Genomic DNA, 111,436 nt, shown 5'->3' on the forward strand with positions numbered 1-111,436 from the left:
CCGATGTACGGGCTGGTCGAGCCTACGGTAGCGAGAAACGGCAGGCTCTGCTCGAGCTTTTCTTCTTCACGCGAGATGGCTACGCGCATGGCTCGGCCAACGCCTTCCATGACTGCATCCGGGTCTACGCCCTGCTGCTGACGCAGACGCGAGAATTCCTTGAAGCCGGCACGGAACACCTGCTCCACACCCGAATCCGGGTCCGGGTTGCTACCTGCCTGACGGTACAGCTTGGACAAATCAATGCCCGACCAGAAGCGCTCCTCGAAGGCATCCAGCGCACGACGACCGGCGCGCAGCATGCTGCTGCGCTGAAAGATCATGATCCATGAAGTGACCGAGGCGGCCACCAGAATCAGCATTACCAGCTGCACCACGATGCTGGCATTGCTGACCAGACTCCACATGGAGGTATGGTCGACGACGTTAGCTTCCACGCTTATTCTCCTGCATTCGATTGAGTACCCGGGCCGCCCGCCAGGAAGGCGTCGCGCAGCGCTGGGGGGATGGCTCGGGGTTTGAAAGTGTCGGCGCGCACAGCGGCCACCAGAAACTGCCCCTCACAGAGCAGTTTTGCATCTTGTTCTCGCCACACCTGCTGCACGAAGCGCAGGCTGGCGCGGTTCACCTCGACGACTTCTGCGGTTACCCGCAACTCATCATCCAGGCGCGCCGGCGCGTGGTAGCGCGCCTCGGTGGAGTGAACCACGAACAGCAGATTCTCCCCGGCCAGTTGATGCTGGGAGAAACCCAGGTGACGCAACCGCTCGGTGCGCGCACGCTCCATGAATTTCAGGTAGTTGACGTAATACACCACGCCGCCTGCGTCGGTATCTTCGTAATAGACGCGACAGCGGTGTGCGAACGATTCAAGCCCATTTTGCGCGCGCATACTCTAGTGCTTACTCCTCGGCTTGCCAATCCGCCCGGCAAGTGTTTTTGCATTCGGTAATGTCTTAGTGCCAGCGCGCCATGGGCATGCCAGCGGTAGGACCACGGAAACTGCCTTTTGATCTGTCATTCATCGACAACATCGGAAAAATCCGCCGGGTCGGCCAAACGCCCGGGCAGGTTCAAGCCAAAGTGCAGGTAGGCGTGCCGCGTCACCACGCGGCCACGCGGCGTACGCATGATGTAGCCCTGCTGGATCAGGTACGGCTCGAGCACGTCTTCGATGGTATGGCGCTCTTCGCTGATGGCAGCGGCAAGGTTGTCCACGCCGACCGGACCGCCATCGAACTTCTCGATCATGGTCAGCAGCAAACGCCGGTCGGAGTGATCGAAGCCGCGCTCGTCGACATCCAGCAGATTCAGCGCCAGGTCCGCCACCGCCTTGGTGATCTCGCCCTTGCCGCGTACCTGTGCGTAGTCGCGCACCCGGCGCAGCAGGCGGTTGGCAATCCGCGGCGTACCGCGTGCACGCCGGGCAATCTCGAAGGCGCCCAAATCATCGATGACCAGGCCAAGAATGCCCGCCGAACGGGTAACGATGGTGGCCAGGTCCTTGTCGCTGTAGAACTCCAGGCGCTGGACGATGCCGAAACGGTCGCGCAAGGGGTTGGTCAGCATGCCCGCTCGGGTGGTCGCGCCGACCAGGGTGAACGGCGGCAGATCGAGCTTGATCGAACGCGCGGCTGGCCCCTCACCGATCATGATGTCGAGCTGGAAGTCTTCCATTGCCGGGTACAGCACTTCTTCGACAATCGGCGAGAGCCGGTGAATTTCGTCGATGAACAGCACATCGTGCGGCTCGAGATTGGTCAGCATTGCCGCCAGATCACCGGGCCGCTCCAGAATTGGCCCTGACGTGCTCTTCACCGAAACGCCCATCTCATGGGCGATGATATTGGCCAGGGTGGTCTTGCCCAGGCCCGGCGGACCGAAGATCAGGGTGTGATCGAGCGACTCGTTGCGGCCACGGGCGGCCTGGATGAACAGGCCCATCTGGTCGCGCACCACCGGCTGGCCGATGTACTCATCAAGGCTCAGCGGGCGAATCGCGCGGTCCTGGACTTCTTCGCGGTCGCGTCCGGAAGCGGCAATCAGGCGGTCGGTTTCGATCACTTGCTAATCATCCCTTGCAGGCTGCGGCGGATCAGGTCTTCGCTGCTCAGGCCGGCCTTGTCCTTGATAAGCGAGATAGCCTTGCTGGCTTCCTGAGGCTTGTAGCCCAGCGACACCAGCGCACTGACCGCGTCGGCTTCGGCGGTGGACGCGCCACCGACCGGCGCCGGGCCGTCGGATACCAGGGTGAACATCGACGAGGACGTTTCCCAAGCTTTGAAGCGGTCCTTGAGCTCGACCAGCAGGCGCTCGGCAGTCTTCTTGCCAACCCCGGGTACGCGCACCAGCACCGAGGCATCCTGCGCCTGCACGCAGCGCACCAACTCGTCGATTTCAAGCCCGGACATCAGTGCCAGCGCCAGCTTGGGGCCGACGCCATTGAGACGGATCAGCTCACGGAACAGCTCGCGCTCGCGCTTCTCGCCAAAGCCGTAGAGCAGGTGGGCGTCTTCACGCACCACCAGGTGGGTATGCAGGGTAACCGGCTCGCCAACCTTGGGCAGGCGGTACAGGGTGGTCATCGGCACTTCGAGCTCATAGCCCAGGCCGTTGACGTCGATAATCAGGTGCGGCGGTTGTTTTTCCGCCAGGGTGCCGCGCAAACGTCCAATCACGTTTCGATCCTTCCTTTCGAGCGCCGGCCACAGACCGGTCAACCCTATCAGCAAATGCGTCGAGTGAACGTTTCACCCGGCCAAAATGTGTATCAGCGCATGAAGCGGTTACAGACGCAAGCGTCCGCCGCGCTTGCGCGCAGTGGTCAAGCCGTGGGGGATCAGGCTGGAGCGGGTATGCGCATGACAGAGGGCGATAGCCAAGGCGTCAGAGGCGTCGATCTGCGGCTTTTGCGTCAACTTGAGCAGGTGCATGACCATCAGCATCACCTGGTCTTTGTTGGCCGCACCGGTGCCAGCCACCGCCTGTTTGACCTGGGTGGCGCTATATTCGGCGATCTCCAGGCCAGCTTCGGCACCGGCCACGATGGCTGCACCACGGGCCTGGCCGAGCTTGAGCGCCGAATCCGGATTGCGCGCCATGAACACCCGTTCGATGCCCATGGTAACCGGGCCGTGCTGGCGAATGATCTCGCTGACGCCACGGAAAATGATCTGCAGGCGCTCGGACAACTCCCCGGCGCCCGTACGAATACACCCCGACGCCACATATTCGCAGCCCCGGGCGGTCTGGCGGACCACGCCAAAACCGGTGATGCGCGAACCGGGGTCGATACCAAGAATCAGAGTCATAGGGCCTGCAAGTTGAAAATGAAAACACGCTTGGAGCAGTCAGGCCCTGATGGCTTGAAGCGCTGGCATCAGCCTAGCTGCTCAAGGACCTCATCGGAGATCTGCGCATTGGAATAGACGTTTTGCACGTCGTCCAGGTCTTCGAGCATGTCGATCAGCTTGAGGACTTTTTCAGCGCCATCGCGATCAAGCTCGGCACTGGTGGTCGGCTGCATCACGATTTCGGCGTCGGCGGCCTTGAACCCAGCTTCTTCCAGCGCGTTGCGCACGGCATAAAAGCTGTTGAACGAAGTGAACACTTCGAACGAGCCGTCGTCATTGCTGACCACATCATCGGCGTCGGCCTCCATGGCCGCTTCCATCAAGGCGTCTTCGTCAACGCCAGGGGCAAAGCTGATCTGGCCCTTGCGCTCGAACAGATAAGCAACTGAACCGTCAGTGCCAAGGTTGCCGCCGCATTTGGTGAAGGCATGGCGCACAGCCGCTGCGGTACGGTTGCGGTTGTCGGTCATGGTTTCGACCATGATCGCCACGCCGCCGGGGCCGTAACCCTCATAGCTGAGCTCTTCGACGTTGTCGCTTTCGTTGGTGCCGGCGCCGCGGGCAACTGCCCGATCAATGATGTCGCGGCTCATGTTGGCACCAAGTGCCTTGTCCAGCGCCAGTCGCAAGCGCGGGTTCGACGCTGGATCGGCGCCGCCCTGCTTGGCCGCGACCGTCAGCTCGCGGATCCACTTGGTGAAGACCTTGCCTCTCTTGGCATCCTGGCGCTCTTTGCGGTGCTTGATGTTCGCCCACTTGGAATGACCAGCCATATCGACTCCGAATCCTTGATCCACAAACAGGTTCCGCCCCGAAGGGCGGAACGCGATAAATTCGAGGGCGCGACCTCACGGGCGCGCCCGGGTCGGTGTTACTCGACCTTGGTCTGCTCGCGCAGACGGATGTGCAGCTCACGCAGTGCCTTGGCATCGACCAGGCCCGGAGCCTGGGTCATGACGCAGGCAGCGCTCTGGGTTTTCGGGAAGGCGATCACTTCACGAATCGACTGGGCGCCGGTCATCAGCATTACCAGACGGTCCAGACCAAAGGCCAGGCCGCCGTGCGGCGGTGCACCGAACTTCAGCGCGTCGAGCAGGAAGCCAAACTTCTCTTCCTGTTCCGCCGCTTCGATACCAAGCAGGCGGAACACCGCCTGTTGCATCTCTTTGCGGTGAATACGGATCGAACCGCCACCCAGCTCGGTGCCGTTGAGCACCATGTCATAGGCACGCGACAGCGCGGTGGCCGGATTGGCCTCGAGCTCTTCCGGGGTGCACTTGGGTGCAGTGAACGGGTGGTGCAAGGCGCTGAAGCTGCCGTCTTCGTTCTCGTCGAACATCGGGAAGTCGACAACCCACATCGGTGCCCATTCGCAGGTCAGCAGATTGAAGTCGTTGCCGACCTTGATCCGCAGCGCACCCAGGGCTTCGCTGACCACTTTGAACTTGTCGGCACCGAAGAACACGATGTCGCCATCAACCGCACCGACGCGATCGAGGATCACGTTGAGGTTGGCCTCAGGGATGTTCTTGACGATCGGCGACTGCAGGCCTTCGACGCCCTTGGCGCGCTCGTTGACCTTGATGTAGGCCAGGCCCTTGGCACCATAGATGCCAACGAACTTGGTGTACTCGTCGATCTTGCTACGCGGCATGCTTGCGCCGCCCGGCAGGCGCAGGGCGGTGACGCGGCACTTCGGATCGTTGGCCGGGCCGGCGAAGACCTTGAAGTCGACATCTTTCAGCTGGTCGGCAACGTCAACCAGTTCCAGCGGGTTACGCAGGTCTGGCTTGTCGGAACCGTAGCGGCGCATGGCCTCTTCGAAGGTCATGTGCGGGAATTCACCGAACTCCAGGTCCAGCACTTCCTTGAACAGCTTGCGGATCATGCTCTCGGTGAGACCCATGATCTCGGACTCGTCGAGGAAGCTGGTCTCGATGTCGATCTGGGTGAATTCCGGCTGGCGGTCGGCACGCAGGTCTTCGTCGCGGAAGCACTTGGCGATCTGGTAGTAACGGTCGAAGCCGGCCACCATCAGCAACTGCTTGAACAGCTGCGGCGACTGCGGCAGGGCGAAGAAGCTGCCGGCGTGGGTACGGCTTGGCACCAGATAGTCACGTGCACCTTCTGGGGTGGCACGGGTCAGGATCGGTGTTTCGACGTCGAGGAAGCCGTTTTCGTCGAGGAAGCGGCGGATGCTGGTGGTGATGCGCGAACGCAGACGCAGCTTCTCGGCCATTTCCGGACGACGCAGGTCGATGAAGCGATAACGCAGGCGGGTTTCTTCGCCAACGTCGGAGTATTCGTTCAACGGGAACGGCGGGGTTTCGGCTTCGTTGAGTACGGTCAGCTCGTAACCCAGTACTTCGATGCCGCCCGACGCCATGTTGGCGTTGACTGCACCTTCGGGACGCTTGCGCACTTTACCGGTGATCTGCACGACGTATTCGCTGCGCACGCGGTCGGCGGCGGCGAAGGTTTCGGCGCGATCCGGGTCGAACACGACCTGGGCCATGCCTTCGCGGTCACGGATATCGAGGAAAATCACCCCGCCGTGGTCGCGGCGACGATGGACCCAGCCGCAAAGGGTGACTTCCTGGCCGTCCAGGCTCTCGTTCAGTTGGCCGCAATATTGGCTGCGCATCATGATGGTGGTTCGCTTCTCGTGATTCGTGTATTCGATGGAGGCCTTGGCCGCCCAGAGGGCTAATACTGCAAGACCCGGACGTTGCAATTCAACTCAGTCGGCCTTGTCGCCGCCTGCCAGATTCTTTTTTGCCCCGGTCTTGAAGTCGGTTTCGTACCAGCCAGTGCCACTGAGGCGAAAACCTGGAACGGACAATTGCTTCTTCAATTCCGGCGCCTGGCAGGCCGGACAATCAGTCAACGGCGCGGCGCTGATCTTCTGCAACGCCTCAAGCTGATGGTTGCAGGCTGCACATTGATAGTCGTAAAGGGGCACGGGGATCTCTCGCAAACCATAACGCTGGCTGCCGGGGCAGCAAAAACCGGCATTATATATGGTTAGAGAGGTCAGTGCAGCCCGCCCGGCACTCAACGCTCGCTTGGCGGATCGCGTAGCCAGGCAACGCAGATCACCCGGACCAGGCCGCTGAAGTTGCGCACCCCGCCGTGGCGCAGGTGAACTTCGCGGTCAATGTAGGACAACACCGCACTGACCGAGCACTGATTGGCCTCGGCAATATGCTGCAATATCTGCCAATACACATCCTCCAGACGCAGGCAGGTGGCAAATCCATTAAGCCTGACCGACCGCGACACTGGCTGCACCTGCAGCATGTCGAAGTCCGCTGCGAAGGGATCGACACAGGCCTTGCCTGGCCAATGTCCCTGACACACATTGCGTTTGCTGCTCTGCACCCTGATGTCCACTGCTGCCACTCCATCGCCAAGGGGATCCATTCATGTGCTGGAGACATGAACCATGGCGTGTAATGAAGCGCCGCGAGGCGGGGCATGAGCAGCGGCAAAATTTTCCGCCTGCGCGGGCAGTTCACCACCGCCCTGCGCTTCACGGCGCAGGGCGGCCTGGACAGTTTATTTACCTTCGAGCAACGAGCGCAGCATCCACGCGGTCTTCTCGTGAACCTGCATACGCTGGGTCAGCAGATCCGCCGTTGGCTCGTCACTGACCTTGTCGACCACCGGGAAAATACTGCGTGCGGTACGCGTGACCGCCTCCTGCCCCTCGACCAACTGGCGGATCATCTCATCAGCAGGCGGCACACCCTCCTCTTCCTTGATCGACGAGTGGCGGGCATAGAACGCGTAGGAACCAGGCGCCGGGAAGCCCAGCGCGCGGATCCGCTCGGCGATCGAGTCAACCGCCAGGGCCAGCTCGTTGTACTGCTCTTCGAACATCAGGTGCAGGGTACGGAACGCCGGACCAGTAACGTTCCAATGAAAGTTATGAGTTTTCAGATACAACACATAGGTATCCGACAACAAACGGGACAGCCCATCGACGATGGACTTGCGATCTTCTTCACTGATACCGATATCGATTGCCATGAAGCTCCCCTTTTTCATGTGGCTTGGGTAGTCAAGCGGATGAAGGGGCACTGTAACAAGACTTGCCTGCGCCTGCATGTGACCCAGGGCAATCGATCACACCCATCAGCCGCCCGGTTTGAGCTCACCGCGCCTTTGCTGTTAAATAGGCAGGGTGCCATCCGTGCGGATTGTTATTGCCGGATGCATAGGCAGGCCAGCTGCGTGACCGCGCTTTCTCTCTCATGCGCACCGTGCTGCCCGCTCTTCCTGTGATTGACCTTATAAACGTGAGCCAACCCAAATGTTCAAGATCGTCCATCTGGTGACGGGCGTAGCAGCCTTGCTGCTGTCGCTCATACCAAGCCTTCGCACCGAGGCAATTCCCTTCCTGCAGCAACCGGAGGCCGTGTACCTGGCCTTGCTCGGCCTGCTCAACCTCCTGCTGGCGCCGGTCGTGCCGCTTTATTACCGCGGTGCGCGCCTGCAACTGCAATACCTGGCCAGCGCTTTGCTGGTGCTGGCGGTTGTCCTGCAGACAGTAACCGTGCTGGTACGGCCTGAGCTGGGCAACCTGCCTGCACTGCTGTGCGCTGCTCTGGCAGTTCTGGCACACCTGGTTGCCGGCTTCAGCCGCAGCAGCGGCCGCTCGCGCAATACTGGCGGCGCTGCCCAGGAAAGCAGCAAGCGCGATACCGGCACCGTCAAGTGGTTCAACACCTCGAAAGGCTTCGGCTTTATCTCGCGCGACTCCGGCGACGATATCTTCGTACACTTTCGCGCCATCCGTGGCGACGGCCACCGCGTGCTGGTCGAAGGCCAACGCGTGGAGTTCTCGGTCATGCACCGCGACAAGGGCCTGCAGGCCGAAGACGTGATCGCGGTCTCGCGCCGCTGACAGCAAAGGCCTTGCGGGCGCTATGCACCCGCAAGGTACCCACCCTCAGTAATGAGGCGGCGGCGCTTCTTCACCTTCGCTGCCGTACTGCCCGACCATCTCCTCGTAACGCTTGATCAGCTCGGCCATCTGCAGTTGCAGACGATTGATCACCCGCCCCTGCTCGACCACCACATCATTGAGCTCCTGCAGCGCGTCATCCTGAAACGCCTGACGGGTTTCCAGGTCGATGATTTGCGATTCCAGAGACATCAGCTCACGCCTCCTTGAAGTCATTGTTGTTCAACGCCGAGCGCAGGCGCTGGCGAAGCTGTGCGAGTTGCTCCTCGCGGTACTCGGCAGCCGCCACCTTGCCCCACACTGGCGCTGGCCAGGCAGCATCGTTGCGGTGGCGCACGATCACGTGCATGTGCAGTTGGCTGACCACGTTGCCCAAGGTCGCCACGTTCATCTTGTCGGCAGCAAATTCCTGTTTGAGCGAATTGGCCAGGCAGGTGGTTTCTTGCCACAGCTGCTGCTGGTCGGCTGCCGTGAGGTCGAACAGCTCACTAACGTCGGCTTGCCGCGGCACCAGAATGAACCACGGATAATTGGCGTCTTTGCTCAACAGCAGCCGACACAGCGGGAAATCTCCCAACACCAGGCAATCCTGCTGCAAACGCGGATCCAGGACAAACACGGCAAAACTCCTTCAATCAGATCGCCTGCGCAACGCAGGCATGGTGCGCGGAGGATACCTTGCTTCGCCGCAACAGGCATGAAATCGGGCGCTGCAGCCGCGCTTTAGCTTGCTTGCGCAGCTGTCCTGCACCGCCGCGGTAACAGAGCGCTACTTTTCGCACCAAAATAGAGCCGTCCGTCACGGTGCTGACGGCGGTTCCCAGTAAAACTACTCAAGATGAACAATCGGCGGTAACACATTGGTTTAGTTAGCAACCTTACAGTTGCATCGACCGTTGAATTTTGGCACACCATCAGACAGACCGAACCCTTTATTTTCGGAGGTTTGCCAGCAAGCGATCAGGCAGATGTGAAAAATTCATCAACTCAATGTGAAAATGAGCACGCTTGTTGCATTGCCTCAACGCCAAGTCGGCACGACACCTGCAGTGAGCAGAAGCTGTCGACGGACCACAGCGCTGAGGCACTACCGAGGGGTACCGTCCCTGTGTTAACGGATGACGGAGCAAACGCTGGGATATATGCCCGCTGTTCGGCGCGTAATTTGCGACGTCGAATTAGTTATAAGCGACACGCTATAAAGTTTGTGAAAAGTTGCTTTATGCATATCGCCAAATAAAGAGTCAGCGTGATATACCTTCGCGCCGACACAACAAGAAAGAGCTGCCCCATATAATTAAAACCCCGGGCGCAGCGGTACTCTTCCTAAAAACCAAAGGAGCAAATCACGATGCGCGTGATGAAGTGGAGCATGATCGCCCTGGCCGTTGCGGCAGGCACCTCGCAAATGGCCATCGCCTCTTCGCAAGATGAGTCCAAGGGTTTCGTTGAAGACAGCCAACTCGGCGTCAAACTGCGTAACCTGTACTTCAGCCGTGACTTCCGTAACAACGAAGGCGGCCAGAGCCGTGCAGCCGAGTGGGGCCAAGGCTTCATCGGTACCTTCGAGTCGGGCTTCACCCAAGGCACTGTAGGCGTCGGTTTCGATGCCATCGGCCTGCTGGGCTTGAAACTGGACGGCGGTAAAGGCACTTCCGGTACCGGCCTGTTCCCAACCGGCTCCGACGGCGCCTCTCAGGACAGCTTCTCCGAGGGTCACGGTGCGGTCAAAGCGCGTATCTCCAACACTACACTCAAATACGGTGGCCAATTCACTTCGCTGCCAGTATTCGCTACCGACGACAGCCGTCTGCTGCCTGAGGTCGCCGAAGGCTTCATGCTGACCAGCAAGGAAATCAACGGCCTCGAGCTGAACGCCGGTCACTTCACCCGCCTCAACGCCCAGGCCCAGTCCTATAAGGACAGCATCGGCGGACGCAACAGTGACACTGGCCGCAAGAACCCAGGCCTGACCGAAGCCAACGTGTTTGGTGGTACTTACTCAATCACCGAAGGCCTCAGCACCAGCCTGTACTACTCGCGCGTCGAAGATCACTTCCGCAAGTTCTACGGCAACGTCAACTGGGCACTGCCGATCAGTGACAACCAAGGCCTGGTGTTCGACTTCAACATCTATGACACCAAGTCGATCGGTGAAAACCGCACTGGCGCCTACGTCACCAAAGCGGACGGCACCAGCAAACTGGACAACATCGCAGCCAGCCTGTCCGGTGCGTACAACATTGGCGCTCACACCTTCACCCTGGCCTACCAGAAAGTCACCGGCGACGGTGACTACGCTTACGGTATCGACGGCGGCGGCACCGTGTTCCTCGCCAACTCCATCGCCCGTTCCGACTTCAACGCCGAAGACGAGAAGTCCTGGCAGGCTCGCTACGACCTGAACTTCGCCGAATTCGGTATCCCCGGCCTGACCTTCATGACCCGTTATGCCCGCGGTACCGGCGCGACCACTCGCACCACCGACAACGGCAAGGAATGGGAACGCGACATCGACGTCAAATACGTCATGCAGGAAGGTCCGGCCAAAGACCTGAGCTTCCGCGTACGTCAAGCGACCTACCGCTCTTCGGATGGCGTGTACTACGGTTCGAGCTCGATCGACGAACTGCGTCTGATCGTCGAGTACCCGCTGAGCATCCTGTAAGCCTGGCTTGCAGTGCCCCGCACTTGAAAAGCCCGGCGACCACGCCGGGCTTTTTCTTGGCTGACAACTGGCCTGCGCTGCGGCATCCTGTACGCTTTCGTTTCGCCCCCGTAGAATGCGGGGTCATTTCAACGTCTTAGGCAATCGACACGGCCCCCCATGCGCACCAGTCAATATTTGCTCGCCACCCAAAAAGAAACCCCTGCCGATGCAGTGGTCATCAGCCATCAGCTCATGCTGCGCGCCGGCATGATCCGCAAGCTGGCCTCCGGCCTGTACACCTGGCTGCCGATGGGCCTGCGGGTAATGCGCAAGGTCGAAGCCGTGGTCCGCGAAGAAATGAACGCCGCCGGCGCGCTTGAAGTGCTGATGCCGAGCATCCAGCCAGCCGAGCTGTGGCAGGAATCTGGCCGCTGGGAACAGTACGGCCCAGAGCTGCTGCGCCTGAAAGACCGCCACAACCGCGACTTCTGTGTTGGCCCGACTCACGAAGAAGTGATCACCGACATGGTCCGCAACGAGCTGTCCAGCTATAAACAGCTGCCGCTCAATCTGTACCAGATCCAGACCAAATTCCGCGATGAGATCCGCCCACGCTTCGGTTTGATGCGCGGCCGCGAGTTCATCATGAAGGACGCCTACTCGTTCCATGCCGACCAGGCTTCCCTGCAGGAAACCTACGACCGCATGCATCAGGCGTACAGCAACATCTTTACCCGCCTGGGCTTGAACTTCCGCCCAGTGCAGGCTGATACCGGCTCGATCGGTGGCAACTACTCGCACGAATTCCACGTCCTGGCCGCTACAGGTGAAGACGACGTGATCTTCAGCGACAGCTCCGACTACGCCGCCAACATCGAAAAAGCCGAAGCCATCCCACGCGAAAGCGTGCGCCCGGCGCCAACCGAAGAGTTGCGCCTGGTCGATACTCCGCACGCCAAGACCATCGCCCAACTGGTCGAAAACCATGGCCTGCCAATCGAGAAGACGGTCAAGACCCTGATCGTGCGCGGCGCTGAAGAAGGCAAGCTGATTGCCCTGATCGTGCGCGGCGATCACGAACTCAACGAAATCAAGGCCGCCAAGCTTCCTCAGGTTGCCGAACCGCTGGTCATGGCCAGCGACGCCGAACTGCGTGACGCCATTGGCGCCGGCGCAGGCTCGCTGGGCCCGCTGAACCTGCCGCTGGAAATCATCATCGACCGCTCGGTGGCCCTGATGAGCGACTTCGGCATCGGCGCCAACATCGACGACAAGCACTACTTCGGCGTCAACTGGGAGCGTGACCTGCCAGTGCCTGAAGTAGCCGACCTGCGCAACGTGGTTGCCGGTGACCCAAGCCCAGATGGCCAGGGCACCCTGGTGATAAAGCGCGGCATCGAAGTCGGGCATATCTTCCAGCTCGGCACCAAGTACAGCGAGGCGCTCAAGTGCCAGGTACTCGGCGAGAACGGCAAGCCAGTAGTACTGTCGATGGGTTGCTACGGCATCGGCGTTTCGCGCGTGGTTGCTGCTGCCATCGAGCAGAGCTACGACGACAAAGGGATCATCTGGAATGATGCCCTGGCGCCGTTCCAGATCGCTCTGGTACCGCTGCGCTACGAAACCGAGGTGGTGCGTGAGGCGACCGACAAGCTGTACGCCGAACTGACCGCTGCAGGCTTCGAAGTGCTGCTCGATGACCGTGACAAGAAGACCAGCCCAGGCAACAAGTTTGCCGATATGGAACTGATCGGCATCCCGCACCGGATCGTGGTCAGTGACCGCGGCCTGGCCGATGGCAATCTGGAATACAAGCACCGCACCGAGCAGGACGCCCAGGCGCTGCCGGTCAATGAAGTGCTGAGCTTCCTGCAAGCCCGCATCCGTCGCTGATAGCTCAATGCGCGAGTGAACATGTACAAGCGAAGTACCCTTACCCTGGGGGGCGCCGCACTCTGCGGCGCCCTGTTCGTCAGCGGCTGCGCCAATCAGATGTCCCAGCGCAGCGAGCATGAAGAACGCGTCGAGCGCAAGTTGCTCGAGCACAGTCTGCAGATCGACGTTGGCGAGCCCAAGGTAATGGAGCTTCCGCAACGGCGCGTGCGCGTCCACGAGCAGCAGCGCTTCGAAGTCACCGAGTTCGAAGTGACCCGCCGCTACGACCGCTACACCCCTTACCAGCCCTGGCGGGAGATCTACGAGATCCCGCTGGGCGCGGTCGCGGTGGTGGCTGGAGTCGGTGCCAATGTGGTCAATGTGTTCGCCTTGGGCAACCTGCCGCAGAGCATCACTCATGACTGGCTGAGCTATGGCGTTGCCGGGCTCAATCCATTCATGAACGTGCAATCCAACGGCCGTGCCCAGCAGAACCTGGCGGGCATCAGCGAGGTGGAGAAAGCTAAGCGCGAAGAATCCACCAACCTGCCCTGGAGCGAGCGCCTGGTCGAGGTCAAGGCTGGCAAGCTCAACCATGAGCTGACCACCGACCGTAATGGCGTACTGCGGCTGAACCTGCTGGATGCGCCGTTTTCCGAGCAGAATCTCGGCCGCGTAGGCACCCTGCACCTGCAGGTGGTCGACGAGGACAACGGCATTCGCGGCGACGCCAGCCTGCTGGTCAGCGGCACGCTGCGCAACAAACTGGTCGAAGCACGGCACCTGATCTTCGATGACCTTGAAGACGACGATGTCAGCCAGTGGGTTCACCGGGTCAAGCGGCTGTCCGAGCTGGGGCTGGAAGAAGAAGCCAGTGAGCTTGAGCAGAGCCTGATTGAACTGACCCGCAATGATCCTGAATTGCAGCAGGAATTCTTGCAGGCACTGACCAAGCAGACCGGGCGACTGGTAGCAGATCCAGGCGGACAATAACCGCCTTCGTCACAGGGCCGCCTGGCGGCCTTGCTGACGCACCGTCACGTTGGCGCAAACAACTCCAGCTGCTCATGCGCCCCGCGCAGATCGCGCAAGCGCACCCCCACCCCAAGCAAGCGCACCGGCTTGCCGCCACGGGCAAACGCCTGACTCAGCAACTGTCGGTAACTCTCCAGATCGCGCCCGGCACCCGCCTGCTCCATGGTCGTCTGGCTAAAGTCATGGAACTTGACCTTGACGAATGGCTTGTCGGCTTTATAGCTGCTGTCCATCCGCGCGACCCGCTCATTAAGGCTATCAAGCAACTCAGGCAATTTGGCCAGGCAACTGTTCAGGTCAGGCAGATCGGTATCGTAGGTGTTTTCGACACTGACTGACTGACGCCGGCTGTCATTCTGTACAGCCCGCTCATCCACGCCACGAGCCAGCCCCCACAAACGCTCGCCAAAACTGCCAAACTCGCGCACCAGCGCCAGCTTTGACCATTCGCGCATGTCCATGCAGGTCTCGATACCCAGCCGGGTCAGCTTGTCGGCTGTGACCTTGCCCACGCCATGCAGGCGAGCCACCGGCAGCGCGGCAACAAACGCCTCCACCTCGCCCGGGGTTATCACAAACAATCCATTGGGTTTGCGCCAGTCGCTGGCGATCTTGGCCAGGAACTTGTTTGGCGCAACCCCTGCTGAAACCGTGATGTGCAAGGACTTGGCGACGCGCTGGCGGATATCCTCAGCAATCCGCGTGGCGCTACCGCCGTACCAGGAGCTGTCGCTGACATCCAGATAGGCTTCATCCAGTGACAGCGGCTCGATCAGCTCGGTGTAGTCGCGAAAGATCGCCTGGATCTCGCGCGAGGCTTCGCGGTAGGCCTCGAAACGCGGCTTGACGATCAACAGGTCAGGGCAGAGTTTAAGCGCGTGGCGCGAGGACATTGCCGAGCGTACCCCATAGGCGCGCGCTTCATAGTTGCAGGTGGCAATCACCCCGCGCCGCTCCGCCGAGCCACCCACCGCCATCGGCCGGCCAGCCAGGCTCGGGTCGTCACGCATTTCGATCGCAGCGTAGAAGCAGTCGCAGTCGACATGGATGATCTTGCGCAAGGACATGGATGACCGTCAGTACTGTAAATTCATACAGATATTACCGTAACCGCCACGCGCTGACACCGTGCACACCGCGCTATTCGATAATTGGCCTGGAATGCCCGCCGTTGCTGAGCCCGGCACTTAATTGACACGCTAACAGATTGAACAGAAAAGGATTTCCCTGAGAAATAGCTTGACTGCGCAGCGCCAGGGAGTAGAATCCACCCCACAGACGCGGGATGGAGCAGTCTGGTAGCTCGTCGGGCTCATAACCCGAAGGTCGTCGGTTCAAATCCGGCTCCCGCAACCAAATATAGAAAAGGCCACTGTGCAAACAGTGGCCTTTTTCTTTGCTTCAAATAAAGCTGTCCTGAAATAATTTGTTCTAAATCAAAGGGTAAGCTTGACATCAGCGCGAATCAGGGTATAGTCCACCCCACAGACGCGGGATGGAGCAGTCTGGTAGCTCGTCGGGCTCATAACCCGAAGGTCGTCGGTTCAAATCCGGCTCCCGCAACCAAACAGAAAAAATGGCCACTGTGAAAACAGCGGCCATTTTTTTCGTCTGCGCATTGTGCTTTTTAAGTTATTTACGCTGCATCAGCGTTGAAGACTTGACCTCGTGCCAGTAATGCGTAGAATGCGCCCCACTGACGCGGGATGGAGCAGTCTGGTAGCTCGTCGGGCTCATAACCCGAAGGTCGTCGGTTCAAATCCGGCTCCCGCAACCAAATCGTCAGAACAAACCCCGCACTGTTTTAAACAGTGCGGGGTTTGTTGTTTCTGGGGTTCTGAAAATCCCCGATCAGCCTGCCCTCGCCTTTTGCCACACCCTCGCCAGCCCTAATGGATGAACTATCTTTAACCCCGTCGGACCGCTGCAAGCGCCTCCGGCAGGAGTAATATCCGGATACGTTTTCCTAAGGGACTTCCACTTGGCCGCACCTTTCTCCCACCTCGCGCTGTTGGCCCGAGGCAACTCATGACCGCCCATACCCCTGATCCCCAGACGCCACTCACCGCGGCGCTGCCGGTGGCTGCCCAACGCCTGCCCTGGCTCGAGCGGCTGAGCCGGTATCGGCAACCGATCGTTCTGGTACTGACCCTGCTGTTGTTCGGCATGGCCTTGATTGCGTGTCGTCACCTGCTCAGTGAGCTGGATATCTATGCGCTGCACGACGCCATTCTCAGCGTGCCTAAGCAGGCCATGCTCGCTGCATTGCTAGCGACCGTGGCCGGCTTCGTGATCCTGCTTGGTTATGAATGGTCTGCCAGCCGCTACGCCGCCGTTAAGCTGCCAGCCGCAACCCTGGTGCTGGGCGGTTTCAGTGCGTTCGCCATTGGTAATGCCATTGGCCTGTCGATACTGTCGGGTGGCTCGGTGCGTTATCGGCTGTATGCCCGCCATGGTCTGGGTGCCGGTGAAGTGGCACGGATGACGGTATTCGCCAGCCTGTCGCTGGGCTGCGCCCTGCCCCCTTTGGCAGCATTGGCAACGCTGAGCAACTTGCCTGCGGCAGCAACCGCCTTGCGCATGCCGGCCGGCGTATTGGCGGTTATCGCCATTGCGGTACTGATGCTGAGTGCACTGCTGGTCGCCGGCCTCTATCGGCGCCGGTTGGCCGAGCAGCCGCTGGCTGACAGCCTGCTGGTCAAGCTCGGTCGGCGCACGCTGCGCCTGCCCGGCGCGCGCCTGACCGGCCTGCAACTGCTGATCACCGCACTTGATGTTGCGGCTGCCGCCACTGTTTTGTATCTGCTGCTGCCTGAGGCGCCGCCGTTTGGTGCGTTTGTGCTGGTGTACCTGCTGGCACTGGCAGCGGGCGTGCTCAGCCATGTGCCGGGTGGCGTTGGTGTGTTTGAAGCGATCCTGCTGGCCGCTTTTGCCGACCAGCTTGGCGCGGCCCCACTGGCCGCAGCCTTATTGTTATACCGCTTGATCTATGTGGTGTTGCCGCTGCTGCTGGCCTGCGTTCTGCTGCTGGCCAACGAAGCCCGCCGCTTGCTGTTCGCCCAGCAGGCACTGAAGGCCGCTTCCGGGCTGGCTGCACCAGTGCTGGCGATTCTGGTGTTTCTGTCCGGCGTGGTGCTGCTGTTTTCCGGCGCCACACCGGAGATCGACACGCGCCTGGAGCACATGGGCTTTCTGGTACCGCACCGACTGATCGACGCCTCGCACTTCGGTGCCAGCCTGATCGGCGTGCTTTGCCTGCTGCTGGCCCAGGGCCTGCGCCGACGTCTGTCCGCTGCCTGGTTGCTGACCACGGTTTTGCTCTTGGTGGGCGCGCTGCTGTCGCTGCTGAAAGGCTTCGACTGGGAAGAAGCCTGCGTGCTGACGTTCACCGCAGTCCTGCTGGCGGTGTTCCGACGCTCGTTCTACCGGCCGAGCCGCCTGCTCGAGCTGCCGTTTTCGCCGGTGTATCTGGTCGCCAGTGCCTGCGTTATCGGCGCCTCGATCTGGCTGCTGCTGTTCGCTTATCAGGACGTGCCCTATAGCCATCAGCTGTGGTGGCAGTTCACTCTCGATGCCGACGCCCCACGCGGCCTGCGCGCCGCCATGGGCAGCGCGGTGCTGTTGGTGTTCGTCGCCCTGACCTGGTTGCTGCGCACGGCGCGGCCGGTGATCCATCTGCCGACCGCCGATGAGCTGGAGCGGGCCCGGCAGATCCTCCTGGCATCCGATCAACCAGACGGCGGCCTGGCCCTGACCGGCGACAAGGCGCTGCTGTTCCACCCCAACGACAACGCTTTCATCATGTATGCCCGCCGTGGCCGTAGCCTGGTCGCGCTGTACGACCCGATCGGCCCGGCTCAGGAGCGCGCCGAGATGATCTGGCAGTTCCGTGACCTGTGCGACGTGCACCACGCCCGCCCGGTGTTCTACCAGGTGCGCGCCGAGAACCTGCCCTTCTATATGGACATCGGCCTGACCGCGCTCAAGCTTGGCGAAGAAGCGCGGGTCGATCTGCGCCGCTTCGATCTGGAAGCCAAAGGCAAGGAGATGAAAGACCTGCGCTACACCTGGAACCGCGGTGGCCGCGATGGCTTGAGCCTGGAAGTACACGAACCTGGCCAAGCACCACTGGACGAGCTCAAGGAAATCTCGGACGCCTGGCTCAGCGGCAAGAACGTGCGCGAGAAAGGCTTTTCGCTGGGCCGGTTCAGCCCGGACTATCTGCAGCACTTCCGCATCGCCCTGATCCGCTTCCAGGGTCGCCCGGTGGCGTTCGCCAACCTGCTCGAGACACTCAGCCTGGAGCTGGCCAGCCTCGACTTGATGCGCGCGCACCCTGAAGCGCCGAAGCTGACCATGGAGTTCATGATGATCGGCTTGATCCTGCACTACAAAAACCATGGCTACGGGCGTTTCAGCCTGGGCATGGTCCCGCTCTCCGGCCTGCAGCCGCGACGTGGCGCACCGCTGACCCAGCGCCTGGGTTCGCTGGTGTTCCAGCGCGGCGAGCAGCTGTACAACTTCCAGGGGCTGCGCCGTTTCAAGGACAAGTTCCAGCCAGACTGGGAACCTCGTTACATGGCCGTGCCAGCCGGGCTGGACCCGCTGGTGGCATTGGCTGACACTGCCGCCCTGATCGCTGGCGGCCTGACTGGATTGGTGAAACGCTGATGATTCGACGCTATTGGCACTACCTGTTGATCGCTTTGTTGCTTGCCCTGGCGGGCGCCGCCGTGTGGTTCTGGTTGTGGACCCGGCCGACGCCGGAGGCTCAGGTCGAGCACCTGACCCTGACCGATGGCAGCAGCCTGGTTCTAGCCACACCTGCAGTCACCGTCAAAACCCGCGTAGCGATTGGCGTGCCTGAAGATCAGGCGCTCAGCGACAAGCAACTGCTCGACCTGAGCCAGGCCGGCGAAGCGCAACTGGTACAGGTGATCTTACCACCCGCCGATTGCGCCAAGCAGCAACAGGCGCTGGATCAGGCCATCAGCCATCTGGGCGGCGCACCGACCGTGGTTGCCGGCATCGGCCCTGGCGCAGCGCAAGCCTGGCGCTGGCTGTCCAGCCAGACCGATGACAAGGCCCGCGCCATCTCGGTCGACTTCAAGCTTGAGCAACCCGGCTGCCCGGCACTACCAAAAAGCGCTGCCCATGGCCACTGGAATGTCGCCTGGAACGACAACCCGGATGACGCCAGTGCCGCCTTCGTCCGTGATCAAAGCAACGCCGAAACCAGCATCAGCGACTACGACATCCATCTGCCGCAGGTGCTCAAGGGTCAGCTGACCCAGGTTCTGGTCGGCCACGACGGCAACGCGCTGAGCATCCCGGTGGTGGAAGTGCCTGCCGGGCAAACCACTGATACCGTAACCCTGTTCCTTTCTGGTGACGGGGGCTGGCGCGACCTTGACCGCGATGTAGCAGGCGAAATGGCCAAACTCGGCTATCCGGTGGTCGGCATCGACACGCTGCGCTATTACTGGCAGCACAAGACCCCGGAACAAAGCGCCATCGACTTGTCCGAACTGATGCAGCACTACCGGCAAAAGTGGGGCACCAAGCGCTTTGTCCTGACCGGCTATTCGTTCGGCGCCGACGTACTGCCGGCGATCTACAACCGCCTGCCAGCAGAAGATCAGCAGCGCGTGGATGCGGTGATCCTGCTGGCGTTTGCCCGCAGCGGCAGTTTCGAGATCGAAGTCGAAGGCTGGCTGGGCAAAGAAGGTCAGGAAGCACCGACGGGCCCGGAAATGGCCCGTATGCCTGCGGCCAAGGTCGTGTGCATCTATGGCGTCGAAGAAGCCGACGAGAGCGGCTGCACCGAGCACACGGCCGTTGGCGAGCGCCTGAAACTGCCGGGTGGCCACCACTTCGATGAGAACTACCCGGCACTGGCCAAGCGCCTGATCGGCGAGATCGAGACGCGCCAGGGCAAAACCAACGTAGCTGAACAGAACTGAGTAGTAACCGGGGCCGCATTGCGGCCCCGGTTACTTAAATCTCGACCTGAGTGCCCAGTTCGATCACCCGGTTCAACGGCAGGTTGAAAAAGCGCAGGTTGCCGTTGGCGTTCTTCAGCAAGAATGCGAACAACGCCCCGCGCCAGCGCGCCATGCCTTCCAGGCGTGAGGCGATCACAGTCTCGCGGCTGAGGAAGTAGGTGGTGCGCATCGGGCTGAAGTCCAGTTCGTCCAGATGGCACAAGCGCAGTGCCTGCGGCACGTCAGGCTCGTCCATGAAGCCAAAGTGCAGCAGCACCCGGAAGAACCCGTCGCCATAGGCTTCGACCTCGAAGCGCTCTTGCTCCGGCACCCGCGGCCGGTCTTCGCTGACTACCGTCAACAACACCACCTGACGATGCAGAACCTGGTTATGCAGCATGTTGTGTAACAGCGCATGAGGCACGGCGTCTGGCCGCGCGGTCAAAAACACCGCAGTGCCTTCGACCCGATGCGGCGGCTGCACGCGGATGCTGCTGATGAAGATCGGCAGCGGCAGCGCGGCTTCGTCAATGCGCTCCACGAGGATCTGCTTGCCGCGCTTCCAGGTCGTCATCAACAACAGCAAGGCAATCGCTGCCAATACCGGGAAGGCGCCGCCCTGCACTACCTTGGGCAGGTTGGCGGCAAAGAACAGCCCATCGACCAACAGGAAGCCGATCAGGATCGGCACTGCCAGCAGTGGCGGCCATTTCCACAACAACAGCATCACCGTCGCCACCAGCAGTGTGGTCATCAGCATGGTACCGGTCACCGCTACGCCGTAGGCCGCAGCCAGCGCGCCGGATGATTCAAAGCCGATGACCAGCAGCACAACGCCGATCATCAGCGCCCAGTTCACCGCACCAATGTAGATCTGGCCCTGCTCGTCGCTGGAGGTGTGCTGGATCTGCATGCGCGGGATATAACCGAGCTGAATCGCCTGGCGCGTCAACGAGAAAGCTCCAGAAATCACGGCTTGGGAAGCGATCACCGTGGCCAGGGTGGACAAGCCGACCAACGGCAACAGCGCCCAGCTCGGCGCCAGCAGATAGAACGGATTGCGCGCCGCTTCAGGGTCTTGCAGCAGCAACGCGCCCTGCCCGAAGTAGTTCAGCACCAGGGCCGGCAGCACCAGGATGAACCAGGCGCGGGCAATCGGTTTGCGGCCAAAGTGGCCCATGTCGGCATACAGCGCCTCGGCGCCAGTCAGCGCCAGCACCACCGCGCCGAGAATGGCCACACCCATGCCCGGATGCACCACGAAGAAGTTGACCGCCCAGGCCGGGTTCAGCGCCTTGATCACCTCCGGGCTCTGCACGATGCCATGCAGGCCGAGCAGCGCCAGCACCGCGAACCAGAGCACCATCACCGGCCCGAACAGGATGCCGATCTTGGCCGTACCGTGCTTTTGCACCAGAAACAGCGCCACCAGCACCACCACGGCAATCGGTACCACCCAGTGGTCGATGCCGTCGAACGCCAGCCCCATGCCCTCGACCGCCGACAACACCGATACCGCCGGGGTGATCAAGCTGTCGCCATAGAACAGCGACGCACCGACCAGGCCGCAGCCGATCATGACGATGCGCAGTTTCGGGTAAGGCGCTGATGCCCGCGTGGCCAACGCGGTGAGGGCCATGATGCCGCCCTCGCCCTGGTTGTCGGCACGCAGAATGAACGTCACATACTTGAATGACACCACCCAGATCAGCGACCAGAAGATCAACGACAGGATGCCGAGCACACCATCATGGTTGACCGGCACCCCGTAGCCGCCGGAAAACACTTCCTTGAGCGTATACAACGGGCTGGTGCCGATATCGCCATAGACCACCCCAACAGCTGCCACCAGCAGGCCAATCGGGCGCGCTACCCCTTGCCCCGCTTGGCCGTGACTGCTTGCCTGAACCATCGACCACTCCCGCAGACGGCCACATCGGACCGATAGAATTCGAACCCGCAACCAGGTCCAACATGGACCTCGCTGCAATGGCGCGAAGCATAGCGCAGCGTTCGTCGTATTTCTGCTGGTCAAGCGACCTTGTGCTGACTGGAACTGCACGCTTTCGATCCGATGCTGTACTAGCGAGAGGACAAATGGCGACTTGTGCAAAGCCCAGGCAATCCCTATCATCCAAACTACGCCAATGACGCACACCAGGGGATTGCATGATCTTCATCGAAACCCCAGTTTTCACCTCCGACCTGAAGGAGCATCTGGAAGATGAAGAATACCGAACGTTGCAGAGCTATCTAGCCGAATATCCGGAAGCCGGTGCTCTCATGGAGGAGACCGGAGGGCTCAGGAAAATTCGCTGGGCTGCCAAGGGCAAAGGCAAGCGTGGGGGCGTGCGTGTCATCTATTACCATGTCACTGCGGCGCATCAGATAAGGATGATCCTGATCTATCGCAAGGGCATCCTGGATACCTTGACCAGCAGCCAGAAAGCACAGCTTCGCGCACTTAACAAAGGGTGGAAATAATGGAAAAAAATCTCTTCGATCGTCTTGTAGAAAGCATGACTCAGATGGATGAGATCGATCGCGGTGAGCGTCAGCCATCGCGTGAATTCCATGTGGATGCGGTTCAAGTCAAAAAAATACGTCAGGCCACTGGCCTTTCTCAGGCTGCGTTCGCCAAACGTATCGACGTCGCCATAGGAACCCTGAGGAATTGGGAGCAAGGTCGTCGCGAGCCTGAAGGCCCCGCTCGCGCCTTGCTTCGAGCAATTCACAACGATCCAGAGCATGTACTTGCCGCGCTGAGCTAATCAAAAGCCGCAGTACCTGCGACGCTGCCGGGCGCGGAAATTTGGCCATCACGTTCCTTAGCGAAACATAGCGCAGCGTTCGTCGTATTTCTGCTGGTCAAGCGACCTTGTGCTCGCTAGAATTGCGCACTTTTTGATCAGAGGCGCCGCTAGCGCCCGTCACGATTGCTGCGCCACCGGCGCTGCAGCCGCATTCAATACCGAGGTTAGCTATGTCCACCACCCCTGCTTCTACCGTGCCCAAGGTAGGATTCGTTTCGCTCGGCTGCCCCAAGGCTCTGGTCGACTCCGAACGCATCCTCACCCAGCTGCGCATGGAAGGCTATGAAGTCGTGCCGACCTACGAGGACGCCGACGTCGTGGTGGTCAACACCTGCGGCTTCATCGACAGCGCCAAGGCCGAGTCGCTGGAAGTGATCGGCGAAGCGATCAAAGCCAATGGCAAGGTCATCGTTACCGGCTGCATGGGCGTCGCCGAGGGCAACATTCGAGACGTGCACCCAAGCGTGCTGTCGGTCACCGGTCCGCAGCAGTACGAGCAGGTGGTCAACGCCGTGCATGAAGTCGTGCCACCGCGCCAGGACCACAATCCGCTGATCGACCTGGTGCCACCGCAAGGCGTCAAGCTGACCCCGCGTCATTACGCTTACCTGAAGATCTCCGAAGGCTGTAACCACAGCTGCAGCTTCTGCATCATCCCGTCGATGCGCGGCAAGCTGGTCAGCCGCCCGGTAGGTGACGTGCTGAGCGAGGCCGAGCGCCTGGTCAAGGCCGGGGTCAAGGAGCTGCTGGTGATCTCCCAGGACACCAGCGCCTACGGCGTCGATGTCAAGTACAAGACCGATTTCTGGAACGGCCGCCCGGTCAAGACACGCATGCTCGAGCTGTGCGAAGCGCTGAGCAGCCTGGGCGTTTGGGTGCGTCTGCACTACGTGTATCCATACCCGAACGTCGACGACGTGATTCCGCTGATGGCCGCTGGCAAGCTGCTGCCGTACCTGGACATCCCGTTCCAGCACGCCAGCCCGAAAGTGCTCAAGTCGATGAAGCGCCCGGCGTTCGAAGACCGCACCCTGGCGCGGATCAAGAACTGGCGCGAGCAGTGCCCTGAGCTGGTGATCCGCTCAACGTTCATTGTCGGCTTTCCGGGCGAGACCGAAGAAGACTTCCAGTACCTGCTCGACTGGCTGACCGAAGCTCAGCTCGACCGCGTCGGCTGCTTCCAGTACTCGCCGGTCGAAGGCGCGCCGGCCAACGACCTGGGCCTGGATGAAGTGCCGGATGACATCAAACAGGACCGCTGGGACCGCTTCATGGCCCATCAGCAAGCGATCAGTGCCGCCCGGCTGCAACTGCGCATCGGTCGTGAGATCGAAGTATTGATCGACGAAGTCGAAGAACAAGGCTCGGTTGGCCGCAGCTTCTTCGATGCCCCAGAGATCGACGGTAGCGTGTTCATCGATGGTGATCATGGCTTCAAGCCGGGCGACAAGGTCCGTTGCCGGATCGTGGATGCCGACGAGTACGACATGTGGGCCGAGCCGGTCTGACGATTGCTTGGGGCCGCATTGTGGCCCCAACCAGCAAAGCCTGCACTAAGCATCTATGGTTCTGCAATCAGCACCAGAGACTGCCGCGATGCCCGCCCTGTTCACCCTGCAAACCCCTCGCGCCAGCGACTACCCGGAACTGATCCGCGTCTGGGAAGCTTCGGTCCGCGCCACCCACGACTTTCTCCCGGATGCCTACATCGTGCTGCTGCGCGATCACATCCTGGCCAAGTACCTCGATGCGGTCATGCTGATCTGCTGCAAGGACGCGCGTCAGCGCATTCTCGGCTACGCCGGGGTCGCCAATGGTCAGGTCGCCATGCTCTTCGTCGGCCCCGAGCACCGCGGCAAAGGTGTCGGCAAGCGCCTGCTGCGCCATGCCATCAGCGAACTGAACGCCGACCATCTGGACGTCAACGAGCAGAATCCGCAGGCGCTGGGCTTCTACCTGCACGAGGGTTTTGCAATTATCGGACGCTCGGAGCAGGACGGTCTCGGTCAGCCGTATCCCTTGCTGCACCTTCGTCTGCGCGACCGCAGTGGCGACCACGGTGCTGACAAACACCGTTAAAGCAGCAGATTCCCGGCCCCCAACAACGCGCGGGCAGGTACAATGGCAGGTCTTAATCTGCCTTTAGCGAATCGTCTCCATGTCTGAACCCGTACGCCTGTCCAAACGCCTCATCGAGCAACTCGGCTGCTCCCGCCGCGAGGCCGAGCAGTACATTGAAGGCGGCTGGGTGACGGTGGATGGCGTGGTCGTCGAGCAGCCCCAGTTCAAGGTCGAGGGCCAGCAAGTCGCACTGCTGCCAGGGGCCCGCGCCGAGGCGCCGGCACTGGTGACCTTGCTGCTCAATCAACCCGCCGGGATGGACCCGGAGAGCGCCCGCGCGAGCATGGTCATGGACACCCTCAGCGAAGCCCACAGCCAGGATGTGCGCCCGTTGCACAGCCACTTCACCCGGCTGACCTGCATGGCGCCACTGGAGCGCGGCGTCAGCGGCTTGCAGTTGTTCACCCAGGACTGGAAGGTCAGCGGCAAGATTGAACGCGACCTGCGCAAGCTCGAACAGGAATTCATCATCGAGGTGCGCGGCGAAGCCACCCCACAAGCCTTTGAGCGGCTTGCCCGTGGCGTGTCGCGCAATGATCGCGAACTGCCCAAGGCCAAGGCCAGCTGGCAGAACGAAACCCACCTGCGCATGGTTGTGAAGAATCCGCAGCGCGGCGATATCAGCGACCTGTGCGCCAGCCTGAAGCTGGAGATCGTCAGCATGCGCCGCATCCGCGTCGGTGGTGTATCGATGGGCAAGCTGCCGCTGGGCCAATGGCGCTACGTAGCCGCAACCGAACGTTTCTAAGGAATACCGCCGCGCCAGCTCGGCGCGGCTTTGAACAGGATTTGCAACAATGAACCACAATGACGTCCTGCGCAGCCTGCGCTACATGCTCAAGGTCAATGACGCCAAGATCATCGAGATCGTCGGCCTGTCCGGCCTCACGGTGTCCGCCGACGAAGTCGCAAGCTACATGAAGAAAGAAGAAGAGGAAGGCTATGTGCGTTGCCCGGACGCAGTCATGGCGCACTTCCTCGATGGCCTGGTGATCCATCGACGCGGCCGCGACGAGTCGCGCCCACCGCAGCCGATCGAAGTACCGGTGACCAACAACGCCGTCCTGAAAAAACTGCGGGTCGCCTTCGAGCTTAAAGAAGACGACATGCACGCGATTCTGAAGTCGGTCGACTTCCCGGTGACCAAGCCAGAGCTGAGCGCCCTCTTCCGCAAGGCTGGCCATGACAATTACCGCCCGTGCGGCGACCAACTGCTGCGCAATTTCCTCAAGGGCCTGACCCAGCGCGTGCACGGCTGAGTGAGCATGCAGCATAGCGTTGCGCCGGTTGGCATTGTCCGCTCCTGCTTCAAGGAGAAGTTCGCCATCCCCCGCCAGCCTCAGCTGGCACCGGCGGCGCGTGGCGTGCTCGAGCTGTTGCCGCCGTTCGATCAGGGTGATGCGGTGGCAGGCCTGGAGCAGGTCAGCCATGTCTGGCTGCTGTTTCTGTTTCACCAGGCGCTGGAAGACAAGCCACGGCTCAAGGTCCGCCCTCCCCGTCTGGGCGGCAACAAAAGCATGGGCGTGTTCGCCACCCGCGCCACGCATCGGCCCAACGGTATCGGCCAGTCAGTGGTGCGCCTGGAGGGGGTAGAACCTGGGCGCTTGTTGCTGTCCGGGATCGACCTGCTCGACGGCACGCCAGTGCTGGATATCAAGCCGTACGTGCCCTACGCAGATTGCGTCAGCGATGCGATCAACCTGATGGCCAGCGCGGCGCCTGCACCGATCAGCGTGGCCTGGGCTGACGCGGCCTTGCTGCAAGCCCGTGAGCACGCGCTGCGCCTGGGTGAGCCGCTGGTTGAGCTGATTGAGCAGTGTCTGGCCCAAGACCCGCGCCCGGCCTACCAGGTACCGCCACCGGAGCGCGTCTACGGGGTCAAGTTCTGGGATGTACAGGTACGCTGGCACTACCCGCAACTGGACCGGATCCAAGTGCTGGAAGTCACCCTCGACAGCTGACCGCAGGCGGCCACCGGGCAAATCGCAGGCATAAAAAAACGCAGACCTCGGTCTGCGTTTTTTGTCGCGCTCGCCTTACTTCTCGACGAAAGCGCGCTCGATCAGGTAGTCACCCGGCTCGCGCATCCGCGCCGACACCTTCAGACCGAAGCTGTCGAGCACTTCGCTGGTTTCGTCGAGCATGCTTGGGCTACCGCAGATCATCGCACGGTCGTCTTGTGGATTGATCGGTGGCAGGCCAATGTCGCTGAACAGCTTGCCGCTGCGCATCAGATCGGTCAGGCGGCCTTCGTTTTCAAACGGCTCGCGGGTAACGGTTGGGTAGTAGATCAGCTTCTCACGTACCGCCTCACCGAAGAACTCGTTCTGCGGCAGGTGCTCGGTGATGAACTCGCGGTAGGCGACTTCATTCACGTAGCGCACACCGTGAACCAGGATCACTTTTTCAAAGCGCTCGTAGGTTTCCGGGTCCTGAATGACGCTCATGAACGGCGCCAGGCCAGTGCCGGTGCTGAGCAGGTACAGGTGCTTGCCCGGGTTCAGGTCATCCAGTACCAGGGTGCCGGTAGGCTTTTTGCTGATGATGATCTCATCGCCTTCCTTGAGGTGCTGCAGCTGCGAGGTCAGCGGGCCATCCGGCACCTTGATGCTGAAGAACTCCAGATGCTCTTCCCAGTTCGGCGAGGCAATCGAATAGGCGCGCATGAGCGGACGGCCGGTTTCTTGCTGCAGACCGATCATCACGAACTGACCGTTCTCGAAGCGCAGGCCCGGATCGCGGGTGCACTTGAAGCTGAACAGGGTGTCATTCCAGTGGTGAACACTGAGGACACGTTCGTGGTTCATGTTGCTCATCTAAGGTGGCTCCTGAAGAAAGACGCAGCGCGGACCAAGCGCACAGTTACGCAATAGTTTAGGGGCAGCGACGATATCTGTTAAGTTGATTATCAAGATATGTCTTATCGGTTATATAGATATGCGTTTTACACTTCGCCAACTGCAGGTTTTTGTCGCGGTAGCCCAGCACCAGAGCGTGTCCAAAGCCGCCGGCGTACTGGCCTTGTCGCAGTCGGCGGCCAGTACTTCGGTGACCGAACTGGAGCGCCAGTCTAGCTGCCAGTTGTTCGACCGCGCCGGCAAACGCCTGAGCCTCAATGCACTGGGCCACCAATTGCTGCCCCAGGCAGTGGCTCTGCTCGATCAGGCCAAGGAAATCGAAGACCTGCTCAACGGCAAGTCCGGTTTCGGCTCGCTGTCGGTGGGGGCAACCCTGACCATCGGCAATTACCTGGCAACCTTGCTGATCGGCAGCTTCATGCAGATGCATCCGGAGAGCCAGGTCAAACTGCATGTACAGAACACTGCGCACATTGTGCAACAGGTTGCCCACTACGAAATTGACCTGGGTCTGATCGAAGGTGACTGCAATCACCCCGACCTTGAGGTGCAACCGTGGGTCGAGGACGAGCTGGTGGTGTTCTGCGCACCGCAGCATCCACTGGCCAAGGCTGGCCGGGCAGACATTGCCACACTGTCCCAGGAGGCATGGATCCTGCGCGAGCAGGGCTCGGGCACGCGGCTGACGTTCGATCAGGAAATGCGCCACCACCGCGCAAACCTGAACATCCGCCTTGAGCTTGAACACACCGAAGCGATCAAGCGCGCGGTCGAGTCCGGCCTGGGTATTGGTTGTATCTCGCGGCTGGCCCTGCGCGATGCATTTCGCCGTGGCAGCCTGGTCGCCGTGGAAACACCGGAGCTGGATCTGTCGCGGCAGTTCTACTTCATCTGGCACAAGCAGAAGTACCAGACCTCAGCCATGCGCGAGTTTCTTGAACTGTGCCGCAACTTCACCGCCGGTGTGCGTCGCAGCGACGAGATCGTCCTGCCGCCGATTGCCTAGAGCAGGATCACGCCCCAGACCAGCGCCACCATCAGCAGCGACACGAACTGGGCAGCGCTACCCATGTCCTTGGCGTTTTTCGATAGCGGGTGGCGGTCCAGCGAGATGCGGTCGATGGCCGCCTCAATCGCCGAATTGAACAGCTCGACGATCAGCCCGAGCATGCACACGGCAATCATGATGGCCCGCTCGGCGCGGCTGACCGGCAGCCAGAAGGCAGTTGGCACCAGCACCACATTGAGCAGCACCAGTTGGCGAAAGGCCGCTTCGCCTTTGAATGCCGCGCGCAGCCCATCCAGCGAATAGCCGGCGGCGTTGAAGATACGTTTAAGGCCGGTCTGGCCTTTGAATGGCGACATGGGTGTCACTTCACGAGAAAAAGGCCAGAAGGCTAGCCGGAGCCGGGTCAAAAAAGCGTGAAGCCGCAAGTTTTAATTGCTGGCAACCGATTCAAGCTGTTGCAGCAGCAGCGCGGCCTGGGTCCGGGTACGCACGCCGAGCTTGCGGAAGATCGCCGTGACGTGGGCCTTGATGGTCGCCTCGGAGACGCTCAGTTCGTATGCAATCTGCTTGTTCAGCAAACCTTCGCAAACCATGGTAAGCACCCTGAACTGCTGCGGCGTGAGGCTTGCCAGGCCTTCACTGGCGGCTTTGGCTTCGGCCGAAACATCGACTTTCTCGAAGGCCTGTGGCGGCCACCACACCTCACCATCAAGAACTTTTTGCACGGCGTCCTGGATCTGCTCGAGGGTGCTCGACTTGGGAATGAAGCCACTGGCGCCAAACTCGCGCGACTTGACCACCACCGCCGCTTCTTCCTGGGCCGAGACCATCACTACCGGAATCTGCGGATACTGCCCGCGCAGCAGAACCAGGCCGGAGAAGCCATAAGCGCCTGGCATGTTCAGGTCGAGCAGGACCAGATCCCAGTCGGACTTGTCGCTGAGGTGGGTTTCCAGCTCGGCGATGCTCGCCACCTCGACCAGCCGCACGTCCGGGCCCAGGCCCAGCGTGACCGCCTGGCGCAAGGCGCTGCGAAACAGCGGGTGGTCATCAGCGATGAGGATTTCGTAAGTGGCCATCGATCAATCGATCCTGTTCTGTGCCGGGGCACGGTGCTCGTCATTATGACGCAAACCCGGCCGGCTGCCCCTTGGACTATAGGAAGGTATGCAAGCGCAGATGCGGTTCATCCTGCAGGTCCAGCGGCAAATGCCGCTTGGCGCTCAGGTAATGCAGGCTGAACACGTCCAGATAGGCATCCAGTGCTTGCGCCGCACGCACGTCACCCGCCAGCTCCAGACACATCGCCGCTACTTCGGCAGTGCAGAAGTGATCATCGCGCTTGGAACGGCGCAGGCGGTAGCGCGACATCTGTTCGGCTTCGAGACTGAGCACCGGGAAGCGGTCCAGATACGGGCTTTTACGGAACATCTTGCGCGCTTCGGTCCAGGTTGCATCGAGCAGGATGAACAGCGGACGCTTGCCGGGCGGCAGGCTGACCTCATTGACGACCCGCTGCTCGGCGACGAACTCGCCGGGGAAAACGATGTAGGGTTGCCACTGCGGCTGCTCCAGCAGCGCCAGCAAAGCGGGATCGACTGCCGTGCGCTGCCAGCCGAAGGCCGAGGTGTCTTCGATCAAATCAGCGATCAACCAACCGGTGTTGGTCGGTTTCAACGGCTCGGTGTCATGCATCAGCAAGCACACCCCCGCCTCGGCCGTGACGGTAGGCTTCAGCGCACACAGGCAGTGACTGGCAATGACCCGGCAGTGGGCGCAGCGCACCGCGCGCGAACCACGGGCGACAAAGGGTTTGACGCTACGGGCCAGGCGCTCGGCGCGCAGCCGCGCCACCGCGTGGCTCACGAGGCCACGCCGCAGGACAGGTTAACGATGATCACTTCAACAACTCGGCACAAATCGAAGGCGCCAGTCTATCAGAGCAGCGCTGTTTTGCCGTGCAGCGCCTGCGCGCTTTATAATCGATCACCCGGCGCCAACGGAACGCCAGCCGCAGGTGCCGGTCAAAGCGCCAGTCATTGAATCAGGAGAGATCCATGCTGCGTGTTATCGTCCCGACCTTGAGCCTGCTGCTCATGTTGCCCCTCGCAGCCCAGGCCGCGTCCAAGCAAGAGTATGAGCTGACTCAGTTGTTGCAGAAGGTCGCCAAGGAAAGCAGCGTCGGCACCCCTCGCGCTATCAACGAAGACATCCTCGATCAGGGTTACACCGTTGAAGGCAAAGCGCTGATCAACCACCTGAGCGTACGCCAGGAGCATGCCGAGCGCATGCAGAGCAACCCGCAGCAGGTGCGCAGCCAACTGGGTGACAGCGTCTGCCGCAACAATGGCTACCGTCAGTTGCTGTCCAAAGGCGCGGTGCTGGTTTACCGCTTCACGGTGTACAAGAGCAACAGTCCGGTCATGGACCAGGCCTTTGATGCTGCCAGCTGCACGGCCGGCAACAAGAAGAAGTGATCGCCTGCTGCTGACGGCCTCACTTGGCGCGCCGCTGCTCGTCTTCGGCGCGCAACTCTGCCAGCAACGCCTGCAGATACCTCGAGTGCCCTTCTGCGCCGCCCAACCGGCGCATCACTCGGCTTCCAGACTCCAGTGATGCGCGCGCGCAGCGTTTTCCAGCAGCCGGTATAGCTGCTGGTCGACTTCGATAACCAAACGATGCATCTGGCCACCTCCCGCGCCTGGCGCTGTGCTGCTGGTTGCAAGTGACTGCCCCGCACTTCAAGTGAACAGCATCGCCATGGCAGTGGATCGCGCCCCGACCAGCGGACTGCTCCTGCACGATCACGCCACAACGTCTAAATTGTTATTCAGCCCTTGTGCCATTTTGCCAAGCCCGGCCCATGCGCCGCCTGGCAGAAACCGGCACTGAAGGTCCTGCTGCACAAGGAGGAGTTGTATGCCCTACCAAGCCAACGAGCTTCTGTTGACCCACTTCAAGGACAGCGGCATCGATCTGAGCAACATCGACCTACAGCTACAACAGGTGGCTCCCAACAGCGCCAACCTACCGCTCTACCGCGACATGATGCTGACAGTGCTGCGCATGGCACAGGACGACAGCAACCGCTGGAACGCCAAGATCACCCTGCAGGCCCTGCGCGAACTCGACCACGCCTTCCGCACCCTCGAGCGCTACCGTGGTCGGCGCAAAGTCACGGTCTTCGGCTCCGCGCGCACGCCGCTGGAGCACCCGATGTACGCACTCGCCCGCGAGCTGGGTGCCTGCCTGACGCGCAATGAGCTGATGGTGATCACCGGTGCCGGCGGCGGCATCATGGCTGCGGCGCACGAGGGTGCCGGCACCGAGAACAGCCTGGGATTCAATATCACCCTGCCCTTCGAGCAACACGCCAATGCCACCGTCGATGGCACCGACAAACTGCTGCCGTTCCACTTCTTCTTCATCCGCAAGCTGTTCTTCGTCAAGGAAGCGGACGGTTTGGTGCTCTGCCCCGGCGGCTTCGGCACGCTCGATGAGGCACTGGAAGTCCTGACCCTGATCCAGACCGGCAAAAGCCCATTGGTGCCGGTGGTGCTGCTGGACTCTCCCGGAGGGACGTTCTGGCGAGATTGCCTGGCGTTTATCAGCCGGCAACTTGAAGAGAACCACTACATTCTGCCCCGTGACCTGAAGTTGGTGCGGCTGGTGCACAGCGCTGACGAGGCGGTGGAAGAGATCACCCAGTTCTACAACAACTACCACTCCAGCCGCTGGCTGAAGAATCAATTCGTCATTCGCATGCATAACCCGCTCAGCGAGGCCGCACTGTTCGACGCCCAGGAGGCATTTGCCGATCTACGCCTGAGCGGCACATTCCAGCAGCAAGCCGATGCCAGCGCAGAACACGAAGTGGGTAGCTTTGATCATCTGACCCGGCTCACCTTCGCCTTCACCGGGCGTGACCAGGGACGCTTGCGGGAGCTGATCGACTTTATCAACCTTAGCGAAAACTGGGCCAGGCCAGAGCCGATTCAAACCACTCAACGAGCTCGCCAAGCGCTGAAAGCCAGTTGACCAGGGAGATTCAGTAGTCGTCCAGGTCTCGGCCGTTCAACAGGCGGCCGACCATGTCCATGGCAAAGCCACGGTAGACCAGAAAGCGGGTTTGCTGTGCGCGAGTGCGCGGATCATGAGGGAGCTGCCCGGCAAACTTGCGCTGCCAGACATCCTGCAACCGTGAAGCCCAGTTCACCCCGCTGTCACGCAGGGCCTGCTCGACATCAGCACGGTTGAGGCCACGCTGGGTAAGCTCTTCACGAATACGTGCAGGGCCATAACCGGCGTTGGAACGATAGGCTATGAAACTCTCGAGATAACGGGCTTCACTGAGTAAGCCGTCTTCGGTGAGCCGATCGAGCGCAGGCTCGATCAGGTCATCTGTAGCACCGCGCTGACGCAACTTGCGCGTCAGCTCCACGCGACCATGCTCGCGGCGCGCGAGCAGGTCCATGGCTGTCCGCCGAACCGCAACCGGGGTGTCGAGTACGGCGGGCATGGGTCAAGCTTCTGCGTCGGCGTCGGCACCCGCTGGCTCGGCAGCAGCGGCTGCTTTGCCGGCTGCGGCAACAGCACCCAGGTTGAGCAGCTTGTCGCGGATCTGCTTCTCGAGGTCTGCACCAACGGCCGGGTTGTCTTGCAGGTACTTGGCAGCGTTGGCCTTGCCCTGACCGATCTTGTTGCCCTGGTAAGCGTACCAGGCACCGGATTTCTCGATCATGCCGTGGGCAACGCCCAGGTCGATGATCTCGCCGTTACGGTAGATACCCTTACCGTACAGAATCTGGAATTCGGCCTGACGGAACGGCGGCGAAACCTTGTTCTTGACGATCTTGACGCGGGTTTCGCTGCCGACCACTTCGTCGCCTTCCTTGACCGCGCCGGTACGGCGAATGTCCAGACGTACCGAAGCGTAGAACTTCAGCGCGTTACCACCGGTGGTGGTTTCAGGGCTGCCGAACATCACGCCGATCTTCATCCGGATCTGGTTGATGAAGATGACCAGGCAGTTGGCGTTCTTGATGTTACCGGTGATCTTGCGCAGTGCCTGAGACATCAGACGAGCCTGCAGCCCCACGTGCATGTCACCCATTTCGCCTTCGATTTCAGCCTTGGGTACCAGCGCTGCCACGGAGTCGATGATGATCACGTCTACTGCGTTGGAACGTACCAGCATGTCGGTAATTTCCAGCGCTTGCTCGCCGGTGTCAGGCTGCGAGACCAGCAAGTCTTCGACGTTGACGCCCAGCTTGCCAGCGTACTCTGGATCCAGCGCGTGCTCGGCATCGACGAAGGCGCAGGTGGCGCCGGCTTTTTGCGCTTCAGCGATGACCGACAGGGTCAGCGTGGTTTTACCCGAAGACTCTGGGCCGTAGATTTCGACGATACGGCCTTTCGGCAGACCGCCAATGCCCAGCGCGATGTCCAGGCCCAGCGAGCCGGTGGAAATAGCAGGCATGCCCTGGCGATCCTGATCGCCCATGCGCATGACCGCGCCTTTACCGAATTGACGTTCGATTTGACCCAGGGCCGCAGCCAAGGCGCGCTTCTTGTTGTCGTCCATTGAAATCCTCACGTGATCGACTGGCCCTGACGGCCCGAATAACTGTATAAGTAGCCAGTATTATTCCACAGCAACGCGCCTGAGCAAACCCCTGTTGGCAATTTACTCGGTGCCAAGCTGTAACAAGCCGTCTAGCGCGGCGATCACCGTTTGTCGGCGCACCGCTTCACGGTCGCCGGTAAAGTGCTTGCGCATAGTGCTGACGCGGTCGCCATCCGCCCAGGCCAGCCAGACGGTGCCGACCGGTTTCTCTGCTGAACCGCCGCCGGGGCCGGCAACACCGCTGACGGCCACGGCAAAGCGCGCGCCACTGCCTGCTTGCGCGCCCCGCACCATCGCTTCGACCACCTCGCGGCTAACCGCGCCGACCTGCTCGAACAACTGCGCTGGCACGCCCAACTGGCGAGTCTTCTGGCTGTTGGAATAGGTCACGTAGCCGGCCTCGAACCACGCCGAACTGCCGGCAACCCGCGTGATGGCCTCGGCGATGCCGCCACCGGTGCAAGATTCGGCGGTGGTGACCTGCGCATTGAGCTGCTGCAGGTGCTCGCCCAGACTGCTTGAAAGAACGGTGATCGGGTCCATGGTCGGCTCCTGACGGGAATGCGCCCTACCCTATCACCCTGAGAAGGTCAGACAAGGGGTCAGCGTGTGAGTTCGCGGACGTAGTCCTGGCAGGCACGCAATGTGATCAATCCGCGGTCGCCGAAATCGGTGATGGCGATAATTCGTCGAGCATGCGCTGACTCAAGTCGGGCGCGTACGGCGCCATGATCCACGCTGCCGGGGGCGCCGGCGGCGGGCACAGTGGCGCAAGCGCTGTCGCGCTCGACCAGGACCGACAACCGCAGATCAGCAGTGGCAAGCCGATCACGCAGGCGAGCCTGAGTTTGTTGGGCATTGGTAAGCTCCTGAAAATATCGCGATTCGCTGGCCTGTAGACGCTGCTGCAGGTCACGCTGTAAAGCCCGCTCGGCCAGCAGTTGGCCGGCAAGCGTCTCGGCTTGCTGACGCATCTGTTGTGCATGGCTGCCCGCCTGCTCGGCCAATTGCCGGCCATAGCGCCAACCCTGGACCTGCCAGGCCAGCGCAGCGCACGCAAGCATTAGCAGCAGGCAGAGCCACAGCCAGCCGCGGCTCAACAGAGCACCTCGCGTGCTCGCGCCCACAGCGCCAGGCGCTCGTCCAGGCCATTCAGGCCGCCATTGACAAGACGGGTGATGCGGTTGAACTCGCCGCGATCCGCCAGCGCGTTGAGCCCGCGTGAATGCCAGAACCAGGCCGCCGACTCGCAGGCCCAGCGCGGCTGTTCGAGCAGCTGCGGCTGCGCCAGCAAGCGCTCATCGCCAAACAGGGCCCGGCTACAGGCCTGATAACTGTTACGGCCGGTGATCTGAATCAGGCCGCGGCCGCAGTACAGCTGGCCATCACCATCTGCCTGCGGCGTATTACCCAGACGCCGCGCAAGGCTGCCGGTGTCGTAACGGGAGAGGTAGCGATCGCCACCCAGCTCCTTCACATAGCGCAGTTGGCCGGACTCATGGCCGATCTGTGCGAGAAACGCCGCGATGCGCCTGGGATGATCGATTTGCCAACGCGGCAAAGCTTCGTTGAGCGCTGCGAGAAAGGTGCCGACCCGCTGGCCGGCGAGGGGAAATATCTGGCTGAGTTGGCCTTCGGTAAGCATGCTGCACCTCCTTGTTTAACAAAAAAAGCCCAGGACGAGGTCCTGGGCTTGAGCCGCAACGATGAGCCGCGCACACGTTGTTCAGACCTTGATAGCCGTGCCTCGCCGCGGCGCGACGCCCTTATTGTTGGATTTGCCCTGGCTGCCTCCATTGCAGTGCACCGTGGTCTGCCAACCGCTGTTGGTGAACAGCTGTTCAACCGAATCGATCAGGTACAGCCCGTCCAGCCCGGCGCAGAAGCCGCTGGTTTCGATGCTGCGCTCGGCAAACAGATCGGTTCGTCCGGCCATCTCCAGGCGCAGGCTGGCGGTGCCACGGTTGAAGCTGGCCAGCCGCGCCCTGGCGGCCTGTTCGGCAGCGGCGCGATTGGGGTAGACGTGGCGGTCGGTATGCACCGGCTGGTCGCCCGGCGTCACCGCGCTGTTGGCCAGCTCGACCACCTGCAGCGCGCCGCTGGCAGGGTCTTGGTGACGGGTACGCACGGCCTTGTGGGTCTGCTGGTCATCCAGGCGGAACTGCCATTTGCTGACCATGCTGCGGTCAAGCGTGACCACGCCAAGCGGCTTGCCGCTGGCGCTCTTGCCAGCCTGGCGAGGCAGCACCAGCAACTGGCCGTTGGCAAGTTTGGCGGTGCAATCGTAGAGCCGCGCCAGACGCGTGATGAAGGCCAGATCAGACTCCGCGTACTGGTCGACCCGCGCGACCAGCACGGTCAGCGGGCACACCGCCTGCCAGCCGTTACGCGCAGCAATTTCACTGACGATCCTTTGCAGCGGCAGCGCTTCCCAACTGCCGCTGCGGGTGGTCTTGCCGCTGCCGCAGAGGTCGCTGGCCTTGCCGCGGATGACGAGCGTGTCAGGCGGGCCGGACAGCTCGACTTCATCGACCGTAAAGCGCCCAAGCCGGGTCAGCGGTTGCCCGGCATAGCCGAGATGAACCTCGATCAAGGCGCCTCGCGAAGGTAATGCAAGTGCGCCGTCGCGGGCGTCGATACGCAGTTCGAAATCATCTGACTGCATGCCCGGCTTGTCGCTGGTGCGCAGCAGTAGCAGACGCTGGTTGATCAGCGTGGTGATGTCGTTACCGTCGGCAACGATACGAAACTGTGGTTGCATGGGGTGGCTCCGAAGCAGGGTCAGTCCCACAACTGGACCGTTGTGCCGGCAGCGGCGTGCTGGAGGTCGGGCAAACTGATCAGCACCCCGCCGGCAAACGGCTGGGTCTCATCAGCCAGGCCGTAGTTGGCCGCCAGGACTGCCTCGACGCTGCCGTTGAGGTGGCCGTAATAGTGCTGGCAGAGGCTGTCGAGCACGTCACCCTCAGACGTCATGCAGGTCTTGCCCATAGCTGATGAACTCCAGTGAGAAGGTTTGTTTACGCGGGATTCCGCCGGCCAGCAGGCTGCTCTGCTCTTCTTCAACGCTGGTCAGGCACCAGTTGCCAAGCACCTCGCCGTACCCGCTGATCAACGACAGCGGCAGCAATTGCCGACCGATGCTGCGCAGTGCCTGCAACTGGCCGAGCCCGCCTTTGAAAGTAGGGAAGATCGCACCACGGATATTGATGGTCTCTTCGCCGAGGCCCACCGCCTGTTGCGCGCTGGCGCGGCTGAGGCGTTCCTGACCTGCCCAGCGAAAGCGAGTCTGCCGCCGCAGTTGGTCGAAGGCGGCAGTATCCAGATTGAAGTAGTACGCTGCGGCGCCGGGCTTGAGCGGTTGCAGCACCAGCAGGTGCGCAAACGGCTTGACCGCCTCCGCTGCCGGGGTGCTATCGGGGGCGAAGCCCAGGGTCGAGAGGGCGCCGGTAACTGCCGCGCGCACTCCCCCCACCACCCGACGAACCGCGGCCCCGGCTTTGTCCACTTGCTCGGCGAAAGTGCCGAGGCGATCACGCACCTGGCGCACCACGGCAAGGGTCTGGTCGTACTTATCGATGACCTTGGCCACCTTGGCCTGGGCCGAAGTGATTGCCCGCATGCTGCGTTGCAGGCGCGCACCGATCGCCGGGCCAACCACCGGCAAACCCTCCAGGGTGGCGACGGCGCCCTGTACATGGCCGATGGCCTGATCCATCGGCTCGAGCATCGCGTCGGCCCGCCGACGCCCCGCTTCGCCCGCCTTGACCAGCGCGTGGAGGCCAGCCTGCAGCTGTTCCTGATAGCTCATGAGTGCTCCTCAACCAACGTGGGGTAGTTCAAACATCTGCACTGCGCGGGCCTGACGCATCAGCTCTTCCAGCTGACGACGGGCTATCGCCTCCAGCTGGAGCAGTGTGCTGGGGTCATTGAGGCTGTTGTTGAAGGTGACCGGCATGTTGGCGGTAAAGGTGAATTGCTGATTGATCATGGGGGTGGGTGCTGTTGGCGCGGTCTGTGCGGGATCGGTCGACAGCGTTGGCTGCTTGGTACACTCGGCCAACGATTGGCACGCGTCTCCAGGTGATGTCGCCGGGTCGGATTCGCGATGGGCCGCAGCCTGCTCTGCTGGGGGCGTGTCTGAGGTCACGAGCCTGGCCAACCAGCCGCCAACCTGCTCGCCACCCATGCTCCCAAGCACGCCGCCAACCAGCCCGCCGATGGCGGTACCAATCACTGGCACCACCGAGCCGATTGCAGCGCCCGCTGCAGCGCCGGCCAAGCCTCCGCCCAAGCCGCCCAGAGCGGTGCCATAGCCTTCGAGCTTCTGCACAGGCGTGACATCGCTGCTGTAGGTGTCGGCGAGTTGAAGGGTGGTGTCCAGCAGTGTCAGGCCTGGAATTCCTTTCCAGGCTTTGCGTGGCTGGAGGAGAGGTGAGCTGGAGCCGACCGTGGTAGAGCCAGTCCGCAAAAGACCTGGCGCAGCACTGAAAAAGCTTGCCCCTCCAGCCTGTACGTATGAAGGGGCCAATGAAGCGGCGGACCAGCCATTGACTGGCGGCAGAGGGAAAACTGTCGCTGCCGCTGGATTGAATGACCGGCCTTTACCGATAAATTCAACTGTCGATGATGGCGCATCCGATTCAATTCTCTTATCGCGTGTTTGTTGCTCCGGTTGCCCCGAACCTGCAGAGCTTGGCGCGGATCCCGCTTCACCTGCTTGCGCAACTGAGGACGCATTCGATGCGGTCGGCTTTGGCTCGTCCTGGAAAAAATCATGCAACTTGCCGCCTGCCAGCCCACCCAGGATATCGCCGACGAAGCCGCCGATCACCGGCGCATACCGTTGAAGTCGCTTGTTTCTGGAAAAGGCGTTTGCGAGTGCTGTTGCGGTTAGCATCCCGCCTAATCCCCCCGCTGCCGCAGCAACCCCCTCGACCTTCTCCTTGCCATCCTCACCTGTGACCAATGCCTTGCCACCAGTGAGCGTAGCGCCAACCACACCTGCACCGAAAACGTCACTCACAGCCTTGAACGCCCGCAATCGTCCAGATGCGGAAGCTTGTTGGCTCACTTTATAGCTTGCGCTGGCAAGAATGGTGGCAGCTGCCGCAAGCGTTGCGAGCATCCCAACTTTGTTATTTGCGCCTGCCGCAGGCGCCGCCTGGCTCCCGGCTTTTTCAGCATCCTCTCCCTTGAGCGTCACCAGATGCTCCGCCCCCGCAGCGGAGCGCTGCTCTGGCAAGGGTGAGGCACTCGCCGCAGGGGGGTATTTCAAAGGCGTGAGCCACTGCGCTGGCGGATCCTGCTGCTTTACCGAAACCAGGCCAGATATCGCCAGGTTCAGCCGGGTCAAGTTCTGATGCAGACGACTCAGCTGATCGTTCACAGGGGCTAGCGTCAGACGCTGTGCGCCGAGCCCCTGCGAATGATCTATCTCGGTCGAGCCGCCGATTCGACGCCCCGACTCAAGCACAGGCCCGACTCCGCCCCATGCACCGATGATCAGACCAAGCCGCATGGTATTGATTTGCTTGCGTAACAGATCGATGTTGATGCGCAGCGCGTCAAGCGCAGCCCCCAACGGCGGGCTGAAGTTGACGCTGAGCCCCAGGTTGAATGGCCCTATTGTCTCTGCCATGGCTTACTCCTGCTCATTCCGAAAGCCACCAGACCATGTCGCTGTACGGCATGGTCATGATTTCGCTCGCGGAAAAGTTCAGCTCCTTGGCCAGCCGCTTGGCAGCGGCCTTGTGCCGGGCCGGGTCAAAGTTCGTCGTTTTGCACCAGGCGAAAATAGCCCGCCTGCAGACGGCTGTAGTCTTTCAGGGCCAGGCCTTCGAGGTCCTTGATACCGACCTCGGCCAGCGAGGCGAACAGGTTCAGTTCACGCTGTTCGTCATCATTGGCGCCGCCCGCCTGGGCGTTGCGGATATCGCGCACGGTGGGTGCGCGCAACGACAGGCTATCGACCTGGACGCCATTGGCCTGGCTGGGCCGGGACAGCTGCACGCTGACGCGTTCAGCGCTCAGGGTCAGCCATTGCGGCAGTTTTTTTGCTTGAGCCATGGGCTTCTCCTTAAAGGCCGAGCGCAATGCGTTGCGCAGTCAGTTGATCGACACCATTGATCACGCGCTTCATACCCAGCGCATCGATCTCGTAGACCAGTCGGCCATCGACTTCGAGCTTGTAGTAGGTCACGGCCACGCTGTGCTTGATTTCAGCTTTGTCACCGGACTTCCAGTCGCCCATATCGACTTCCTTGAGGGCGCCGCGCAGGGTCACCACCACCGGATTGATCTTGCCCTTGAGGCCTTTGAAGGCGCCGCGGAAGGTGCCGTTGAAGCCACTGCCATCGGCCAGGCCGAAGAACTTGAGGGCGTCGCGGCGCACGCCGGTGGTGGTGAACGCCGCCTCCTGTTTCTCCATGCCTTGGTCCATTTCGACCGGCATGTCCATGCCGCCTGGGCGGTGCTCTTCCATTTTCAGGGTGAGCTTGGGCAGGGTCAGGCTGGGTACATCGCCCTGGAAGCTGACGCCATCGACGAACAGGTTCAGGTTGGCCAGGGTTTCGGGAATCATTGCCATGTTGATGCGCTCCTTAAGCGACGGAATCAAGGACTTCGGTCAGCCACTGGTTGGTGACTTCAACGCGGAAGTTGGGGTTTTCAGCAGGTGGGACGTCGGTGAAGCGGATGTTCCAGTACACCTTGCCCTGCTCGAGCTGGCTGGCAGTGTTCAGCTCAGGGTCGGCGAACACCTCGAAATTGATGATCGCGCCCTGGTTCTTCAGGTCGCGCATGAACGCCTGCAGGCCCTCGGTGACGTCCTTGACGTAGGTCGCGGTAATGGCGCGATCGACCGCCCATTTGTGGCCATACAGGATCGCGTCCATGACGATATCCATGGTCCGCACACGGGTGACGAAGGCCCACTTCGCGTCGGCCGACAAGGTGCGGTTGCCCCACAGGCGGAAGCCGTCGTCGCGAATGATGGTGGCGATGTTGGCGTTGTTGAGCAGGTTGGCTCGGCAGGTTTCGTCACCGTCGAGGAATTCGATCGGGCGACCGGTGCCGGTGATACCGACGAATTCCTTGTTCGATGGCGAGGCCCAGAAGCCGTACTCCGCGTCGGTCCAGGCGAACAGCCCGGCCACATACGCCGAGCCAGGCGCGTCGACCGTGGCGTTTTTGCTGGTGTCCCAGTACTGCACACCCGGATCGACCATATAGGAGCGCTTGGCGCCGAACTCGCCGGCGTAGGCGATGACCGCTTCATCGGTGGTGTTGGGGCCGTCGATGATGGCAATTGCGCGCAGCTTGTCAGCCAGCGCCACCAGGGCAGTAGCGACAGCCTGGGTCGCGCTGTGCTTGGGGGTAACCAGCAGACGCGGCTGGGCGTTGAAGCGGCTTTTGCCGTCGAGAAGTGCCTGCAGGCCGGTCCGCTTGCCGTCCGCCAAGGTGCCGCCGATGATCGCCGAGGTCTGCTCGGCCGCGTCCTCAAGCTTGGCCACCCCGCAGGCGACAATCACCGCCTTGGCACGGGTAAAGACGGCTTGGCAAGCCTTGGTGATCGCCGCGTCAGGGCCAAACGCGGCAATCGCCTCGCGCTCGCTGGTGATCAGCATCAGGTCATTGGGCTGAGCGGTAAGCGCTGGCGCCGGGGTGAAGGTATCGACCAAACCAATGATCGAGGACGACGGCAAAGCGATCGTGCGTGCGCCGGTGTCGACGTTTGTTACGGTAACGCCGTGAAAGAAGCCAGACATAAATTCTCCAGATATGAAAAGGCCCCGCGTCAGCGAGGCCATCAGGGGTACAGCAGAAAAGAAAACGCCCCGTCGGTGCGGGGCGTTATTGGGATTGGTCGGCGATCCAGGGCGGCGCGACCGGCCTGTGCTCGACGACGGGAAATTGATCTGACTGGGGCCAGTCGCGCAGATCCTGCAGGTAGCCCAGTAGTTCGGCGAACTGGTCGGCTGGCAGGGTGGTTTCGCGCTCAAGGTCCTGCTCGTCGCGGTGACGGTCGCGCAGCCACTGCCGCGTAGCCAGTTCAGCATCGCGCCATTGCCGCTCTTGCTCTGCCTGCTGTTCCTGTGTAAGCGGCGGCGGGTCAATCAGTATTGGCAGCCCCTGCTCATCATGGCTTCGGAGCTTGCCAGGCTCAGGGTTGCCTATCACCGAATCAAAGCAGTCATCGGAGATTTCCACAGCATCTTCAGGAATTGCCTTATGGATGCCTACGAGGTAGCACATACCCGTACTCATGCTGTAAAGCCGTTTCATAGATCAGTATCCGATTGCAAAGTAGGAATTAGTCTGGGCCGCCGAGTTGGCGCTGAAGAACGTTGATTCTGTGGCTCCCCAGAACTCTGCTGCCTCAAAGGCTGACGAAAGATTGCCCCAAGGCGAACCCACCATGCTCAGGCACTTGGTGGGAAACGGAATCACGAAGTTTTTCTGAGTACCCGCAACAGCAGAAGACGGCACCGTGCCCCATTGAAAAACAAAACCACCTAGCCAAGTTGGCAAAATCAGGTAACCGTTTGACGTCATGCTCGCGGCAAAGCCAAAACGCATTCGTTTGGGCGTTACTACCGCAATTTCAGTAGCCCCCTGGTTGACCTCGGTTTGAGTGGCGATCGTCCCTGTCAGTAGCGGGTTGCCGCTCCACTTCAAGACTCCGGCGGCGTCCATGATCAATCGACCCGCCTTGCGAGCCGCCCAGTAAAACCCAATCCCCGGCGCGTATTCGTCGGTAACCTGGGCCGCACCTACTTCCTGAGCTTCGCGCATCACAAGGCCCACATCCAACGAGCCTATCCCTGCGGTAGGTGACGCCAATTGCGGCTGCTGCCTGCTTGCGTAATTGTTCTTGACCACCAACGCATCGGCGATGCCGTAGCCTGCCAACGTGGTTGCTTTATCGGCTTTCGCATCGGGATCAAAGTTGCCAGAGTGAAAGACCTTGCGAACCGGCTTGTATTCGTTGCCGGTATGGCCTCGGAACAGCAAACTTTCGTCGCGTCCGTAGAGCTGAAATCCGGAGCCGTTCTCGACACTTATTGTCAGCACGCAGCCTGCCGCCACGCCCAAGGCATTCTGATGCCCATTTGACGGGTTCTGATAGATCACCGAACTTTTGACCACCGACGCGATATCCGTCGGGACGCTGGTAAACAGTGGCAGCGCATCGACAATGCCATATCCGCCCAACGTGGTGCCTTTGTTTGCTTTGCTTGCCAGTGCGCTTGTCGTCGTGGTGGCAAAGTTGGGGTCATTGGCCAACGATGCGGCTAGTTTCTTGAGCGTGTCGAGCGTACCCGGTGCTGAATCGACTACGGCGGCAATAGCAGTTTGGACGAATGCGGTGTTGGCGATCTGCAGCGTGTTTGAACCCTTGGCTGCAGTTGGCCCTGTCGGAATACCTGTAAACCCTGGGCTTTCCAGATTCGCCAGCTCGAACGGCTCCTGCCAGGTTCCATCGTTGTTACTTACCCGCCCTAAAATCCGCTTTTGGTAGGGATAGTTGGCAATCTCGAACCCACGATTAGTGGCGTACGCCATACGCTGTACGAATACGAGCAGAGGGTATGGCGATATCACTGAGGGATAGTAGTAGTTGCCAGACGGCAGGCTGTTTAATTCCTCTTTAGTCGCAGGTATGGCGCCGCTGGTGGTATGGCCAAGACCATATTGAGCGTTGAATTGCGCCACCATACGGCGCGCCCAGTAAGTGTTAACCGAACTGTAGTCATTGGACTCAGGCGCAACTGTGGGTACCCGTGGGTTCCCAGTGAAGAGCGGGCTGTCCAACGCAGCCTTGAGCGCGAGCGCGGCAGTGACCTCAGCTTTGGTGTACACGTCCGTCAGACCGTAGCCAGCCACCGTGGTTGGATTGGCTGCAGCCGTGACGTGACCGTTCTTGTCGACCGTAACGCTACGGTAAGTACCGGCAGCAACACCGGTGCGGCCAAACACCATCTCAAAACTCAAGCCCGAAACGCCGAGGGAAATCAGGGCATCAGTGACCAACTGCCAAATGCTATCGCCGTTGGCCGTACCTTTCTCCACGTGCACCAAAAGCCCCGGCGTCACCTTAGCGCTGGTATCCGTGTCTGCAGACCGGGTCCAGGCCCCGGCAGCCACGCTATACAGCCCGTTGTCCTTCGCCGCGGTCTGATTCTTGACCAACACACGGTTGCCGGGCAGCAACGCCACCCCGTCGACCGTCTGCAGGCCGCCGAGGACGATGTTTGCCGTGGTGGCCGCTACCACCGAATGCTTGAAATCCTGCCTCGCCAATTCCTCGGTGACCCACTCCCGAGTGGCAAGTACCACGCTAGGATCAATCTTCAACTGGACGTTGCTGGCACTACTCACCACCAGGTTCATCCGCACCACTTGGGTACGTCCCGAGCCTTGACTTAGGAGCGGCTTGTAGGTCGGTGCACAATTTGCCACAGCGACCATGTCGCCATCCGCATCGTATAGGGCAATTTCGCGAATCCAGTGCCCACCCACCTCGGCAGGAATCACCTGCTCGGCGACGATAACCGCACTGTTCTTGTCATCTACCTTGAGTTGATTCAACGGCGCACGTCGCCACTCGTTGATTAGGCTGACCTGGGTCGCGTTTGGAGTTGGATCGTTGCCGTTGGCATCTCCCACCCCCAGTTGAGTAATCTTCCAAGCGATGCCCAACGCATCGGCATTAGCCTGTTTCGCCGCGCCCACATTAGTGAGAATGGCGTAGAACTGTGAATTCTGATCAACCATGAGCAATGTCCAAGATATCAATTGAATGTTCGCGACCACCGCGACCGATGGTGCCGGTGACCGCAATGACCGATGAGGCGGGCGGAAAGACATCCAGCTCGTCGCCGTCCTGAATGGCGCAGCCCAAGTGCAGCGCGCCGCGGCTTTCAAGACTTATCACCAGACCTGTCAGGTGCCGGCTGACAGGCTTGGCGTCATCAATCAGCGCCGACAACTCGGCATACGTCTGCTCACTGATGCCCGCATCGGAAACGCCAATCTTCAAAGCGAAGGTTCCAGGCACAGCAGCCGGCTTGGCCTGCCACCACTCTTCCACTTCAATCAGGTAGCCAAACGGCTCGACCACACGCCGAAGTGCGCCAAGGGTGCCTTTGTGGGCATGTACGAAGAACGACGAGCGAATCACCGAGCGTTTGATCGCGTCGCTCCAACTGTCGTCCCAGCGGTCGACCGACCAGGCCCAGGCAAGTTGATAGAGCAAATGCGGCGGGCAGTTTTCGGGGCTGTAGAGCAGGCGCAAGTCGACCTTGAGGTCTTCATCGCCTGCGGCTTCGATGGCGCATTCCAGCGCGGTGCGGTTGAGCGGCAGCAGGCTGTCCATATCAGCCGCCCCGCTTCAGATCGAAGCCCGTGCACCACGCAGCCTGGGACTTGCTCGGGCGGATGTCGGCCCAGCCGCTGAGTTCAACCCGACTGACCCCGCCAATGTGCAGCTGTGCATCGATCCCGGAGCGTGCAACTTCGACGCCCAGGCGTCGACGCGGGTTGATCCAGGCTTGTAGCCGACGACGGCACTCGGCGAGCACCGCCTCCGACTCAGGGCCGCTGTCAGCGATGTAAAGGGTGGCATCAATGCGGTACGGCAAGACCTCGGCACTACGCACGCTGACGCGGTCGGCTACCGGGCGAATGTCATCGTCATTGAGGTACGCGGCCACCTGGGCCAGCAACTGCGCATCTGCTACACCGTTGCCCTCCAGGCTCAACACAGTGACATCGACGACCGCGGGCGACGGGCTCTCGGCGGTCGCGTCAGCGACCAGCCCCGAGGCGTTGCGAGCGTGCAGGATGTAACTGTTGCGCGGCCCGGCAGTGGTAAGCCCCTCGTAGACCAACTGCACCCGCTCGCGCAGTGCCGCGTCAGACTCGAACAGTGCCTCGAGCGGCGGTACCTGAGTCCGGTCTTCAGTCTGGATGAGCAAACGCTGCAGGCTGACATTGGTCGCTAATTGGTCGAGGTCGCTGCCTTGGGCGTAAGCCAACAGCAGTGCCTTGGCCGCGTCGTTGATGCGTGCCCGGTTGAGCAATTTGCGGTAGGCCCCGACCTCCAGCAGCTTGCAGACCGGGTCACTTTCAAGCTGTGCGGTCCAAGCGTCCCCCAGATGCGCGCGAAAGGTCTGCAGATCAGCCTGATACAAGGCCTCGTAATCGAGATCTTCGAGCAACTGAGGTGCTGGCAACCGGGCCAGGTCGACTTGGCTCATACCTGCACCTCGAGCGTGGCATCAGCGCCCAGGTAGCGGCCACGCAGGCTCATGCTGACCTGACCGCCGATTACCGCAATCACCTTGACTCGCTCCAATTGCAAACGCGGTTCCCAACGCCCCAGGGCACGGGCGACTTCAGCTTGGACTGCGCTTTTCCAACCCTCGTTGACCGGCAGGTCGACGTAGCGGCGCAATTGGCTGCCGTATTCCGGGCGCATGCGGCGGCTGCCGAGGGGGGTAGAAAGGATGTCTTCAATCGATTGACGCAGGTGGGCGATGCCGGCCAACGCCTGGCCGGTGCGCCGGTCCATACCGATCATGGCGCACCTCCAGGCGAGCACCGGACAGCGATGGCCGAGCCCCATGGGCAGGTTTGCATAGCAGTCTCCTGACAGAAAAAAACCCGCATCGGCGGGTCTGTTAATGTTTGTGATTGGCCGTATTGCCGGCCGTGTCGATGATCTGGCCGCCACCATTGATATCGCCGCTGACCACCAGCGGGCCCTTGATCGAGACGCTACCGGTGAAGGTGATCGCCGCTGCGTCAAGGCTGATGGCGCAGTCGCTGACCTGCAGCGTGCTGGCCCCGACCCGGATGCTGGCGTTACCGGTCGGCAAGTGGATGTCGTAGCGCCGAGCTTGCCAGTCGTAGGCGAGTGAGCCGCCATCGGCGAAATGCCACACTTCAAGGTGGTCACGGTTATCTGGTGGGCTCCCGGCATTGCCATACAGTCCCGGGAAAAACGTGCCCTGAGCCGGCTCGCCGCTGGGACTCAACAGCACACCCTGCTCGCCAATACTTGGCGCGCGCCAGTGGCGGGCCTGGCCTGCCGCCAGTGCATGCCAGCGCAACCAGGCGCTGCTCCAGCCGCTGCCATCCGAGACCCGTACCCGCGCAGCGGCAGGGTCCACCGCCACGACGCGGCAAGGGATGACCAGGCAGGCCAACATGCGGTCGTGCATTGAACTTGAGTAACTCATGACAGCTCCTGTGCAGGGAAGTAATTGCCCTCGTTGCCAGGGCCGGTTTCCGGGCTGATCCCCAGCATCAACTGCCCAGGCGGCTGGTCGGGCCAATCCCAGCGTGGCTCGCCGAGCAGCACCGGCTGGTCCCAGCGCACCGTCCAGCCACTGCCGTCGAACTGAGCCTCGACATTGCGGCTCGCTTCGACGAAATCCAGCTCCCAGAACTGCTGGCGCAGCACGTCGATCAATTGCGCTGCCAGGAGGCTGCCCTGCAGGCGCGCCTCGGCCTGGGCGCTATCCGCGGCGGTAATGTCCGCCTCGAAACTGGCGAGCAGCACCGAGCGCCCGTCGCGGGGGGCAGGATCGGCCGTCATGCGCACCACGCCATAGCGCAGTGCGGGTAATGCCGTGCTGTTTCCTACAGCTGAATATGCATCGACTGACGCAAGTTCCGGGATCGCCTCACGAATGGTTGCGGTTACTGCCGCGTGTAAGGTTGTCAGTTCGCTCATGTTCAGGGCTCCTCTCGCACATCTGCCCGCGCGCCGTCGCGCAGCCCAAGCCGCTTGGCTGCCCAGCGCTCATAAAGGCCGATGGCAACATCTGCTCCCGCCATCGCCGTCAGGCAGCCAAAGGCGCTGGCGCTCCAGATCGACATGCCGCTGGCGTACAGCAGCATCACCGTCGACACGCCACAGATCATGCATGCCCCGGAACGCAGCGCCAGCCGGCGCACCAGCGACCAGCCTTTTGCTCCAGCCTTGTCGGCCCGCCACATTTCGCCGGAAACACCGCCCAGCAACGCCAGGACGATTACCAGCCAGAGCGGCATTTCCAGTAACGCTTGTTGCTCGTTCGTCACTGCCCTGTCTCCTGTGTGATGCCCGCCGACGACTGTCGACAGGTCGGTTTACGCTTCAACTCAGCATTCCAAAAAGCCCGCCATCGCCGGCTTTTCAGTAATGCGTGGTCAACCGCAGGCCACTACTGGTGACACCTGCGGTCATGTCCAAAACTGTTCACTCCGACCGCGGCCGCCTGCCCGCCGGAAAACTGTTCGTGGTGCTTTACGCTGCACACCCGGGCCAGTTGCCAACCCTCTGAACAGTTGAGGCCTGTTCATCGCTGCCTTTGCAACAACCGGTTTCTGCCCGGCTTGAGAAACACGTTATGCGCATATGCATATGCAGTCAATGCATTTATTCATAGGTTTTCACATGAGGATTTGCTGATATGCATGAAGGCCATGCATCACGCTGGCTGTAGGACTTTTCTGCAGGCGAAAAAAAACCCGCCGAAGCGGGTTTGTTCTGACGATATTCACTCAGCGGGCGTACATCCCCCACCAGAAGACGTGGCCCAGCAGGCTGATCTGCTCATCCTGCATCTGCTGGAAGGTGTAGTCCTCGTCGGGGTGCTCATCGCGGTTGAAGCTGCGCAGGCGGATGCCGGTTGGCAGGCGATATACCTGCTTCACACGTAACTGGCCGTTGTGATTGATGGCATAGAGGTCGCCATCGACGATATCGCCGATCGCACATTTACCGGTATTGACCCCTACCGTGGCGCCATCACGCAGCACCGGCAGCATGCTGTTACCGCGCACGGTCACGCACTTGGCGTTGTCGAACTGGACGCCATTGTGGCGCAGGCTGCGCTTGCCAAAACGCAGGCGCGCACGCTCGCTCTCTTCGATGACGAATCTTCCTGATCCTGCTGCCAACTCGACCTCGCGAAGAAAGGGCACGCTGACCTCGTCGTCCTCGACGGGGGTTTCGTCGTCCCACAGGCTGATATCGCTCATGTCGGCATGACCATGAGCCGGCTGCGCCGCTTCACGCGAATCGCCGAGTTCGGCGCGGCCACGTAACTGGTCGGTGCTGACGCCGAAATACTCGGCGATTTTGGAGACGTGTTTGTCTGACGGATCAACGATCTTTTCGCTGAGAATCCGCGAAAGCGTGGATTGGGGAACGCCCGTGCGCCGGTGCAGCTCCGTCGGAGACAGGCCGTGGCGATCGAGCAAGGTCTTGAGTACGGAGGCTACGTTGCGTTTTTGCATAAGCCGCATAATGCAACGAGTTGTGCGCAAATGCAATTGATGCGGCAGCGCACGGGCCAGCCAGCGCTTGGCAGAGCGCGGCAATCCAATGGCGTATCGTCCCTGCATCGCTGGGCAAAAGTCTGTAACATTGCCGGTTTCAAAATCGCCCACCGAATCACGCTGTAAGGCCCCGAATGTCTGACCTCTCCGCGCACACTCCAATTGTGCTGGGGTATTAACGTCATGAGCGCCCAAGCCCCATATACAAGGGCTTGGGCGCTTTTTTAGTAGTTACTGGCGAGACGCTGAAAGGGCATTGAGGGGCATAGAATGGCGCTCGGTTTGCCCCATTTGTGCCCCAAACCTTCCCAGCCGCACCGGGCAGCGCCCCACGCTTTGTCATAATAGTGCCTCAACCTTTATACTGTACGAACATACAGCTAAATTTGAGTTCTCAGATGTCTGCAGACGTAATCGACACGCAACCCATTCGATTAGTCTTGGATGACGAACAGCTCGAGGCCATGGAATGGCTGATGGAGCAACTGCCGCTTGGCTTCCTACCCTACCACTGCGCTCCAGCGCGCTCCCTGCTGGGCTGGAGCGTCGAGGCCTTGGCGTTTCGTTCGGGCGTATCACCAGGCGCGATAAGGAGCATCGAGAACGGGGCCGAACTGCGCCGCGTCACGATGCAGGCCCTTGCTCATGCACTGGAGGCGAAGGGCCTAGTGTTCTTCCCTGGCCACCCTCCCCTGCGCGCCGGCAACTGCCGAGGGGCCACGCCTCATCCCCGTACGAGGGACGACCACCATTTGATCGAGTGACCAGATCAGCGAACCTTCCATAGCTGATCAATCCGAGTTGTGTAGGAGCGACTCATCATTTCCCGGCGCATCCCCCAATCGGGGGTGCGGGGGACGGTCGCCGTGTGCATAGTGCCTCTTCCATATTTTCCGTTGATCTCGTCCAGCACCGACATTAGCCGGTCGCTTGCCACCGGCTGCGTGACCGCAAACAGATCATCAGTGAACTCGCCAGGCTGCCGCAGATCCAGCAGCAGCACCTCTGCCTTACTGTACCGAAAACCGGGCCTGTAGATCCGCGCAACTGCCTCTGCAGCGGCTCGCGTGAGTAGCAGCGTGTCGTTGGTAGGGTATGGCAGCTCAACCAAAGCGCCCTGGGCATAGCGGGCTTCATCGGGATTGAACATGCCGGTGCGGATACTCACTCGAATGCGCTTGCACACTGATCCCTGAGCACGCAGCTTCTCCGCCGCTCGCCCGGCGTAGGTGGCCACCGCCTGCTTTATCGGAGCGATCTCGGTCAAACGCTTGCCGAACATCCGGCTGCAGCAGATCTCCTGCTTTGGCGGGTCAGCCTCCTCAAGCTCGAGGCAAGGTGTGCCGGCGAGCTCCCTGGCTGTCTTCTCGACCACCACGCTGAATTTTTGCCGAAGGGTCCATGGATCCGCTTTGGCCAGATCCATCGCAGTGCGGATCCCCATCGCTTCGAGGTGGGCAGTCATCCGCTTACCGATTCCCCACACCTCTTTGACGTCGGTATTGCGCAACACCCAATCGCGCTTGAAGGGGTCGCAGATGTCGACCACCCCCCCAGTCTCAACCTGCAGGCGCTTTGCGGTGTGATTGGCCAGCTTTGCCAACGTCTTAGTCCGCGCAATACCAACCCCTACAGGAATGCCGGTGCACCTAAGGATCTTGGCCCGCATGTCACGGCCGAACTGGGTCAGATTGCCAGGGATGCCGGTGAGATCTGCGAATGACTCATCGATCGAATACACCTCAGCTCCCGGAACCATAGCCTCGATCAGTGACATCACGCGCTCGCTAATGTCGCCATACAGGGCGTAGTTCGAGGAGAAAGCCACAATGCCATGCCGCCGCAGCTTTTCCTTGGCCTGGAAGAAAGGCTCACCCATTTTGACGAACGGCTTAGCATCGTAGGATCGAGCGATCACACAGCCGTCATTGTTGCTCAAGACGACTATTGGCGTCTTGGCCAGGTCAGGTCGGAAGACGCGCTCGCAGCTTGCATAAAACGAGTTGCAGTCGATGAGGGCGAACACCTGATCACTGCGCATGGTCGCGCACGCTATAGCGAACCACGCCCCAGATCATCAGGTCATCGCCTTCCATGACGTGGCGGGGCGGATAGGCAGGGTTCTCTGACTGCAAGATCAGCGCGCCGTCACGGCGGTACAACCTTTTGCAGACAGGCTCAGCGTTGATTGCAGCAATCACGATGTCTCCGTGTTCGGCTTCACTGCTACGGTCCACGATCAGGAGATCACCGGAATGGATCCCGGCGCCCTGCATACTGTCTCCCTCCACTTGAACCAGGTAGACATGAGGGGCACGGAGGTCGAACAGCTCATCAAGGGAAATATGCCGTTCAAGGTGGTCCGCTGCAGGTGAAGGAAATCCCGCTGGCACGCGGAATGAGTAGATGGGCAGCAACGCAGGCCCGCCCGTGGGCGTCCCAAGAAAGGTGATTGTCATGGCAGGTCGATCCAACTCAAACTGTATATTCATACAGTAAACTAGTAGGACTCATTCCGGTCAATACCAATACGATGAGAAGCTGATCAACGTCGAGGTGGGTTATGTGCGGACGGTACTCGATCTACGAGTCAATGGATCACTATCTCCAGCAGCTATCGCTGGATCTTGTGGTGATCAACGGCTACGACCATGAGCGGATCAACCGCTACAATGTGGCGCCGTCAACTCGCGTCGAGTTGATTCGCCCAAGCGATGGCGGCGTCAGCGTTGACCGAGTGAAATGGGGATGGTCGCCCTTTTGGGCGAAGGGGAAGCGCCTCGACCCCATCAATGCGCGGGCCGAGACTGTGGTGATGGGAAAGTTTTTCAAATCGCTTTGGCCGGGTGGCCGGGCGTTGGCGCCTGCTAATGGGTGGTTTGAATGGATCCCAGACCCAAGTGACTCGAAGCGCAAGCAGCCCTACTACATCACTGCGGCAAACGAGGAACCGTTGTACTTTGCGGCGCTGGCTGAGGTTCACCCAGGTCTAGAACCCGATGACCGAGATGGCTTTGTGATCATCACCGCTGCAGCTGACGAAGGACTGATCGATATCCATGACCGTAAGCCGCTCGTGCTGACGCCTGAGCTTGCACGCGAGTGGATTGCCCAAGACACCACAGCTGAACGGGCCGAGGAGATCGTGCAGACTGGCTGCCGACCTGCTACGGACTTCAGATGGTACCCTGTGAGCAAGCATGTAGGAAATGTCCGCAACCAAGGCCAAGAGCTGATCGACGAGGTTTCAATATCACCGCTAGAATAGCTGCGTCAGCCCCACAGTCTGCCAATTCGGAAATCAGTGTTGTCATTGAATGACCGACCAGACATCGCCTTAGCATGAATCGCGTAACCTAGCCGCGTAAGTCAACCTAGTCTTAAGCTCAAAGTGGTAGCAGCAGAGCATCCTCAGCATCAGTAAGATTCAAATGTCAATACCGGGCACGGCCCTTGAGATTCTATGAATAAGACGACCCACACGCCGCCACATGCAATTCTGCTCATTGAGGACGAGCCGGCAATTCGAGACATGATAAAAATCATCCTTGAAGACCTTCCGGCTGAGATCACGTCGGTAGCCACGGCAGATGAAGGAATCGTAGCGCTGCAACGCCAGCCTTGGAATTTAATCATTGCGGATGTCCAAACTCCCGGGCGGTATGATGGGTTTCATCTAGCCCACGTAGCCCGCCAGCACCTTCCGCAGACTGGAATAATACTCATGAGTGGATACTACGGTGAGTTCGATGCTCCTCGTAGCCCAGGCTTGAGCTTTATTGAGAAACCATGGAAGGTGGATGATTTTTACGCTCTAGTTACGTTTCATCTCGCTGAAGATCGATTTGCACCGGACTAAGCCGGCCAGGTGCGGATGTCAGGGCGAGGCTCATTGCATCAATCAGCTCGTTCAGCGACCAAGGCTTGAAAAGAAACTCAGACGGTTTTCGATGGTGCGCAACCTCGAGCTGATACCCCGAGGTCAAAATTGTCGGTATAGCGGGCCACTTTCCATTGACCAGTGTGAGGAACTCTGCACCTTTAATCTGACCAGGCAAGCCATGGTCGGCAATAATCAAGGAGCACCTTCCATGGCTTTCAAGCAGCGCTATCAGTGCATCATCTGCAGACTCAAACGCTAAACAGTCGCCCCCGAGCTCGGTGATGATGTCTGCCGCCAAATGACGTAACGCTACATCATCCTCAACCAAGATTATAACCTGCCCGTCAAGGGAGAGGCCGTTGTTCTCGATTAGCATTGCAATCACCCTCGCCTATGAACCAGAGAGTGTTTCATCTCTCGTCGGCTCGGTCGATAATGGCATAAGGCCATGAAGGTCCTCCTGGTGTGACTGGCTCGGTCAGCCTGCAATAGGCAGTCAAACTGAGGGCCGCCAGCGCACATCTTCGATGCCATAACGCTCAGCAGTGGGTCTACTTACCTTTTTGAAATTCTTTTCGCCGCTGAAACGTGGAATCAAACCTACTCCAGCATCACAGCTCGCCCAGTGCCAGGCTTCCTCATTGGTCATTCTTTGATGACGGATCACAAACGAGCGGTCAGCTCCGTGAAGCTTGTATTCAACAATGTAGAGCCCATCAGACATGGTGCGTTTCCCTCCGGTTCGTTGTGTCCTGAGGTCTTAGATTTGCTATAAGCCGCTTCGTTTCCAGCATAGGGAAAAAAGAGCAGCTACACTGGTGATTGGCTTTCGTTCCGCCCGGATGACGAAAGGTAAAAGGAGGGTAGTCATGTGGCATCGAGGCGAAATCTTTTGGCAATGGGCTGATCCATCGCTTCATCATCGAACCCATGTTGAAACCATGGAGAATGGGGTGGCGATTGATGTACAAGCACGTCTGTCGCGCACCGGAGCTACTCAGCTATTTATCGGGATATACGCAAAGGATGGCCAGGCTCTGTACGAGGAAGCTTTTTTGAAGCGCCCAGGGGAGACCATGACGAGAGCATTACTGTGGGGCGCTGGAAAAGCTAGGGAGACAGCCGAAGGCTGCGCAGCGACACCTTGGCCCACAGCAAACTTAGCTGATAAGCCAAGAAAACAAGTGGATGGAACGTCCTAAACCCAAATGTGGAAAGCGGCAAATGCCCGCGTAAGGAAGGGACATTCAGCTATGACCCCTCTTCCCAGTGCATTACCTCGAAGACATGAGCTCAGAGCGGAAGGGCATTGTCCGTTGCCAGCAAGCTGAACCAGAGCCTCGACTGGACTTCAGGAATGGTCTGCGGGTTCGGCGGGCCGGCTGGGGTGTTGACGCACCCTCGCCGGCTCGCTCTTATCAACGTGTAATTTCGCGCACGTAGGCCTGGCAGGCCCGGAGCGCGATCAGTCCTCGATCGCCTTCGTCGGTGATGGCGACAATTCGTTGAGCATGCGCTGGGTCAAGGTTGGCTCGTAGGACTCCATGTACCACGCCTCCGGCGCTGGCGGCGGTTGACACCCCACAGCCACAACTCTCGGCTGTGGTTGCGGCGAGGATGACTGACAGCCGTAGATCAGCAGTAGCGAGCCTGTCACGCAGGCGAGCTTGAGTAGTTTGAGCATCACTCATCTCCTTCCAATGGGTGCCCATAATGGACTTCAAACGATCTTCCAAGCCGCGACGGTGCTCCTGTTCTTCAGCCTGCCATTTGATGACCGCCGCAGCTGCGCCTTCACGCTCGAGCCGATACTCGCCAGCCTGATCAGCCAGCGCTTTTCCGTAGTGGTTGTCCTGCCACAGCCATGTGCCACGAGCGCCGAGGTATGCGCCAAGCAACAGTGCGAGGATTGCCAGACGCCAACCCAGCGCGTTCACTGCAGCACCTCGAGCGCTCGCTTGTAGAGGGCCATGCGATCTTCCAGGCCATTGGTGCCGCCGTTGATCCGCTTGGTGATCGTCAAGATGTCGCCCTTGTCGGCGAGGGTGTTGAGACCAGCCCGCTGCCAGTACCAACCTGCTGACAGCGCCGCATAAACAGGCTGTTCGAGCAACTCAGGAGTGTTGAGGAGGCGACTGTCACCAAATAGCGCCTCGCTGCACGCCTCATAGTTCGCGCGGCCGGTTACTTGGATGAGCCCTCGGCCGCGGTATCGCTGCCCATCACCATCTGCTTCGGGCGTATTGCCGAGGCGCTGGGCCAGGCGCCCGGTGTCGTACTTGGCCAGGTAGGCATCATTGCCAAGTTCCCGCGCATAGCGGAGTTGCCCGGACTCATGGCCGAGCTGGGCGATGAAAGCAGCCATGCGCAACCGGGTGACGATGGCGTATTTGCCCATGGTGGCATTGAGTCCAGGAATAAAAACGCCGGCTTTTGCGCCGGCGTTGGGGAGAATCTGCAGCAGTTGCTTCTCGGTGATAGCCATTCGGTTTGTCCTTGAACAGGTTGATTTAAAGGTCATTGGGTTACAGCGGCTCGACCCTGAGCGGCTGCTTGGCTTTCTTCGTTTTCTTGCCGGCGGCCTTTGCTTTGCCCTTCTTGCCGCCGTTGCACTCGACGGTCGTAGACCAGCCGGACTGGGTAAAGACCTGCTCTACGCTTTCCACCTGGTACTCGCCATCAAGGCCCGCTTTGAAGCCATCGGCGTTGATCTGGCGCTCTGCAAACAGGTCAGTTCGCCCGGCCATTTCAAGCCGCACGGCGGCGGTGCTGCGGTTGAATGCCGCCAGCCGGGCTTTGGCGGCCTGCTTGGCTGCCGACTCGTTGGGGTAGATATGGCGGTCGGTGTGGACGGCCGGCAGGCCATCAGGCGATTCATCGTTGCCCAGCTCCACGACTTTCATGGCGCCAGTTTTGGGGTCTTGGTGCTTGGTCTTGACCGCCTGCTGCGTGCCTCGATCACCGAGCCGGAACGAATACCGGCTAACGTCCGCGCGGTTGATGGTCACGGCCGACAGCGTCTTGCCGCTTGCGCCTTGGTTGCCGTTCCTGGGCATGACCAGCAACTTGCCGTCGCCCACCTTGGCCGTGCAGTCGTACTGCTTGGCCAGCCGGGTGATGAAATTGAAATCGGATTCGTTGTTCTGGTCGATGCGCGCCACCTTGGCCTGCACCGAACAGACCGGGGTCCAGCCGTTACGCGCGGCCACGTCACGCACGATCTGCGCGAGCGGCACGTTTTCCCAACTGCCGCTGCGCGTGGTCTTGCCGCTGCCGCGCATATCGCTGGCCTTGCCGCGAATGGTGATGGTGTCCGGCGGGCCGGTCACTTCGACTTCATCGACGGTGTAACGGCCGAGGCGCGCCAGAGCCTGGCCGTCATAGCCCAGATAGACCTCGATCCCGCCGCCACGCTTGGGCAGGCTCACCTGCTGGGCGCGGTCGTCAATGCGCAACTCGAACTCGTCCGACTCCATGCCGGGCTTGTCTGTGGTGCGCAGCAACAGCAGGCGATCATTGATCAGCGCGGTAATGTCTTTGCCGTCCGCGACGATGCGAAACATCGGTTTCATGCGTGTGCTCCAGAAATGAAAAACCCCGCACTCGGCGGGGTTCGTTACGTGTAACGCGGGATCAATCCCACAGCATGATTGACTCGGTTTGCGGCGCCGGCAGATCCGGGAAGTGAATCAAGACGCCTGCCCGGTAAGGCTGCGGCTCGTCGGCCAGACCTTGGTTGGCCTCCAGCACCGTCTCGACCGTGCCGAGCAAGTGGCCGTAGACGTTGTGACAGAGGGTATCCAGCAGATCCCCGTCAGACGTTCTGCATGTCATCGCCATACTTCACGAACTCCAGCGAGAACCCTTGTTTGCGCGGGATACCGCCGGGCAGCAGCGCCCCTTGGTCTTCGTCCACGTTCGTTAAGCACCAGTTGCCCAGCACCTCGCCATAGCCTGTGATCAGGCTGAGCGGCTGCAGACGGCGGCCGATGGTGCGTAGCGTGTTCAGCTGGCCGATACCGCCCTTGAAGCCTGGGTAGATCGCGCCCTTGATCGTCAGCTTGTCTTCGCCCTGGCCGACCGCCTGCTGCGCAATGTCCCGCGTCAGCCGCTCTTGGCCAGCCCATCGAAAGCCCGTCTGCCGGCGCAGCTCGTCAAAGCCGGCCGTGTCCATGTTGAAGTAATACGGCTCAAGCTTGGGGTCGAGCGGCTGCATGATCAGCAGATGCGGGAACGGCTTCACCGCCTCGGGCGCCGGGGTGGCCTCGACGCCCAGGGCGCCGGTCGGCACGATGTTGCCCAGTGACGGGCTGATCTTGCCGGCGATGCGGTTGATCGCCGCCCCCGCCCGCGCGGCCTGCTCTTTGACGGCGCCGATTCGCTCCTGCACCTGACTGGCTGCAGTCACCACCCGGCTATAGGTCGCCGCCACCTGGCCAACAGCGGACTGGGCGGCGTTGATCGCCCGCATGGTCCGCTGCAGCTTGGCGCCGATGGCAGGCCCGATAAACGGGATGCCTTCCAGCTCCGAGGCCGCCCCTGTCATATCACTGACCGCCCCGTTGAGCGGCCCCAACATGCCGTCGAGGCTGGTCCGGCCAGCCTCCCCGGCCGCGATCAGTGACGACAGCGTGGACCCCATTAACTCCATGTAGGCCATATCGCCCCCTTACAGGTGTGCAGCATCAAATAGTTGAGTTGAGGCCATGCGGGCGCCCTGCTCGCGCTGGAATGACTCCCACTGGGCGCGCATGTGCGGCTCCAGCTCGCGGGCCAACTGCGCAGGGTCTTTAACATCCCCCTGCACCGTGATTGTGCTGGTCGGCGAGAACGTGAAGGCTTGGTCAACCTTCGGCGCCTCACCCCTTGGCGCTGCCGCTTTGGCCAGCTCCGGGGCGCTCGCTGCAGGTGCTGCCGTTGCCGCCATATCCCGCACGACGTTGCCCGTAGGCGGCGCCAAGCCGGCACCAGGGAACCGAACCTTGTTGGCCGTCAGTGCCGGCACAAGGTACGGGTCTTTTGAGTTGGGGTCGCGCGGGTCATACGAAACAGCAGGCGCTGCAGGTGCAACAGGTACAGCAGCCGCTTCGGGTGCCGCCGGCGACTTGGCCAACGCAGCCCCAGGGAACCGAACCTTGTTGGCCGTCAGTGCCGGCACGAGGTACGGGTCTTTTGAATCAGGGTCACGCGGGTCATACGAAATCGCCGGCGCCGGCGGTACTGCAGACGCGGCCAGCGAGACAGGCACAGGCGGCGGCAAAGACGCTGCCGGCGATACAGGCGCGGCGGGCGGATCTTCTTGCTTGACCGCCGGCGCCGGTTCCTCGGGCTTTTCCTCATCCTCGCCGAACCACTTCTTACCGAGGAACCCACCCAGCGACTCACCACCCATACCACCAATGGCCGCACCAATGGCACCGCCGATCACGGTCCCGATCACCGGCACGACAGAACCAAGCGCAGCCCCCATCGCCCCGCCAGCCATAGCCCCGGCCAAGCCGCCAGCGGCGCCGCCGTAGCCTTCGGCCTTCTCGTCCTGAGTCGTGGCATTCATCGCGGTATCAATCGCGCCCATGCCCGCGTCAATCACGTTGCCGCCCGGCAGGCGCTTGGCCAGCCGTGTGACGTTGCGAATGCTGCTGACCGTCTTGCCCAGCCCGGCCAGCTCGCCCGCACCTTCGGCCAGAGCCTTCGGCGCAATCGGCACGCTTGGCGCCTTGACGGCCGGCCGTGGTGCTTTAGCCGCCGGCCGTGGCGCGGCGCGAGACGTTGCACCCTGCCGCCGGGCGCGGCGACGACTGCGGCGACTCCCTGCCCGCTCTCCGGCGCCCGTAGCGGCGCCGCCACCAACACCCCCACCCAATGCGCCGGCATTGACCACAAAGACGCGCTGCGGCTCGCTGCTGAGGCCTGAGCCGCCATCGTTGGCCGCTGCGCCGCCAAAGACCTTGCCCAAGGCGCCCAGCCCGGCATCCACAGCACGATTGCCCGTCTTGGGCAGCGCATCGCCGGCACCGCCCGCGTTACGCCCACGGGTGCGCCCCATGATCGAGCCGCGCGCCACGTTGAAGACGCCAACCCCGATCTTGGCAGCGCTAAACGTGGTGATCAGCGCCGCGACAGCGGCGGTCACGCCGGCAGCGCCCATTACCATGCCTGGGAACTTGTCCGACAGGCCGGCGATGCCCTTCGCCACCCACGTCAGGCCTTTGGCGGCCGCGTCCGTGGCGGGCCGGATGGCATCGCCAATGCTGCGCATCGAGTCATCGACCGATTGCGACAGCTCGGACCACTGCTGCGCCGATGTTTCGCGGCGCTCAGCCAGGTTCTTGTCCAGAATCCCCGACGAATTCTTGGAGTCGTTTTTAAGCTGCTCATACAGCTCTTTGTTTTGCGAGTAGGCCGTAAGCGCGGCCTTGACCTGCATGTCTGCAAACAGGTCGCCGGTGCGCAAGGATTTCTCCAGCGCATCGAGCGCCGCCTTGGCCTTCTCCGGGTCGACTTCGCTGCTGATCTTGGCCTTGGCGTCCTTGATCTTTTGCGCCTTCGCCGGGTCAGTGGCTTCCACATATTTCATCGCCAGGGCCATCGACGACTCAATGCTGCTCATGCCCTTTTGAATGCCGGTATTCAGCGAGCCTTGGTAGTCGATACCAACATCCGCGTAGGCCTTGACCACATCCCCCGAACCGATTTTCTCTACCCAGTTCTTGAAGTTGTTGGCAGCCTCGTCCGAGCTGCCCGCCGTTTTCATCTGCACTTGGAGCATGGAACCGAGCGACGTCACCGCATCCAAGCCGGTGCTGCCGTTCTTTTCCATGCTGGCCAGCAGTTGCGGGAACCAGCGCGCCATGTCGCTGGCCTCGAAGCTGCCCGCCTGGCCTTGGTAGGCAATAGCCTCCAACGCCTGCTGCATCACCTTCGGGTCGTTGATCTTGGCGTTCTGCTGCAGGGCCATGATCATGCTGGCCGTGTCGACGCCGGACGCGCCCTGACCCACGGCGAACTTGGCCGCCATCGGTGCGTAGGCCATGGCCTTGTCCAGTTCCATGCCAGCGCCGACTAATTGGTTGATCAGATCCGCCACGCCGTTGCGGGCCATGCCGGTGTCTTTGGACGTGCTGATCACCGTACGACTTAGCTGCACTTCCTGGGGCTTGTTGACCGCATCCGCTTTGATCGCAATATCACGGATGATAGCCTGATAGTCCGCGCTGATCTTGGTCGGGATCGCCGTCAACCCCATCCCGATCACGGCCTTTTGAACACCGGACGCGAGCGCAGACTTTCCCCCTCCGATTTGCTGATGACCCTTGACCTGCAGATCGGCCGCTTTCGCCTCGCGTGTCAGGCGCTTGTACTCCTGACCGAGCCGACCGACCTCGACTCCCTGCTTGCGCAAGGCCGTCAAATTTCCCTCCAGCTTGCGCAGCAGCTTGTCGGCGCCGGCGGCGCCGGTGTCGTGCGCCCGCTTCCATTCCTCGCGCAGCTTGACCGTTTCGCCGATGGTGCTTTTCAGCACCTTGGCCTTGTTGCCTTTCTTCTCCAGCTTGCCAATACGGTCCTCGACCGTGTTGAACGCGGCGCCGACCGACGATGCGACGGCGCCCCCGATCACCAGCGATAACGCCAGCTTGCCTGCCATACGCCACCCCTCAACGGCTCAATCCGTGAGCCACCAAACCACATCCTCCCAAGCCATGGCCGCTATCTCAGCGGCCGAGAAACCCAGCTCGACAGCGAGCCGCTTGGCCAGCTGCTTTTGCAACTTGGGGTTAAAGCTCGTCGTCCTGCACCAGGCGAAAATAGCCAGTCTGCAGACGGGTGTAGTCTTTCAGGGCCATGCCTTCCAGTTCCTTGACGTTGACCTCGGCCAGGCTGGCAAACAGGTTGAGTTCTCGCTGCTCTTCGTCGCCGGCACCGGCCTGCGCGCTGCGGATATCGCGCACGGTCGGCGCGCGCAGCGACAGCTTGTCGACTTGAATGCCATTGGCCTCGATAGCCTTGGTCAGGGTGACGGTCACGCGGTCGTTGGTAACGGTCAGCCAGGACGGGGTTTTGGTTTCTTGTGCCATGGGGAAAATCCTTATTTCAAAAAAGAGAGGGGTTACAGGCCGAGGGCGGTGCGCTGAGCGGCGAGCTGGTCAACGCCGTTGATGACGCGCTTCATGCCCAGGGCGTCGATTTCGTAGATGACCCGGCCGTCGATTTCCAGCTTGTAATAGGTCAAGGCCACGTTGTGCTTGATCTCGGCCTTGTCGCCAGCCTTCCAATCACCCATATCAACCTCTTTGAGGCTGCCGCGCAGGGTGACGATGGCGGCGACTACTTTGCCCTTGAGGCCTTTGAAGGCGCCCCGGAACGTGCCGTTGAAGCCGGTACCGTCGGCCAGACCGAAGAACTTGAGCGACTCGCGGCGCACGCCGGTGGTGACAAAGCCGGCCTCTTGTTTCTCCATGCCTTGGTCCATTTCGACTGGCATGTCCATACCGCCTGGGCGGTGCTCTTCCATTTTCAGCGTGAGTTTGGGCAGGGTCAGGCTGGGCACGTCGCCCTGAAAGCTGACGCCATCGACAAACAAATTCATGTTGGTCAGGGTTTCGGGAATCATTGCCATGGGTAGCGCTCCTTAAGCGGCAGGCGAGAGAATTTCGTTCAAGAAATCCTTGGTGATTTCAACGCGGAAATTAGGGTTTTCAGCAGGCGGCACATCGGTAAAGCGGATGTTCCAATAAACCTTGCCCTGCTCCAGCTGGCTGACCGTGTTCAACTCGGTGTCCGCGTAGACCTCGAAATTGATAATCGCGCCCTGATTCTTGAGGTCGCGCATGAACGCCTGCAGGCCTTCGGTCACGTCCTTGACATAGGTTGCGGTGATCGAACGGTCGACCGCCCACTTGTGCCCGTACAGGATCGCGTCCATGACGATATCCATGGTCCGCACGCGGGTGACGAACGACCATTTCGCGTCTGCAGACAGGGTACGGTTGCCCCACAGGCGGTAGCCGTCGTCGCGAATGATGGTCGCGATATTGGCGTTATTGAGCAGGTTGGCCCGGCAGGTTTCGTCACCGTCGAGGAATTCAATCGGGCGACTGGTGCCGGTGATACCGACGAACTCTTTGTTCGACGGCGAGGCCCAAAAACCGTACTCCGAGTCAGTCCAGGCGAACAGGCCGGCCACATAGGCCGAGCCAGGCGCGTCGACCGTGGCGTTTGCAGTGGTGTCCCAATACTGCACACCCGGGTCGACCATGTAGGCGCGCTTGGCGCCGAACTCGCCGGCGTAGGCCATGGCGGCCTCGTCGGTGGTGTTGGGGCCATCGATGATGGCGATTGCGCGCAGCTTGTCAGCCAACGCCACCAGGGCGGTACCGACCGCCTGGGTCGCGCTGTGCTTGGGCGTCACCAGCAGTCGCGGCTGAGCGTTGAAACGGCTCTTGCCGTCGAGCAGCGCCTGCAGGCCGGTACGCTCGCCGCCCAGCAACGTGCCGCCGATGATCGCCGAGGTTTGCTCGGCCGGATCTTCAAGCTCGGCCACGCCGACCGCGACAATGACCGCCTTGGCGCGGGTGTAGATGGCTTGGCAGGCCTTGGTGATCGCCGAGTCAGGGCCGAACGCGGCAATGGCCTCGCGCTCGCTGGTGATCAGCACCAGGTCATTCGGCTGCGCAGTGAGCGCCGGCGCCGGGGTGAAGGTGTCGACCAAGCCAATGATCGAGGACGAAGGCAGGGCGATGGTGCGCGCGCCGGTGTCGACGTTCGTTACGGTAACGCCGTGAAAGAAGCCAGACATAGACTCTCCAGATATGAAAAGGCCCCGCATCAGCGAGGCCATAGGGATACAGCGGAAAAGAAAACGCCCCGTCAGTGCGGGGCGTCAGATGACCGATTGAGGATCTTCGGGACTGGGCGGCCAATCGACAGCGGCCGGGAAGCCCTCTTGCTGCTCGATGCGATTCAAATCGACGCGGTAGCCCTTCCAGGCCAGCAGTGCCGATGATTCCTCACCCGTAGCAGTGCCAAGGTCTGCCGCGTCCTGCAGCGGGGCGATCCGCAAGGCCGCCAGAGCCAGGCGCTCATCGCGCTGAGCAATGACTTCCAGGCGCAAGGCCTCAAGCTGTGCCAGTTCGTCCAGTACCCAGGCCGCGCCATTCCAGTTGTAGTAAGCGCCCGGATACGGGTCACGGGTCAGCTCGGACGGCAAAGGCCCAAGGGCTTTGTAGGTCAACTGCTCACCCGTGGCGGTCAAGTAGACCGCGCCTCGGTTGTCCTCGACCTGCACCCAGGCGGACTGGTCAGCGCTTCGCACCACCGCATAGCCCTCGGCCGCCGGCGGTGGCTCATCGACGTATGCCCACGCAGGAATTAGCCAGCCCCCCTCTTCCAGCGGGTCTGGGTCGGCGACTCCTACGCCGCAAAACTGCCCGGTGTAGGGGTCAGCGTGGTAAATCTTCGGTGCGTCCATTGAAACCCCTTAGAACTTGATAAAGGCCAGCAACGCAATGTTGCGAGGGCGCGCTTCGTTACCGCCCTCGGCGGCGACTGTGATGGTGTGGCTGTGCGAAACACTGTTAGTGCCGCCACTGATCGTATGGGTATGAGCGCCGCTTTCCTTGATCGCAGTAGCGTCAACAGAAGTTGTGCCGTTGCCTCGGTAGGCGCCATACGGCTGAGTCTCAGAGGCATACTGACCACCGTTGGCGGTCATGTTGTGGACGTGCGCACCGCTGCTATTCGTATTGCCCGTAACGGAGTGGGCATGTGCATCTACAGAGGCCGAGGCCGCGTGCGCATGGCTCAGGTTCTGGCTGTCCTGCCACGACCCCAACCCACGGCCGGTGTCGATGTTTCGGCCATCATCCAAGCCCCGCACAAACTCACCGCGCAAATCCGGCACGTTGAACGTGGTAGACCCGTTGCCGGCGCCGTAACTTGTGCCAATGGCCGCAAAGAGCGCCGCATAGGCCGTTCGACTAACCGCTGCCCCGTTGGACTTGATAAAGCCGCGCGGCGCAGTGTTGCCCGCGAAATACACGACAGCCCCTGTATCCACGCCGGCGTCCAGTCGCTCCCAGCTGCTCCATACCCCTGAGACGAAATTACGCGCATAGACTGCATTGCCACCGCTGTATTGCCGAGCAACCTGGCCACGGTTGGCCGCCATAGTGACGCCAGAGTAAAACGTCGTGGTGATGTACCAATAATTCAGCGTATCCGGGGCGTTCGCGTGCTTACTGAGAACGATGTAGTTCAGCGACTCATTCGGATCTTGCGTAGACGAACCTATCGCCAGACCTAAGTTGGTGATATCGGTGACCGAGTGGGTATGCACCACAGGCGCCTTGCCAGCCAGCTGGTTGGTCATGGTCACGGCAAAGTTGGGGTCATTGGCCAATGATGCAGCCAGCTCCTTCAACGTATCGAGCGTGCCCGGCGCCGAATCCACCAACGCGGCGACCGCCACTTGGACGAATTCAGTCGTGGCCAGCAACTTGGAACTATTGCCTTTAAGCGGCGTAGGCGCTGTCGGCGAGCCGGTAAAGGCCGGACTGTCCAAGTTCGCGAATTCTTCCCACTTTTGCCATACCCCTCCGGTCCTGCGGCGCCACAGCACCCGAGACGCCCCCAGAGGCGACATCAGCTGAAAACCACCACCACCGTATACTTTGTGCAGGATCGTACCGGAAGCGCCGGAATAGGCCTGATTCAGCGTGCCGGCGTTGACGTAGTAAATGCCGCTTACCACTGTCGCATCATCCAGGTCAGGCATGGCCAGCCCAGTACCAACGTTCCCCAGCCCCAGCGCGTTAAGCGCCGCGTAAATGAATTCCGTCGTAGCCAGCTGGACAGTGCTAGTCCCGACCGCTGCCGTAGCCGCCTTGGGCACACCCCTCAGGATCGGCGAATCAACCTGCGCGCCCTCGGTCCAGTCCGACCAAACGAGGCCGTAAAAGTTACGGGACCACTCCCTGTTTAAGGGTCCGCGCACCGAGTATTTTTGCGTCACCAAGCCGGCCCCGGCAGCCTGGACCAGCAATGTCCCCGCCAGCGCTTCCGGGTAATTGAGCGCCAAGGTCGCCCCACCGTTCGACGGCTGACCAAAGGAACCCGGCGTGAGCATGGTATTCAGGTTGGTGCCGGCCGCGATGGCCCCGCCGGAAATCCCTGCAGCCCCCCACCCGATCAGGCCGAGCAGCGACTGAACAAACTGCGTGGTGGCCAGCGATACGTCGTTTGACGTGATCGCCGGCGTCGGCGCTTTGGGGTTCCCGGTGAACGTCGGATCTTTCAGCGGCGCTTTGCTAGCCAAGGCGTTGGTCATGGTCACGGCAAAGTTGGGGTCGTTGTTGATCGCCGCCGCCAGTTCGTTCAACGCGTCGAGGCTACCAGGGGCACCCCCGACCAGGGCGGCCACTACAGCACGGACGAAAGCGGTATTGGCGATTTGCAGCGAGTTATCACTTGCCCCCGGCGTCGGCACCTCCGGCAGCCCTGTAAACTTTGGGCTGGCCAGTGGCGCCTTGGCCGCCAGAGCGGTGTCAAGCTCTGTCTTGGTGTAAACATCGGTCAAGCCATAGCCGGCCACCGTGGTCGGGTTGGACGCCGATAAAACCCGGCCGTACTTGTCGACCGTCACGCTGCGGTAAGTGCCAGCCGCTACGCCCGTGCGACCAAAAGCCATCTCGAATGACAGCGCGGTGACGCCCAAGGCAATCGGGGCATCAGTCACCAACTGCCAGGCGCTATCGCCGTTGGCGGTACCGCGCTCGACCAAAACCAGCAGGCCGGGAGTGACCTTGGCATTGGTGTCGGCGTCGCTGCAACGCGTCCAACCACCCACCGCAGCGAGATAAAGCCCGTTGTCTTTGGCGGCGGCTTGGTTCTTCACCAGCACCCGCGCGCCGGCAGTCAGGGATACCCCGTCAACAGCCTGCAGACCGCTCAAGGTGATGGCGGCCGTGGTCGCTACCAGCACCGAATGTTTGAAGTCCTGCCGCGCCAGTTCCTCAGTCACAAACTCACGGGTGGCCAGCACTACGCTGGGATCAATTTTTAGCTGTACGTTGCTGGCACTGCTGACAACCAGGCTCATGCGCACCACCTGGGTACGGCCCGAACCTTGGTTCAGCAGTGGCTTGTAGGTGGGCGCACAGTTAGCCACGGCCACCAGATCCCCGTCAGCGTCATACAAGCCGATCTCGCGAATCCAGTGCCCGCCCACCTCGGCAGGAATGACTTGTTCGGCCACGATGATCGAGGCGTCTTTGTCATCGACCTTGAGTTGATTGAGCGGCGCGCGGCGCCATTCGTTAAGCAGGGCGGTTTGAGTGGCATTCGGCGTCGGGTCAGTGCCGTTGGCATCACCAAGGCCCATTTGGGTAATTTTCCAGGCGATACCTAGAGCGTCGGCATTGGCCTGTTTCGCCGCGCCCACGTTCGTGAGAATGGCGTAAAACTGCGTATTCTGATCAACCATGTGCAATGTCCAGGGTGTCTATTGTGTGTTCGCGACCGCCCCGGCCGATGGTGCCGGTGACTTCGATATCGCGCTGCATGGGCGGGTATACGTCCAGCACGTCGCCGTCGCTGATCGAAACACCCAGATAGAAACCGCCTTGGGTTTCGAGACTGATGGCCAAGCCGACCATGTGCCGGCTGACCGGCCGCGCGTCATCGAGCAGCGCGGTCAGCTCGGTGTAAGTGCCTTCATCAATGCCGGCGTCCGAAACCCCTACTTTCAGGGCGAACGTGCCGGGCACCCCCTCGGGAACCATGTTCCACCACTCGACCACCTCGATCAGGTAGCCGAACGGCTCCACCACGCGGCGCAGCGCGCCGATGGTGCCCTTGCGGGAGTGAACGAAGTACGCCGAGCGGATCACAGAACGCTTGATCGTCTCCGACCATGTGTCATCCCAGCGGTCCACCGACCACGCCCAAGCGAGCTGGTACAGCAGGTGCGCCGGGCAGGTATCGGGGTTGTACAAGGTGCGCAGCGTGATCTTGGTTCGGTCGAGCGCGACAGAGCCGATGGCCCGCTCCAGGGGCGTGCTGTTATTCGGCAGCAGCGCCGTCATGGCAGCGCGCCCCGCGTTACGGTAACGCCGGTGCACCAGGCGGCCTGGGCCTTGGTCGGCCGGATATCCACCCAGTCTTCAATTTCCACACGCTTGACGCCGGCAACGTGCAACTGAGCGTCGATGGCCGAGCGGGACACTTCGACGCCGAGGCGCCGGCGCGGGTTCTTCCATGCCTCCAATCGGCTCTTGGCCTCGGCCAGCACCGCCTCACCTTCCGGCCCGTTGCCGGCGAGGTAAACCACCGCGTTGATCTGGTAAGGCAGGATTTCCGCGCTAAGCACGTTGACCCGATCACCTACCGGCCGCACGTCGTCGTCATTGACATACGCCGCGACCGTGGCCAGCAGCTCGTCGTCGGCGCTGCCGTTGCCCTCAAGGCTAAGCACAGTCAGGTCGACCACTGCAGGTGACGGGCTTTCGGCAGTGGCATCAGCCACCAGGCCCGACGCGTTGCGGGCGTGCAAGATGTAGCTGTTTCGGGGGCCGGCCGTGGTCAGCCCTTCATAGACCAGTTGCACCCGCTCGCGAAGGGCGTCGTCTTCCTCCAGCACCTCGGGCACCGGCGGTACCGCGGTCAAATCCTCTGCCTGCACCACCAGGCGGCCCAACGCATGGTTGGCCGCCAGATGATCCAGATCCGCACCCTTGGCGTAGGCCAGCAACAGCGCCTTGGCGGCGTCGTTGACTCGCGCACGATCTTGCACGCGAAGGTAAGCGACCAGTTCCAGCAGCTTAACGACCGGCTCACTCTCAAGCGGCGCCGTCCAGTTGTCGCCCAGGTACTCGCGAAACTGGGCCAGCAGCCCCTCGTAAGTGGCTTCGATATCGAGGGTTTCCAGCACTTGCGGCGCCGGCAGCGCCGCCAAGTCAATTGTCATGCGCTTACCTCAATGACATTGCTGTCGCCCAGGTAAACCCCGGTCAACTGCATAGTGATTTTCCCGTCTACAACGGCCGTCACCCGGACGCGCTCCAAACCAAAGCGCGGCTCCCAGCGGCTCAGGGCGCGAGCGACCTCGGCCTGTACTGCGCTTTTCCAGCCATCGTTAACTGGCAAGTCGACGTACCGGCGCAGGCGGCTGCCGTATTCCGGGCGCATCCGACGACTGCCGATTGGCGTGGTCAGAATGTCTTCAATGGACTGCCGCAGATGGTCCAGGCCTGACAGCGGCGCCCCTGTGCGGCGATCCATTCCGATCATGGGGTTACGCCTCCAGGCGCTGGAAATCCTTGCGGGCGTCCAGATAGGCCTGCGCCTCGGTGTCGGCGCCGTCGACCTCGATCCGCGCGCGGATCACTTTCAGCTCGCGGCCGCCGTCCATGAACAGCGAGCGCGAGGCGTTAACCTTGTCGCAATAGACGACCGTCGCCGGCGCACCAGGCGCAGCGGTTTCTTTCTTGGTAGCCATGGTTTCCCCAGGTATGAAAAAGCCCGCTCAAATGGCGGGCTGTCAGTGTTTGTGGTTTGCCGAGTTACCGCCGGCGTCCATGATCTTGCCGGCGCCGGTGATATCGGCCGTTACGGATAACGGACCGACAATTTTTACGGCACCTTCAAGCGTGATGTTCGCGGCCTTGGCCGTGATGGCGGTCGCCTCGGCGGTCAACGTAACCGTCTTGGCCGTGATTGCATCGTCGGTCAGCGTGGCCGACGTACCGCCCACCTTGACCAACACGGTGCCCGTAGGCAGCGTGATGGTGTAGCTCTTGGCCTGCCAGTCGTAGACCAGCGAGCCGCCATCATCAAACCGCCAGACCTCCACATGATCGCGGTTATCTGGCGGGCTGCCGGCGTCGCCATACAGGCCCGGCACGAACGTGCCTTGTGCGGGGTCGCCGCTGGGACTGATAAGCGCGCCCTGCTCGTTCAAGCTGGGCGACCGCCAGTGACGCGCCTTGCCGGCCGCCTGGCTGTGCCAGCGCACCCAGGCGCTGGTCCAGCCGTCGCCGTCCGATACCCGCACCCGTGCGGCCGCCAAATCCACCGCGACCACGCGGCACGCCATCACCGTGCAAGCCAGCATGCGGTCGTGCTGGGCGCTTGTGTAGCTCATTCCATGGCCTCCGGCGGTTGATAGGCACCTTCATTTCCGGCGCCACTTTCAGGGTCGAAAGCTACCACCAACGAGCCGGGCGGCTGATTGGGCCAAGGCCATTCCTCCTCGCCGAGGTAAATGATCTGAGTCCACTCGACCACCCAAACGGCAAACCCATCCAGCTCGGGCCGTGTCCAGTCTTGTGCAGCCCGCACGAATTCGGCGGGTTCTACTGCAAGCCCCCACATTTGCATGCGCAGAAGTACCGTCAGCTGGGCAGCGACGAAGGCTGCGATGTGCTGACACCCCGCCTCCTCCCCACCAATGATCACCCGCGCTTCAAAGCGCGCATCTACCGCAGTTTCTCCTGTGCCTGGATCTTTATCAGCGGCTTCAAACTCGACGAGCTCGAGCACCACCGCAGGAACATCCACGCAATGAATCCTGTCCGGCATGGTCCCGATGTAGGCCAAGCCGGGGATGGCATGCTGAATGTGCTGCTCAATCGCGGCGAACAGGCCCGCCAATGGAATCGGATCATCATCTTCCACTTCCAGAACTCCTCAGATACTTCTGCAGCTCGTAGTTGAGCTCCTGCTCGAGGATCTCAAGCAATCGCTGATGCACACGGCCAACCCAGGACTCGAAGTGCGGCCTGATGTCTTCCAGTGAAATCTTGGCTTTGGCCAGGGGAAAGCGGCTGCTGTTTTCTGATACCCAGCCGTGCTGCTTACCACCGCCGGAAACCTGGCTTTCCGGGTAGTCGCTGGCGTCGAAATGCTTGCTCGCGGTACGTATCCAGATATCAGGCGCTGATCCGTAGACACGCTTGAAAAATGCACCCTGATACCTTCGCCCAGCTACGGCAACACCGGACCGGCTTTGCCGCACCCTGCCCGCCCGACTTGCCTCAATCGGGTTGATACCGAACCACAGCCGTGCCTGCCCGTTGGCGTCAACAGGGTAGGCACGCAAACGCTGCCGGACAGCAGAGATGGCAATGCGCTCCTGCTTGCCGACGGACCTGGCGATGTGCGTCCTCAACCAGCGAAGCGTTTTGTTCAACGCACGGCGTTGAGCTGCGCGCGCGGCTTTGGGCACCAGCGCGGCAAACTCCGAAAACACCTTTCGATCTGTGTCTGCAAGCTGCAGAGTGAACAAGCCGGAGTTGGCTGATTGCTTGACGTAGCTACCAACGCTCATCGAACCTCCCGCAAGATCAGGTTGATCCACCCGGTGCCGTCTGGCTCACGTTTGGTGATGACATAGCGGCCCCCCCCATCCTCTGGCGCGAGTCGACACACCAGGTGCAGGCCCTCCTTGATACCGTGCGCACTCGCGATCCGAACTGCGAATACCGGTTCACGCAGGCCTGTATTGATGCGGCCGAGCTTGGGCTGCAGCCAAGGTGCCGAGAAGAATCCCGGCACAGGTTCAGCTATACCCTCTATCTCGGCTTCATCGCCCAGAACGTCCAACAGTGCACCATCCATGAATGCCGTCTGTTCACGGAAATCCATGGTCAATCACCGTCGTCAGAGTCGTCCTTCGCAGGGAGCTGTCCGCGCCGAGCGAGCTTGCCTTCCTCGACCAGGAGCTTGATCAGGTCTTTGTTGGAGGATTCAAATACCTCCCCTTTCAAGATGATCTTGCCCGCATCCTGAATGCAGCCATCAAGCACTACGTATTCGGTCTTGGTTGCCATGTCACACCACCTTCGCGTACATAAAAGCGTTCGGCTCGAGCAGGCCAGCCAAAGGAGCAGACTGAAGTTTCAGCCAACGAACGCTCGGCTCTTTGGTGACCCAGCTTTTTGGGAAGCGCGCGGCTTCAACCAGGCCGCTCTCGATGGCCTCCATGTCTTGAATGGCCGCATACAACATTGCATTGCGCGTAGAGGTCGAGCCCAAGATCAAGCCACCTGCTGGAATCGCTGGCTGCTCGTCACCCTCGTCGTCCACATGCCACTCATCGTAGGCGTACAGGTCGACGCCCGGATCATTGAGGTAACCGAGGTAAGTCACCCCGTCTGGCAATTCCTCGGGCTTGATCAGGCCCAAGTCAACGCGCCGGCTGTTCAGCTGCTTCAGCACCGCGTTGTTGTTCTGGAAGGCGTCCTGCGCTTCAGCGCTCAACACCGCCACGTTCGCCGACCGGCCCGAATCCTTGGCGATCATGCGGCGCCACTGGCGAAGGTTTGCGATTGGGTCCGATGCTTCCGTGTTCCAGCGACCGTTGGCCAGGGTGACCTTGTGAGTGTCTTCCATGAGGAAGTCGATGGTGTCGTCCACGCCGTCACCTACCACTCGGATCCGCCCAGTGGTGAGCGCCTGCGCGCACATCCACTCCTCACGCCGGGTGATCTCGCTGTCGAGATCGACCAGGTCGCGCCCCAGTTGTTCGCCTGCTCGCTCCAGCGGGCTGCGTGTAGAGAACGGCGTCTCGCCAGCACCACGTTTGAGAATCAGCTCAGCACGAGTCGCGCGCTTGGGCTGGATATAGGGCGGCTTGTAGGTAGACGAGCTGAAGCCTGTACGCTGCGAAATACTGCCTGGCAGAGTCGGATGGACAAAAGGCGCCATCTTGCGCTGGCCCTTGATGATGTCGATGGTGACAGCTTCGGTACCAAAGGTCTCCGGGGCGCCGGCGTTGAAAAACGTATTCATGAGGAAGCGTCGCGGTGTAGCCATTTGCTCCACGGCTTCCAGCATGGTCAGGGTGTCGAAAATGTCAGTCATACGTGCTCCGTTCAGCGAATGAAGAGGCAAAGAGGACGCAGCGCGGCCTTTGCGGCGGCCAAGGTCAAACCCTCGCCGAAGGTGAGTTGCTGGCCCAGCACTTGGCCGGTCAGCCGGACGGGCGCGCTTTTGGCGCCCTCAGTCGTATCGATGTCCTGGTCCAGGATCGCGCTCGGCACTTGTGAGCCGTCCTCAGCTGCAGCTTTCGAAAGTACGTACTCTTTCGAAGCGGTGACTTGGCCGAGTACCGCGCCGCGCGGCAGCTTCTGGCCAGCAGCGATCAGGCCGGTGTCCATGACGATAGGGAAGTCACCCGCCGAAAGCTGAATCGGCAGGAAGGTGTTACGTTCAGGGTTTGGCATTTGAAGCTCCTATTAGCGGCGCGAAGCGCCTGCAACGATTGCGCTGACGGCGGCCTTGCGCTCACCTTCTTTGCCGCCTGCGGGCGGGATGGCGCTGCTGACGCCTTGCGCATCAGCTTTGATGCCAGACAGCGAAATGCCGCGGTCCTGCGCTGCCTTGAACATGACCAAAGCCGTGGCCTCGATGGAGCTGCCATCATCGATCGCCGCTTCGATCTCCTTCTCGAAGCCTTTGCTGGCCAGGGCATTAATGCCTTTGATGCGCTCGCGTTCAGCCGTAGCGGCCTCGGTGCGCACTGCGCCGGTGTCAGGCTGTTCGGCCTGGGCGATTTCGATAGTGTTGGGGTCGGTGCCCGCAGCAATCGCCGTGCGCAGTTCTGCCGTGGTCTTGACGGTAGTCATGGTGTTTATCCTTGGGGAGTTGAAGGCCGGTTTGGCCAGTTCGGTGATCAGGGATTCCAGCGAACCCACACGATGGGCCAGGCCGTGCTTAACGGCGTCTGCGCCCACGCGGATGCCGCCGTGATCGCCCATCTCGGGGACTGTGTCTGCGGAGACGCCGAGGTTGCGGGCAACCTTGCCCACGAAGACATCGCCGAGTGCGTCAATGGTTTCGCCCAACTTGGCGCGGCCCTCCTCGGTACCGAGATCCGGACGCTTGTTGGGGGCATTGCGACTGACGATTGAGTAACGGGTACGACCGCTGGCCTTCTCGCTATCGATGACCGCCTCGACCACGACGCCGATACTGCCGGCGAGGCTGGCTTCATCGATGATGATTTCGCTCGCTGCCGAGGCGATCCAGTAGGCAGCACTGGCTCCGATCCCGCCGATGTAGGCGACGATGCGCTTTTGGGAACGACCGGCGTAGATCATCTCGGCCAGTTCATTGATGCCCGATGCCACGCCTCCCGGGCTGTCAATGTTGAGCACGATGGACTTGACCTTGGGGTCGTCCAAAGCACGCTGAATATCAGTCGCCAGGACCTGCGTGCTTGTAGCGCCACTGATCTCGGTGAAAAGATTGGCGTACCGGAAAATCGGCCCTATGACAGGCACCACCGCCACGCTGCCGCGCATCGTGACCTGACGAGATTCCTCCAGCCGTTCGCCGCGCTTGGTCGCCAGCGCCACCGGATCACCCATGCGATCAGAGATGGTCAACAGGTTATCCAGGGCGTCGGGCAGCATCAGCCAGGGCTGCGAAGCAGCCAGCTCAAGTGCTCGAGGCATATTTATTCCTCTTGGGGTTGGGGTTCAGGTGGGTTTTCCAGCCCACCTTTCGGCAAGGCCTGCAGGTTGTGTTGGCGGCGCTGTTCGACCTCGCGCACACGTTGCCGGAACACCTGCTGCCAGGGCTCGCCGGTCATAGCTGCGGTCTCCAGCGTTTCGTTGCTGACACCGATATCGATGCGTTTGCCAGCAGCGTTGGCCTCCTTCAGTTCGTCGATGGCACCGCGCGCCGGGCCTATCCAAATGGCCTGGCAGTAAGCCTTGCGCTTGGCTGCATCGCCGTAGCCCGGCAAATCAATCAGGCCTCTGGCCACCGCTTCATCTATCACCAGCTCGCGGCTCGGCTGACAGAAGTCGCAGGCGAGCCACCAGCGCCGCAGGCTGTAGAAGCGCCAGGCCTGGAGCATCGCGGCTCGGGCAGCGCTATAGCTGCTGCTGTAGTGCAGCAGTAGCTCTTCCAATGGCAGTTCCAGGGCTGAGCCGATCTCTTTCACCACGGCGGTGAAGAACGGATCGAACTGAGCGTTAGGCCGGCCAGGGTTGGCCACCATCGGCTCCTCCCCAACACCGAGGTCGACAACGGCGCCCTCGCCAAGGGCCAGCTCGCCGTCAGTGGTGTCGTCCCCGCCTGGAGCTTCTTCAGCCAAGGCGCTCATTGGCAGGTTGCCTGCCTGGAAGTCGCCGGTTTTCTTGATGAACACCGTAAACATGGCCGAGATCACCGCCGCCATTAGCTCAGCACTGGCATAGCGCTCAAGCTTCTGCAGGGGTTCGAGCACTGGAGCCAGGTAAGGCATGCCTCGCTTCTGGCCGGGCCGTTCCTTGTCTGCCAGCACATGGAGCACACGGCGGCGTCCAGTTTCAGCACCGAAGACCGTCAGCCGTTCCCAGCTCAGAGGCTTGCCAACCAGATGCTCGCCGGCATAGCCGGTACACACGTGGTAGGCCACGGGCGCTCCAAGACCATCGACTTCGACACCATCGATCAGATCTGCTCGATCCAGACCCGCATTCGGGTTGCTCACACGGTCGGATTCGATCAACTGCAGGCGGGTGCTGAAGATGCAACCGGGACGCTCCTGGTCCGGGCTGGCCACGAACACATCGCCCGCAACCATTGACGACACCAGCACCAGCGCCTGGAGCTGGTAATGATTGAGCGTCGCTTCGGCATCACACTCTCGAGGGTCATCGGCATACAGCGACCATAGGCGATCAAGCTCGCCGTTCAGGTCGTCTGCAGCAGCTTCGCTGATGCCGAGCGCCTCATGGTCAACTTGCGCGCGACAGACCAGGCCGGTGCCGACAACGTTGGTGCGCAGCCGAGTGATAGCCGCACGGGCGATCAGGTGGTTGCGCATGGCATCACGGGAGCGAGCCACCAGCATGCGCCGCTCATTCTGGTTGAAATCGCGGCGTGGGCTTCCCAAGCCTGGGATCCAGCTGGCCATGCTGCGCAGCATCCGCGAGGCACCTCGCCAACGGGTTTCAACCCCGCCACCGCCGCCCTGAGCGACGATCTGTTGGCCGCCCGCCGTAGCCTTGGCAAGCTTTACGGCTTCGCGCATCAGCTGATCGGCTGCGCTTTCACGCTTCCAGAAGGCCATGGTCAAACCCTCACGTACGAAACGCGGTTGCGACCACGGCGCTGAAGAGCTGCTGTCTCAGCAGCGACCTGCGCGGCGTACTGATTCTCCAGCAGGCGCAGGCTGTTGAGTTCGGCCAGCTGGACCTCACGGTCCGCCCGACGCAGGCGCTGGCCGTTTTTCAGGACGGCCGAAATTGCCGCCCGTACTTCCGCAAGGCGTTGTTGTGCTTCTGTCATGGTGAACCTCTGTTAGCTGACGCGACTCCGAGTACCACGCCCGCGAGTTACTGCGCGGCGGGGCACCGGCGCTACCGCCTGCTCAGTGTTGAAGAGGGTGGGCTGAAGCTGTTGCTGCTCCAGCTGGTCCCACTCGTGATCGCGCAGCAAATGCGTCTTGAGGCTCCGGGCCGCGTGCAAGGCATACACTTCGCAGTCCAGCGCTTCGTTTCGGCGCCCGGCCTTCTTCTGCCAGACCATCTTGCTTGGCTGTCGGGGATGCGGCGCCAGAACTTCGTTGGTCACCTGCTCGTAGTAGTCAGCACGGATCTCGCTGTACCAGTGCATGCGGCCAGGACCGCTGCCCGAGAGTCGCATCCGACCATCGATCAGCGTCTTGGCCTTGTGGGTGCCGACGATGTAAACGCGCAGACCGTACTTGGCAGCCTTGGTGTTGTCTTGGCTGGTGTCCGCCGACTGTGCCGGCTTGGTGAAGATCTCCCGATCTCGGCTGTCGATAGATGCGCCCTTGATCGCCATGATGTTGAAGCGCTGGCGGTCCCGCACGTAGGTGTAGACCGCATCGCTGGTGTTGCCGTCGGAGCTGTCGATACTGACCGCTGAAACGGCAAGCTGAGCGCCGCCCTCGGTGGTGATTGGGGTGGCGACGATCTTGTCGAGTTCGGTCCACACTGGATCGTGAGGGTCAATCGGGTTGCCCTCCAACTCGCCCCAGTACAACCGCCAGGACTCTTCGCCCCTCCCCCAGCCGACGATTATCAGGGCGAGTCGGTCGCCCTGAACGTCCACGCCGACTGTCACCAATAACACGCCCTTTGGCGCTGTCAGTTCGGCATAAGGCTCGGCGCGCTTCTCCAGCTCATCCGTCTTGGGTGCATTGCTTTTGTACTCGTAGCACTCGCCCATCTGGCTGTTCGTGAAGGCGATCATCGGCCCGTGGTTGCCGTTTGAGGCTGCGTGCTCGGCCTGGAGCTTCTTCTCCATCAGCACTTCAAAGCGAGAGCCATGAAACGTGGCATACAGCTCATTCAGGATATAACCCGCGATACCCCGGAACTCAGCAGTAGCTTCCCAGCGGCCGTGCTGAAGGTTGGCGTTCTTCTGGTGATCGTCCCAGATCTCGCCGCAATGAGGGCAGGCGTAGTACGCCGTTTCCGGCCGACGCTTGCCGTATACCTCGTGGAAGTAGCTGAAATCCTCGTCGCAGTGCAGATGTTCGAAGCTCAGTGCGTGCGACTGGCCACACCCATGGCATGGAACGAGGCCAATGCGCTTGTCCGACAGCTCCAGCTCAGCGTCAATCGCCGAGAGGCCTTTGATAGTGGGTGTCCCACCGATAATAATCTTGGACCGCCGGAACGTTTTGAGGCGTTCCTTGGCCAGCTTGATACTGTCGCCTTGCCCGCGCAGGTTCAGGTTGCAGTCGTCCGGCTCTTCCACCGCGACCCGGGGCACCGGGGTGGACTTCACGCTGGATGGACTGTTAGAGCCGACCATCTTGAGGAAGCCGCCAGGGAACCTCTTGAAGTCCTGACGCTGCTGCAGCTTACGGCTGCGTAGGTCAACCTTGTTACGCAAGCGCTTGGTCGCCGCGATCATCGGCTCCAACTTCTCAGCGACATACTGCTTCGCCGCCTCGGCCTTGGGAAACAGAATCAGGATTGGTGACGGATCAAGATCGATCCACTTGCCGATGGCATTACCCATCACACCTGAAGTCCAGGCCACCTGCGCAGACTTGCGACCAACGACCTCGAACACATTCGGATCATCCAAGGCTTCCAGTGGACCACCTGGCCAAACCAGGTGAGGTGTAACATCGAAGCGGTATTTCCCAGGCTTACCCGCCTCTTCGGTTGAGAGGTAACGGTACTTGGCGGCCCACTCGATGATGGTCATTCGTGGCGGAGGCGCCCACTTTTTACACGCCCTGCTGATGCCCTTACTCGCCGTCTTCTTCAGAGCCCTCCTCATCGTCCGGCTCGTCAGGATCCCATTCGGGATCATCGTCATCCTCGTCATACGCGGACAACCTCCTGAGTATTAGTTCGATGGGCTCGCGGATCAGTTGATCGTCAACTGCGACGCCGTAACGGGCGGACAACGTTGAGGCCAGGTCATCCGGTAGGGTGTTGAGCAACTCGATCTTGGCGGCGGTGATGACTGCCTCGAAGCGGGAAACCATCTCTGCCTCGATCACGACTTCGCCCAAGTCTTTAGCTAGCGCCAGTTCCTCGCGGTCACCGCGAAGCCTGTCTAGTCGGTCCCGAGTACTCTCTTTCTTGCCGTTCAGTGCAGCCTGGCGCATCAACCACTCGATCACCGCCTGGGTGTCGTACTGGTTTTCGTTGCCGCGCCCCACACCGAACTCGATTACCGGCATTCCGTCTTTCTGCCAGCGGCTGAGGGTGCGCTCATCACGACCGACGATCTCACCAAGTTCGGCCTTGCTGACTGTCCTTCCCATTGCTAAGTCCTTGAAAAGACGGACATCCCTGCACACACCTCAGCTGCAGAGAAACCGCGAGTCTGCGTACCCGTGTAGGAGGCACCCCCGAGGGAGGACCCAAAATTCGGCAAATGCGGACGGCCCGCACCCGCCGGGGTCACTGCCCTGTCTCGGCTGGTGGCACCTGACCGAGGCCCAGCCGCTTAGCAGCCCAGCGTTCGTAGAGGTTGATCGCCACGTCGGCGCCAGCCATCGCGGTCAAGCAACCCACCGCCGCTGCCGCCCACACCGAAACCCCAAGGGCATACAGCAGCATGTTGGTCGCCACACCGCAGGTCACACAGGCACCCGACCGCAGTGCCAGGCGCCGGATCAAACTCCAACCGCTGACCCCAGCCTTGTCGGCCCGCCACATCTCGCCCGATACACCGCCGACCAGAGACAGAACGATCACCATCCAGATCGGTATCTCGGCTAACGCTTGTTGCTCGCTGTTCATGTAAGCCTCGTTGGCAAAGCACGGCGCCAGAAACAGAAAACCCCGCCAGATGGCAGGGTTCTCAGTGCACCGAAAGATCGGGGCGGGTTGCACAGCACGGTGCTTGTAGGGGAAGCGCCTAAGCGCACTTTTCATATCGTGGCGCCTTTTTACACGCCATCGGAAAAACCGAAAAGGGGTGATTTACGGTACGCCGCAATGTGGTAGCTATGTAGCATCAATGTTGCACACAAGTTGCATTCCAACCCGACGAACGGTCTGTTGCCGAGCGCGGCCCGAGCGCGCCGCCAGGATGGCCAGCACCTGCAGGTGTAACGTCTTAATCCAGTTGCGGTAGGTACGGTCGGCATGCTCCGGTAGCCCTACTTCGCGCATCTGCTCCCTAATGGTGGCCCGGTGCAGGTAACGCAACTCGGCCAGCTTGGCCAGCGTTACGCCGCGATCATTCCTGCGAGCCAGTTCTGCGACCGCCGCATCAACCTCCGCAGCGGCGTGATCCAGCCCCGCACCCGAGATCAGAATACGGGCACCCGATGCGCCGGTGCGTGGAGCCGATCCCTTCCACTCCATGATTGTGCCCATCTGGCTGCCAAGGCTTGCTTCCAGCCCCAGCTTCCCGCGCTGATCGCCCCAGTGCTGCATCAGCTCGCCCACCAGGCGCAGGCGCTCTACTGGGTCGATCAATTCCGCCATGTCCATCCGGTGCTGGGCAAGCCGCACAAGGAGCTGAAGGCGCATTCCCGTCTCCATCGTCATCACCATCCCTCCAAAATTGATACCCAACACACAATCAGCCAACCCAACACGGACCCAACACACTTGAAGCTCAACGAATTCAATGGATTAGATAAATCTGTGTGAAGTGTGTTGGGTGTGTTGGGTCTATCGAGTCTCGCATGGAGATTTTTTGTCACTTCGGATTCACGGTTTAGAAGAGCGCGCCTGCGCGCGCGCGCGCGCAAACCCAACACACCCAACACACATGCTCGCAACGCCAAAGAATTCGGGGCCTTAACCTGTGTTGGCTTTCCAAAACCAACCCAACACCAACTCAACACACCCAACACACATTCAGACGTAGTCATGCTGCGAGCCTCTTGATGTGGTCCCAACCGTCCACGCTCCAGCCCGCCCGCTTCGCCCGGGCACGCCATTCGACGACGTTCTTGCCCAGCTCGGCCGCCACTAAGGATGGGGGCAGGGAAGGATCGCCATCGCTCGGGAAGAAGAACGCCGCGAATCGGCGGTTGTTGCCATCGGTCCAGGGGATTGCCCGCGTCTTCTCCACCTTCGCGCTGAACATCAGCGAGAACTTGGTGTGGCTCATGGAATTCTCCTTGTTGTGGGAACACCACTCCAAGAACATCGCGTACACATCCGAGGTCAGGCAACAGCCCCACAGGCCGTGCCCCAGCTCGCCGGCTCGCCAGAGATAGAAAAAGGTTTGCCACGCCGTGCGGCTCAGCTCGACCAAGCGCTGACGGGCCTCAGTCTCTGGCGGGCGAGTACGCTGGTTGAACTCCCCCAGATTGACGTCCAGCAGCCAGCCATATAAGGCGGCAACACCACCATTGGCCAGCTCGTGGGCGATCGCCTTTTGCCGCTCGGGCGGCAACGTCTCCAGTGGCCACATCACCAACATCCGTCGATCGCTCTCGCTGATCGGCCAGGGCATGATCTCGTTACTCAGGAACACCGAGTTCATGTGGTTAGCTTCTTCCCAGCCGTTGATGAACTTTGATTCCATGCGCACCGTCTTGCCAGTGATCATGTGCTTGATCTTGCCCACTTGGTTGTAGCGCTGGTCGCGGCTGACAACCTCTTCAAATACCGCCCAAAGCTTGCCGCTCTGCCAGGCGTTGAAGTTGCCTTCGAGCTGGGTCTGCCCAACCGTTGCGCCATACCGTCCGTACAGCTCGCCCATAATGTCCGCGAACAGCAAGCTTTTACCCGAGCCTTCCATCGTGGAATGGAACAGCACCGCAGTGTCCATCTTGGCGCCCATGTGCTGCAGGGGATAGGCCAGCCACCTGACCAGCCAGTCCAGGGCCACCGCGTCGTGGTTGCACAGGAAGGAGATCAGCCACCGTAGGTTCTCGCAGGCGGCGGCATCCCGCACCGGCTCAAGCGGCAGGCCCTCGAAGGTGTTGATGTAGAGCGCAGGGTCCTTAGTCATCGTCGGGTCGAACACGATGTGGTCGACGTCGACCACCCGGCGATTCGGGCTGTTCAGCCAAAGCTGGTACGCATCGCCCAAGGCCATCTTGACGCTGCCCTCGGGCAGGCGCCGCTTCTTCTCTCGATCCCAGGCTTCCTTGGTCCCATCGATATACACATAGCGGTCGAGCGGGGCGAGGTTCATCGCACCTCCCTTCTTGCTCGACATCTTGCGGGCCTGCTCGAGTTCCTTGACCTGTTCGGACGAGACCAGCTTCTTGTCGGTGCTCTCCATCCACTGCTTAGCAAGGGGTTTGCCTACCAGGGCCTCGAAGCCTGATCGCTTCATCGACTGCCCCTTGTCCATGTCCCAAACGTTCGTCGTGCCTTCAACCAAGGCGAAGCGACGCTTGGCACTTTTCAGGACAAGGCCCTCTCCCCCCTCCCCCCCGCCGGCCGAGGATGCGGCCGGGCCCGGCTCGCTTGGACCTGGGTCAGCGAAGGCAGGGTCAGCACCCACTTCGGCTTGATCGGCCTGCTCGGCGACAGATGGGGCGCGGGGAAGCTCTCCCAAAGGCGGCGGTGCCGGCGGGCGAGACTTGGCGTCGATGCCGAGGATCTGCGCTGCCGCTCTGGTAGCTGCCCTCTGATCGCCGTCGTGCATCAGAATGCAGAACACGTCGAAGGCATCGTTCTTGTGCCCGTTTGCCAGCGGGTCCGAAGTGTGATGCGAGTAGAGTTTGCCGTCGGTGATAGTCACCCCCGGCATCCCGGAACTACTGTGTGGGCTCAGCCACTTCCCGTCGAGACGCTTGTAGCCGTGCGCCTCGATCATCGTGGCGATGTCATGGATGCGATTGAACTCAGGGATGACCTCGGGGAGGCGTTCACCAGAACGTGCTGCAGTAGGTGATGGCTTAGACATGGGTCGAGGCGCAGCCGCGGGAAGCTTCGGCCTCCAAGGGCAAACGTCCTCCCCTCTAGGCTTGAACTCATCCCAGCCCTGCCAGATCGCCAGCAATTCGGGGGGCAGGTCCGGCAACCCACCGGCATCTGGCGCAGTGCGCCATGTGTAGGGCTTTCCAGTGCCTGGGTGGATGGAAGGCGGCAGTACGTCTTGTACCAGACCGCCCCGAAGCTCAAAGACCGTTACTTTTTTGAAAGGCTCAGCCGCCATGCGGAAAGCGGCTTCGCGGCCGGCATCATCCTCGTCTACGGCAGCTTTCACCTGCGCCATAAGTCCTTTGTAGATGGTGCCATCGGGGTCATTCTTGTTAGGCCAAACCAGGGCGTGACGACTCAGTTCCACACCGTCCGGAGCGCGGAACATCACGCGGAAACGCTCCGGGTTACCCACCGAAGTCGGGTATGCATCGGCGAGGGCGTCAACATCGAGCCCAAGCGTCTGCTGCAGCACCTGCCGGGTAAACTCAACGTCATCAACGTCCAACGAGCAGACGCGACTAGGCCCGAGCACAACACCTAGGTTGTGGCTCGGACGCTTCGTCCAGAATGCCTCAGCATCATCGGCGGCAGTGAAGTAACCACCGGGCTTGTTCCAGCCGTGACCCTTCGGCCCCTTCTCGCCCGGCTCGATGGGAACCAGAGCCAGACTGAAGGTTTCAATGTAACGCCGCGCCCAATCAGCTGTGGTAGGAGTTGGGCGCTCGCTCATCTGCGTCGCTCCCGCAGGGCCTGGCAATCGACGCAGGTTTCGCAACCGGCGACTGACTGCTGGCGGGCCAATGGGATCGGATCGTCGCAGTCTTCGCAAAACTGCGCACTCGGCTTCTCAGGAAGTCCTGCAAGGCGCTGCAATGACAGCTGCAGGAAGTACTCGGCATGGTCGTTGGCAAAATCGACGGCATCAGCCATGAGCTTCGTCCTCCATAGCTTGACGGGCGCCCGCCATGATTGCCAGCACCTGGCGAATCACGTCCAGCCCCCGCTGCTCCAGATCCAAGACCTCTGTCAGCGTCCAGATGTTGTCCGAGGCACCATCATGCAGGCTTCCAACGAACTGGCCGGACTCCTCAAGAAGCTTCGCGACAGCGTGGAGCGCATCGTTTGTGGCCGGTACGGCTTCAGGCCGGTACCAAACGGCACCTGCCGGGCGAAGCAGGGCGTCAAGCAGACGCGGGTCGGCCGTCCACTGGACGATCTCTTCGATCTCATCAGGGGTCGGCCAGCGGCGCTCTTCATTGTGATGGAGCTTCTTCTGCAGCGTATCCACCTCAAGCCCCATGTCAAAGGCTAGCTTGGTGATTCCGCCGTGGTAGTCACGACCTGCGCGATAGAGCGCCTGCCGTAAGGTGAGGACCGGGCCAGCGCCCGGCAAAAGATCAATCCTGCTCATAACCGTAAATCCTCGGTTTACGGCCTAGTCATAGGATGAGGTAAGACCTATCCTACGACCACGACCTGTGTGCTGTGCCTTGCGTGCTGTGCGGGCATGGCATGCGGTAATAGTCGTCCGGCTTCACTTGTGAGAGAGGCCGCCGGACGACGAGAGTGATAGTGCGTTGTACTGTCATAGCTGGGCCGGGAGGTGAGAGTCCTGGCACAGCGCTCTTACTGCTTTGGCTTACACCGCCGCCCTATCGGGCGAATTTCTACTGCAAGGCAATCGCCAGTCTCGTCACAGCGCACACGGATATCGCGCGATGAGTTCAACATTTGAGAAACCGCGCTCTGGGTGACCCCAAGCAGCTCAGCCAGCTCCGGCTGACTCTTGACCTTCGCGAACTCTCGCAAAGGCATACCAAACTCACTCTCCATCCCAATGTCCTCAAAGGGTCAGTGCGTGGATATTAGTACTACTTCTTTTTATGTTCAAGCAAAAAATAAGCAACACTCTTTGATAGGCATAAGGTACGCTAATAGTCTGGTGAGCATGACTACCAGACCTCCATACCAGGCTGAAGAAGCCGCTCGCCTAAAAGCGATCTACAAAGCTCGCAAAGCCGCAGATCCAACACTCAATCAGGATCAAGTGGCACACGAATGTGGCTGGTCAAGTCAAAGCGTGGTCAGCCAGTACATGAACGGCAAAATCCCGCTGAACATAACCGCTCTGATCAGCTTGAGCCGAGCCTTGGCATTTAGCCCTGAGGAAGTGAGCCCCCGGCTGGTAAAAGCTCACTACATCGACGATGTAAGGCAAGGCGTCTCAAACACCACAACACTGGGATCTGCAGGCCGACTGCTCCCTGTGATTGGATACGTGAAAGCGGGCGCCTTTTGTGAGGCCATTGAACAGTTCCAACCCTCAGATGCCGAAGAGTGGGTGGAAGCAGGCGGTCCAGCCGGGCCACGCTCATTCATCCTCCGAGTCGAAGGGCTGAGCATGGAGCCCGACTTCAAGCCTGGAGAGAAGGTTGTTGTTGACCCTGATATGCAATGGGAGACGGGCGACTTTGTGGTAGCCAAGCGCACACGAGACCAGGGCGTCACGCTGAAGCAGTTGAGAATGGAAGGCAGCGAGTTTTACCTTTATGCCACCAACCCAGACTGGCCCGAGCGCATCATCCGACTTGACGAAGAGTGGACAATTTGCGGTCGAGCTCGACGCAAAATAGTCGACCTCTGACTACCTCCCAAACCCGCTTCGGCGGGTTTTTTGTTGTCACCACGCATCATAAATATCAGTAACACTGTTGACATAACAAATCAGCATCACTAATTTTGTCTTGGCTTCGCCTCTCTCAATGAAGGACCAAGACATGCAAAACGTTCAGCACAGCACAGCCTGCAAGGTGTACCTGCACCCGACCACCTGCAGCCAACCCGCCTCGCTGGAAGCATTTCAGCGCCGCACCGGACTGCGAATTGTCGCGACCGCTAGCGGCAACGCCCAAGCCGTACCTGTTCTGGGAGGCATCGCATGAGCGAGTTCAGCATCCCACTGAGCCGGGTCATGGGCCTGGAGCGAACCCTGGAAAACGGCGGCACCGCTACCTGCACCCTTCGCCGCCCCGACGCCACTCTGGACGTGCAGATCCGAGTCGAGAACGACGACACGACCCATCATATCAAGGTGGCGATGGGGCCGCTGAGCAGTTCGATGACCATGCCTCGCAAGCTGGAGACCAAGTGCCAGTCCTTGCGTGACTTCCTGCAGGACCTGGCCAATGGCCGAGCTGACTCCGGGACTCAATCAGATGAGGCGATCGCTCTCATGGAAGCGCAGGAAAGCGTGGACGGGGTCCTGAAGGCCGGACAGACCGCCTACGTCATCACCACCGTCAACCGAGATCGCCCCTTGGGCGCAGTGGTAACCAATGACGAGGGCGAAGTCTGCGCCGCAGTCACCGGGGCCAGCAAAGAGCACCTGGCCGAAGCAATACGCGCGAAGCTCTGGCCCGTCCAGGAGGGGCTCGGGGAGTGCGCATGAGCACTCTTGACCAACTACGCAACGAGTGGAGCACCCCCTGCCCGTCGCTGACGGAAGTGAGAGAGCGTTACTTCCCTCACATCCGGTCAGACCGCCGCTTCAGGGAGCTGATCAACAGAGGCGAGATCCCGCTAACGCTGAGCAAGCTACACGACTCAGCCAAGGCGCCGCACGTGATCTATCTGCACAACCTTGCCAAGTACCTCGATCGCCAAGCTGGCCCAGCCACTCAAACAGCTTGAACCAGGCCGCCCCGGCCACCAGGGGCAACAAGCCCGCCACCGGCTCTCACATACCCCGGCGGCGGGCATTTTTGGAGCACAGCACATGCAACCGCATCAGTACGCACTCGCCGCAGGCATCATCTGGCTGGCCACCCTGCTCGTCCTTCCCATCTTGATCGCCAAGGTACACCGCCGCGCCTACGACGAAGGCTTCGTGGAGCATCAACACAAGCTCAATAGCTATAGCGCAGCTCTGAACAAGGACATTTCGCATCTGGTTGCCGCCCGTGAAGAAGACCAACGTAAACACAACCTCACCGTTGCCAACCTAAAGCGCACGATCGCCGAGCTCGAGGCGCGAATCATGTCCTACACCGGGATGGCGGTAACCAGGAGCGATTACGAACGGCTGCTCAGCACTGCCGAAGCGCTGCGCCTGGCCCAGCGACTTCATATGGCCCTGAAGGCGGGAGCTCAGGCTGATCGAGCAAGCGAGCTTGCTACAGCCGCCGATGAAATCGCCAAGCGCATTCATGCCCATCTGCGTGCAACGCCGGCCAGCGCCCCTAAAGCGGAGGCAGCAGCATGAGCACGCATGCGCATCACTGGAACACATCAGAGGGGAACGACGGCGGATTGCATCACTGCAGAAAATGTGGTCGCGACCACCAAGGCCCCCGTCCCAAAACAGACGATTGCCCAGTGTCGGATCCGGAACATAGCGCCGTCGCCTGGCTCGGCCCGGCCGGGCTTTACCGCACTCGCCTGGAAGCCGTGCAGAACGGGGAGCAGTGCATAGAGCCCGTATCAGCGGACCAGCTTTTCGCATACGCCCGGGCACTTGTTTTCACGCAGATTGAGGCCTGCCGCAATGACTAAACCCGAACGCGTCTGGCAACTAATCAGCATGCTATTCGCAGTTGCCTTTGTCGCCGCCCTCGCCGCTCTCCACCAGGCAACTCCCTACTCAGCAGCCCCAAGCGGCACGTTACCGACTGTTATCTACACCAACGCCACTACGGATTTCGCGCTGAGCCCTGCAGCCCGCCGCGTTTTTGAGAGGTACTCGCTGTGAACAACGCTACCAGCTATCAGCCAGAAGCCAGAACGCCAAGCGGCATGCAGTCCCTACTTCGCCCTGCGATGTCGGCGATCTGCAACGTTTGCAGCAAGTCTCGCACCCGCCGGGGTGGCCACGATAAATGCTCCAAAATCCGCCAAGCGGCTGGATTCATTATCAAGCAGGAGAGCAAATCATGAGCGTCGACATTCTGAAACTGAAAGCGCTCGCCACCAAAGCAAAGCGTGATCAATACGACTATGTTGCGCTCAACGACTACGGCATGGCGTTACCGCCCGCGACCGTGCTGGAGCTGATCGCCGAGATCGAGCGCCGCCGCCAGGTAAATGCAGAGGGCTGTAAGCCCGACAGCAGCATTCTGCTCTCCAGTGCATCCGACTCCAACGTAGCGCCTTGCCCCAGCCTCGACAAAGAAGAGGGCTGCAAGCCCGACCTCAACACCCAATCTGCCAAGCTGGGCGGCACGCCTATCGCGACTCAGCTGGCGGCATGTGATGTTCTGGCGGAGCGGGCGCGCCAGATCGAAGCCGAAAGCTACACACCTGAACGGGACGACCAATACACCTCAGGACAACTTGCAGATGCTGCCAGTACCTATGCCTGGTGGGCTCGCTCTTGGAACCTACCGTACGCCGAAAGCACGCAGGCTCCAACAATGTGGCCATGGGCTCCAGAGACATGGAAGCCCCAGCCTCAGCGGCAGATGCTTATCAAAGCCGGTGCTCTGATCCTGGCTGAGATCGAACGTCTGGATCGCAAAAAGGCACGTGAGGTGAGCCCATGAGTACTCCACGCTGGGTCCTTATTAACCGAGCGGCCGAACTCACCGGGTATTCCGAAGATGCCATTCGACACAAGGTGAAAAACGGGACCTGGGCACAGGGCCGAATCTGGCGAAAGGCGCCTGACGGCCGCATAACCATCAACATTGCTGAGTACGACAAGTGGGCCGAGAGCGCATCACAGGTGGCCTAGAGGCCGAGCTGGCCAAGCACAGAGGCATCGAGATACACGGCGGCAATTTGCGGATCGTCTTCATGTGGCGCCGCATCCGCTGCCGTGAGTCCCTTGGCCTGCCGGTGACCAAGGCCAACATTAAACATGCCGCGCTACTCAGGGCGGCGATTCTTCATGAGATCAAGACCAACACCTTCGAGTACGGGCGCCACTTCCCGAACTCGAAGCATGCCGGGAACTACAGCAGCGCGAAGGACGAGCGGCTGGAGGCGCTGGCAGAACGCTACAAGCCGCTGAAGGCTATCGACATCACCCCCATGACCGAGGAGAAGTACGCCTACGCCATCGACATATGCGTCGAGCTGGTGGGTAAGGATCGACTTGCAGGCATCCTGCTGCCCGAGGATATCCACCTACTCCGGACGCGACTGATTGAGACCCGCGCACCATCGACCGCCAACCATTACTTGGCCACCTTCGCCGGCTTCCTCAAATGGTGCGAAAGCAACAGATACTGCCTGGCCGGACTCGCCGCTGCGTGCACACGCTTTGCCATGAGCGAAAAAGAGCCGGATCCACTGACGCACGAGGAGCTCGAGCTGATTGTCACGAAAGGCTGCCTGCACCCTCAAGATGTCGCCGCGACCACCCTTGCCGTCTACACCGGCCTGCGCCCCGGCGAACTATGCGCGCTGGCCGTGGAGGACATCGACCTGCAGGCCGGGAAGATTGAGGTGACCAGGGCGATCACCGCCAATGGCACATTCAAACTCCCCAAGACAGGCAAACCCCGCACAGTGCTGCTGATGGAGCCCGCGATCGAGGCGTGCCGAACACTGATTGCCATCGTGGCCAAGCACCCCAAGCGGGACATACGCGTGTACCACAACCGGCATGAATGGCGAGACGAATCGGTCACCCCACTCCTATCACCAAGCACACAGGCACGGAAAAAGGTCATCAATGAGTGGTTCGTTTCAACCGCGTGGAATACCAAGTGGGCAGGAATACAGCGGCGCGCGGGAATCCGGCCCAGGCGACCATACCAAACTCGTCACACCTACGCGTGCTGGTGCCTAACAGCTAGAGGAAACCTGGCATTCATCGCTAAACAGATGGGCCACAAAGACTTCAGCATGCTGGTTGAAGTCTATGCGAAATGGATGGATAGTGAGTCAGATACAGAGCTAGCGAGGATATGGAGCAATCTGAAAAAACGGTAGTCACGCCGCCGCACTAGCATGCTCATTGTGCGTAACTTCGCACACACCGTTAGCCATCCGCACCTGGATATGACCGATGTGCCCGGTCACAACTCGACGTGATTTGGCTACTGCTGCGAGACTTTCTTCGGCTACACGCTCGCGAGCAGGTGGATGAACCTTGGCCTTCGGGATTGTCGTATGGAAAAGCTTCGATGAATATGCCTTGATCCTCTCGATATCATCAAGACGAGGCAACGAGGATCTATTAAAGGTTGTTAAAATCGAAATAGGAGTCGCCTTTAGCATCTGAGCTACAACATGAGGGCAATGACCGTTGTGCGACCCATGATGCGGCACTTTAAAAAGAGCTGCAGTGGATGTTGGGCGTGTTACGTTATTGAGAACTGCCGTCCACCCCAATGCCGGATCGTTCGAAACTTCCAGGTCGGAGCCAAGCAGTATCGTATCTGTACCATTACATACGTGCAGCGCAATTGCACACAGATTTGGCTGCAATCGGTTCGCCAACTTACGGAAGTCGACGCCCGTCGCAACAAACTTGCTCGCGAACGACGCTCGAGACTGAGTGACCGCCCGCGATGAGGGTGACAGGGCGTTGACTTCAATCCCATTCTTACGATACAGAACTTGATTCTCTTGAACGCATCGCACATGGCGCTCCCCAACCGCCTTGAGGATATTTGCGATCTCAAATGTACTCGGCTTACCTAAATCAGCCAGAACATCGCCAAGCGCATGAGCCATAACAAAAGCAATTGACTCATCGTTGGTCAGTGCTCCTGAAATGTAGATCTCAGCTTTCACGCACGCTTCAATCAAAGCGACCATACCTCCAGTATGATCATCGTGGAAATGCGTGATAACTATTAGCTTCACATTTTCAGGATCAACGCCAAGATCTGACAAATACTTCAGTGCAATAGGCTGAGGCTTTCTATAAGCAGTACATGAATCTACAATCATCCACTCATTGTTACCGAGGTGAGCAACAACACACTCACCCGTTCCGGGTCCAAAAAGAGATATTTCGATTTCGTTGACTGCAGGAGGCTGCAGATTAATTTCCATGGATCAGTTTCGACAATCCTTTGCTGTACTCTTTAATTTCTTCCAGAACTTCCTGAGAGATTGGCGGTAATCGACGAAAGCGCAATTCCCATTTATTCATCGCTGGACCAATCTTTCCAGATACCTTCGCTAACTTACGATAAGTACCAACATTCCAGAAGAAGATTGCACCTTCAGATATCAGACCAACATCCGATTCAAGCACACTCTCGTACCCAATAACGACTTCTTCATCAGGATTGGATTTATTAGTCCTATCGGAAATAATAGCAACAAACTCGCGATCATCGGGATAATGCTCGACTACTCGCCCTTCCCAGGCCTGCTTTATTTCTGACCATCCAGAGAAGTTTCGCTCAACGGATGCAGGCGCTTTAACCATCCCAATATCTCCACCTTCCTGAGAAGAGATAAGATGAGTAGAATCCTCTACTAACGAACCGACTTGTTCTGCCGTCTGCTTTACCAACTCTAACGCAGGCGTTTCGGCCAGAACAACTCCTCGATCAGCAAAAAAATTTTCATAAGATGAAACAGGAACCAGCTGTGCGGCTGCAGACATTTCTACACACTCCGAGCTTGTTCAATAAAACCATTAACAATGTGCTTCTGAAAATCTAGTGTATGCTGCCAGAATGCAGTTAACACAGAAACAGCGTCAAAACCCTTGGACTTCTTGAGATAGGGGTTTTTCAACTTAGCAGAGACACCAGACTCATCGTAATGATCATTTAAAGAGAAACGTATCCATTGCTTCTCTTCCAGCCAACTCACCCCTACATTATAAACACCTGGGACGCCTTCAGGCTTAGTGACCTGCATCTGCATTTTCATTAAGCCCGCTTTCGGTGAGTCAGCAATGGCATCTAACCATGGCTGCTTTGGAGCGAGAAGATCTCCAACTTTATGCCAGAGACTCACATCCTCAAAATACCAGTCATTGAAAACGTTGAAACCAATTGCGCTTACGCCCGCACCCTTAATCACAGTAAGGATCCCGAGCGCAAGATCGTGTATACGATAATCGAGAGTTTCAATGCCTGATCGTAAAATAATCTTGGTAGGTAGAATTTCGATAATGATATTACCCAGAGTAAACTTGGTCATCTCACTATATACAACGTCGACTTCTAGTGCGTCAGTGTAGTCCTCTTGGGGTATCAATCCATGCTTGACAAACCAATGCGGAGCCATCTCGCGCGGATCGAACGTTCCGATCACGACGATGCTGGACTCTCTGCGCTTGATCTCAACCTGATCCATCGTTGCTCATCCCAAGAAAACATAGTCAGCTTTTGGCAGCCTGCGTCTAGATCAGTTGCATAAATTTACCCACTGCAACTGAACGGTCAGACAAACCTCGCGTAGCCTGCGGACTCTATTAAACCGCAATGGTATCAATGGGCCATCATAGCAAGAAAAAAACCAGTTTCGCCACCGCGTTGTGGTTCTTCACCCCATGCATGTCGCCCGATGCTGGTAACCTTAGCTCATAGGTTTCAAATCGGTGCTTTCTACGTCAGAATGCCCCAAATCTGCCCCTTCCGCGGAATGAATTGCCGCTAAGCTATTGATGAATAAGCACATATCTGAAATATCCGCGCACACTCCAATGATGCAACAGTACTGGCGGCTGAAAAATCAGCACCCGGACCAGTTGATGTTCTACCGCATGGGCGATTTCTACGAGATCTTCTACGAAGACGCGAAGAAAGCCGCCAAGCTGCTGGACATCACCTTGACCGCGCGCGGTCAGTCGGCCGGCCAGTCGATCCCGATGTGCGGGATACCGTTCCATTCGGCCGAGGGCTACCTGGCCAAGCTGGTCAAGCTCGGCGAGTCGGTGGTGATCTGCGAGCAGATCGGTGATCCGGCGACCAGCAAGGGCCCGGTCGAGCGTCAGGTGGTGCGTATCATCACTCCTGGCACGGTGAGCGACGAGGCGCTGCTCGATGAGCGCCGCGACAATCTGATTGCCGCCGTGCTCGGCGATGAGCGGCTGTTCGGCCTGGCCGTGCTGGACATTACCAGCGGCAACTTCAGCGTGCAGGAAATCAAAGGCTGGGAAAATCTGCTGGCCGAGCTTGAGCGGATCAACCCGGTCGAGCTGCTGATCCCGGATGACTGGCCACGCGACCTGCCGGCCGAGAAGCGCCGCGGTTGCCGGCGCCGTGCCCCGTGGGACTTCGACCGCGATTCGGCGCGCAAGGGCCTGTGCCAGCAGTTCGCGACCAAGGACCTCAAGGGCTTTGGTTGCGACAAGCTGACCCTGGCGATCGGTGCCGCAGGCTGCCTGCTGACCTACGCCAAGGAAACCCAGCGCACCACCCTGCCGCACTTGCGCAGCCTGCGCCACGAGCGCATGGACGACACGGTGATCCTCGATGGCGCCAGTCGGCGCAATCTGGAGCTGGACATCAACCTGGCCGGTGGCCGCGACAACACTCTGCAATCGGTCATCGACCGTTGCCAGACCGCCATGGCCAGCCGCCTGCTGAGCCGTTGGCTGAACCGCCCGCTGCGCGACCAGAAGGTGCTGCAAGCGCGTCAGGAATCGATCCGCTGCCTGCTCGACGGCTATCGCTATGAAAAGCTGCAGCCGCAACTCAAAGAGATTGGCGACCTGGAGCGGATCCTGGCCCGGATCGGCCTGCGTAACGCCCGTCCGCGCGACCTGGCGCGACTGCGCGACGCCCTCGCCGCCCTGCCTGAGCTGCAAAATGCCATGGCTGACCTGGAGGCGCCGCACCTGGCCCGCTTGGCGGCAATCACCGGCACTTACCCGGAGCTGGCCAGCCTGCTCGAGCGAGCCATTATCGACAACCCGCCGGCGGTAATCCGCGACGGTGGTGTGCTCAAGACCGGCTACGACAGCGAGCTCGACGAGTTGCTGGCCATGAGCGAAAACGCCGGCCAGTTCCTGATCGACCTGGAAGTGCGGGAAAAAGCCCGCACCGGCCTGCCCAACCTCAAGGTGGGCTACAACCGGGTGCATGGTTACTTCATCGAGCTGCCCAGCAAGCAGGCCGAACAAGCGCCTGCCGACTACATCCGTCGGCAGACCCTCAAGGGCGCCGAGCGCTTCATCACGCCAGAACTGAAAGCCTTCGAAGACAAGGCGCTGTCGGCCAAGAGCCGGGCTCTGGCGCGCGAGAAGATGCTCTACGATGCGCTGCTGGAAAACTTGATCGGTCACCTCGCGCCGCTGCAGCACAGCGCCGCAGCACTGGCCGAGCTGGACGTGCTGAGCAACCTCGCCGAGCGCGCTCTGACCCTCGACCTGAACTGCCCAAGCTTTGTTGACGAGCCCTGCCTGCGTATCGAGCAAGGCCGCCACCCCGTGGTCGAGCAGGTGTTGACCACGCCGTTCGTGGCCAACGACCTGGGCCTGGACGACAGCACGCGCATGCTGATCATCACCGGCCCGAACATGGGCGGTAAATCGACCTACATGCGCCAGACCGCACTGATCGTGCTGATGGCGCACATTGGCAGTTTCGTCCCGGCGGCGCGCTGCGAGCTGTCGCTGGTCGACCGCATCTTCACCCGTATCGGCTCCAGTGATGATCTGGCCGGCGGCCGTTCGACCTTCATGGTCGAGATGAGCGAGACTGCCAACATCCTGCATAACGCGACCGACCGCAGCCTGGTGCTGATGGATGAAGTCGGCCGTGGCACCAGCACCTTCGACGGCCTGTCGCTGGCCTGGGCCGCCGCCGAGCGCCTGGCGCAACTGCGCGCCTATACCCTGTTCGCCACGCATTACTTCGAATTGACGGTACTGCCCGAGAGCCAGCCGCTGGTGGCCAACGTGCATCTGAACGCCACCGAGCACAACGAACGCATTGTCTTCCTGCACCACGTCCTGCCAGGCCCTGCCAGCCAGAGTTACGGCCTGGCGGTGGCGCAACTGGCCGGCGTACCCGGCCCGGTGATTCAACGTGCACGCGAGCACTTGAGCCGACTGGAAACTGCCAGCCTGCCTGGCGAGGCTGTAACCAGCCCAGGTAAAGTTGTGCCTGACCCGCATGTCCCGCACCAGAGCGACTTGTTTGCCAGCCTGCCGCATCCTGCCATCGACAAGTTGGGCAAGCTCGACCTGGATGGCATGACCCCGCGCCAAGCTATCGAAATGCTATATCAACTGAAGAACCTGTTATAACGGCTGCCTGCGCAAGCTGGTAGAATCCCGCGCGGTTTGCTGGTGCTGCAGGTTATTAGCCTGGCCTGCAGCCACATACCTGTGAACCGTGCTGCCCTGCAAGGAAGGGCATGCAGCCGTTGCCTGAGGAGAAAATTAGAATGACCTTCGTCGTCACCGACAACTGCATCAAGTGCAAATACACCGACTGTGTGGAAGTGTGTCCGGTGGACTGCTTCTATGAAGGCCCGAACTTCCTGGTCATTCATCCGGACGAGTGCATCGACTGCGCGCTGTGCGAGCCAGAGTGCCCGGCACAGGCGATTTTCTCGGAAGACGAAGTGCCTGCCGGCATGGAGAACTTCATCGAGTTGAACGCCGAGCTGGCGGAAATCTGGCCGAACATCACCGAGCGCAAAGATGCCATGGCCGAGGCTGAAGAGTGGGATGGCAAACCTGGCAAGATTGCTGATCTGGAACGCTGATACGCTTGGCGCATCTGGTTCGAACAAAGCGGCCCTCGGGTCGCTTTTTTTGTGCCTGGCGAGAACCGCGAGCTCAAATCGCAGGCAAAAAAAGGGGCGGTATGACCCGCCCACATTTTTTTCCGTAGTCCCTGCTTGTCCCTGTACATCATCCTGATGAATCGCGTCCTGCGATGTCCTTGGCCTTCATCCTGAAAGCCTGTGCCTGTCCGTTGGCACAGTTCAGATACTAGCGATTTCAGCGGAACAGACAACGTGGAGATTTCTCTGATTGTTACAGCGGACATATTTCCACATGCCTGATAATTCTTTATTAATCAGCTAGTTACGAATTTATCACTACTGAAAACGACAATGATTTACTTACCCATAGGCCAATTTCCTACGCTGGCCGTAAGCAATCTCGTACGTTAGCTGCAACAAGGGTGGCAACTACAACATTCTCAAGGCGAAAAAAAACGCCCCGACAAATCGGGGCGTTGTTCGACGCAGTCACGCTACTGGAACAGCGACTCGCTGGACAGACCGTTCTTCTCGAGAATCTCGCGCAGACGCTTGAGCCCCTCGACCTGAATCTGCCGAACCCGCTCACGGGTCAGGCCAATCTCCAGGCCGACATCCTCAAGAGTGCTGCTTTCGTGGCCGCGCAGGCCAAAGCGGCGTACCACCACTTCACGCTGCTTGTCGGTCAGCTCACCCAGCCACTGATCGATGCTTTGCGACAGGTCATCGTCCTGCAGCAGTTCGCATGGGTCGGTCGGGCGATCATCGGTAAGGGTATCGAGCAGGGTCTTGTCGGAGTCAGGCCCCAGGGAAACATCGACCGAAGAGACCCGCTCGTTGAGCCCAAGCATGCGTTTAACCTCGGCAACCGGCTTCTCAAGCAAGTTGGCGATTTCTTCGGGGGACGGCTCGTGATCGAGCTTTTGCGTCAGCTCACGCGCAGCGCGCAGGTAGACGTTGAGTTCCTTGACCACATGGATCGGCAGGCGAATGGTGCGCGTCTGGTTCATGATTGCGCGTTCGATGGTCTGACGAATCCACCAGGTGGCATAGGTGGAGAAGCGAAAGCCGCGCTCTGGGTCGAATTTCTCTACCGCGCGAATCAAGCCAAGGTTGCCTTCTTCGATCAAATCGAGCAGCGACAGGCCGCGATTGACGTAACGACGGGCGATTTTCACAACCAGACGCAGGTTGCTTTCGATCATGCGCTTGCGACCTGCAGGGTCGCCTTTTTGCGAAAGCCGTGCGAAATGCACTTCTTCTTCGGGAGAGAGCAACGGCGAGAAGCCGATCTCATTGAGGTACAGCTGAGTCGCATCGAGTGCCCGAGTATAGTCGATGTACTTGTGCTGTTTGAGCGATGAGGCCGATTTGGCCTTGGTCCGAACCGCAGATACAGCAGGTTCGTCTGACACCACATCCGTTTCCAAAACGATGCCGGTCTCCATCAGGAGAAGGTCATCGTCGATGTCAAACTCCGGCACTTCTTTGCTGAGAGCCATTGTTATAGTCCTTTGCTGAGTTCGAACTCAGACTCTAGCGGCACCTGATTCCGTGGCAGCGCTGGAGCCTGTCCCCTCTACATCCAAGGAACAGGCCGGGTGCAACATTCAACGACGTGGCAAGAACTGGAGCGGATCGACGGGTTTGCCCTGACGGCGGATTTCAAAATGCAGTTTCACCCGGTCAGTGCCCGTGGACCCCATTTCAGCAATAGCCTGCCCTGCCTTGACCTGCTGCCCTTCCCGTACCAAAAGCCTGCGGTTGTGACCGTAAGCACTGACGTAGGTATCGCTGTGTTTGATGATGATCAGTTCGCCGTAGCCCCTTAATCCACTCCCGGCGTATACCACTGCACCACCAGACGCAGCAAAAACAGGCTGTCCCAAATCACCGGCGATATCAATGCCTTTATTCAAACTACCGTTTGAAGCAAATTTTCCAATTAATACGCCGTTGGCGGGCCATGTCCAGCCGCCAGCCGTACGCTCTGCGGCGGGGACTGTGGTGACGGTCGTGGTGGTGCTCGATGGAGCGCTGGTTATCACCTTGCCACCACTGACGGACGGTACAGGTGTGCCCACCGGGCGCCGGGTAACGGTGGTCTTGCTCGAAGACGAAGGGCTGGAAACCACGGTGGTACTACCGGTCGAACCACTGTTGAAGCGGATCGGCTGACCAGGGCGAATGGTGTAAGGCGCCGGAATGTTGTTGCGCGCGGCCAGCTCCTTGTAGTCCCAGCCGTAGCGGAAGGCGATCGAGAACATCGTGTCGCCCGGTTTGACGATGTATTGACCAGTGGTCACGGTCGGCCGCTTGGGCGCTGCGTTGGTGCGGTCCACCACCCGGGCGCTGCTCGAGCCGGTACTGGAACAGCCCGTCAGCAGCGTGCCCATGGCCAGTGCCACCACCAGGAGCCTGAAAAACGACCGATCCTTGCGCTGCAGACTGATTGTGTGACCCACCCGCGCTCCCCTCATGGTGCCGAAAACCGACTAAACAAAATGCAATAATGTTGCAATTATAACCGAGCCCACTGAAGTGTGGGCGCGCAGGCAAAACATCAAAAGTCTTTCAGGACGTGCCCGGTTTTTTCAGCACTCGCCCGCCACATAGACAGGTCCACGCCACAGGAATTCGTTGCAGCTGCAAATATTCCCTGTGACTCAGGCCAGCGGGCCATTGAGCAGCGGCACAAAGCGTACCGTACCCATGACTCGTCGAGAGAAGCCGTGCTCTTCACGGACGATCATCAACAGCTGCTGTTGCTCGCCAGCGGGGCCAACCGGGATCACCAGGCGCCCGCCAGGCGCCAGTTGATCGAGCAGCGCTTGCGGCACCTCTGGCGCAACGGCCGTCACGATGATGCCGTTGTAAGGCGCCAGCGCCTGCCAGCCATCGCAGCCGTCACCCCAGCGGAACACGACGTTGCGCAGGTTGAGTTCGAGCAGCCGCTCCTTGGCTCGGTCCTGCAGGACCTTGATCCGCTCTACCGAGAACACTCTCTCGACCAACTGCGCCAGCACCGCCGTCTGGTATCCCGAGCCAGTGCCGATTTCCAGCACCTTGTCCAAAGGGCCGGCCTCGAGCAGCAGCTCGCTCATGTGCGCAACCATGAACGGCTGGGAAATGGTCTGGTTGTGCCCGATCGGCAGCGCCGTGTCTTCGTAGGCGCGGTGCGCCAACGCTTCATCGACGAACAGATGGCGCGGCGTACGGCGGATCACGTCAAGCACCTTGGGGTTGGATACGCCCTCTTCGGTCAGACGCTGGATCAGCCGTTCGCGGGTACGTTGCGAGGTCATGCCAATTCCGCGGCGTTGCAGATCGTCCTGTTCGCGCATCAGAGCACGCCCTCCAGCCAGCCGCTGAGCTGGTCGAAAGCATCGTTGAAGGTGCGGTCGAGCTGAAGCGGGGTGATCGACACATAGCCCTGCATCACGGCATGGAAGTCGGTACCCGGGCCGCCATCCTCGGCGTCCCCGGCCACGGCGATCCAGTAGCCTTCCTTGCCGCGCGGGTTGACCATCTTGGTGGGCGCCGCCGCACGTGCACGATGGCCGAGCCGGGTGACCTGAATACCGCGGATATGCTCCAGCGGCAGGTTGGGGATATTGATGTTGAGCACGGTGCGCGGCGGCAACTGCAGGCGCGACTGCGCCTCGACCAGGCGCCGGGCAATATGGGCGGCAGCGGGCAGGTTGTCGGGCTGGCGCGACACCAGCGAGAACGCCAGCGAGGTGCCACCTAGAAAACGCCCTTCCAGCGCAGCGGCGACGGTGCCGGAATACAGCACGTCATCGCCCAGATTGGCGCCCAGGTTGATCCCCGAGACGACCATCTCCGGCGTTTGCGGCAACAGCCCGTTGAGCCCCAGGTGGACACAATCGGTGGGCGTGCCATTGAGGCTGATGAAGCCATTGGCCAGAACCTGCGGATGCAGTGGCCGGTCCAGCGTCAGCGAACTGCCGGCGCCACTCTTGTCTTGGTCCGGGGCGATCACCGCGCACTCGGCATAGTCCGCCAGCGCTGCATGCAGCGCGGCGAGGCCCGGGGCTGTAACACCGTCGTCGTTGGAAATCAGAATACGCATGGGCTGTCCGTCTGCCCTACCGGCACCAGATCGACTAGCTCGCGCACCACGACGGTGGCGAAGCATCCGGCCGGCAGGACGAATTCCAGTTGCAGGATATCAGGCTCGGGATAATGCCACGTCAGGCCGCCAATAGGGAGCCGCAGGATGCGCCGTTCGTGACTCATGCCCGCCCGCGCCAGCCAATGTCCCAATGCAGCATGTTGTGCACCGACAGTGGACTCCAGTTCGGCGGTGGCGCCGGTGGTTGGCGTAGGCCCCTCCCCCCACAGCGGACCGGTCGGGTGCAGGTCGAGAATGGCCAGGCGCGGGTCGGTGCACTCGGCCTCGCCTGCCGGGAAGAAGCTGCGGCTGTCGGTGAACGCCAGCAGGTCGCCGATCTGGGCACGCTGCCAGCTGCCGTCGGCGACCCGCGCTGCCAACACCCTATTGAACACGTAGCTGCGCCCGGCCGAGAGCAGCCGCGAACGCACATTACGCTGCTCGGGCAGGGCGGCACGCTCGGCCCAGCTCTGCGCATCCTGGACATTGCCGCCGCCATGGCCGAAGCGCTGGCTACCGAAGTAGTTGGGCACGCCCTGGGCCTTGAGCTGCTGCAAGCGCGCATCCAGCGCGGCATGGTCAGCCGTCAGCGCTGTCAGGCGCAGAGTGAAACCGTTGGCCGAATGCGCGCCGCGCTGCAGTTTGCGCAGGTGCCGGTCGCGCTTGAGGATGCGCAGGGTGTCGTCTTCGGCGCGACTCAGGTCAGGGTCGGCCTTGCCCGGCAGGTGCAGGCTGAACCACTGACGGGTCAACGCCTGACGGTCCTTGAGGCCGGCATAGCTGATCGCGCGCAGCGGCACACCGGCGGCGCGGGCCAAGCGGCGGGCGGCTTCTTCGGTGTTGAGGTCGCGCTTCTCGACCCACAGCCAGAGGTGTTCACCCTGCCCGGTCAGCGGAATGTCGAGCACTTCATCGACCTGGAAGTCGTCCGCGACTGCCTTGAGCACAGCACTGCCCAGCGCTTCACCCGAAGCGCGTGGCCCGAGCAGTTCCAATTCGGTCATAGCGCCAGCAGCAGGGCTACCGCATGCACGGCGATCCCTTCCTCACGGCCAGTGAAACCGAGCTTCTCGGTGGTGGTAGCCTTGACGTTGACCTGGTCGAGCTCGACTTGCAGGTCGGCGGCGATCAACTGGCGCATGGTTTCGATATGCGGGGCCATTTTCGGCGCCTGGGCAACAATGGTGGCGTCGACGTTGCCGACCTTCCAGCCTTTGGCATGGACCACTGCCAGCACGTGGCGCAACAGCACGCGGCTGTCGGCGCCCTTGAACTGCGGGTCGGTATCCGGAAAGTGCTTGCCGATGTCACCCAGCGCAGCGGCGCCGAGCAAGGCGTCGCTCAGTGCATGCAGCACTACGTCGCCATCGGAATGGGCCAGCAGGCCGTATTTGTGAGGAATCTGCACCCCACCCAAGGTAATGAAATCACCGTCGGTAAACCGGTGCACATCGTAGCCATGGCCAATACGCATAGAAAAACGCCCTGATAAAGTCAGGGCGGGATTCTACCTGCTTTGCACAGGCTTGGGCGCAGTTGTTGGGCCGCAGTGCGGCCCTGACCACAGTTACAGGCGGCCCAGCGCAGCGGCGTGGTGGCGCAGGTGGTCATCGATGAAGCTGGCAATGAAAAAGTAGCTGTGATCGTAGCCAGGCTGCAGGCGCAAGGTCAGCGTATGGCCAGCCTTGCGTGCGGCCTGCTCGAGCGCCTCGGGTTTGAGCTGGGTGGCGAGGAAATCATCCCGATCACCCTGCTCGATCAGCAACGGCGGGCATTGCCCGGCCGGGGTTTCGGCCAACAGCACGCTGGCATCCCACTCGCGCCAGCGGGCGCGGTCTTCGCCCAGATAACGGGAGAACGCCTTCTCGCCCCACGGGCAGTCCATCGGGTTGCAGATCGGCGAAAACGCCGACACCGACTGATAGCGGCCAGGGTTGCGCAAGGCGCACACCAGCGCACCGTGGCCGCCCATGGAGTGGCCGCTGATGCTGCGTTGACCCGACGCAGGGAAGTGCGCCTCGACCAGCGCGGGCAGCTCCTCGACTACGTAATCATGCATGCGGTAATGCTGCGCCCAGGGCTGCTGAGTGGCATTCAGGTAGAAACCTGCGCCGAGGCCGAAATCCCATGCGCCGTCCGGATCAGCCGGCACCTGCTCGCCCCGCGGGCTGGTGTCGGGTGCAACGATGATCAGCCCCAGCTCGGCAGCCAGGCGTTGGGCGCCAGCTTTTTGCATGAAGTTCTCGTCGTTGCAGGTCAGGCCGCTCAGCCAGTACAGCACCGGCAGCTTGGCACCCTGTTCGGCCTGCGGCGGCAGGTAAACGGCAAATACCATGTCGCAGCCGAGCACCTTGGACTGATGCCGGTAACGCTTGTGCCAGCCGCCGAAGCTTTTCTGGCAGGAGATGTTTTCCAGGCTCATGGCTGACCTCAGAAGTGGATCACGCTGCGGATGCTTTTACCTTCGTGCATCAGGTCGAAGGCTTTGTTGATGTCTTCCAGGCCCATGGTGTGGGTGATGAAGGTATCCAGCGGGATCTCGCCCTGCTGCGACATTTCGACGTAGCTTGGCAGTTCGCTGCGACCACGCACGCCACCGAACGCCGAACCGCGCCAGACGCGCCCGGTCACCAGTTGGAACGGACGGGTGGCGATTTCCTGGCCGGCACCGGCCACGCCGATGATCACCGACTCGCCCCAGCCCTTGTGGCAGCATTCCAGCGCCGCTCGCATCAGTTGCACGTTGCCGACGCACTCGAACGAGTAATCCACACCGCCATCGGTGAGGTCGACGATGACTTCCTGGATAGGCCGGTCATAGTCCTTCGGATTGATGCAGTCGGTGGCACCCAACTGGCGGGCGATCTCGAATTTGCTCGGATTGATATCGACGGCGATGATGCGCCCGGCCTTGGCCTTGGCCGCACCGATGATCGCCGACAGGCCGATACCGCCCAGGCCGAAGATGGCCACGGTGTCGCCTTCTTTGACCTTGGCGGTATTGAGCACGGCGCCGATGCCGGTGGTCACGCCACAGCCGAGCAGGCAGACTTTTTCCAATGGCGCTTCTTTCTGGATCTTGGCCACGGATATTTCCGGCAACACGGTGTACTCGGAGAACGTCGAGGTGCCCATGTAGTGGAACAGTTGCTGGCCCTTGTAGGAGAAGCGCGTAGTGCCATCAGGCATCAGGCCTTTACCCTGGGTCGCACGGATTGCCTGGCACAGGTTGGTCTTGCCAGAACGGCAGAACTTGCACTGGCCACACTCGGGGGTGTACAGCGGGATCACATGATCGCCTACGGCAACCGAGGTCACGCCCTCGCCTACTGCCTCGACAATACCGCCACCTTCATGGCCGAGAATCGACGGGAAGATGCCTTCCGGATCAGCGCCCGACAGGGTGTAGGCGTCGGTATGGCAGACACCGCTGGCAACGATGCGCACCAGCACTTCACCGGCCTTGGGCATGGCGACATCGACTTCAACGATTTCCAGCGGTTTGTTGGCCTCGAAGGCTACGGCAGCACGGGACTTGATCATCAGGGATCTCCAGCGAGTGGTGGGCAATCCATCCAGTGTAATTCAGCGCACTTTGATTAATAATCCTGACCAAGACAAAACATTATTGCCATATAGGGATAATCGATGATCAATCGCTGGGAAGGCATCGATGAATTCGTGGCCGTGGCCGAGCTTGGCCAATTCACCGCCGCGGCGGAGCGCCTGGGCGTATCGTCCTCGCATGTCAGCCGCCAAATCGCTCGCCTCGAAGAACGCTTGCAGACCCGCTTGCTCTACCGCAGCACCCGCCGGGTAACCTTGAGCGAGGCCGGGCAGACTTTCCTGCAGCACTGCCAGCGCTTGCAGGATGGCCACGAGGAGGCGCTGCGGGCGATGGGCGACCTTGCCAGCGAGCCCAAGGGGCTGCTGCGCATGACCTGCGCGGTGGCCTATGGCGAGCGTTTCATCGTGCCACTGGTGACGCGCTTCATGACCCAGTACCCGCAGCTGCGGGTCGAGGTCGAGTTGAGCAATCGCACCCTGGACCTGCTCCACGAGGGCATGGACCTGGCGATCCGCCTGGGCCGCCTGCAGGACTCACGGCTGATCGCCACGCGCCTGGCACCACGACAGATGTACCTGTGCGCCTCGCCGGCTTATCTGGAGCGTTATGGTCGGCCGCACAGTCTGTCGGAGCTTGCCCGGCACAACTGCCTGATTGGCAGCAGTGATGTCTGGGCGTTGAAACAGGAAGGTCGTGAACTGAGCCAGCGGGTGCAGGGCAACTGGCGCTGCAACAGTGGTCAGGCAGTACTGGATGCCGCACTGCAAGGGATTGGATTGTGTCAGTTGCCGGACTATTACGTGCAGGAGCACTTGCGTAGCGGCGCACTGGTATCGCTGCTCGAAACGCATCAGCCGCCCAATACCGCGGTGTGGGCGCTGTATCCGCAACAACGGCATCTCTCGCCCAAGGTCAGAAGGCTGGTGGATTACTTGAAGGCGGAGCTTGGACAGTTGCCGGAATACGCAGGCAGTGCCTGAGGTGTCAGCCGCGTGCTGACCAACGCTGGCGTAGCCACTCCAGATCTTCGGGGCGGGTAACCTTGATGTTGTCGCTGCGCCCTTCCACCAGGCGCGGGGCCAATCCCGACCACTCCATCGCCGACGCCTCGTCGGTCACCGTCACATCGGACACCAGGCATTCGGCCAGTGCCCGGTGCAGGGCACCGAGGCGGAACATCTGCGGCGTGAAGGCTTGCCAGATGGTGCTGCGGTCAACCGTGGCGCTGACCCGGCCATTGCTGTCGGCTCGCTTGAGGGTGTCGCGGGCCGGCACTGCAAGCAAGCCGCCCACCGCATCGTCAGCCAGTTCCGCCAGCAACCGGTCGAGGTCACTGCGAGCCAGGTTCGGCCGTGCGGCGTCGTGTACCAGCACCCAGTCGCCATCTGCCGCGCCTTGAGCGTGCAGCAGCAACAAGGCATTGAGCACTGAGTCGGCCCGCTCGCGCCCGCCGGCAGCACGCTGGATACGCGCATCGTTGGCGCAGGCCAGGCCTGGCCAGTACGGATCGTCGGCAGCAATGCTGACCACCACCCCTTTGAGCGTGGGATGGCCTAGAAAACAGTCGAGGCTATGCTCGATAATCGTCCGCCCGCCCAACTGCAGGTATTGCTTGGGACGGTCGGCAGCCATGCGCGCACCGACCCCGGCAGCGGGGATCACGGCCCAGAAGGCCGGAAGTGGCGCGGTCATTTCTGTGGCAACTGGAAGAGGGTTTCGCCCTCTTTGACCATGCCCAATTCGTGACGGGCCCGTTCCTCGACGGTCTCCATACCTTTCTTCAACTCCATGACTTCTGCGTCGAGCACACGATTACGCTCCAGCAGCCGTTCGTTTTCGGCGTGCTGTTCGTCGATCTGCTGCTTGAGCTCGGTCACTTGCGCCAGGCTGCCACTGCCCACCCAAAGGCGGTACTGCAGGCCACCCAGCAACAGGAGCAAGATGAGAAACAACCAATAAGGACTGCGCATCAAAGTATCCAGGATTAAAAGGCCGCCGCTGCGGGGCTTCCGATAGCACGAAGCCTGGCCGAGGCCAGGCTTCGTTGACAGAAACCCGTAGGAGGTGTCTGAAAGCTCAGTAAGAACGCTCAGACAGCCTCGGCAGCTGCCTTTTTACCATCTCTTGCTTAGCCGCGAAACTCGTCGCGACCACGGTACACCGCCTTGGCGCCCAGTTGCTCTTCGATGCGCAGCAGCTGGTTGTACTTGGAGACGCGGTCGGAACGGCACAGCGAGCCAGTCTTGATCTGGCCAGCGGCAGTGCCGACAGCCAGGTCAGCGATGGTCGAGTCTTCGGTTTCGCCGGAGCGATGCGAAATCACTGCGGTGTAGCCGGCAGCCTTGGCCATCTGGATGGCTTCGAGGGTTTCGGTCAGCGAGCCGATCTGGTTGAACTTGATCAGGATCGAGTTACCGATGCTCTTGTCGATGCCTTCCTTGAGGATCTTGGTGTTGGTGACGAAAAGGTCGTCGCCAACCAGCTGGATCTTCTCGCCGATCTTGTCGGTGAGGATCTTCCAGCCAGCCCAGTCGGACTCGTCCAGACCGTCTTCGATGGAGATGATCGGGAAGCGCTCGGTCAGGCCTTTGAGGTACTCGGCAAAGCCTTCGGAGTCGAACGACTTGCCTTCACCGGACAAGTTGTACTTGCCGTCTTCGTAGAATTCGCTGGCAGCGCAGTCCAGGGCCAGGGTGACATCGGTGCCCAGCTTGTAGCCAGCGTTGGCAACGGCTTCGGCGATGGCTGCCAGAGCGTCTTCGTTGGAGGCCAGGTTTGGTGCGAAACCACCTTCGTCACCGACCGCGGTGTTCAGGCCACGGGCCTTGAGCACTGCTTTGAGGTGATGGAAGATTTCGGTGCCCATGCGCAGGCCGTCGGAGAAAGTCTTGGCGCCAACCGGCTGGACCATGAACTCTTGAATGTCGACGTTGTTGTCGGCGTGCTCGCCGCCGTTGATGATGTTCATCATCGGTACCGGCATGGAGTACTGGCCTGGAGTGCCATTGAGGTTGGCAATGTGCGCGTACAGCGGCAGGTCCTGGTCCTGTGCGGCGGCTTTGGCAGCTGCCAGCGACACGGCGAGGATAGCGTTGGCGCCCAGCTTGGCCTTGTTCTCGGTGCCGTCCAGTTCGATCATGGCGCGGTCGAGGGCTTTCTGGTCAACCGGGTCCTTGCCCAGCAGCAGGTCGCGGATCGGGCCGTTGATGTTGGCAACGGCTTTGAGTACGCCCTTGCCCATGTAACGGCTCTTGTCGCCATCACGCAGCTCCAGCGCTTCGCGCGAGCCGGTGGAAGCACCGGACGGCGCGCAAGCGCTGCCGATGATGCCGTTGTCGAGCAGTACATCGGCTTCCACGGTGGGGTTGCCACGCGAATCGAGAACTTCACGACCTTTGATGTCGACGATCTTTGCCATTGTTGTAAGCACTCCAGAATTGACGAAAACAACGCAGCTTAGGGAATTCGAGCCTTTCACCAGGCGAACATGCAGAGGGCAGACCTGGCGAAGGGGAGCCCCTGACCCGAGGGTCAGGGGTAGAACGGGCGGTACTTTACCCGAGAAATGAGTGTTACGCGGTTTCTACCGTCGGAAAACTTTTCACCAGGTCGTCCAATTGCTTGAGCTGGGCCAGGAATGGCTCCAGTTTGTCCAGGCGCAGGGCGCATGGACCATCGCATTTGGCATTGTCCGGGTCCGGGTGCGCTTCCAGGAACAACCCGGCCAGACCCTGGCTCATGCCAGCCTTGGCCAGGTCGGTGACCTGGGCACGGCGGCCGCCGGCGGAATCGGAACGACCGCCCGGCATCTGCAGGGCATGGGTCACGTCGAAAAACACCGGGTACTCGAACTGCTTCATCAGGCCAAAGCCGAGCATGTCCACAACCAGGTTGTTGTAGCCGAAGCTCGAGCCACGTTCGCACAGGATCAACTGATCGTTACCCGCCTCGACGCACTTGGCCAGGATGTGTTTCATCTCCTGAGGTGCAAGGAACTGGGCTTTCTTGATGTTGATCACTGCGCCGGTCTTGGCCATCGCCACGACCAGATCGGTCTGACGCGAGAGGAAGGCCGGCAACTGGATGATGTCGCAGACTTCGGCAACCGGTGCAGCCTGATACGGCTCGTGCACGTCGGTGATGACCGGCACGTTGAAGGTCTGTTTGATCTCTTCAAAGATCTTCAGCCCTGCTTCCATGCCCGGGCCGCGGTAGGAGCTGACCGAAGAGCGGTTGGCCTTGTCGAAACTGGCCTTGAACACGTAAGGGATACCGAGCTTTTCGGTAACCCGCACGTACTCTTCGCAAACCTTCATGGCAAGATCGCGCGATTCCAGCACGTTCATGCCACCGAACAGAACGAACGGCTTGTCGTTGGCGATCTCGATGTTACCGACGCGAATGATCTTCTGGGTCATGGATCAGGCCTTGTTCTTCTGGACCAGTGCCGCCTTGACGAAGCCGCTGAACAGCGGATGACCGTCACGCGGGGTGGAAGTGAACTCGGGGTGGAACTGGCAAGCAACGAACCACGGATGGTCCTTCGACTCGACCACTTCGACCAACGCGCCGTCACCGGAACGCCCGGAAATCTGCAGGCCAGCTTCAATCATCTGCGGCAGCAGGTTGTTGTTGACCTCGTAGCGGTGGCGGTGACGCTCGACGATCACGTCCTTGCCATAGCAATCGTGGACCTTGGAGTTGCCGATCAGCTGGCATTCCTGGGCGCCCAGACGCATGGTGCCGCCCAGATCGGAGGCTTCGGTACGGGTTTCGACGGAACCGGTGTTATCGGCCCACTCTGTGATCAGACCCACCACCGGGTGCTCGCTGTTGCGGTCGAACTCGGTGGAGTTGGCGTCAGCCCAGCCCATTACGTTACGGGCGAACTCGATCACGGCAACCTGCATGCCCAGGCAAATACCCAGGTACGGCACCTTGTTCTCGCGAGCGAACTGGACCGCCTTGATCTTGCCTTCGACACCGCGCAGACCGAAGCCGCCCGGGACCAGAATGGCATCAGCACCTTCGAGCAGGCTGGTGCCCTGGTTCTCGATGTCTTCGGAGTCGATGTAACGCAGGTTGACCTTGGTGCGATTCTGGATACCGGCGTGGCTCATCGCTTCGATCAGCGACTTGTACGCATCCAGCAACTCCATGTACTTGCCGACCATGGCGATGGTGACTTCATGCTCAGGGTTGAGCTTGGCGTCGACCACCTTGTCCCACTCGGACAGGTCAGCGCTGTCGCACTGCAGGCCAAAGCGCTCGGTAACGAAGTCGTCCAGACCCTGTGCATGCAGGATGCCCGGGATCTTGTAGATGGTGTCGGCGTCTTCCAGCGCGATCACCGCACGTTCTTCAACGTTGGTGAACTGGGCGATCTTGCGGCGCGACGAGTTGTCGATCGGGTGATCGGAGCGGCACACCAGCACGTCAGGCTGCAGGCCGATCGAGCGCAGTTCCTTGACCGAGTGCTGGGTTGGCTTGGTCTTGGTCTCGCCAGCGGTGGCGATGTACGGCACCAGCGTCAGGTGCATCAGCATCGCGCGCTTGGCGCCGACTTCGAAGCGCAACTGGCGGATCGCCTCGAGGAACGGCTGCGACTCGATGTCGCCGACCGTGCCGCCGATTTCGACCAGGGCCACGTCAGCGTCGCCAGCCCCTTTGATGATGCGGCGCTTGATTTCGTCGGTGATGTGCGGGATGACCTGAATGGTCGCGCCCAGGTAATCACCACGGCGCTCTTTGCGCAGCACGTGCTCGTAGACACGGCCAGTGGTGAAGTTGTTGTTCTGGGTCATTGTGGTGCGGATGAACCGCTCATAATGGCCCAGATCAAGGTCGGTTTCGGCGCCGTCATGGGTGACGAACACCTCACCATGCTGGAACGGGCTCATGGTGCCTGGATCGACGTTGATGTACGGATCCAGTTTGAGCATGGTGACCTTAAGCCCCCGCGCTTCCAGGATGGCCGCCAGGGAAGCCGAGGCAATGCCTTTCCCCAATGAAGAAACAACACCGCCCGTGACGAATATGTAGCGCGTCATGAAAAACCCTAGAAGTCTGCGTTAAAGCGGCTAGCGCCGCCGGAGAAAGCGAAGGAAGGCCGAAGCCCCCGATCACCTGCGTCAATCACAGTGCATCTCGAAAAACTGCCGCGTCTGTACAGACCAGGTGCATACCCGGCATGGAGCTCGCTCGTCATTTTAGGAAATCAGCCCAGCAAAAAACTGCTTGGTAATCGGCAACTGCTGTGTTTTCGATGAAGCCACAGAAGTTGTATCAAGAAGGGAGGGTAGTCTACCGGAATCTAATCCTCAGCTCAAACCTTGCGCGTTGCTCGGCATCTGCCACTCCAAGGTACAGTCGCCCTGGGCCAGTTGCGGCAGGGTGGCCACCGCCAGCAGGCGCTCGCCCTGCCACAGCAGCGGCAGCCTTGGTCGAATGAAGTGTGGCACCTGATGTTCGTTGAGCAAGCGCTTGAGGTCGCGGTGGCCGCGGCCGGGCAGCGCCAGCCGTTCACCGCCCTGTCGATAGGCAATCCGCAGCGCTGCCTGCGGCAACGTACCGCACAGGCATACGCGGCCGTTGCCCGGCAACTCTAGCGGCCGGCCATGATCCGGCCAGGCATGCTCGCCTGAAGGGGCGGCCAGCCAATCGCCGCTGAGCCACCAGATGCGGCCGTGGCTGCGTTGCAACTGGCCGTCGGCCAGGCGCCAGATGGGTTGCGCGTCATCGGCGGCGTCGCGTAACGCTTCCCAACCGACCCAATGGCGGCTATCCGGCAACCGCGTGCGAGTGCTTAACCAGTACTGCAAAGCATTGCGCTGACGGGCGGGCGAGAGTGCCTTGAGCGCTTCCAGAGCGAGTGAGTCCAGCCCGGCCCATTGGCTTGGAGCGCCCTGCCCTGCCAGCGCCAGGTCGTCAGCGGCCAGCTCGTTGAGCAGGCTCAGCGCTTCGCCCAGATGATCGGCACTGCGCGCCAGGCTTTGGCTGGCTTGCGGCCAGCGCTGGTGCAGCAGCGGCAAAACCTCGCCGCGCAGAAAATTACGGGCGTAGTGGGTGTCGGCATTGCTCGGGTCTTCTATCCAGCGCAGTTGGGACTGCTCGGCATAGCTGTGCAATTGTTGCCGCGACAGGGCCAGCAATGGCCTGACCAGCTGCCCCTGGCCAAGCGGCCTGGCTGCTGGCATTGCCGCCAGGCCACGCAAGCCGGCGCCGCGCAATAGCCTGAACAGAAGGGTTTCAGCCTGATCGTCGCGGTGCTGTCCGGTGAACAGGACCTCACCGGGGCGCAGAATGTCGGCAAAGGCGTGATAGCGAGCATTACGCGCGGCTTGCTCGAGGCTGGCGCCGGGCGCGACCGTGACGTGGATGACCTGCAGTTCGATGGCGAGCTTGTCGCACAGGGATTGGCAATGGGCTGGCCAGCTGTCGGCGGCGGCTTGCAGGCCGTGGTGGATGTGGATGGCACGCAGGGGGGGCGTGTGGTGGTGGCGGGTGTAGTCAGCGAGAAGGTGCAGGAGGACGCTGGAGTCGAGGCCGCCGGAGAGGGCGACATACCACACGGGAGCGTGCTGCCAGGGGGAAAGGCTGTGGGTGAGGTCGATCATGTATGCCTCACTGAGAAGCTGGGGTCGCTGCGCGACCCCGACGGCATCAACTCAGATCAGAGACCGTAGCTCATCAGGCGGTCATAACGACGCTTGAGCAGTGTGTCATGGTCCAGTCCACTGAGCATATCCAGCTGCTGAATCAGCTCGCCACGAATGGTTTGCGAAACCTTGACTGGATCACGATGGGCGCCGCCCAGCGGCTCCTCGATCACTTTGTCGACGATATTCAGGCTCTTCAGGCGCTCGGCAGTGATGCCCATCGCTTCGGCTGCATCGGCAGCCTTGTCGGCGGTTTTCCACAGGATCGAAGCACAACCTTCCGGCGAGATCACCGCATAGGTCGAGTACTGCAGCATGTTCAACTGGTCACAGACACCAATGGCCAGCGCGCCGCCCGAACCACCTTCGCCAATCACGGTGGCGATGATCGGGGTTTTCAGCCGCGCCATGACACGCAGGTTCCAGGCAATAGCCTCGCTCTGGTTGCGCTCTTCGGCGTCGATGCCTGGGTAGGCACCCGGGGTATCGATGAAGGTCAGGATCGGCATCTTGAAGCGCTCGGCCATTTCCATCAGACGGCAGGCCTTGCGGTAGCCTTCCGGACGCGGCATGCCGAAGTTGCGACGCACCTTCTCGCGCACTTCGCGGCCTTTCTGGTGACCGATGACCATCACTGGCTTGCCGTCCAGACGCGCAGTACCGCCAACAATGGCGGCGTCGTCGGAGAAGTGGCGGTCGCCGTGCAGCTCTTCGAACTCGGTGAAGATGTGCTGCAGGTAGTCCAATGTGTACGGCCGGCGCGGGTGACGTGCCAGACGCGCGATCTGCCAGCTGGTCAGATTGCTGAAGATGCTTTCGGTGAGGGTGCTGCTCTTGTCTTGCAGACGGGCAATCTCATCGCTGATGTTCAGCGAGTTGTCATTGCCAACCAGACGCAGCTCTTCAATCTTGGCTTGCAGGTCGGCAATCGGCTGTTCGAAATCGAGGAAATTCGGGTTCATAGGCATCCGTCTTGGGTCTACGGCCAGGCGGCCGGCCGGTTGATCCGTTTGGCGCCCTACCTTAAAGGATCAGGCGCATTCAGGTCGAGATTAAAAATTCATCGCATTAGCGGTATTGCAGGAAGACGTTCTCACGCCCGAACTGGTCACGCAGGGCTTGAATCAGCCCGTCCGCCGGGTCGATCGCCCAGTCATTACCAAACTGCAGCATGGCCTTGGCGTCGTTACCGGTGTATTCAAGGGTGATCGGGCACCCGCCACGGTGGCGGGTGATCAGCTCACCCAGCCAGCGCAGGCGGTCACCCTTGAGTGCATCATGGGCGACCTTCAGGCGCAGGCTCTCGGCCAGCCGCGTGCGCGCATCTTCCATGGTCATCACCTGCTTGACGCGCAGGCGCAGACCGCCAGAGAAATCATCGTTACTGACCTCGCCCTCGACCACGACCATGGCATCGTTCTGCAACAGTGCCTGGGCGGCCATGAACGAGTCTGCGAACAGCGAGGCTTCGATGCGTCCGGAGCGGTCATCGAGGGTGACGAAGCCCATCTTGTCACCCTTCTTGTTCTTCATCACGCGCAAGGCAATGATCATCCCGGCCACCGTCTGCACTTCGCGCGACGGTTTCAGGTCGATGATCCG

The 111,436-nt window shown here is 60.7% G+C and carries 124 protein-coding genes, 3 tRNA genes and 2 pseudogenes (2 of these 129 running past the window's edge); 32 read left to right on the forward strand and 97 right to left on the reverse strand.

Going from position 1 to position 111,436, the window contains the following annotated elements; genetic code table 11:
• From tolQ to FW789_RS08025, 10 genes are all read right to left on the reverse strand, one after another.
• On the reverse strand, positions 1-437 hold the 5' portion of the coding sequence (tolQ, locus tag FW789_RS07980; protein WP_103436371.1) for a protein TolQ. The gene continues 259 nt to the left of window position 1, outside the view; the window shows 437 of its 696 coding nt (coding positions 1-437); it begins with the start codon at positions 435-437; its stop codon lies off the left edge, out of view.
• Between the two features lie 2 nt (positions 438-439).
• The gene (ybgC, locus tag FW789_RS07985) at positions 440-892 is read right to left on the reverse strand and encodes a tol-pal system-associated acyl-CoA thioesterase (RefSeq protein ID WP_101317414.1); all 453 of its coding nucleotides are present in this window, start codon (positions 890-892) and stop codon (positions 440-442) included.
• Between the two features lie 125 nt (positions 893-1,017).
• A complete protein-coding gene (ruvB, locus tag FW789_RS07990; RefSeq protein ID WP_103436370.1) occupies positions 1,018-2,064 on the reverse strand; it encodes a Holliday junction branch migration DNA helicase RuvB in 1,047 nt (348 codons plus the stop codon).
• Positions 2,061-2,678 (reverse strand): Holliday junction branch migration protein RuvA, encoded by a 618-nt coding sequence (ruvA, locus tag FW789_RS07995; RefSeq protein ID WP_101317410.1) that lies wholly within the window; start codon positions 2,676-2,678, stop codon positions 2,061-2,063. Before ruvA ends, ruvB begins: the two co-directional genes overlap by 4 nt.
• 108 nt (positions 2,679-2,786) lie before the next feature.
• Positions 2,787-3,311, reverse strand: coding sequence for a crossover junction endodeoxyribonuclease RuvC (ruvC, locus tag FW789_RS08000; RefSeq protein ID WP_101317407.1), 525 nt, complete (start codon positions 3,309-3,311; stop codon positions 2,787-2,789).
• Positions 3,312-3,379: 68 nt separating this feature from the next.
• A complete protein-coding gene (locus tag FW789_RS08005) occupies positions 3,380-4,126 on the reverse strand; it encodes a YebC/PmpR family DNA-binding transcriptional regulator (RefSeq protein ID WP_101317405.1) in 747 nt (248 codons plus the stop codon).
• Between the two features lie 98 nt (positions 4,127-4,224).
• Positions 4,225-6,000 (reverse strand): aspartate--tRNA ligase, encoded by a 1,776-nt coding sequence (gene aspS / locus FW789_RS08010; protein ID WP_103436368.1) that lies wholly within the window; start codon positions 5,998-6,000, stop codon positions 4,225-4,227.
• A 93-nt stretch (positions 6,001-6,093) separates the two neighbouring features.
• Complete coding sequence (locus FW789_RS08015) at positions 6,094-6,315, reverse strand: FmdB family zinc ribbon protein (protein WP_101317401.1); 222 nt, start codon at positions 6,313-6,315, stop codon at positions 6,094-6,096.
• A gap of 92 nt (positions 6,316-6,407) precedes the next feature.
• Positions 6,408-6,734, reverse strand: a complete 327-nt coding sequence (locus FW789_RS08020) for a ribbon-helix-helix domain-containing protein (RefSeq protein WP_411564968.1) — start codon at positions 6,732-6,734, stop codon at positions 6,408-6,410.
• A gap of 177 nt (positions 6,735-6,911) precedes the next feature.
• Positions 6,912-7,385 (reverse strand): Dps family protein, encoded by a 474-nt coding sequence (locus FW789_RS08025; protein ID WP_103436366.1) that lies wholly within the window; start codon positions 7,383-7,385, stop codon positions 6,912-6,914.
• Between the two features lie 283 nt (positions 7,386-7,668).
• On the opposite strand from FW789_RS08025, the gene FW789_RS08030 reads away from it, so the two are divergent.
• Entirely contained in the window at positions 7,669-8,262 is a 594-nt protein-coding gene (locus FW789_RS08030; RefSeq protein WP_411562060.1) for a cold shock domain-containing protein membrane protein, read from the forward strand.
• 45 nt (positions 8,263-8,307) lie between these two features.
• Here FW789_RS08030 and FW789_RS08035 read toward each other — a convergent pair whose 3' ends face one another.
• A complete protein-coding gene (locus FW789_RS08035) occupies positions 8,308-8,514 on the reverse strand; it encodes a SlyX family protein (RefSeq protein ID WP_101317393.1) in 207 nt (68 codons plus the stop codon).
• 4 nt (positions 8,515-8,518) lie between these two features.
• Positions 8,519-8,941 carry an HIT family protein gene (locus FW789_RS08040; RefSeq protein WP_103436364.1) on the reverse strand — a complete coding sequence of 141 codons (423 nt, stop codon included), beginning with the start codon at positions 8,939-8,941 and terminating at the stop codon, positions 8,519-8,521.
• A 732-nt stretch (positions 8,942-9,673) separates the two neighbouring features.
• On the opposite strand from FW789_RS08040, the gene FW789_RS08045 reads away from it, so the two are divergent.
• The 3 genes from FW789_RS08045 to FW789_RS08055 all read left to right on the forward strand — a co-directional run bounded on the left by FW789_RS08045 (position 9,674) and on the right by FW789_RS08055 (position 13,840).
• Positions 9,674-10,990 (forward strand): OprD family porin, encoded by a 1,317-nt coding sequence (locus FW789_RS08045; protein WP_446431276.1) that lies wholly within the window; start codon positions 9,674-9,676, stop codon positions 10,988-10,990.
• Between the two features lie 159 nt (positions 10,991-11,149).
• Positions 11,150-12,865, forward strand: a complete 1,716-nt coding sequence (locus FW789_RS08050; protein WP_411562061.1) for a proline--tRNA ligase — start codon at positions 11,150-11,152, stop codon at positions 12,863-12,865.
• A gap of 21 nt (positions 12,866-12,886) precedes the next feature.
• On the forward strand, positions 12,887-13,840 hold the full coding sequence (locus tag FW789_RS08055; protein ID WP_446431277.1) for a hypothetical protein: 954 nt from the start codon (positions 12,887-12,889) through the stop codon (positions 13,838-13,840).
• A gap of 44 nt (positions 13,841-13,884) precedes the next feature.
• Here the strand turns inward: FW789_RS08055 and dinB are convergent, their stop codons facing one another.
• On the reverse strand, positions 13,885-14,943 hold the full coding sequence (gene dinB / locus FW789_RS08060) for a DNA polymerase IV (RefSeq protein WP_186697884.1): 1,059 nt from the start codon (positions 14,941-14,943) through the stop codon (positions 13,885-13,887).
• A 218-nt stretch (positions 14,944-15,161) separates the two neighbouring features.
• Here dinB and FW789_RS08065 point away from each other — a divergent pair.
• From FW789_RS08065 to FW789_RS08085, 5 genes are all read left to right on the forward strand, one after another.
• Positions 15,162-15,238, forward strand: a tRNA-Met gene (locus FW789_RS08065).
• A 133-nt stretch (positions 15,239-15,371) separates the two neighbouring features.
• Positions 15,372-15,448: transfer RNA gene (locus FW789_RS08070), tRNA-Met, on the forward strand.
• A 134-nt stretch (positions 15,449-15,582) separates the two neighbouring features.
• Positions 15,583-15,659 (forward strand) — tRNA-Met (locus FW789_RS08075).
• 251 nt (positions 15,660-15,910) lie between these two features.
• Positions 15,911-18,553, forward strand: a complete 2,643-nt coding sequence (gene mprF, locus FW789_RS08080; protein WP_446431278.1) for a bifunctional lysylphosphatidylglycerol flippase/synthetase MprF — start codon at positions 15,911-15,913, stop codon at positions 18,551-18,553.
• Entirely contained in the window at positions 18,553-19,845 is a 1,293-nt protein-coding gene (locus tag FW789_RS08085) for a virulence factor family protein (RefSeq protein WP_446431279.1), read from the forward strand. The genes mprF and FW789_RS08085 overlap by 1 nt, the downstream gene beginning before the upstream one ends.
• Before the next feature lie 34 nt (positions 19,846-19,879).
• Here the strand turns inward: FW789_RS08085 and FW789_RS08090 are convergent, their stop codons facing one another.
• Entirely contained in the window at positions 19,880-21,778 is a 1,899-nt protein-coding gene (locus FW789_RS08090) for a potassium transporter Kup (RefSeq protein WP_446431280.1), read from the reverse strand.
• 257 nt (positions 21,779-22,035) lie between these two features.
• Between FW789_RS08090 and FW789_RS08095 the strand changes: the two genes are divergently transcribed.
• The 7 genes from FW789_RS08095 (at position 22,036) to tsaA (ending at position 26,761) form a co-directional block, all read left to right on the forward strand.
• A complete protein-coding gene (locus tag FW789_RS08095) occupies positions 22,036-22,350 on the forward strand; it encodes a hypothetical protein (protein ID WP_207072547.1) in 315 nt (104 codons plus the stop codon).
• On the forward strand, positions 22,350-22,637 hold the full coding sequence (locus FW789_RS08100; RefSeq protein ID WP_207072546.1) for a helix-turn-helix domain-containing protein: 288 nt from the start codon (positions 22,350-22,352) through the stop codon (positions 22,635-22,637). The genes FW789_RS08095 and FW789_RS08100 overlap by 1 nt, the downstream gene beginning before the upstream one ends.
• Before the next feature lie 212 nt (positions 22,638-22,849).
• The gene (gene rimO, locus FW789_RS08105; RefSeq protein ID WP_101317375.1) at positions 22,850-24,187 is read left to right on the forward strand and encodes a 30S ribosomal protein S12 methylthiotransferase RimO; all 1,338 of its coding nucleotides are present in this window, start codon (positions 22,850-22,852) and stop codon (positions 24,185-24,187) included.
• A gap of 88 nt (positions 24,188-24,275) precedes the next feature.
• Positions 24,276-24,758 carry a GNAT family N-acetyltransferase gene (locus FW789_RS08110; protein ID WP_446431281.1) on the forward strand — a complete coding sequence of 161 codons (483 nt, stop codon included), beginning with the start codon at positions 24,276-24,278 and terminating at the stop codon, positions 24,756-24,758.
• Positions 24,759-24,837: 79 nt separating this feature from the next.
• Positions 24,838-25,548 (forward strand): rRNA pseudouridine synthase, encoded by a 711-nt coding sequence (locus FW789_RS08115; protein WP_186697731.1) that lies wholly within the window; start codon positions 24,838-24,840, stop codon positions 25,546-25,548.
• Positions 25,549-25,597: 49 nt separating this feature from the next.
• Complete coding sequence (locus FW789_RS08120) at positions 25,598-26,059, forward strand: DUF1456 family protein (protein WP_103436355.1); 462 nt, start codon at positions 25,598-25,600, stop codon at positions 26,057-26,059.
• Positions 26,060-26,065: 6 nt separating this feature from the next.
• Positions 26,066-26,761, forward strand: a complete 696-nt coding sequence (tsaA, locus tag FW789_RS08125; RefSeq protein ID WP_101317367.1) for a tRNA (N6-threonylcarbamoyladenosine(37)-N6)-methyltransferase TrmO — start codon at positions 26,066-26,068, stop codon at positions 26,759-26,761.
• A gap of 75 nt (positions 26,762-26,836) precedes the next feature.
• Here tsaA and fpr read toward each other — a convergent pair whose 3' ends face one another.
• A complete protein-coding gene (fpr, locus tag FW789_RS08130; RefSeq protein ID WP_103436354.1) occupies positions 26,837-27,616 on the reverse strand; it encodes a ferredoxin-NADP reductase in 780 nt (259 codons plus the stop codon).
• Between the two features lie 121 nt (positions 27,617-27,737).
• On the opposite strand from fpr, the gene finR reads away from it, so the two are divergent.
• Positions 27,738-28,664 (forward strand): LysR family transcriptional regulator FinR, encoded by a 927-nt coding sequence (gene finR / locus FW789_RS08135; RefSeq protein WP_101317363.1) that lies wholly within the window; start codon positions 27,738-27,740, stop codon positions 28,662-28,664.
• Here the strand turns inward: finR and FW789_RS08140 are convergent.
• The 3 genes from FW789_RS08140 to FW789_RS08150 form a co-directional block, all read right to left on the reverse strand.
• Positions 28,661-29,023, reverse strand: coding sequence for a diacylglycerol kinase (locus tag FW789_RS08140; protein ID WP_101317361.1), 363 nt, complete (start codon positions 29,021-29,023; stop codon positions 28,661-28,663). The two genes, finR and FW789_RS08140, sit on opposite strands and share 4 nt — an antisense overlap.
• A 72-nt stretch (positions 29,024-29,095) precedes the next feature.
• Positions 29,096-29,746 carry a response regulator transcription factor ErdR gene (gene erdR / locus FW789_RS08145; protein WP_103436353.1) on the reverse strand — a complete coding sequence of 217 codons (651 nt, stop codon included), beginning with the start codon at positions 29,744-29,746 and terminating at the stop codon, positions 29,096-29,098.
• A gap of 76 nt (positions 29,747-29,822) precedes the next feature.
• Complete coding sequence (locus FW789_RS08150) at positions 29,823-30,533, reverse strand: tRNA-uridine aminocarboxypropyltransferase (RefSeq protein ID WP_103436352.1); 711 nt, start codon at positions 30,531-30,533, stop codon at positions 29,823-29,825.
• Between the two features lie 191 nt (positions 30,534-30,724).
• Here FW789_RS08150 and FW789_RS08155 point away from each other — a divergent pair, with 191 nt between their 5' ends.
• Entirely contained in the window at positions 30,725-31,144 is a 420-nt protein-coding gene (locus FW789_RS08155) for a quorum-sensing-regulated virulence factor family protein (protein WP_103436351.1), read from the forward strand.
• Between the two features lie 19 nt (positions 31,145-31,163).
• On the opposite strand, the pseudogene FW789_RS08160 reads toward FW789_RS08155, so the two are convergent.
• Positions 31,164-31,351 (reverse strand): annotated as a pseudogene (locus FW789_RS08160) (hypothetical protein).
• Between the two features lie 235 nt (positions 31,352-31,586).
• Here FW789_RS08160 and FW789_RS08165 point away from each other — a divergent pair.
• Positions 31,587-32,705: an LOG family protein gene (locus FW789_RS08165; protein WP_103436350.1), complete on the forward strand. Its 1,119-nt coding sequence runs from the start codon at positions 31,587-31,589 to the stop codon at positions 32,703-32,705.
• A 10-nt stretch (positions 32,706-32,715) separates the two neighbouring features.
• On the opposite strand, the gene recX is transcribed toward FW789_RS08165, so the two are convergent.
• The 21 genes from recX to FW789_RS08270 all read right to left on the reverse strand — a co-directional run bounded on the left by recX (position 32,716) and on the right by FW789_RS08270 (position 49,587).
• Positions 32,716-33,186, reverse strand: coding sequence for a recombination regulator RecX (recX, locus tag FW789_RS08170; protein WP_101317349.1), 471 nt, complete (start codon positions 33,184-33,186; stop codon positions 32,716-32,718).
• A 3-nt stretch (positions 33,187-33,189) separates the two neighbouring features.
• Positions 33,190-34,251, reverse strand: a complete 1,062-nt coding sequence (gene recA / locus FW789_RS08175) for a recombinase RecA (protein WP_101317346.1) — start codon at positions 34,249-34,251, stop codon at positions 33,190-33,192.
• 102 nt (positions 34,252-34,353) lie between these two features.
• The gene (locus FW789_RS08180; protein ID WP_186697727.1) at positions 34,354-34,836 is read right to left on the reverse strand and encodes a CinA family protein; all 483 of its coding nucleotides are present in this window, start codon (positions 34,834-34,836) and stop codon (positions 34,354-34,356) included.
• 59 nt (positions 34,837-34,895) lie between these two features.
• Positions 34,896-35,393: a lysis system i-spanin subunit Rz gene (locus FW789_RS08185; RefSeq protein WP_371411567.1), complete on the reverse strand. Its 498-nt coding sequence runs from the start codon at positions 35,391-35,393 to the stop codon at positions 34,896-34,898.
• Complete coding sequence (locus FW789_RS08190) at positions 35,390-35,938, reverse strand: glycoside hydrolase family 19 protein (RefSeq protein ID WP_207072540.1); 549 nt, start codon at positions 35,936-35,938, stop codon at positions 35,390-35,392. The genes FW789_RS08185 and FW789_RS08190 overlap by 4 nt, the downstream gene beginning before the upstream one ends.
• 81 nt (positions 35,939-36,019) lie before the next feature.
• Positions 36,020-37,054: a phage late control D family protein gene (locus FW789_RS08195; protein WP_446431282.1), complete on the reverse strand. Its 1,035-nt coding sequence runs from the start codon at positions 37,052-37,054 to the stop codon at positions 36,020-36,022.
• A 20-nt stretch (positions 37,055-37,074) separates the two neighbouring features.
• Positions 37,075-37,284 (reverse strand): tail protein X, encoded by a 210-nt coding sequence (locus FW789_RS08200; RefSeq protein ID WP_186697721.1) that lies wholly within the window; start codon positions 37,282-37,284, stop codon positions 37,075-37,077.
• On the reverse strand, positions 37,259-38,104 hold the full coding sequence (locus FW789_RS08205) for a phage tail protein (RefSeq protein WP_446431283.1): 846 nt from the start codon (positions 38,102-38,104) through the stop codon (positions 37,259-37,261). The genes FW789_RS08200 and FW789_RS08205 overlap by 26 nt, the downstream gene beginning before the upstream one ends.
• 9 nt (positions 38,105-38,113) lie before the next feature.
• Entirely contained in the window at positions 38,114-39,934 is a 1,821-nt protein-coding gene (locus FW789_RS08210; protein ID WP_446431284.1) for a hypothetical protein, read from the reverse strand.
• Positions 39,935-40,059: 125 nt separating this feature from the next.
• Positions 40,060-40,362 (reverse strand): phage tail assembly protein, encoded by a 303-nt coding sequence (locus FW789_RS08215; RefSeq protein WP_446431285.1) that lies wholly within the window; start codon positions 40,360-40,362, stop codon positions 40,060-40,062.
• Positions 40,363-40,372: 10 nt separating this feature from the next.
• Positions 40,373-40,882: a phage major tail tube protein gene (locus tag FW789_RS08220; protein ID WP_101317328.1), complete on the reverse strand. Its 510-nt coding sequence runs from the start codon at positions 40,880-40,882 to the stop codon at positions 40,373-40,375.
• 13 nt (positions 40,883-40,895) lie between these two features.
• A complete protein-coding gene (locus tag FW789_RS08225) occupies positions 40,896-42,062 on the reverse strand; it encodes a phage tail sheath subtilisin-like domain-containing protein (RefSeq protein WP_186697712.1) in 1,167 nt (388 codons plus the stop codon).
• A gap of 85 nt (positions 42,063-42,147) precedes the next feature.
• Positions 42,148-42,579 (reverse strand): tail fiber assembly protein, encoded by a 432-nt coding sequence (locus tag FW789_RS08230; RefSeq protein ID WP_186697710.1) that lies wholly within the window; start codon positions 42,577-42,579, stop codon positions 42,148-42,150.
• 3 nt (positions 42,580-42,582) lie between these two features.
• The gene (locus FW789_RS08235) at positions 42,583-45,072 is read right to left on the reverse strand and encodes a phage tail protein (RefSeq protein WP_446431286.1); all 2,490 of its coding nucleotides are present in this window, start codon (positions 45,070-45,072) and stop codon (positions 42,583-42,585) included.
• A complete protein-coding gene (locus tag FW789_RS08240; protein ID WP_446431287.1) occupies positions 45,065-45,673 on the reverse strand; it encodes a phage tail protein I in 609 nt (202 codons plus the stop codon). Before FW789_RS08240 ends, FW789_RS08235 begins: the two co-directional genes overlap by 8 nt.
• Position 45,674: 1 nt before the next feature.
• Positions 45,675-46,556: a baseplate assembly protein gene (locus FW789_RS08245; protein ID WP_446431288.1), complete on the reverse strand. Its 882-nt coding sequence runs from the start codon at positions 46,554-46,556 to the stop codon at positions 45,675-45,677.
• Positions 46,553-46,879: a GPW/gp25 family protein gene (locus FW789_RS08250; RefSeq protein ID WP_207072529.1), complete on the reverse strand. Its 327-nt coding sequence runs from the start codon at positions 46,877-46,879 to the stop codon at positions 46,553-46,555. The genes FW789_RS08245 and FW789_RS08250 overlap by 4 nt, the downstream gene beginning before the upstream one ends.
• A 100-nt stretch (positions 46,880-46,979) precedes the next feature.
• The gene (locus FW789_RS08255) at positions 46,980-47,540 is read right to left on the reverse strand and encodes a phage baseplate assembly protein V (protein WP_446431289.1); all 561 of its coding nucleotides are present in this window, start codon (positions 47,538-47,540) and stop codon (positions 46,980-46,982) included.
• Complete coding sequence (locus FW789_RS08260) at positions 47,537-48,037, reverse strand: hypothetical protein (protein ID WP_446431290.1); 501 nt, start codon at positions 48,035-48,037, stop codon at positions 47,537-47,539. The genes FW789_RS08255 and FW789_RS08260 overlap by 4 nt, the downstream gene beginning before the upstream one ends.
• A gap of 2 nt (positions 48,038-48,039) precedes the next feature.
• A complete protein-coding gene (locus FW789_RS08265) occupies positions 48,040-48,387 on the reverse strand; it encodes a phage holin family protein (RefSeq protein WP_101317309.1) in 348 nt (115 codons plus the stop codon).
• Between the two features lie 462 nt (positions 48,388-48,849).
• Positions 48,850-49,587, reverse strand: coding sequence for a LexA family transcriptional regulator (locus FW789_RS08270; protein WP_103436346.1), 738 nt, complete (start codon positions 49,585-49,587; stop codon positions 48,850-48,852).
• Between the two features lie 440 nt (positions 49,588-50,027).
• On the opposite strand from FW789_RS08270, the gene FW789_RS08275 reads away from it, so the two are divergent.
• Positions 50,028-50,393, forward strand: a complete 366-nt coding sequence (locus FW789_RS08275; protein WP_446431291.1) for a helix-turn-helix domain-containing protein — start codon at positions 50,028-50,030, stop codon at positions 50,391-50,393.
• A 5-nt stretch (positions 50,394-50,398) separates the two neighbouring features.
• Here the strand turns inward: FW789_RS08275 and umuC are convergent, their stop codons facing one another.
• Positions 50,399-51,670 (reverse strand): translesion error-prone DNA polymerase V subunit UmuC, encoded by a 1,272-nt coding sequence (gene umuC / locus FW789_RS08280; protein WP_446431292.1) that lies wholly within the window; start codon positions 51,668-51,670, stop codon positions 50,399-50,401.
• Positions 51,660-52,088, reverse strand: coding sequence for a LexA family protein (locus tag FW789_RS08285; protein ID WP_446431293.1), 429 nt, complete (start codon positions 52,086-52,088; stop codon positions 51,660-51,662). Before FW789_RS08285 ends, umuC begins: the two co-directional genes overlap by 11 nt.
• A gap of 104 nt (positions 52,089-52,192) precedes the next feature.
• Here FW789_RS08285 and FW789_RS08290 point away from each other — a divergent pair, with 104 nt between their 5' ends.
• Both FW789_RS08290 and FW789_RS08295 read left to right on the forward strand, forming a co-directional pair.
• Entirely contained in the window at positions 52,193-52,897 is a 705-nt protein-coding gene (locus FW789_RS08290) for an SOS response-associated peptidase family protein (protein ID WP_446431294.1), read from the forward strand.
• A gap of 195 nt (positions 52,898-53,092) precedes the next feature.
• On the forward strand, positions 53,093-53,488 hold the full coding sequence (locus FW789_RS08295) for a response regulator (protein WP_340611148.1): 396 nt from the start codon (positions 53,093-53,095) through the stop codon (positions 53,486-53,488).
• Here FW789_RS08295 and FW789_RS08300 read toward each other — a convergent pair.
• Both FW789_RS08300 and FW789_RS08305 read right to left on the reverse strand, forming a co-directional pair.
• The gene (locus FW789_RS08300) at positions 53,448-53,888 is read right to left on the reverse strand and encodes a response regulator (RefSeq protein WP_340611146.1); all 441 of its coding nucleotides are present in this window, start codon (positions 53,886-53,888) and stop codon (positions 53,448-53,450) included. The two genes, FW789_RS08295 and FW789_RS08300, sit on opposite strands and share 41 nt — an antisense overlap.
• Before the next feature lie 120 nt (positions 53,889-54,008).
• Entirely contained in the window at positions 54,009-54,236 is a 228-nt protein-coding gene (locus FW789_RS08305) for a DUF6555 family protein (protein ID WP_340611144.1), read from the reverse strand.
• Between the two features lie 145 nt (positions 54,237-54,381).
• Between FW789_RS08305 and FW789_RS08310 the strand changes: the two genes are divergently transcribed.
• Positions 54,382-54,714, forward strand: a complete 333-nt coding sequence (locus FW789_RS08310) for a hypothetical protein (RefSeq protein ID WP_340611141.1) — start codon at positions 54,382-54,384, stop codon at positions 54,712-54,714.
• 216 nt (positions 54,715-54,930) lie between these two features.
• Here the strand turns inward: FW789_RS08310 and FW789_RS08315 are convergent, their stop codons facing one another.
• From FW789_RS08315 to FW789_RS08480, 34 genes and pseudogenes are all read right to left on the reverse strand, one after another.
• Entirely contained in the window at positions 54,931-55,449 is a 519-nt protein-coding gene (locus FW789_RS08315) for a lysis system i-spanin subunit Rz (protein WP_340611138.1), read from the reverse strand.
• On the reverse strand, positions 55,446-55,997 hold the full coding sequence (locus FW789_RS08320) for a glycoside hydrolase family 19 protein (protein ID WP_446431295.1): 552 nt from the start codon (positions 55,995-55,997) through the stop codon (positions 55,446-55,448). The genes FW789_RS08315 and FW789_RS08320 overlap by 4 nt, the downstream gene beginning before the upstream one ends.
• 40 nt (positions 55,998-56,037) lie before the next feature.
• Positions 56,038-57,084, reverse strand: a complete 1,047-nt coding sequence (locus FW789_RS08325; protein ID WP_446431296.1) for a phage late control D family protein — start codon at positions 57,082-57,084, stop codon at positions 56,038-56,040.
• Positions 57,085-57,145: 61 nt separating this feature from the next.
• Positions 57,146-57,352: a tail protein X gene (locus FW789_RS08330; protein ID WP_181107960.1), complete on the reverse strand. Its 207-nt coding sequence runs from the start codon at positions 57,350-57,352 to the stop codon at positions 57,146-57,148.
• Positions 57,327-58,172, reverse strand: coding sequence for a phage tail protein (locus tag FW789_RS08335; protein ID WP_446431297.1), 846 nt, complete (start codon positions 58,170-58,172; stop codon positions 57,327-57,329). Before FW789_RS08335 ends, FW789_RS08330 begins: the two co-directional genes overlap by 26 nt.
• A gap of 9 nt (positions 58,173-58,181) precedes the next feature.
• Positions 58,182-61,157, reverse strand: a complete 2,976-nt coding sequence (locus tag FW789_RS08340) for a phage tail tape measure protein (RefSeq protein ID WP_446431298.1) — start codon at positions 61,155-61,157, stop codon at positions 58,182-58,184.
• A 130-nt stretch (positions 61,158-61,287) separates the two neighbouring features.
• A complete protein-coding gene (locus tag FW789_RS08345) occupies positions 61,288-61,587 on the reverse strand; it encodes a phage tail assembly protein (protein ID WP_446431299.1) in 300 nt (99 codons plus the stop codon).
• Between the two features lie 32 nt (positions 61,588-61,619).
• Complete coding sequence (locus FW789_RS08350) at positions 61,620-62,129, reverse strand: phage major tail tube protein (RefSeq protein WP_446431300.1); 510 nt, start codon at positions 62,127-62,129, stop codon at positions 61,620-61,622.
• A gap of 12 nt (positions 62,130-62,141) precedes the next feature.
• Complete coding sequence (locus FW789_RS08355) at positions 62,142-63,308, reverse strand: phage tail sheath subtilisin-like domain-containing protein (RefSeq protein WP_446431301.1); 1,167 nt, start codon at positions 63,306-63,308, stop codon at positions 62,142-62,144.
• An 84-nt stretch (positions 63,309-63,392) separates the two neighbouring features.
• A complete protein-coding gene (locus FW789_RS08360; RefSeq protein ID WP_446431302.1) occupies positions 63,393-63,980 on the reverse strand; it encodes a tail fiber assembly protein in 588 nt (195 codons plus the stop codon).
• A gap of 9 nt (positions 63,981-63,989) precedes the next feature.
• Positions 63,990-65,837 carry a tail fiber protein gene (locus FW789_RS08365; RefSeq protein ID WP_446431403.1) on the reverse strand — a complete coding sequence of 616 codons (1,848 nt, stop codon included), beginning with the start codon at positions 65,835-65,837 and terminating at the stop codon, positions 63,990-63,992.
• Between the two features lie 84 nt (positions 65,838-65,921).
• Positions 65,922-66,992 (reverse strand): annotated as a pseudogene (locus FW789_RS08370) (phage tail protein); the annotation flags it as partial.
• A complete protein-coding gene (locus tag FW789_RS08375) occupies positions 66,985-67,593 on the reverse strand; it encodes a phage tail protein I (protein ID WP_446431303.1) in 609 nt (202 codons plus the stop codon). The pseudogene FW789_RS08370 and the gene FW789_RS08375, both read right to left, overlap by 8 nt.
• Positions 67,590-68,474, reverse strand: coding sequence for a baseplate assembly protein (locus FW789_RS08380; protein WP_446431304.1), 885 nt, complete (start codon positions 68,472-68,474; stop codon positions 67,590-67,592). The genes FW789_RS08375 and FW789_RS08380 overlap by 4 nt, the downstream gene beginning before the upstream one ends.
• Entirely contained in the window at positions 68,471-68,797 is a 327-nt protein-coding gene (locus FW789_RS08385) for a GPW/gp25 family protein (RefSeq protein WP_446431305.1), read from the reverse strand. Before FW789_RS08385 ends, FW789_RS08380 begins: the two co-directional genes overlap by 4 nt.
• Before the next feature lie 4 nt (positions 68,798-68,801).
• A complete protein-coding gene (locus FW789_RS08390) occupies positions 68,802-69,005 on the reverse strand; it encodes a hypothetical protein (protein ID WP_446431306.1) in 204 nt (67 codons plus the stop codon).
• Positions 69,006-69,047: 42 nt separating this feature from the next.
• On the reverse strand, positions 69,048-69,650 hold the full coding sequence (locus FW789_RS08395) for a phage baseplate assembly protein V (protein ID WP_446431307.1): 603 nt from the start codon (positions 69,648-69,650) through the stop codon (positions 69,048-69,050).
• Entirely contained in the window at positions 69,647-70,183 is a 537-nt protein-coding gene (locus FW789_RS08400) for a hypothetical protein (protein WP_446431308.1), read from the reverse strand. The genes FW789_RS08395 and FW789_RS08400 overlap by 4 nt, the downstream gene beginning before the upstream one ends.
• A complete protein-coding gene (locus FW789_RS08405; RefSeq protein ID WP_446431309.1) occupies positions 70,173-70,835 on the reverse strand; it encodes a hypothetical protein in 663 nt (220 codons plus the stop codon). Before FW789_RS08405 ends, FW789_RS08400 begins: the two co-directional genes overlap by 11 nt.
• Positions 70,832-71,152 carry a head-tail joining protein gene (locus tag FW789_RS08410; RefSeq protein ID WP_446431310.1) on the reverse strand — a complete coding sequence of 107 codons (321 nt, stop codon included), beginning with the start codon at positions 71,150-71,152 and terminating at the stop codon, positions 70,832-70,834. Before FW789_RS08410 ends, FW789_RS08405 begins: the two co-directional genes overlap by 4 nt.
• A gap of 2 nt (positions 71,153-71,154) precedes the next feature.
• On the reverse strand, positions 71,155-71,337 hold the full coding sequence (locus tag FW789_RS08415) for a hypothetical protein (RefSeq protein ID WP_446431311.1): 183 nt from the start codon (positions 71,335-71,337) through the stop codon (positions 71,155-71,157).
• 1 nt (position 71,338) lies between these two features.
• Positions 71,339-72,370 (reverse strand): major capsid protein, encoded by a 1,032-nt coding sequence (locus FW789_RS08420; protein ID WP_446431312.1) that lies wholly within the window; start codon positions 72,368-72,370, stop codon positions 71,339-71,341.
• Between the two features lie 11 nt (positions 72,371-72,381).
• The gene (locus tag FW789_RS08425) at positions 72,382-72,732 is read right to left on the reverse strand and encodes a head decoration protein (RefSeq protein WP_446431313.1); all 351 of its coding nucleotides are present in this window, start codon (positions 72,730-72,732) and stop codon (positions 72,382-72,384) included.
• A gap of 12 nt (positions 72,733-72,744) precedes the next feature.
• Positions 72,745-73,965 (reverse strand): S49 family peptidase, encoded by a 1,221-nt coding sequence (locus FW789_RS08430; RefSeq protein ID WP_446431314.1) that lies wholly within the window; start codon positions 73,963-73,965, stop codon positions 72,745-72,747.
• A 2-nt stretch (positions 73,966-73,967) separates the two neighbouring features.
• The gene (locus FW789_RS08435) at positions 73,968-75,572 is read right to left on the reverse strand and encodes a phage portal protein (RefSeq protein WP_446431315.1); all 1,605 of its coding nucleotides are present in this window, start codon (positions 75,570-75,572) and stop codon (positions 73,968-73,970) included.
• 2 nt (positions 75,573-75,574) lie between these two features.
• Entirely contained in the window at positions 75,575-75,790 is a 216-nt protein-coding gene (locus tag FW789_RS08440; protein ID WP_446431316.1) for a hypothetical protein, read from the reverse strand.
• Positions 75,791-75,802: 12 nt separating this feature from the next.
• Positions 75,803-77,689, reverse strand: coding sequence for a phage terminase large subunit family protein (locus tag FW789_RS08445; RefSeq protein WP_446431317.1), 1,887 nt, complete (start codon positions 77,687-77,689; stop codon positions 75,803-75,805).
• Positions 77,690-77,732: 43 nt separating this feature from the next.
• Positions 77,733-78,257 (reverse strand): terminase small subunit, encoded by a 525-nt coding sequence (locus FW789_RS08450; RefSeq protein ID WP_446431318.1) that lies wholly within the window; start codon positions 78,255-78,257, stop codon positions 77,733-77,735.
• A gap of 139 nt (positions 78,258-78,396) precedes the next feature.
• Positions 78,397-78,738, reverse strand: a complete 342-nt coding sequence (locus tag FW789_RS08455; protein ID WP_446431319.1) for a phage holin family protein — start codon at positions 78,736-78,738, stop codon at positions 78,397-78,399.
• A gap of 207 nt (positions 78,739-78,945) precedes the next feature.
• Positions 78,946-79,476, reverse strand: coding sequence for a hypothetical protein (locus FW789_RS08460; RefSeq protein WP_422778075.1), 531 nt, complete (start codon positions 79,474-79,476; stop codon positions 78,946-78,948).
• Between the two features lie 343 nt (positions 79,477-79,819).
• A complete protein-coding gene (locus tag FW789_RS08465; RefSeq protein WP_446431320.1) occupies positions 79,820-82,570 on the reverse strand; it encodes a DUF5906 domain-containing protein in 2,751 nt (916 codons plus the stop codon).
• Positions 82,567-82,770, reverse strand: a complete 204-nt coding sequence (locus FW789_RS08470) for a TraR/DksA C4-type zinc finger protein (protein ID WP_340611083.1) — start codon at positions 82,768-82,770, stop codon at positions 82,567-82,569. Before FW789_RS08470 ends, FW789_RS08465 begins: the two co-directional genes overlap by 4 nt.
• Positions 82,763-83,251, reverse strand: coding sequence for a phage regulatory CII family protein (locus FW789_RS08475; protein ID WP_340611081.1), 489 nt, complete (start codon positions 83,249-83,251; stop codon positions 82,763-82,765). The genes FW789_RS08470 and FW789_RS08475 overlap by 8 nt, the downstream gene beginning before the upstream one ends.
• 215 nt (positions 83,252-83,466) lie before the next feature.
• Positions 83,467-83,673 carry a Cro/CI family transcriptional regulator gene (locus FW789_RS08480; RefSeq protein ID WP_446431321.1) on the reverse strand — a complete coding sequence of 69 codons (207 nt, stop codon included), beginning with the start codon at positions 83,671-83,673 and terminating at the stop codon, positions 83,467-83,469.
• 25 nt (positions 83,674-83,698) lie between these two features.
• On the opposite strand from FW789_RS08480, the gene FW789_RS08485 reads away from it, so the two are divergent.
• The 6 genes from FW789_RS08485 to FW789_RS08510 all read left to right on the forward strand — a co-directional run bounded on the left by FW789_RS08485 (position 83,699) and on the right by FW789_RS08510 (position 88,773).
• Entirely contained in the window at positions 83,699-84,484 is a 786-nt protein-coding gene (locus tag FW789_RS08485; protein WP_446431322.1) for a LexA family protein, read from the forward strand.
• A 294-nt stretch (positions 84,485-84,778) separates the two neighbouring features.
• A complete protein-coding gene (locus FW789_RS08490; RefSeq protein ID WP_446431323.1) occupies positions 84,779-85,288 on the forward strand; it encodes a hypothetical protein in 510 nt (169 codons plus the stop codon).
• On the forward strand, positions 85,285-85,530 hold the full coding sequence (locus tag FW789_RS08495; protein ID WP_446431324.1) for a pyocin activator PrtN family protein: 246 nt from the start codon (positions 85,285-85,287) through the stop codon (positions 85,528-85,530). Before FW789_RS08490 ends, FW789_RS08495 begins: the two co-directional genes overlap by 4 nt.
• An 85-nt stretch (positions 85,531-85,615) precedes the next feature.
• Entirely contained in the window at positions 85,616-86,101 is a 486-nt protein-coding gene (locus tag FW789_RS08500) for a hypothetical protein (protein WP_446431325.1), read from the forward strand.
• 667 nt (positions 86,102-86,768) lie between these two features.
• On the forward strand, positions 86,769-87,377 hold the full coding sequence (locus FW789_RS08505) for a hypothetical protein (RefSeq protein ID WP_446431326.1): 609 nt from the start codon (positions 86,769-86,771) through the stop codon (positions 87,375-87,377).
• 160 nt (positions 87,378-87,537) lie between these two features.
• Positions 87,538-88,773 (forward strand): Arm DNA-binding domain-containing protein, encoded by a 1,236-nt coding sequence (locus FW789_RS08510; RefSeq protein ID WP_446431327.1) that lies wholly within the window; start codon positions 87,538-87,540, stop codon positions 88,771-88,773.
• On the opposite strand, the gene FW789_RS08515 is transcribed toward FW789_RS08510, so the two are convergent.
• From FW789_RS08515 to FW789_RS08525, 3 genes are read right to left on the reverse strand one after another with little or no spacing between them, the layout of a single operon-like run.
• Complete coding sequence (locus tag FW789_RS08515) at positions 88,774-89,844, reverse strand: MBL fold metallo-hydrolase (protein WP_446431328.1); 1,071 nt, start codon at positions 89,842-89,844, stop codon at positions 88,774-88,776.
• Positions 89,834-90,406: a hypothetical protein gene (locus FW789_RS08520; protein WP_446431329.1), complete on the reverse strand. Its 573-nt coding sequence runs from the start codon at positions 90,404-90,406 to the stop codon at positions 89,834-89,836. The genes FW789_RS08515 and FW789_RS08520 overlap by 11 nt, the downstream gene beginning before the upstream one ends.
• A gap of 2 nt (positions 90,407-90,408) precedes the next feature.
• On the reverse strand, positions 90,409-91,107 hold the full coding sequence (locus tag FW789_RS08525; RefSeq protein ID WP_446431330.1) for a hypothetical protein: 699 nt from the start codon (positions 91,105-91,107) through the stop codon (positions 90,409-90,411).
• Positions 91,108-91,417: 310 nt separating this feature from the next.
• Here FW789_RS08525 and mutS point away from each other — a divergent pair, with 310 nt between their 5' ends.
• Both mutS and fdxA read left to right on the forward strand, forming a co-directional pair.
• Positions 91,418-94,006, forward strand: a complete 2,589-nt coding sequence (mutS, locus tag FW789_RS08530) for a DNA mismatch repair protein MutS (protein ID WP_446431331.1) — start codon at positions 91,418-91,420, stop codon at positions 94,004-94,006.
• 140 nt (positions 94,007-94,146) lie between these two features.
• Positions 94,147-94,470, forward strand: a complete 324-nt coding sequence (fdxA, locus tag FW789_RS08535) for a ferredoxin FdxA (protein ID WP_103436344.1) — start codon at positions 94,147-94,149, stop codon at positions 94,468-94,470.
• Between the two features lie 497 nt (positions 94,471-94,967).
• On the opposite strand, the gene rpoS is transcribed toward fdxA, so the two are convergent.
• From rpoS to FW789_RS08575, 8 genes are all read right to left on the reverse strand, one after another.
• Positions 94,968-95,975 (reverse strand): RNA polymerase sigma factor RpoS, encoded by a 1,008-nt coding sequence (rpoS, locus tag FW789_RS08540; RefSeq protein WP_101317301.1) that lies wholly within the window; start codon positions 95,973-95,975, stop codon positions 94,968-94,970.
• 108 nt (positions 95,976-96,083) lie between these two features.
• On the reverse strand, positions 96,084-96,938 hold the full coding sequence (locus tag FW789_RS08545; protein WP_446431332.1) for a peptidoglycan DD-metalloendopeptidase family protein: 855 nt from the start codon (positions 96,936-96,938) through the stop codon (positions 96,084-96,086).
• A 201-nt stretch (positions 96,939-97,139) separates the two neighbouring features.
• Positions 97,140-97,778, reverse strand: a complete 639-nt coding sequence (locus FW789_RS08550) for a protein-L-isoaspartate(D-aspartate) O-methyltransferase (RefSeq protein ID WP_178080818.1) — start codon at positions 97,776-97,778, stop codon at positions 97,140-97,142.
• A 38-nt stretch (positions 97,779-97,816) separates the two neighbouring features.
• Positions 97,817-98,566: a 5'/3'-nucleotidase SurE gene (gene surE / locus FW789_RS08555; RefSeq protein ID WP_207072526.1), complete on the reverse strand. Its 750-nt coding sequence runs from the start codon at positions 98,564-98,566 to the stop codon at positions 97,817-97,819.
• Positions 98,554-99,612, reverse strand: a complete 1,059-nt coding sequence (truD, locus tag FW789_RS08560) for a tRNA pseudouridine(13) synthase TruD (protein WP_446431333.1) — start codon at positions 99,610-99,612, stop codon at positions 98,554-98,556. The genes surE and truD overlap by 13 nt, the downstream gene beginning before the upstream one ends.
• Positions 99,609-100,082, reverse strand: a complete 474-nt coding sequence (gene ispF / locus FW789_RS08565; RefSeq protein ID WP_103436340.1) for a 2-C-methyl-D-erythritol 2,4-cyclodiphosphate synthase — start codon at positions 100,080-100,082, stop codon at positions 99,609-99,611. The genes truD and ispF overlap by 4 nt, the downstream gene beginning before the upstream one ends.
• 93 nt (positions 100,083-100,175) lie before the next feature.
• The gene (gene fghA / locus FW789_RS08570) at positions 100,176-101,030 is read right to left on the reverse strand and encodes an S-formylglutathione hydrolase (RefSeq protein WP_446431334.1); all 855 of its coding nucleotides are present in this window, start codon (positions 101,028-101,030) and stop codon (positions 100,176-100,178) included.
• Positions 101,031-101,038: 8 nt separating this feature from the next.
• The gene (locus tag FW789_RS08575; RefSeq protein WP_103436338.1) at positions 101,039-102,151 is read right to left on the reverse strand and encodes an S-(hydroxymethyl)glutathione dehydrogenase/class III alcohol dehydrogenase; all 1,113 of its coding nucleotides are present in this window, start codon (positions 102,149-102,151) and stop codon (positions 101,039-101,041) included.
• A 108-nt stretch (positions 102,152-102,259) separates the two neighbouring features.
• Between FW789_RS08575 and FW789_RS08580 the strand changes: the two genes are divergently transcribed.
• Complete coding sequence (locus FW789_RS08580; protein ID WP_181003837.1) at positions 102,260-103,156, forward strand: LysR substrate-binding domain-containing protein; 897 nt, start codon at positions 102,260-102,262, stop codon at positions 103,154-103,156.
• Between the two features lie 4 nt (positions 103,157-103,160).
• Here the strand turns inward: FW789_RS08580 and ispD are convergent, their stop codons facing one another.
• The 8 genes from ispD to dnaE all read right to left on the reverse strand — a co-directional run.
• Entirely contained in the window at positions 103,161-103,868 is a 708-nt protein-coding gene (gene ispD, locus FW789_RS08585; RefSeq protein WP_103436336.1) for a 2-C-methyl-D-erythritol 4-phosphate cytidylyltransferase, read from the reverse strand.
• On the reverse strand, positions 103,865-104,146 hold the full coding sequence (gene ftsB / locus FW789_RS08590) for a cell division protein FtsB (RefSeq protein ID WP_101317280.1): 282 nt from the start codon (positions 104,144-104,146) through the stop codon (positions 103,865-103,867). Before ftsB ends, ispD begins: the two co-directional genes overlap by 4 nt.
• A gap of 158 nt (positions 104,147-104,304) precedes the next feature.
• A complete protein-coding gene (eno, locus tag FW789_RS08595) occupies positions 104,305-105,594 on the reverse strand; it encodes a phosphopyruvate hydratase (protein WP_101317278.1) in 1,290 nt (429 codons plus the stop codon).
• A 154-nt stretch (positions 105,595-105,748) separates the two neighbouring features.
• Complete coding sequence (kdsA, locus tag FW789_RS08600; protein WP_103436335.1) at positions 105,749-106,594, reverse strand: 3-deoxy-8-phosphooctulonate synthase; 846 nt, start codon at positions 106,592-106,594, stop codon at positions 105,749-105,751.
• 3 nt (positions 106,595-106,597) lie between these two features.
• Complete coding sequence (locus FW789_RS08605) at positions 106,598-108,226, reverse strand: CTP synthase (RefSeq protein ID WP_101317274.1); 1,629 nt, start codon at positions 108,224-108,226, stop codon at positions 106,598-106,600.
• Between the two features lie 270 nt (positions 108,227-108,496).
• Positions 108,497-109,792 (reverse strand): tRNA lysidine(34) synthetase TilS, encoded by a 1,296-nt coding sequence (tilS, locus tag FW789_RS08610; RefSeq protein WP_207072523.1) that lies wholly within the window; start codon positions 109,790-109,792, stop codon positions 108,497-108,499.
• Positions 109,793-109,848: 56 nt separating this feature from the next.
• Positions 109,849-110,796, reverse strand: coding sequence for an acetyl-CoA carboxylase carboxyltransferase subunit alpha (locus tag FW789_RS08615; RefSeq protein ID WP_103436333.1), 948 nt, complete (start codon positions 110,794-110,796; stop codon positions 109,849-109,851).
• Positions 110,797-110,902: 106 nt separating this feature from the next.
• Positions 110,903-111,436: the final stretch of a DNA polymerase III subunit alpha gene (gene dnaE / locus FW789_RS08620; RefSeq protein ID WP_181088545.1), read on the reverse strand. The gene runs 2,991 nt beyond the window's last position; 534 of the gene's 3,525 nt are visible here — the last part of the coding sequence; its start codon lies off the right edge, out of view — the gene reads right to left on this strand; the stop codon is at positions 110,903-110,905.

Source organism: Pseudomonas sp. 1121_17 (genome assembly GCF_052850745.1).

Coding starts and splice junctions, on each gene's coding strand:
- FW789_RS08200 (WP_186697721.1), bottom strand. CDS start 37,284: ATGGGCAAGACCTGCATGACGTCTGAGGGTGACGTGCTCGACAGCCTC.
- FW789_RS08470 (WP_340611083.1), bottom strand. CDS start 82,770: ATGGCTGATGCCGTCGATTTTGCCAACGACCATGCCGAGTACTTCCTG.
- fghA (WP_446431334.1), bottom strand. CDS start 101,030: ATGAGCCTGGAAAACATCTCCTGCCAGAAAAGCTTCGGCGGCTGGCAC.
- FW789_RS08255 (WP_446431289.1), bottom strand. CDS start 47,540: ATGAGTTACTCAAGTTCAATGCACGACCGCATGTTGGCCTGCCTGGTC.
- FW789_RS08515 (WP_446431328.1), bottom strand. CDS start 89,844: ATGGAAATTAATCTGCAGCCTCCTGCAGTCAACGAAATCGAAATATCT.
- FW789_RS08230 (WP_186697710.1), bottom strand. CDS start 42,579: ATGAAACGGCTTTACAGCATGAGTACGGGTATGTGCTACCTCGTAGGC.
- recA (WP_101317346.1), bottom strand. CDS start 34,251: ATGGACGACAACAAGAAGCGCGCCTTGGCTGCGGCCCTGGGTCAAATC.
- FW789_RS08345 (WP_446431299.1), bottom strand. CDS start 61,587: ATGGCACAAGAAACCAAAACCCCGTCCTGGCTGACCGTTACCAACGAC.
- FW789_RS08165 (WP_103436350.1), top strand. CDS start 31,587: ATGCCCTACCAAGCCAACGAGCTTCTGTTGACCCACTTCAAGGACAGC.
- ruvC (WP_101317407.1), bottom strand. CDS start 3,311: ATGACTCTGATTCTTGGTATCGACCCCGGTTCGCGCATCACCGGTTTT.
- FW789_RS08245 (WP_446431288.1), bottom strand. CDS start 46,556: ATGAGCCAAGTCGACCTGGCCCGGTTGCCAGCACCTCAGTTGCTCGAA.
- FW789_RS08260 (WP_446431290.1), bottom strand. CDS start 48,037: ATGAGCGAACTGACAACCTTACACGCGGCAGTAACCGCAACCATTCGT.
- FW789_RS08310 (WP_340611141.1), top strand. CDS start 54,382: ATGTGGCATCGAGGCGAAATCTTTTGGCAATGGGCTGATCCATCGCTT.
- FW789_RS08475 (WP_340611081.1), bottom strand. CDS start 83,251: ATGAGCAGGATTGATCTTTTGCCGGGCGCTGGCCCGGTCCTCACCTTA.
- FW789_RS08445 (WP_446431317.1), bottom strand. CDS start 77,689: ATGACCATCATCGAGTGGGCCGCCAAGTACCGTTACCTCTCAACCGAA.
- FW789_RS08465 (WP_446431320.1), bottom strand. CDS start 82,570: ATGAGCGAGCGCCCAACTCCTACCACAGCTGATTGGGCGCGGCGTTAC.
- FW789_RS08025 (WP_103436366.1), bottom strand. CDS start 7,385: ATGGCAATCGATATCGGTATCAGTGAAGAAGATCGCAAGTCCATCGTC.
- FW789_RS08050 (WP_411562061.1), top strand. CDS start 11,150: ATGCGCACCAGTCAATATTTGCTCGCCACCCAAAAAGAAACCCCTGCC.
- mutS (WP_446431331.1), top strand. CDS start 91,418: ATGAATAAGCACATATCTGAAATATCCGCGCACACTCCAATGATGCAA.
- rpoS (WP_101317301.1), bottom strand. CDS start 95,975: ATGGCTCTCAGCAAAGAAGTGCCGGAGTTTGACATCGACGATGACCTT.
- recX (WP_101317349.1), bottom strand. CDS start 33,186: ATGCCCGCCGTACTCGACACCCCGGTTGCGGTTCGGCGGACAGCCATG.
- FW789_RS08210 (WP_446431284.1), bottom strand. CDS start 39,934: ATGGCAGAGACAATAGGGCCATTCAACCTGGGGCTCAGCGTCAACTTC.
- FW789_RS08140 (WP_101317361.1), bottom strand. CDS start 29,023: ATGTCGCCATTCAAAGGCCAGACCGGCCTTAAACGTATCTTCAACGCC.
- FW789_RS08605 (WP_101317274.1), bottom strand. CDS start 108,226: ATGACGCGCTACATATTCGTCACGGGCGGTGTTGTTTCTTCATTGGGG.
- FW789_RS08355 (WP_446431301.1), bottom strand. CDS start 63,308: ATGTCTGGCTTCTTTCACGGCGTTACCGTAACGAACGTCGACACCGGC.
- FW789_RS08240 (WP_446431287.1), bottom strand. CDS start 45,673: ATGGACAGCCTGCTGCCGCTCAACCGCACCGCGCTGGAATGCGCCATC.
- ftsB (WP_101317280.1), bottom strand. CDS start 104,146: ATGCGCAGTCCTTATTGGTTGTTTCTCATCTTGCTCCTGTTGCTGGGT.
- FW789_RS08365 (WP_446431403.1), bottom strand. CDS start 65,837: ATGACCAACGCCTTGGCTAGCAAAGCGCCGCTGAAAGATCCGACGTTC.
- FW789_RS08180 (WP_186697727.1), bottom strand. CDS start 34,836: ATGGACCCGATCACCGTTCTTTCAAGCAGTCTGGGCGAGCACCTGCAG.
- FW789_RS08575 (WP_103436338.1), bottom strand. CDS start 102,151: ATGATCAAGTCCCGTGCTGCCGTAGCCTTCGAGGCCAACAAACCGCTG.
- FW789_RS08270 (WP_103436346.1), bottom strand. CDS start 49,587: ATGCAAAAACGCAACGTAGCCTCCGTACTCAAGACCTTGCTCGATCGC.
- FW789_RS08380 (WP_446431304.1), bottom strand. CDS start 68,474: ATGACAATTGACTTGGCGGCGCTGCCGGCGCCGCAAGTGCTGGAAACC.
- FW789_RS08100 (WP_207072546.1), top strand. CDS start 22,350: ATGGAAAAAAATCTCTTCGATCGTCTTGTAGAAAGCATGACTCAGATG.
- FW789_RS08285 (WP_446431293.1), bottom strand. CDS start 52,088: ATGACAATCACCTTTCTTGGGACGCCCACGGGCGGGCCTGCGTTGCTG.
- FW789_RS08450 (WP_446431318.1), bottom strand. CDS start 78,257: ATGGGAAGGACAGTCAGCAAGGCCGAACTTGGTGAGATCGTCGGTCGT.
- FW789_RS08505 (WP_446431326.1), top strand. CDS start 86,769: ATGAGCGTCGACATTCTGAAACTGAAAGCGCTCGCCACCAAAGCAAAG.
- FW789_RS08045 (WP_446431276.1), top strand. CDS start 9,674: ATGCGCGTGATGAAGTGGAGCATGATCGCCCTGGCCGTTGCGGCAGGC.
- FW789_RS08550 (WP_178080818.1), bottom strand. CDS start 97,778: ATGACCTCGCAACGTACCCGCGAACGGCTGATCCAGCGTCTGACCGAA.
- truD (WP_446431333.1), bottom strand. CDS start 99,612: ATGACCGAATTGGAACTGCTCGGGCCACGCGCTTCGGGTGAAGCGCTG.
- FW789_RS08325 (WP_446431296.1), bottom strand. CDS start 57,084: ATGAAACCGATGTTTCGCATCGTCGCGGACGGCAAAGACATTACCGCG.
- FW789_RS08220 (WP_101317328.1), bottom strand. CDS start 40,882: ATGGCAATGATTCCCGAAACCCTGGCCAACCTGAACCTGTTCGTCGAT.
- FW789_RS08460 (WP_422778075.1), bottom strand. CDS start 79,476: ATGCGCCTTCAGCTCCTTGTGCGGCTTGCCCAGCACCGGATGGACATG.
- FW789_RS08275 (WP_446431291.1), top strand. CDS start 50,028: ATGTCTGCAGACGTAATCGACACGCAACCCATTCGATTAGTCTTGGAT.
- FW789_RS08205 (WP_446431283.1), bottom strand. CDS start 38,104: ATGAGCTATCAGGAACAGCTGCAGGCTGGCCTCCACGCGCTGGTCAAG.
- FW789_RS08360 (WP_446431302.1), bottom strand. CDS start 63,980: ATGGACGCACCGAAGATTTACCACGCTGACCCCTACACCGGGCAGTTT.
- FW789_RS08215 (WP_446431285.1), bottom strand. CDS start 40,362: ATGGCTCAAGCAAAAAAACTGCCGCAATGGCTGACCCTGAGCGCTGAA.
- FW789_RS08320 (WP_446431295.1), bottom strand. CDS start 55,997: ATGGCTATCACCGAGAAGCAACTGCTGCAGATTCTCCCCAACGCCGGC.
- FW789_RS08410 (WP_446431310.1), bottom strand. CDS start 71,152: ATGGATTTCCGTGAACAGACGGCATTCATGGATGGTGCACTGTTGGAC.
- FW789_RS08095 (WP_207072547.1), top strand. CDS start 22,036: ATGATCTTCATCGAAACCCCAGTTTTCACCTCCGACCTGAAGGAGCAT.
- aspS (WP_103436368.1), bottom strand. CDS start 6,000: ATGATGCGCAGCCAATATTGCGGCCAACTGAACGAGAGCCTGGACGGC.
- FW789_RS08085 (WP_446431279.1), top strand. CDS start 18,553: ATGATTCGACGCTATTGGCACTACCTGTTGATCGCTTTGTTGCTTGCC.
- FW789_RS08440 (WP_446431316.1), bottom strand. CDS start 75,790: ATGACAGAAGCACAACAACGCCTTGCGGAAGTACGGGCGGCAATTTCG.
- FW789_RS08225 (WP_186697712.1), bottom strand. CDS start 42,062: ATGTCTGGCTTCTTTCACGGCGTTACCGTAACAAACGTCGACACCGGC.
- FW789_RS08250 (WP_207072529.1), bottom strand. CDS start 46,879: ATGATCGGTATGGACCGGCGCACCGGCCAGGCGTTGGCCGGCATCGCC.
- FW789_RS08495 (WP_446431324.1), top strand. CDS start 85,285: ATGAGCACTCTTGACCAACTACGCAACGAGTGGAGCACCCCCTGCCCG.
- FW789_RS08525 (WP_446431330.1), bottom strand. CDS start 91,107: ATGGATCAGGTTGAGATCAAGCGCAGAGAGTCCAGCATCGTCGTGATC.
- FW789_RS08615 (WP_103436333.1), bottom strand. CDS start 110,796: ATGAACCCGAATTTCCTCGATTTCGAACAGCCGATTGCCGACCTGCAA.
- ispD (WP_103436336.1), bottom strand. CDS start 103,868: ATGACCGCGCCACTTCCGGCCTTCTGGGCCGTGATCCCCGCTGCCGGG.
- FW789_RS08055 (WP_446431277.1), top strand. CDS start 12,887: ATGTACAAGCGAAGTACCCTTACCCTGGGGGGCGCCGCACTCTGCGGC.
- FW789_RS08385 (WP_446431305.1), bottom strand. CDS start 68,797: ATGATCGGAATGGATCGCCGCACAGGGGCGCCGCTGTCAGGCCTGGAC.
- surE (WP_207072526.1), bottom strand. CDS start 98,566: ATGCGTATTCTGATTTCCAACGACGACGGTGTTACAGCCCCGGGCCTC.
- fdxA (WP_103436344.1), top strand. CDS start 94,147: ATGACCTTCGTCGTCACCGACAACTGCATCAAGTGCAAATACACCGAC.
- tsaA (WP_101317367.1), top strand. CDS start 26,066: ATGCAGCATAGCGTTGCGCCGGTTGGCATTGTCCGCTCCTGCTTCAAG.
- FW789_RS08375 (WP_446431303.1), bottom strand. CDS start 67,593: ATGACGGCGCTGCTGCCGAATAACAGCACGCCCCTGGAGCGGGCCATC.
- FW789_RS08490 (WP_446431323.1), top strand. CDS start 84,779: ATGAGCGAGTTCAGCATCCCACTGAGCCGGGTCATGGGCCTGGAGCGA.
- FW789_RS08305 (WP_340611144.1), bottom strand. CDS start 54,236: ATGTCTGATGGGCTCTACATTGTTGAATACAAGCTTCACGGAGCTGAC.
- FW789_RS08430 (WP_446431314.1), bottom strand. CDS start 73,965: ATGCCTCGAGCACTTGAGCTGGCTGCTTCGCAGCCCTGGCTGATGCTG.
- rimO (WP_101317375.1), top strand. CDS start 22,850: ATGTCCACCACCCCTGCTTCTACCGTGCCCAAGGTAGGATTCGTTTCG.
- FW789_RS08300 (WP_340611146.1), bottom strand. CDS start 53,888: ATGCTAATCGAGAACAACGGCCTCTCCCTTGACGGGCAGGTTATAATC.
- FW789_RS08455 (WP_446431319.1), bottom strand. CDS start 78,738: ATGAACAGCGAGCAACAAGCGTTAGCCGAGATACCGATCTGGATGGTG.
- FW789_RS08030 (WP_411562060.1), top strand. CDS start 7,669: ATGTTCAAGATCGTCCATCTGGTGACGGGCGTAGCAGCCTTGCTGCTG.
- FW789_RS08520 (WP_446431329.1), bottom strand. CDS start 90,406: ATGTCTGCAGCCGCACAGCTGGTTCCTGTTTCATCTTATGAAAATTTT.
- FW789_RS08195 (WP_446431282.1), bottom strand. CDS start 37,054: ATGCAACCACAGTTTCGTATCGTTGCCGACGGTAACGACATCACCACG.
- FW789_RS08090 (WP_446431280.1), bottom strand. CDS start 21,778: ATGGTTCAGGCAAGCAGTCACGGCCAAGCGGGGCAAGGGGTAGCGCGC.
- eno (WP_101317278.1), bottom strand. CDS start 105,594: ATGGCAAAGATCGTCGACATCAAAGGTCGTGAAGTTCTCGATTCGCGT.
- finR (WP_101317363.1), top strand. CDS start 27,738: ATGCGTTTTACACTTCGCCAACTGCAGGTTTTTGTCGCGGTAGCCCAG.
- FW789_RS08350 (WP_446431300.1), bottom strand. CDS start 62,129: ATGGCAATGATTCCCGAAACCCTGACCAACATGAATTTGTTTGTCGAT.
- FW789_RS08330 (WP_181107960.1), bottom strand. CDS start 57,352: ATGGCGATGACATGCAGAACGTCTGACGGGGATCTGCTGGATACCCTC.
- FW789_RS08500 (WP_446431325.1), top strand. CDS start 85,616: ATGCAACCGCATCAGTACGCACTCGCCGCAGGCATCATCTGGCTGGCC.
- erdR (WP_103436353.1), bottom strand. CDS start 29,746: ATGGCCACTTACGAAATCCTCATCGCTGATGACCACCCGCTGTTTCGC.
- FW789_RS08425 (WP_446431313.1), bottom strand. CDS start 72,732: ATGCCAAACCCTGAACGTAACACCTTCCTGCCGATTCAGCTTTCGGCG.
- kdsA (WP_103436335.1), bottom strand. CDS start 106,594: ATGACCCAGAAGATCATTCGCGTCGGTAACATCGAGATCGCCAACGAC.
- FW789_RS08290 (WP_446431294.1), top strand. CDS start 52,193: ATGTGCGGACGGTACTCGATCTACGAGTCAATGGATCACTATCTCCAG.
- FW789_RS08005 (WP_101317405.1), bottom strand. CDS start 4,126: ATGGCTGGTCATTCCAAGTGGGCGAACATCAAGCACCGCAAAGAGCGC.
- FW789_RS08340 (WP_446431298.1), bottom strand. CDS start 61,157: ATGGCAGGCAAGCTGGCGTTATCGCTGGTGATCGGGGGCGCCGTCGCA.
- FW789_RS08295 (WP_340611148.1), top strand. CDS start 53,093: ATGAATAAGACGACCCACACGCCGCCACATGCAATTCTGCTCATTGAG.
- FW789_RS08390 (WP_446431306.1), bottom strand. CDS start 69,005: ATGGCTACCAAGAAAGAAACCGCTGCGCCTGGTGCGCCGGCGACGGTC.
- mprF (WP_446431278.1), top strand. CDS start 15,911: ATGACCGCCCATACCCCTGATCCCCAGACGCCACTCACCGCGGCGCTG.
- tilS (WP_207072523.1), bottom strand. CDS start 109,792: ATGATCGACCTCACCCACAGCCTTTCCCCCTGGCAGCACGCTCCCGTG.
- FW789_RS08120 (WP_103436355.1), top strand. CDS start 25,598: ATGAACCACAATGACGTCCTGCGCAGCCTGCGCTACATGCTCAAGGTC.
- FW789_RS08415 (WP_446431311.1), bottom strand. CDS start 71,337: ATGGCAACCAAGACCGAATACGTAGTGCTTGATGGCTGCATTCAGGAT.
- FW789_RS08190 (WP_207072540.1), bottom strand. CDS start 35,938: ATGCTTACCGAAGGCCAACTCAGCCAGATATTTCCCCTCGCCGGCCAG.
- fpr (WP_103436354.1), bottom strand. CDS start 27,616: ATGAGCAACATGAACCACGAACGTGTCCTCAGTGTTCACCACTGGAAT.
- FW789_RS08035 (WP_101317393.1), bottom strand. CDS start 8,514: ATGTCTCTGGAATCGCAAATCATCGACCTGGAAACCCGTCAGGCGTTT.
- FW789_RS08480 (WP_446431321.1), bottom strand. CDS start 83,673: ATGGAGAGTGAGTTTGGTATGCCTTTGCGAGAGTTCGCGAAGGTCAAG.
- FW789_RS08110 (WP_446431281.1), top strand. CDS start 24,276: ATGCCCGCCCTGTTCACCCTGCAAACCCCTCGCGCCAGCGACTACCCG.
- FW789_RS08420 (WP_446431312.1), bottom strand. CDS start 72,370: ATGACTGACATTTTCGACACCCTGACCATGCTGGAAGCCGTGGAGCAA.
- FW789_RS08405 (WP_446431309.1), bottom strand. CDS start 70,835: ATGAGCGTTGGTAGCTACGTCAAGCAATCAGCCAACTCCGGCTTGTTC.
- FW789_RS08235 (WP_446431286.1), bottom strand. CDS start 45,072: ATGGTTGATCAGAATTCACAGTTCTACGCCATTCTCACTAATGTGGGC.
- FW789_RS08155 (WP_103436351.1), top strand. CDS start 30,725: ATGCTGCGTGTTATCGTCCCGACCTTGAGCCTGCTGCTCATGTTGCCC.
- FW789_RS08435 (WP_446431315.1), bottom strand. CDS start 75,572: ATGGCCTTCTGGAAGCGTGAAAGCGCAGCCGATCAGCTGATGCGCGAA.
- ispF (WP_103436340.1), bottom strand. CDS start 100,082: ATGCGTATTGGCCATGGCTACGATGTGCACCGGTTTACCGACGGTGAT.
- ybgC (WP_101317414.1), bottom strand. CDS start 892: ATGCGCGCGCAAAATGGGCTTGAATCGTTCGCACACCGCTGTCGCGTC.
- FW789_RS08335 (WP_446431297.1), bottom strand. CDS start 58,172: ATGGCCTACATGGAGTTAATGGGGTCCACGCTGTCGTCACTGATCGCG.
- umuC (WP_446431292.1), bottom strand. CDS start 51,670: ATGCGCAGTGATCAGGTGTTCGCCCTCATCGACTGCAACTCGTTTTAT.
- FW789_RS08395 (WP_446431307.1), bottom strand. CDS start 69,650: ATGAGCTACACAAGCGCCCAGCACGACCGCATGCTGGCTTGCACGGTG.
- FW789_RS08115 (WP_186697731.1), top strand. CDS start 24,838: ATGTCTGAACCCGTACGCCTGTCCAAACGCCTCATCGAGCAACTCGGC.